The 114,923-nt window shown below is 71.8% G+C and carries 95 protein-coding genes and 4 tRNA genes (2 of these 99 cut by a window edge); 50 read left to right on the forward strand and 49 right to left on the reverse strand.

Annotation, left to right across the window (positions count from 1 at the left end; translation table 11 throughout):
• The 3 genes from QSK32_RS03995 to QSK32_RS04005 all read right to left on the reverse strand — a co-directional run.
• A protein-coding gene (locus tag QSK32_RS03995; protein WP_285471221.1) for a phenylacetate--CoA ligase family protein crosses the window boundary here: on the reverse strand, positions 1–76 show its start. 1,223 nt of this gene lie to the left of the window's left edge; 76 of the gene's 1,299 nt are visible here — the first part of the coding sequence; its start codon is at positions 74–76; its stop codon lies beyond the left edge, outside the window.
• A complete protein-coding gene (locus QSK32_RS04000) occupies positions 57–833 on the reverse strand; it encodes an amidohydrolase family protein (RefSeq protein ID WP_045743704.1) in 777 nt (258 codons plus the stop codon). Before QSK32_RS04000 ends, QSK32_RS03995 begins: the two co-directional genes overlap by 20 nt.
• Before the next feature lie 155 nt (positions 834–988).
• Positions 989–2,047 carry a sporulation protein gene (locus tag QSK32_RS04005; protein ID WP_285471340.1) on the reverse strand — a complete coding sequence of 353 codons (1,059 nt, stop codon included), beginning with the start codon at positions 2,045–2,047 and terminating at the stop codon, positions 989–991.
• A gap of 133 nt (positions 2,048–2,180) precedes the next feature.
• Here QSK32_RS04005 and QSK32_RS04010 point away from each other — a divergent pair, with 133 nt between their 5' ends.
• Both QSK32_RS04010 and QSK32_RS04015 read left to right on the forward strand, forming a co-directional pair.
• Positions 2,181–3,536 carry an MFS transporter gene (locus QSK32_RS04010; RefSeq protein WP_063775531.1) on the forward strand — a complete coding sequence of 452 codons (1,356 nt, stop codon included), beginning with the start codon at positions 2,181–2,183 and terminating at the stop codon, positions 3,534–3,536.
• The gene (locus tag QSK32_RS04015; protein ID WP_045743707.1) at positions 3,536–4,099 is read left to right on the forward strand and encodes a TetR/AcrR family transcriptional regulator; all 564 of its coding nucleotides are present in this window, start codon (positions 3,536–3,538) and stop codon (positions 4,097–4,099) included. Before QSK32_RS04010 ends, QSK32_RS04015 begins: the two co-directional genes overlap by 1 nt.
• On the opposite strand, the gene QSK32_RS04020 is transcribed toward QSK32_RS04015, so the two are convergent.
• The gene (locus QSK32_RS04020) at positions 4,022–6,784 is read right to left on the reverse strand and encodes a family 78 glycoside hydrolase catalytic domain (RefSeq protein ID WP_285471222.1); all 2,763 of its coding nucleotides are present in this window, start codon (positions 6,782–6,784) and stop codon (positions 4,022–4,024) included. The genes QSK32_RS04015 and QSK32_RS04020 overlap by 78 nt on opposite strands.
• A gap of 183 nt (positions 6,785–6,967) precedes the next feature.
• Here QSK32_RS04020 and QSK32_RS04025 point away from each other — a divergent pair, with 183 nt between their 5' ends.
• Both QSK32_RS04025 and QSK32_RS04030 read left to right on the forward strand, forming a co-directional pair.
• Positions 6,968–9,856 (forward strand): M36 family metallopeptidase, encoded by a 2,889-nt coding sequence (locus tag QSK32_RS04025; RefSeq protein ID WP_285471223.1) that lies wholly within the window; start codon positions 6,968–6,970, stop codon positions 9,854–9,856.
• Positions 9,857–9,867: 11 nt separating this feature from the next.
• A complete protein-coding gene (locus QSK32_RS04030) occupies positions 9,868–10,401 on the forward strand; it encodes a hypothetical protein (RefSeq protein ID WP_285471224.1) in 534 nt (177 codons plus the stop codon).
• On the opposite strand, the gene QSK32_RS04035 is transcribed toward QSK32_RS04030, so the two are convergent.
• Positions 10,355–11,530 (reverse strand): hypothetical protein, encoded by a 1,176-nt coding sequence (locus QSK32_RS04035; RefSeq protein WP_285471225.1) that lies wholly within the window; start codon positions 11,528–11,530, stop codon positions 10,355–10,357. The two genes, QSK32_RS04030 and QSK32_RS04035, sit on opposite strands and share 47 nt — an antisense overlap.
• Positions 11,531–11,622: 92 nt before the next feature.
• On the opposite strand from QSK32_RS04035, the gene QSK32_RS04040 reads away from it, so the two are divergent.
• Positions 11,623–12,555 (forward strand): ATP-binding protein, encoded by a 933-nt coding sequence (locus QSK32_RS04040; RefSeq protein WP_045743711.1) that lies wholly within the window; start codon positions 11,623–11,625, stop codon positions 12,553–12,555.
• A gap of 884 nt (positions 12,556–13,439) precedes the next feature.
• Here the strand turns inward: QSK32_RS04040 and pntB are convergent.
• Both pntB and QSK32_RS04050 read right to left on the reverse strand, forming a co-directional pair.
• Positions 13,440–14,879, reverse strand: coding sequence for a Re/Si-specific NAD(P)(+) transhydrogenase subunit beta (gene pntB, locus QSK32_RS04045; protein ID WP_285471226.1), 1,440 nt, complete (start codon positions 14,877–14,879; stop codon positions 13,440–13,442).
• Positions 14,879–16,387, reverse strand: coding sequence for a Re/Si-specific NAD(P)(+) transhydrogenase subunit alpha (locus QSK32_RS04050; RefSeq protein ID WP_285471227.1), 1,509 nt, complete (start codon positions 16,385–16,387; stop codon positions 14,879–14,881). The genes pntB and QSK32_RS04050 overlap by 1 nt, the downstream gene beginning before the upstream one ends.
• Before the next feature lie 125 nt (positions 16,388–16,512).
• Here QSK32_RS04050 and QSK32_RS04055 point away from each other — a divergent pair, with 125 nt between their 5' ends.
• A complete protein-coding gene (locus QSK32_RS04055; protein ID WP_285471228.1) occupies positions 16,513–16,956 on the forward strand; it encodes a GNAT family N-acetyltransferase in 444 nt (147 codons plus the stop codon).
• A gap of 96 nt (positions 16,957–17,052) precedes the next feature.
• Positions 17,053–18,021, forward strand: coding sequence for an MDR family NADP-dependent oxidoreductase (locus QSK32_RS04060; protein WP_045743715.1), 969 nt, complete (start codon positions 17,053–17,055; stop codon positions 18,019–18,021).
• Positions 18,022–18,118: 97 nt separating this feature from the next.
• On the opposite strand, the gene QSK32_RS04065 is transcribed toward QSK32_RS04060, so the two are convergent.
• On the reverse strand, positions 18,119–19,279 hold the full coding sequence (locus tag QSK32_RS04065; protein WP_045743716.1) for an epoxide hydrolase family protein: 1,161 nt from the start codon (positions 19,277–19,279) through the stop codon (positions 18,119–18,121).
• 12 nt (positions 19,280–19,291) lie between these two features.
• Positions 19,292–20,536: a cytochrome P450 family protein gene (locus QSK32_RS04070; RefSeq protein WP_045743717.1), complete on the reverse strand. Its 1,245-nt coding sequence runs from the start codon at positions 20,534–20,536 to the stop codon at positions 19,292–19,294.
• A gap of 100 nt (positions 20,537–20,636) precedes the next feature.
• Between QSK32_RS04070 and QSK32_RS04075 the strand changes: the two genes are divergently transcribed.
• Positions 20,637–21,860 (forward strand): RNA polymerase sigma factor, encoded by a 1,224-nt coding sequence (locus QSK32_RS04075; protein WP_285471229.1) that lies wholly within the window; start codon positions 20,637–20,639, stop codon positions 21,858–21,860.
• A gap of 28 nt (positions 21,861–21,888) precedes the next feature.
• Here the strand turns inward: QSK32_RS04075 and QSK32_RS04080 are convergent, their stop codons facing one another.
• Positions 21,889–22,227: a YciI family protein gene (locus QSK32_RS04080; protein WP_285471230.1), complete on the reverse strand. Its 339-nt coding sequence runs from the start codon at positions 22,225–22,227 to the stop codon at positions 21,889–21,891.
• 184 nt (positions 22,228–22,411) lie between these two features.
• Between QSK32_RS04080 and QSK32_RS04085 the strand changes: the two genes are divergently transcribed.
• From QSK32_RS04085 to QSK32_RS04110, 6 genes are all read left to right on the forward strand, one after another.
• Positions 22,412–23,746: an FAD-dependent oxidoreductase gene (locus tag QSK32_RS04085; protein WP_285471231.1), complete on the forward strand. Its 1,335-nt coding sequence runs from the start codon at positions 22,412–22,414 to the stop codon at positions 23,744–23,746.
• 27 nt (positions 23,747–23,773) lie between these two features.
• Positions 23,774–24,961 carry an acyl-CoA dehydrogenase family protein gene (locus QSK32_RS04090; protein ID WP_045743720.1) on the forward strand — a complete coding sequence of 396 codons (1,188 nt, stop codon included), beginning with the start codon at positions 23,774–23,776 and terminating at the stop codon, positions 24,959–24,961.
• A gap of 24 nt (positions 24,962–24,985) precedes the next feature.
• Complete coding sequence (locus QSK32_RS04095; protein ID WP_045743721.1) at positions 24,986–26,437, forward strand: MFS transporter; 1,452 nt, start codon at positions 24,986–24,988, stop codon at positions 26,435–26,437.
• A gap of 197 nt (positions 26,438–26,634) precedes the next feature.
• Positions 26,635–27,357 (forward strand): DUF899 domain-containing protein, encoded by a 723-nt coding sequence (locus QSK32_RS04100; RefSeq protein WP_211275413.1) that lies wholly within the window; start codon positions 26,635–26,637, stop codon positions 27,355–27,357.
• Positions 27,354–28,607 carry a glycosyltransferase gene (locus QSK32_RS04105; RefSeq protein ID WP_285471232.1) on the forward strand — a complete coding sequence of 418 codons (1,254 nt, stop codon included), beginning with the start codon at positions 27,354–27,356 and terminating at the stop codon, positions 28,605–28,607. The genes QSK32_RS04100 and QSK32_RS04105 overlap by 4 nt, the downstream gene beginning before the upstream one ends.
• On the forward strand, positions 28,597–29,835 hold the full coding sequence (locus QSK32_RS04110) for an MFS transporter (RefSeq protein WP_045743724.1): 1,239 nt from the start codon (positions 28,597–28,599) through the stop codon (positions 29,833–29,835). The genes QSK32_RS04105 and QSK32_RS04110 overlap by 11 nt, the downstream gene beginning before the upstream one ends.
• Here QSK32_RS04110 and QSK32_RS04115 read toward each other — a convergent pair.
• Positions 29,825–30,622 (reverse strand): TIGR03084 family metal-binding protein, encoded by a 798-nt coding sequence (locus QSK32_RS04115; RefSeq protein WP_285471233.1) that lies wholly within the window; start codon positions 30,620–30,622, stop codon positions 29,825–29,827. The two genes, QSK32_RS04110 and QSK32_RS04115, sit on opposite strands and share 11 nt — an antisense overlap.
• Positions 30,623–30,782: 160 nt before the next feature.
• On the opposite strand from QSK32_RS04115, the gene QSK32_RS04120 reads away from it, so the two are divergent.
• Positions 30,783–31,223, forward strand: coding sequence for an SCP2 sterol-binding domain-containing protein (locus QSK32_RS04120; protein WP_045743725.1), 441 nt, complete (start codon positions 30,783–30,785; stop codon positions 31,221–31,223).
• Positions 31,224–31,272: 49 nt separating this feature from the next.
• On the opposite strand, the gene QSK32_RS04125 is transcribed toward QSK32_RS04120, so the two are convergent.
• Positions 31,273–32,910 (reverse strand): GMC family oxidoreductase N-terminal domain-containing protein, encoded by a 1,638-nt coding sequence (locus QSK32_RS04125; protein ID WP_045743726.1) that lies wholly within the window; start codon positions 32,908–32,910, stop codon positions 31,273–31,275.
• Positions 32,907–33,476, reverse strand: a complete 570-nt coding sequence (locus tag QSK32_RS04130; RefSeq protein ID WP_245674033.1) for a DUF5987 family protein — start codon at positions 33,474–33,476, stop codon at positions 32,907–32,909. Before QSK32_RS04130 ends, QSK32_RS04125 begins: the two co-directional genes overlap by 4 nt.
• Positions 33,477–33,647: 171 nt before the next feature.
• On the opposite strand from QSK32_RS04130, the gene QSK32_RS04135 reads away from it, so the two are divergent.
• Complete coding sequence (locus QSK32_RS04135) at positions 33,648–34,040, forward strand: SgcJ/EcaC family oxidoreductase (protein WP_045743762.1); 393 nt, start codon at positions 33,648–33,650, stop codon at positions 34,038–34,040.
• A 107-nt stretch (positions 34,041–34,147) separates the two neighbouring features.
• On the forward strand, positions 34,148–34,990 hold the full coding sequence (locus tag QSK32_RS04140) for a TIGR03084 family metal-binding protein (RefSeq protein ID WP_285471234.1): 843 nt from the start codon (positions 34,148–34,150) through the stop codon (positions 34,988–34,990).
• A 210-nt stretch (positions 34,991–35,200) separates the two neighbouring features.
• Here QSK32_RS04140 and QSK32_RS04145 read toward each other — a convergent pair whose 3' ends face one another.
• Entirely contained in the window at positions 35,201–35,836 is a 636-nt protein-coding gene (locus QSK32_RS04145; RefSeq protein ID WP_045743728.1) for a MerR family transcriptional regulator, read from the reverse strand.
• A 353-nt stretch (positions 35,837–36,189) separates the two neighbouring features.
• Between QSK32_RS04145 and QSK32_RS04150 the strand changes: the two genes are divergently transcribed.
• From QSK32_RS04150 to QSK32_RS04215, 14 genes are all read left to right on the forward strand, one after another.
• Positions 36,190–37,266: a carboxymuconolactone decarboxylase family protein gene (locus QSK32_RS04150; RefSeq protein WP_285471235.1), complete on the forward strand. Its 1,077-nt coding sequence runs from the start codon at positions 36,190–36,192 to the stop codon at positions 37,264–37,266.
• Between the two features lie 294 nt (positions 37,267–37,560).
• Positions 37,561–38,352, forward strand: coding sequence for a helix-turn-helix domain-containing protein (locus QSK32_RS04155; RefSeq protein ID WP_045743763.1), 792 nt, complete (start codon positions 37,561–37,563; stop codon positions 38,350–38,352).
• A gap of 221 nt (positions 38,353–38,573) precedes the next feature.
• Positions 38,574–39,542: a carboxymuconolactone decarboxylase family protein gene (locus tag QSK32_RS04160; RefSeq protein WP_083449153.1), complete on the forward strand. Its 969-nt coding sequence runs from the start codon at positions 38,574–38,576 to the stop codon at positions 39,540–39,542.
• A gap of 1 nt (position 39,543) precedes the next feature.
• Positions 39,544–40,518 carry a DUF1702 family protein gene (locus QSK32_RS04165; protein WP_285471341.1) on the forward strand — a complete coding sequence of 325 codons (975 nt, stop codon included), beginning with the start codon at positions 39,544–39,546 and terminating at the stop codon, positions 40,516–40,518.
• 109 nt (positions 40,519–40,627) lie between these two features.
• The gene (locus QSK32_RS04170; protein ID WP_045743731.1) at positions 40,628–41,635 is read left to right on the forward strand and encodes a DUF1702 family protein; all 1,008 of its coding nucleotides are present in this window, start codon (positions 40,628–40,630) and stop codon (positions 41,633–41,635) included.
• Complete coding sequence (locus QSK32_RS04175) at positions 41,632–47,397, forward strand: type I polyketide synthase (RefSeq protein WP_285471236.1); 5,766 nt, start codon at positions 41,632–41,634, stop codon at positions 47,395–47,397. Before QSK32_RS04170 ends, QSK32_RS04175 begins: the two co-directional genes overlap by 4 nt.
• Before the next feature lies 1 nt (position 47,398).
• Positions 47,399–47,845: an acyl-CoA thioesterase gene (locus QSK32_RS04180; protein ID WP_045743733.1), complete on the forward strand. Its 447-nt coding sequence runs from the start codon at positions 47,399–47,401 to the stop codon at positions 47,843–47,845.
• Entirely contained in the window at positions 47,842–48,369 is a 528-nt protein-coding gene (locus tag QSK32_RS04185) for a flavin reductase family protein (protein ID WP_045743734.1), read from the forward strand. Before QSK32_RS04180 ends, QSK32_RS04185 begins: the two co-directional genes overlap by 4 nt.
• A complete protein-coding gene (locus tag QSK32_RS04190) occupies positions 48,366–49,703 on the forward strand; it encodes a cytochrome P450 (RefSeq protein WP_045743735.1) in 1,338 nt (445 codons plus the stop codon). Before QSK32_RS04185 ends, QSK32_RS04190 begins: the two co-directional genes overlap by 4 nt.
• 62 nt (positions 49,704–49,765) lie before the next feature.
• Positions 49,766–51,775 (forward strand): CRTAC1 family protein, encoded by a 2,010-nt coding sequence (locus QSK32_RS04195; protein WP_083449154.1) that lies wholly within the window; start codon positions 49,766–49,768, stop codon positions 51,773–51,775.
• Positions 51,772–52,815, forward strand: coding sequence for a hypothetical protein (locus tag QSK32_RS04200; protein ID WP_045743736.1), 1,044 nt, complete (start codon positions 51,772–51,774; stop codon positions 52,813–52,815). The genes QSK32_RS04195 and QSK32_RS04200 overlap by 4 nt, the downstream gene beginning before the upstream one ends.
• A gap of 64 nt (positions 52,816–52,879) precedes the next feature.
• Entirely contained in the window at positions 52,880–53,779 is a 900-nt protein-coding gene (locus tag QSK32_RS04205; protein WP_245674035.1) for a hypothetical protein, read from the forward strand.
• Between the two features lie 45 nt (positions 53,780–53,824).
• A complete protein-coding gene (locus tag QSK32_RS04210) occupies positions 53,825–54,358 on the forward strand; it encodes a hypothetical protein (RefSeq protein ID WP_285471237.1) in 534 nt (177 codons plus the stop codon).
• Between the two features lie 142 nt (positions 54,359–54,500).
• Positions 54,501–55,178 carry a copper resistance CopC family protein gene (locus QSK32_RS04215; protein WP_052720615.1) on the forward strand — a complete coding sequence of 226 codons (678 nt, stop codon included), beginning with the start codon at positions 54,501–54,503 and terminating at the stop codon, positions 55,176–55,178.
• An 84-nt stretch (positions 55,179–55,262) separates the two neighbouring features.
• On the opposite strand, the gene QSK32_RS04220 is transcribed toward QSK32_RS04215, so the two are convergent.
• Complete coding sequence (locus QSK32_RS04220; protein WP_045743739.1) at positions 55,263–55,802, reverse strand: hypothetical protein; 540 nt, start codon at positions 55,800–55,802, stop codon at positions 55,263–55,265.
• A gap of 209 nt (positions 55,803–56,011) precedes the next feature.
• On the opposite strand from QSK32_RS04220, the gene QSK32_RS04225 reads away from it, so the two are divergent.
• The gene (locus QSK32_RS04225; RefSeq protein ID WP_045743740.1) at positions 56,012–56,392 is read left to right on the forward strand and encodes an STAS domain-containing protein; all 381 of its coding nucleotides are present in this window, start codon (positions 56,012–56,014) and stop codon (positions 56,390–56,392) included.
• A gap of 144 nt (positions 56,393–56,536) precedes the next feature.
• Entirely contained in the window at positions 56,537–58,126 is a 1,590-nt protein-coding gene (locus tag QSK32_RS04230; RefSeq protein WP_285471238.1) for a methyl-accepting chemotaxis protein, read from the forward strand.
• A 256-nt stretch (positions 58,127–58,382) separates the two neighbouring features.
• Here the strand turns inward: QSK32_RS04230 and QSK32_RS04235 are convergent, their stop codons facing one another.
• Positions 58,383–59,786, reverse strand: coding sequence for a glycoside hydrolase family 43 protein (locus QSK32_RS04235; RefSeq protein WP_245674036.1), 1,404 nt, complete (start codon positions 59,784–59,786; stop codon positions 58,383–58,385).
• Positions 59,783–60,646, reverse strand: coding sequence for a glycoside hydrolase family protein (locus tag QSK32_RS04240; RefSeq protein WP_052720617.1), 864 nt, complete (start codon positions 60,644–60,646; stop codon positions 59,783–59,785). The genes QSK32_RS04235 and QSK32_RS04240 overlap by 4 nt, the downstream gene beginning before the upstream one ends.
• A gap of 384 nt (positions 60,647–61,030) precedes the next feature.
• Between QSK32_RS04240 and QSK32_RS04245 the strand changes: the two genes are divergently transcribed.
• From QSK32_RS04245 to QSK32_RS04260, 4 genes are all read left to right on the forward strand, one after another.
• A tRNA-Glu gene (locus QSK32_RS04245) sits at positions 61,031–61,104 on the forward strand.
• A 76-nt stretch (positions 61,105–61,180) separates the two neighbouring features.
• Positions 61,181–61,254: transfer RNA gene (locus QSK32_RS04250), tRNA-Asp, on the forward strand.
• Position 61,255: 1 nt separating this feature from the next.
• Positions 61,256–61,329, forward strand: a tRNA-Ile gene (locus QSK32_RS04255).
• 12 nt (positions 61,330–61,341) lie between these two features.
• A tRNA-Glu gene (locus QSK32_RS04260) sits at positions 61,342–61,415 on the forward strand.
• A 14-nt stretch (positions 61,416–61,429) separates the two neighbouring features.
• Here QSK32_RS04260 and QSK32_RS04265 read toward each other — a convergent pair.
• The 4 genes from QSK32_RS04265 to QSK32_RS04280 all read right to left on the reverse strand — a co-directional run bounded on the left by QSK32_RS04265 (position 61,430) and on the right by QSK32_RS04280 (position 64,869).
• Complete coding sequence (locus QSK32_RS04265) at positions 61,430–62,257, reverse strand: TIGR03619 family F420-dependent LLM class oxidoreductase (RefSeq protein WP_285471239.1); 828 nt, start codon at positions 62,255–62,257, stop codon at positions 61,430–61,432.
• A gap of 129 nt (positions 62,258–62,386) precedes the next feature.
• Positions 62,387–62,995, reverse strand: a complete 609-nt coding sequence (locus QSK32_RS04270; protein WP_045747151.1) for an MBL fold metallo-hydrolase — start codon at positions 62,993–62,995, stop codon at positions 62,387–62,389.
• Positions 62,992–64,101: an S-(hydroxymethyl)mycothiol dehydrogenase gene (locus tag QSK32_RS04275; protein WP_285471240.1), complete on the reverse strand. Its 1,110-nt coding sequence runs from the start codon at positions 64,099–64,101 to the stop codon at positions 62,992–62,994. Before QSK32_RS04275 ends, QSK32_RS04270 begins: the two co-directional genes overlap by 4 nt.
• Positions 64,102–64,305: 204 nt before the next feature.
• On the reverse strand, positions 64,306–64,869 hold the full coding sequence (locus QSK32_RS04280; protein WP_211275584.1) for a TetR/AcrR family transcriptional regulator: 564 nt from the start codon (positions 64,867–64,869) through the stop codon (positions 64,306–64,308).
• Positions 64,870–64,936: 67 nt separating this feature from the next.
• Here QSK32_RS04280 and QSK32_RS04285 point away from each other — a divergent pair, with 67 nt between their 5' ends.
• A complete protein-coding gene (locus QSK32_RS04285; RefSeq protein WP_045747154.1) occupies positions 64,937–65,662 on the forward strand; it encodes an NADPH-dependent F420 reductase in 726 nt (241 codons plus the stop codon).
• Positions 65,663–65,665: 3 nt separating this feature from the next.
• Here the strand turns inward: QSK32_RS04285 and QSK32_RS04290 are convergent, their stop codons facing one another.
• Positions 65,666–66,547 carry a LysR family transcriptional regulator gene (locus QSK32_RS04290; protein WP_045747155.1) on the reverse strand — a complete coding sequence of 294 codons (882 nt, stop codon included), beginning with the start codon at positions 66,545–66,547 and terminating at the stop codon, positions 65,666–65,668.
• A gap of 82 nt (positions 66,548–66,629) precedes the next feature.
• On the opposite strand from QSK32_RS04290, the gene QSK32_RS04295 reads away from it, so the two are divergent.
• Together QSK32_RS04295 and QSK32_RS04300 are read left to right on the forward strand one after the other, a co-directional pair.
• Positions 66,630–67,955 (forward strand): aspartate aminotransferase family protein, encoded by a 1,326-nt coding sequence (locus QSK32_RS04295; protein WP_045747172.1) that lies wholly within the window; start codon positions 66,630–66,632, stop codon positions 67,953–67,955.
• A 728-nt stretch (positions 67,956–68,683) separates the two neighbouring features.
• On the forward strand, positions 68,684–69,091 hold the full coding sequence (locus QSK32_RS04300) for a PHP domain-containing protein (protein WP_157411486.1): 408 nt from the start codon (positions 68,684–68,686) through the stop codon (positions 69,089–69,091).
• A 44-nt stretch (positions 69,092–69,135) separates the two neighbouring features.
• Here QSK32_RS04300 and QSK32_RS04305 read toward each other — a convergent pair whose 3' ends face one another.
• The 3 genes from QSK32_RS04305 to QSK32_RS04315 all read right to left on the reverse strand — a co-directional run bounded on the left by QSK32_RS04305 (position 69,136) and on the right by QSK32_RS04315 (position 73,412).
• Positions 69,136–71,400: a putative bifunctional diguanylate cyclase/phosphodiesterase gene (locus QSK32_RS04305; RefSeq protein WP_285471241.1), complete on the reverse strand. Its 2,265-nt coding sequence runs from the start codon at positions 71,398–71,400 to the stop codon at positions 69,136–69,138.
• 65 nt (positions 71,401–71,465) lie between these two features.
• Positions 71,466–72,893, reverse strand: a complete 1,428-nt coding sequence (locus QSK32_RS04310) for an RICIN domain-containing protein (protein ID WP_285471242.1) — start codon at positions 72,891–72,893, stop codon at positions 71,466–71,468.
• A 72-nt stretch (positions 72,894–72,965) separates the two neighbouring features.
• Entirely contained in the window at positions 72,966–73,412 is a 447-nt protein-coding gene (locus tag QSK32_RS04315) for a MarR family winged helix-turn-helix transcriptional regulator (RefSeq protein ID WP_285471243.1), read from the reverse strand.
• A gap of 423 nt (positions 73,413–73,835) precedes the next feature.
• Here QSK32_RS04315 and QSK32_RS04320 point away from each other — a divergent pair, with 423 nt between their 5' ends.
• The 3 genes from QSK32_RS04320 (at position 73,836) to QSK32_RS04330 (ending at position 76,347) form a co-directional block, all read left to right on the forward strand.
• Positions 73,836–74,441 carry a hypothetical protein gene (locus QSK32_RS04320; RefSeq protein WP_045747160.1) on the forward strand — a complete coding sequence of 202 codons (606 nt, stop codon included), beginning with the start codon at positions 73,836–73,838 and terminating at the stop codon, positions 74,439–74,441.
• Positions 74,441–75,739 (forward strand): signal peptidase I, encoded by a 1,299-nt coding sequence (locus tag QSK32_RS04325; protein ID WP_285471244.1) that lies wholly within the window; start codon positions 74,441–74,443, stop codon positions 75,737–75,739. The genes QSK32_RS04320 and QSK32_RS04325 overlap by 1 nt, the downstream gene beginning before the upstream one ends.
• 326 nt (positions 75,740–76,065) lie before the next feature.
• A complete protein-coding gene (locus tag QSK32_RS04330) occupies positions 76,066–76,347 on the forward strand; it encodes a hypothetical protein (protein ID WP_285471245.1) in 282 nt (93 codons plus the stop codon).
• A gap of 117 nt (positions 76,348–76,464) precedes the next feature.
• Here the strand turns inward: QSK32_RS04330 and QSK32_RS04335 are convergent, their stop codons facing one another.
• Positions 76,465–77,949: a S8/S53 family peptidase gene (locus tag QSK32_RS04335; RefSeq protein ID WP_285471246.1), complete on the reverse strand. Its 1,485-nt coding sequence runs from the start codon at positions 77,947–77,949 to the stop codon at positions 76,465–76,467.
• Positions 77,950–77,993: 44 nt separating this feature from the next.
• Here QSK32_RS04335 and QSK32_RS04340 point away from each other — a divergent pair, with 44 nt between their 5' ends.
• Positions 77,994–80,795, forward strand: a complete 2,802-nt coding sequence (locus QSK32_RS04340; RefSeq protein WP_045747162.1) for a CHAT domain-containing protein — start codon at positions 77,994–77,996, stop codon at positions 80,793–80,795.
• A gap of 23 nt (positions 80,796–80,818) precedes the next feature.
• Here QSK32_RS04340 and QSK32_RS04345 read toward each other — a convergent pair whose 3' ends face one another.
• On the reverse strand, positions 80,819–81,526 hold the full coding sequence (locus QSK32_RS04345) for a hypothetical protein (protein WP_285471247.1): 708 nt from the start codon (positions 81,524–81,526) through the stop codon (positions 80,819–80,821).
• Positions 81,523–82,119, reverse strand: a complete 597-nt coding sequence (locus QSK32_RS04350) for an RNA polymerase sigma factor (RefSeq protein ID WP_285471248.1) — start codon at positions 82,117–82,119, stop codon at positions 81,523–81,525. Before QSK32_RS04350 ends, QSK32_RS04345 begins: the two co-directional genes overlap by 4 nt.
• Positions 82,120–82,410: 291 nt before the next feature.
• Between QSK32_RS04350 and QSK32_RS04355 the strand changes: the two genes are divergently transcribed.
• Positions 82,411–83,253, forward strand: coding sequence for an AfsR/SARP family transcriptional regulator (locus QSK32_RS04355; RefSeq protein ID WP_052721123.1), 843 nt, complete (start codon positions 82,411–82,413; stop codon positions 83,251–83,253).
• Between the two features lie 13 nt (positions 83,254–83,266).
• On the opposite strand, the gene QSK32_RS04360 is transcribed toward QSK32_RS04355, so the two are convergent.
• The 11 genes from QSK32_RS04360 to QSK32_RS04410 all read right to left on the reverse strand — a co-directional run bounded on the left by QSK32_RS04360 (position 83,267) and on the right by QSK32_RS04410 (position 100,140).
• Positions 83,267–83,662: a hypothetical protein gene (locus QSK32_RS04360; RefSeq protein WP_045747163.1), complete on the reverse strand. Its 396-nt coding sequence runs from the start codon at positions 83,660–83,662 to the stop codon at positions 83,267–83,269.
• 71 nt (positions 83,663–83,733) lie between these two features.
• Entirely contained in the window at positions 83,734–86,070 is a 2,337-nt protein-coding gene (locus tag QSK32_RS04365) for a glycoside hydrolase family 3 N-terminal domain-containing protein (protein WP_285471249.1), read from the reverse strand.
• Positions 86,067–87,347: a glycoside hydrolase 5 family protein gene (locus QSK32_RS04370; RefSeq protein ID WP_285471250.1), complete on the reverse strand. Its 1,281-nt coding sequence runs from the start codon at positions 87,345–87,347 to the stop codon at positions 86,067–86,069. The genes QSK32_RS04365 and QSK32_RS04370 overlap by 4 nt, the downstream gene beginning before the upstream one ends.
• A 5-nt stretch (positions 87,348–87,352) precedes the next feature.
• Complete coding sequence (locus QSK32_RS04375) at positions 87,353–88,174, reverse strand: carbohydrate ABC transporter permease (protein WP_211275585.1); 822 nt, start codon at positions 88,172–88,174, stop codon at positions 87,353–87,355.
• Positions 88,171–89,109 carry a carbohydrate ABC transporter permease gene (locus QSK32_RS04380; RefSeq protein WP_045747167.1) on the reverse strand — a complete coding sequence of 313 codons (939 nt, stop codon included), beginning with the start codon at positions 89,107–89,109 and terminating at the stop codon, positions 88,171–88,173. The genes QSK32_RS04375 and QSK32_RS04380 overlap by 4 nt, the downstream gene beginning before the upstream one ends.
• Positions 89,109–90,392 carry an ABC transporter substrate-binding protein gene (locus QSK32_RS04385; RefSeq protein WP_045747168.1) on the reverse strand — a complete coding sequence of 428 codons (1,284 nt, stop codon included), beginning with the start codon at positions 90,390–90,392 and terminating at the stop codon, positions 89,109–89,111. The genes QSK32_RS04380 and QSK32_RS04385 overlap by 1 nt, the downstream gene beginning before the upstream one ends.
• Positions 90,393–93,284 (reverse strand): alpha-mannosidase, encoded by a 2,892-nt coding sequence (locus tag QSK32_RS04390; RefSeq protein ID WP_285471251.1) that lies wholly within the window; start codon positions 93,282–93,284, stop codon positions 90,393–90,395.
• Between the two features lie 84 nt (positions 93,285–93,368).
• On the reverse strand, positions 93,369–94,388 hold the full coding sequence (locus tag QSK32_RS04395; protein WP_285471252.1) for a LacI family DNA-binding transcriptional regulator: 1,020 nt from the start codon (positions 94,386–94,388) through the stop codon (positions 93,369–93,371).
• Positions 94,389–94,430: 42 nt separating this feature from the next.
• Positions 94,431–97,031 (reverse strand): endo-beta-N-acetylglucosaminidase, encoded by a 2,601-nt coding sequence (locus QSK32_RS04400; protein ID WP_285471253.1) that lies wholly within the window; start codon positions 97,029–97,031, stop codon positions 94,431–94,433.
• A gap of 1,281 nt (positions 97,032–98,312) precedes the next feature.
• A complete protein-coding gene (locus QSK32_RS04405) occupies positions 98,313–99,410 on the reverse strand; it encodes a GNAT family N-acetyltransferase (protein WP_285471254.1) in 1,098 nt (365 codons plus the stop codon).
• A 172-nt stretch (positions 99,411–99,582) separates the two neighbouring features.
• Complete coding sequence (locus QSK32_RS04410; RefSeq protein WP_045747788.1) at positions 99,583–100,140, reverse strand: TetR/AcrR family transcriptional regulator; 558 nt, start codon at positions 100,138–100,140, stop codon at positions 99,583–99,585.
• Between the two features lie 82 nt (positions 100,141–100,222).
• On the opposite strand from QSK32_RS04410, the gene QSK32_RS04415 reads away from it, so the two are divergent.
• Positions 100,223–101,425 carry an MFS transporter gene (locus tag QSK32_RS04415; RefSeq protein WP_285471255.1) on the forward strand — a complete coding sequence of 401 codons (1,203 nt, stop codon included), beginning with the start codon at positions 100,223–100,225 and terminating at the stop codon, positions 101,423–101,425.
• 119 nt (positions 101,426–101,544) lie between these two features.
• On the opposite strand, the gene QSK32_RS04420 is transcribed toward QSK32_RS04415, so the two are convergent.
• Positions 101,545–102,081 (reverse strand): TetR/AcrR family transcriptional regulator, encoded by a 537-nt coding sequence (locus QSK32_RS04420; protein WP_045747790.1) that lies wholly within the window; start codon positions 102,079–102,081, stop codon positions 101,545–101,547.
• Positions 102,082–102,152: 71 nt separating this feature from the next.
• Between QSK32_RS04420 and QSK32_RS04425 the strand changes: the two genes are divergently transcribed.
• Positions 102,153–103,199 (forward strand): aldo/keto reductase, encoded by a 1,047-nt coding sequence (locus QSK32_RS04425; protein ID WP_045747791.1) that lies wholly within the window; start codon positions 102,153–102,155, stop codon positions 103,197–103,199.
• Positions 103,200–103,219: 20 nt separating this feature from the next.
• On the opposite strand, the gene QSK32_RS04430 is transcribed toward QSK32_RS04425, so the two are convergent.
• The 4 genes from QSK32_RS04430 to QSK32_RS04445 all read right to left on the reverse strand — a co-directional run bounded on the left by QSK32_RS04430 (position 103,220) and on the right by QSK32_RS04445 (position 106,682).
• Positions 103,220–103,927, reverse strand: coding sequence for a GNAT family N-acetyltransferase (locus QSK32_RS04430; protein ID WP_285471256.1), 708 nt, complete (start codon positions 103,925–103,927; stop codon positions 103,220–103,222).
• Positions 103,924–104,883, reverse strand: coding sequence for an ABC transporter substrate-binding protein (locus tag QSK32_RS04435; RefSeq protein ID WP_285471257.1), 960 nt, complete (start codon positions 104,881–104,883; stop codon positions 103,924–103,926). The genes QSK32_RS04430 and QSK32_RS04435 overlap by 4 nt, the downstream gene beginning before the upstream one ends.
• Before the next feature lie 120 nt (positions 104,884–105,003).
• Entirely contained in the window at positions 105,004–105,771 is a 768-nt protein-coding gene (locus QSK32_RS04440) for an amino acid ABC transporter ATP-binding protein (RefSeq protein ID WP_083449688.1), read from the reverse strand.
• Positions 105,768–106,682 (reverse strand): amino acid ABC transporter permease, encoded by a 915-nt coding sequence (locus QSK32_RS04445; protein ID WP_045747794.1) that lies wholly within the window; start codon positions 106,680–106,682, stop codon positions 105,768–105,770. Before QSK32_RS04445 ends, QSK32_RS04440 begins: the two co-directional genes overlap by 4 nt.
• 154 nt (positions 106,683–106,836) lie before the next feature.
• On the opposite strand from QSK32_RS04445, the gene QSK32_RS04450 reads away from it, so the two are divergent.
• The 3 genes from QSK32_RS04450 to QSK32_RS04460 are packed head-to-tail and all read left to right on the forward strand — an operon-like array spanning position 106,837 to position 109,486.
• Positions 106,837–107,697 (forward strand): ABC transporter permease, encoded by an 861-nt coding sequence (locus QSK32_RS04450; protein WP_045747795.1) that lies wholly within the window; start codon positions 106,837–106,839, stop codon positions 107,695–107,697.
• Positions 107,698–107,712: 15 nt separating this feature from the next.
• On the forward strand, positions 107,713–108,741 hold the full coding sequence (locus QSK32_RS04455) for a taurine ABC transporter substrate-binding protein (RefSeq protein ID WP_285471258.1): 1,029 nt from the start codon (positions 107,713–107,715) through the stop codon (positions 108,739–108,741).
• A complete protein-coding gene (locus QSK32_RS04460) occupies positions 108,728–109,486 on the forward strand; it encodes an ABC transporter ATP-binding protein (protein ID WP_045747797.1) in 759 nt (252 codons plus the stop codon). The genes QSK32_RS04455 and QSK32_RS04460 overlap by 14 nt, the downstream gene beginning before the upstream one ends.
• Before the next feature lie 38 nt (positions 109,487–109,524).
• Here the strand turns inward: QSK32_RS04460 and QSK32_RS04465 are convergent, their stop codons facing one another.
• From QSK32_RS04465 to QSK32_RS04485, 5 genes are all read right to left on the reverse strand, one after another.
• A complete protein-coding gene (locus tag QSK32_RS04465; RefSeq protein ID WP_285471259.1) occupies positions 109,525–110,514 on the reverse strand; it encodes a hypothetical protein in 990 nt (329 codons plus the stop codon).
• On the reverse strand, positions 110,511–111,494 hold the full coding sequence (locus QSK32_RS04470) for a hypothetical protein (protein WP_285471260.1): 984 nt from the start codon (positions 111,492–111,494) through the stop codon (positions 110,511–110,513). Before QSK32_RS04470 ends, QSK32_RS04465 begins: the two co-directional genes overlap by 4 nt.
• A 93-nt stretch (positions 111,495–111,587) precedes the next feature.
• A complete protein-coding gene (locus tag QSK32_RS04475; RefSeq protein WP_285471261.1) occupies positions 111,588–112,367 on the reverse strand; it encodes an SAM-dependent methyltransferase in 780 nt (259 codons plus the stop codon).
• 97 nt (positions 112,368–112,464) lie between these two features.
• Positions 112,465–113,766, reverse strand: coding sequence for a restriction system modified-DNA reader domain-containing protein (locus QSK32_RS04480; protein ID WP_285471262.1), 1,302 nt, complete (start codon positions 113,764–113,766; stop codon positions 112,465–112,467).
• An 81-nt stretch (positions 113,767–113,847) separates the two neighbouring features.
• A protein-coding gene (locus QSK32_RS04485; RefSeq protein WP_285471263.1) for a sulfite oxidase crosses the window boundary here: on the reverse strand, positions 113,848–114,923 show its 3' portion. 136 nt of this gene lie beyond the right edge of the window; 1,076 of the gene's 1,212 nt are visible here — the last part of the coding sequence; its start codon lies beyond the right edge, outside the window; the stop codon is at positions 113,848–113,850.

Consider the following 114,923-nt stretch of genomic DNA (forward strand, 5'->3'; position numbering starts at 1 on the left):
CGGCCTGGAGTGCGGCAAGTTCCTCGAAGCTCGTCCAGTCGCCGAGTCGGGGCAGGTCAGAGATGGTCGATGGCATCCGGCACCTCCAGGCCGAGCACGCGGTGAGCGTTGTCCCAGGCGATGGCCGTCCACTCGTGCGGGGCCGGGCCGACCGCCCGGACCTTGGCCAGTTCCACCTCGGGGTGTTGCAGCGGGAACTCGGTGCCGAACAGCAGCCGGCCGGCACCGAGGCGGCGCAGCGCCGTGGCCAGGACGACGGAGTAGCCGCCGGACGTCTCGAACAGGATGTTGTCCCGCGGCGCGATCACCTCGATCGCGTCGACGTCGAGCTGCCCGGTGCCGCTGTGCCCGAGCACGAACGTGGTGTCCGGGAAACGGGCGGCCAGGGTGGCCAGGTCGCGGACGCCGCAGCCGTCCCGGATCAGGCAGACGGTGTAGACCGGGTGCCCGGCCGCGTCCGCCACCCGGACCAGGTCGTCGATCCGGTCGTCGGTGAGCGGGACACCGTGGACGGCGGGGGAGATCTCCAGGCCGCGGACGTCACCGGCGGCCTGCTCGTAGACGACGGCGGGCCGGTGCGGGTTGGCGAACCAGAACGGCGTGAACCGGCCGCCCGACCCGCGGCAGGCGGCGATCACCGCGGCGTTGTCGGCATCGGTGGTCAGGTGGCCGCCGACGACGAGTTGGCGGGACAGCCGTTCGACGGTGATCGTGCCACCGGCGCAGAGGGCGGCCCGGCTGATCCCGGCGGCGTCCAGAGCCGTGGTCAGCCGGTCGAGGGCGCCCGGTGCGGGCGCGAGCCGGGCGTGGAAGTCGAAGATCCGCTGTGCCATGGTTCCCCCGAAACAGGCATCGACAACGATCAGACGTTATCGGCCCGCCCCGGGGGAGAGGCAAGCCCCGCGGCGAGGAAACCGGGGGAGGCGGCGGTGCGGGACTGCTCAGCGCGTACCCCGGCAAGGGTGTCTCGCACCGCTGAGGGGGAGGCCTACTCCTCGGCCTCTTCCTCCTCGTCGTCCTCGAAGACCTCGTCGATGAGCTCGCCGGCGAGGTAGCCGGCGGCGAGACCGCCGGCCGCGCCCATCAGGACGCCGCCCATCCCGGAGCCGCCGCCGTGCCCGCCGTGGTGCTGGTCGTGGCCGTAACCACCGTGGCCGGGAGCGCCGTAGCCGGGCTGACCGTAGCCGGGCTGACCGTAAGCGGGCTGACCGTAACCAGGAGCGCCGTAGCCGGGCTGGCCGTAACCGGGCGCGCCGTGCCCCGGAGCGCCGTAGCCGGGAGCGGACTGGCGGTGCTCGATCGCCTGCCGGACCCAGCCGTCGACCTGCTGTCCCCAGTCGACGCTGTCGGCCGAACCGTGCTCGACCGTGTAGCGGCCGATGGCGTCGTGACCGCCGGTGAACAGGCCGCCGCGCTTGTCGAACTCGAGGATGACCTGGACGGCGTGCGGCGTCGTCACGAAGGTCAGCTCGGCCTCGCGGATGGCGTGCGAGTACTGCGGGGCCGCGAAGTATTCGATCTCCTGGTAGAACGGGAGCGTCTGCGGCGCGCCGGCGATGTGGCCGTATTCCAGGTCGGCGCCCTTGAAGGTGAAGCCGAGCCGGGTGAACGCGTCGAGGATGCGCTGCTGCACGGGCAGCGGGTTGATGTAGATCGCGTCGAGGTCGCCCTTGTCGACGGCCTTGGCGATCGACACCTCGGTGCGCACGCCCATCACCATGCCGCGCAGCGGCTGGCCGTTGACCGCGGTGATCGGCGTCTCCCACGGCAGCGGGAACTGGAACGGCAGCGACAGGTGCTGGCCCTCGGCCAGGCGCATCGGGCCGCTGACGGTGACCCGGTGGAATTCGCCGGCGGCGGTGGCCTCGTGGTCGCCGCCCTCGACCTCCATCCGGGTGACCAGGCTGAGGGTGATGTGCTCGATCTCCACGTCGTGGCTGCCGCCGGTCAGGTTGACCTGGCCGGCGACCGGGCCACCGGGGTGGGCCTGCGGGTTGGCCAGCACGGTGTCGACGCTGGGACCGCCGACGCCGAAGGCGCCGAGCATCCTCTTGAACACAGTTTCTCCTGTGGTGAGAAAGGGATAGGAGGCGCTTGGCCTCGCAAAACGGACACTATCACGTGGCGCTGTATGGTTGCTGAATGTCAAACTGTACCGACCGTACGGTACAGTTTGAGGCATGGTGATCTCCCGTACCCGGCGCTGGGCACTCCTGGCGACGGTCAGCGCCGGCCTGCTACTGATCACGCTGGACAACGCGATCCTCTACACGGCGCTGCCCACGCTGGCCCGGGAACTCGGCGCCACGCCCGCCGAAGGGTTGTGGATCATCAACGCGTACCCGGTGGTGATGGCCGGTCTGCTCCTCGGCAGCGGCACGCTCGGTGACCGGGTCGGCCACCGGATCATGTTCCTCGGCGGGCTCGCCGTGTTCGGGGCGGCCTCGCTGCTCGCCGCGTTCGCACCCGGCCCGGGCACCCTGATCGGCGCGCGGGCGCTGCTCGCGGTGGGCGCGTCGGCGATGATGCCGGCCACCCTGGCCCTGATCCGGGTGACCTTCCACGACGAGCGGGAACGCAACATGGCCATCGCGGTCTGGGGTTCCCTGGCCGTGGTCGGCGCGTCGCTCGGGCCGATCGCCGGCGGGCTGCTGCTGGAGTGGTTCTGGTGGGGCTCGGCCTTCCTGGTGAACGTGCCGGTGGTGGTGATCGCCCTGGTCGCCGGCCTGATCCTGGCGCCGCGCGGTGCCCCCGACACGGCCCGGCACTGGGACGCGCCGTCCTCGGCGCTGGCGACGCTGGGCCTGGTCGGCGCGGTCCTGGCGGTCAAGGAACTCGCGCACGTGCCGCCGTCCTGGCCGCTGGTCGCCGCCGGTACGGCCGCCGCGGTCACCGGGTTCACGCTGTTCGCCCGGCGGCAGCGCCGGCTCGCCGACCCGCTGCTCGACCTGGGCATCTTCCGCAATCCGGTGTTCAGTTCGGGCGTGGCGGCCGCGGCGTTCTCGATGTTCACCATCGCCGGCCTGCAACTGGCCACCACCCAGCGGTTCCAGGAGGTCGCCGGGTTCACCCCGCTGCAGGCCGGGATGCTGGTCGCGGTGGTCGCGCTCGGATCGTTGCCGACCTCGCTGCTCGGCGCGGCGGTCGTGCACCGGACCGGGGTACGCCCGTTGATCGCCGGTGGGCTCGCCTGCGCGGTGCCCGGCGTGGCGCTGACCATGACCGGTCTGGCGGCCGGGCTCCCGGTGCTGGTCGCGGGCATGGCGCTGACCGGCGCGGGCCTGGGTGCGGCGATGTCGGTGGCCTCGATGGCGATCATGGGTAACGTCCCGGCCGGCCGTGCCGGGATGGCGTCGTCGGTGCAGGAGGTGTCGTACGAGTTCGGTAGCCTCACCGCGGTCGCCCTGCTCGGCAGCCTGCTCGGCCTGGCCCGGGACGTGTCGGGCGACATGGACACCGCCTACCTGGTGGTGCTGGCGGTCGTAGCCGTCGCGCTGGCGGCCGGCGCCGGACTGACGAAGGGGGCGGCACGCTGATGCGGCAGAGCAACCGGTCGAAGATCCTGGAGGCGGCGATGCGGGTCGTCGAACGTGACGGCGTCACCGCGGTCACGTTCGAGGCGGTGGCCGCCGAGGCGGGACTGACCAAGGGCGGGCTGCTCTACCACTTCCCGGCCAAGGAGGCGCTGATCGAGGCGCTGCACCGGGACATGGCGGAGCGCTGGGAACGCGCCCTGGAGGCCGAGGGCGGCAACCCGGCGACGGCGTACGTGCGGCTGGCCGCCCGCACCGCGACCCGCGCCGAACTGGCCCTGATGGTGGACGCCGCGTCCCAGCCGCAGCGGCACCAACCGTGGGCCGAGGTGGCCGAGCGCTGGGCGCCGACGCCGGTGGAGCCGGACGACGCCGGCCTGGACCGGATCATCGCCCGCCTCGCCACCGACGGGTTGTGGCTCAACGAGTCGGTGGGCGCCACCCCGCTCGACCCCGCCCTGCGTCAGCGGGTCATCGACCGGATCTGCTCACTGGTGGACCGGGCCGAACCGGACCGTTCCCGACCCGGCCTCGAACACCGCGACGTCGCCGTCCACCCCGAGTGACCGGACGGCCCCGGTCACCCGGTAGCGGTGACCGTCCACCACGGGCAGTTCCAGCCGGGCGGTCACGTTGACCGGGATCGTCGCCTCACCCCGAACCCCGCCGCCGACGCGCTGCCAGCTCAGGCCGATCTCGCCGCGCTGGGTGGGCACCGACCCGGACGCCCGGTCGAGTCCCGACGCCGGCGGTTTCAGGACCGCCCCGGGCCGGATCCCGAGCAGTGTCTCGATCACGTCCACCGCGGACTGCGCACCCCACCCGTGCGACTGGCTGTAGTCGCCGGGTTCCGGATCCCACGCCTCCCAGGTGAACGTGCCGCCCTGATCCAGGATGCGCGCCCAGCCGAGATCGTCGTGGTCGGTGAGCAGCGCGAGCACGGCGTCCGGACGGCCGGCCTCGGCGAGTGCGCTGAGCAGCCAGTGCGCGGTCATCGGGCCTTGGCGCATGCCCATCCCGGCGATCCGCTCGGCCAGCGCGGGCAGGTCACCCTCCGGTGCGATTCCCAGAGCCATCGGGTACGCGGAAGCGTGCTGTCCCGCCGCCGCGGACGGGGTCCCGTCGGCCAGCAGGCCGTCCACGTAGGCGCCGTCGGCCCGGCGCAGACGCTGGTTGATCGCCGTGGTCAGGTCCCGCTGTGACGCGCGCAGGGCGTCCACCTCGCCGGCCGGCCGGCCGAGGACACCGGCGATGTCCGCGGTCCGCCGCAGCACGTCGACGCCGAGGGCGTTGACGGTGGTCCGCGCGGCGGTGGTCATGTCGTAGCCGAAGCGTCCCGGCGCCGGCCAGTCGACGATGCCGTGGAGGTAGGGGCCGCTGCCGCCGCTGAGGTTGGTGACGAGCCCCGCGGTGGGCCCGCCGGCGGGAATGTGGTTCACGATGTATCGCGACGTGTCGCGGATTGCCGGATAGGCCTCAGCGAGCAGCCCGCGATCGCCGGTGACCTGGTAATACCGCCACACCCAGTTCGGAAACAACTCCGAGAAATCGGGGATGTCCCGTTTGCCGTCGCCGTTCGGATAAACCGCGTTGTATCTTCCCGTATCGGTTGCCCAGTACCGGCGGTTCGACGCCAGGAATTCACGGATCGCCTTCCGGGTGGCGGCCCGCTCGCCGAAACCCTGCATCGTGGCGTAGGAGATGTTCGCCGCGTCCGCGAGGAACTGGCCCTTCTCCCGGGTCGGCGTGTCGACGAACTGCTCCTGCACCGAGTACAGCGCGGACCGCTGCATCAACTCCCATACTCCGTCGAGAGTGGCGTCATCACTGTCGAAGCGGGCGGCCGGACCCTCGGTGGCGGTGTGCACCAGCACCGCGCGTACGTCGGCCGGGGTGATGTCCTCGCCCGCGCCGGGGATCTCCAGATAGCGGAACGCCAGATGGGTGAAGGCCGCGAACGTCTGGGCGCCGCCGGCCTGCGTGTAGGGGTAGGTCATGGTCGTGCTCTGGGTGGCGCGCCCGGTGGTGGACACCCGTCCGTCCGCTGCCAGCTCGTAACTCGCCCGCAGGGTCAGCGTGCGGCCCGCCACCCCCTGATCGAAATCGACCACGGGCCGGGCCGGGATGACCACGCCGAAGTCCGCGACGGGGGTGCCGTCGGCGGCGGTCAGGATCCTCTTCGCCGGCACCATGACCTCACTGACCAGGGCGTCCAGGGCGCTCAGATGGGTGAACGGTGCTGTCGGATGGGTGCCGGCGACCGCCACCGGACTCCAGGCCGCGTCGTCGAAACCGGCCTGCTGCCAGCCTCGCACGGCCTGCGCGCGGAGCCCGTCGGCGTGTTCGATCCGGTCACCCTCGCCGTTGCGCAGGGCGCCCTGGCGGTACGGGCCCTCGGCGGTGCGCCACGAGGCGTCCGAGACGACGGCCTGCCGGGTGCCGTCGGCGTACTCCACCACGACCGTGACGAGCAGCCCCGGGGCGCCGGCGGCCCGGCCCTGGCCCGGGCCGTACCAGTGCAGCAGTGCACCGAGGGTGAGCGTCGCGGAGTGCCGGACCGCGGAGGTCACGTCCGCGGCCTGGTAGAAACCTTCGCCGGGATAGCCGAACGAACTGCCCCGGCCGGCCCGGGTCCCGTTGACCCACAACTCCCACGTGTGGCTGCCGGCCACGTAGGCGCGGGCCCGCACCACCGTCGCCGCGTCACCGGTCAGCGGTGTCTCGTCGCGCAGCAGCGACCAGTCGTCGGCCACGCCGGTGGTCCGCCGGATCCACGCGGCGCCCTCCCAGCCGTCGTCACCGATGCCGGTCTCGAAGCCGGCCGGCCGCGCCCACGGTGACACCCGGCCGGTGCGGTCCCAGGTCCGGACGGTCCACGTCCAGGCGGCGCCCTCCGGCAGGGCCGGCCCGTCGTGCGCCTGATCGGCGGACCGGACCCGGCCGGAATCCCACACGGTCGCCCCGCGCGCGTCACGGACCCGCAGCTGGAAGGCGGTCTGGATCTCGCCGGGGTCGCGGTCGCGGGGCTGCCAGCCGAACCGCGGCGCCCCCTCGACGGTCAGCGGGCGGCTGAGGTCGTCGACGGTCAGCCGGGCCGGGGCGCCGGGGGAGTGGCCGCCGGCGGAGGCCGGGACGGCGATCAGCCCGGCGGCGAGAAGTCCGGCCGCGACGGCGGCCCGCAATCGTGCGGAGATCGGGGCGGTGGTCGGCCGGGCAGCGGCCGGCAATCGTGCGGAATCGATGGTAATCATCCTCCTCGACGGAATCTGAAACCTTTCAATTCATCCGACGGCAACGTTACGGAAATCAATACAACGACGTCAAGGAATGATTTGATTCACCGATCTCGATTCTGGATGTTCGGCCCATGTGCCGGTGCGCACCCGTGCGATCGGATGGCGGAGACCGCTAACGCCGTCCACAGAGGAGGTCCCGTGCGCACACCTTCGGGTGCCACGGCAGCATCCACCGCCGCGATCGTCGCGGCCGTCATCGTCATCAGCGCCGGCGCCGAGAGTTCGGCGGCCCCGGCCCCGCTCACCGCACCGGGACCCGCCGCCACCGGCTCCCAGGGCGACCACGACCACGGCCGGATCGAGGACAACCGCCGGGGCGAACTCGCCCCCACCGCCCTCCAGCGCCGCAGCGCCACCGCATCCGGGGCGACGACCCGGTGGAACACCCTCGGCACGCCCGCCACACTGACCGCCCGCACCGAGCCGCTGGCCACCGGACTGCCCGCCGAACCGGTCGCCGCCGCCGAGGCGTACGTGGCCGGCCACCTCGACGTCCTCGGTCTGACCGCGGCCGCCGCCGACTCCCTCGAACTACTGACCAGCGCCCCGCTCGGCGAAGGCGCCGCGGTCGTCTTCCGGCAGCGCTTCGGCGACCTCGTCGCCGGCACCGACGGCCTGCTCTCGGTCGGCGTCCGCGACGGCCAGGTGTGGTACGTGAGCTCCTCGCTGGCCCGCGACGTCTCCGCGCCCGCACCGGCCACCCTCACCGCGGCCGACGCCCAGCGCCTGGCAGCCGCCCATCACGGTGTCGTGGACCCCACCGTGCTGGGCACCAAATTGGTCGCCGTGCCGACCGCCGCCGGCCCCCGCGCCGCGTGGCAGGTCACCTTCGGCGCCGGCCTGACCGGCGACGCCCCCGAAGCGTGGACCACACACGTCGACGCCCGCGACGGCGCGGTGCTGGTCAGCGAGAGCATCGTGGACGCCGAGACGGACAACCCGCAGTGGGACGTCTTCCCGCACTCGCCGCCCGTGGACTACTCGTCCCGCGACACCCGGGTGACCTGGGGCGGCACCACCTGGGACGTCGACCCGGCCACCGGCACACCCACGTTCACCACCCGCGGCAACAACGCGATCACGGTCCACAACTGGACGTCGAACGACCCGTACAGTGTGGGCACCGAGACCGCCACGCCCAGCCCGACCCGCGACTACCGGTATCCGTGGGCCAACCAGTGGCACGAGGAGAGCTGCAACCCCGCGGTCTTCGACTCGCCGGAGCGCAACGACATCGACGCGGCCCGGGCCAACCTGTTCGCCATGCACAACCGGATGCACGACTGGTCCTACGGCCTGGGCTTCACCGAGGCGACCTGGAACATGCAGCAGGAGAACGGCGCCGCCGCCGGGCTCGACGGCGACTACGAGCAGGGCAACGCGCAGGCCGGCGGGATCAGCGGCGGCCCGCCCGGATTCGAGGCGCGCAACAACGCCAACCAGATCACCCCGCCGGACGGCCAGCCCACCACCACCAACATGTACCTGTGGCAGCCGATCGCCGGTGCCTTCTACGCGCCCTGCGTGGACGGCGACTACGACATGTCGGTGATCGCCCACGAGTACACCCACGCGATCACCAACCGCATGATCGCCGGACCGGACGCCGGCCTCAGCTCGCCGCAGGGCATGAGCGAGAGCTGGTCCGACCTGCTCGCCGTGGAATACCTGTCCGAGTACGGCTACCTGCCGAAGGGCGCCAACGCGTTCACCGTCGGCCAGTACGTGACCGGCGACCCGAACGCGGGCATCCGCAACTTCAACATGACCCGCAGCCCGCTCAACTACAGCCACGTCGACTACGACTTCGTCGGGCTGCAGGTGCACGCCTCCGGGGAACTGTGGAGCGCCACCAACTACGACATCCGCAGCGCGTTCGTGAAACGGTACGGCGCCGGCAACGCCAAGCTGCAGAAGTCCTGCGCCGAAGGGAAGACGCCGGTCACCAAGTGCCCCGGCAACCGCCGCTGGATCCAGCTGGTGTTCGACTCGTTCCTGCTGATGGCCACCAGCGCCAACAGCCAGGTGGACGCCCGCGACGCGCTGCTCGCCGCCGACCGGGTCCGCTTCGGCGGAAAGAACCAGGACATCCTCTGGAACGCGTTCGCCAAACGCGGCCTCGGTGAGACGGCCGCCAGCAACGGCGCCGGCGACGCCAACCCGGCACCCGGGTTCACCTCGCCGCACGCCCGCGAGGCGACGGTCACGCTGCGCCCGGTCGACGAGACCGGCAAGCCGGTCACCGGCGCCAAACTGTTCGTCGGCGACTACCAGGCCCGCGCGGTCCCGGTGGCCGACACCGACCCGGCGACCACCCTGGCCGACCGGGTCAGCCTGGTGCCCGGCAAGTACACCTTCCTGGTGCAGGCCCCCGGGTACGGCCACGCCCGCGTCGCCGCCACCGCGGTCAAGGCCGGTAAGACCACGACCCTGACCGTTCGGCTGCCCCGCAACCTGGCCTCGGCCACCTCCGGCGCCACCGCCACCGGCGACGGCATCAACCTGGCCCGGCTGATCGACGACGACGAGGCCACCAACTGGGCGTCGCTCGGCAGTGCCGTGGCCGGCAAGCAGGTCACCGTCGACCTGGCCGGCGAGGCGCAGCGCGTCCGCCGGGTCCAGGTCAGCGCCCTGCTACGCCCGGCGATCACCACCGGGGACCCGGACGTGGGCACGCAGAACCGCTTCTCGGCGCTGCGCCAGTTCAAGGTCCTGGCCTGCACCGCGACGGCCACCGTGACCTGTGGCGACGCGGCGAGCTTCCGGACCGTCTACACCAGTGGGCGGGACGCGTTCCCGTCGGTCGCACCCCGGCCGCGCGCCCCCGAACTGCTGATCACATCGTTCGACATCCCGGACGTCACCGCGACCCACCTGCGCGTCGAGGTGGTCACCAACCAGTGCACCGGCGCACCCGACTACGCCGGTGAGCAGGACGCCGACCCGCGCGCCGGCACCGACTGCGCCACCGCCAGCCCGCAGGCGCAGAACGTGCGCATCGCGGAGTTCCAGGCGTTCACCCGGTAACCTCGGCGACCGTGACCGATCCCGAGGACCACGCGGCGGGCCTGCCGCACTGGATGGTCACGGTCGCCCGAGCTCCAGCCGGGTCGGCCCGCCTGCTCCACTGGGTGGGCCGGCCCGGCGTCACGCTGTTCGACGAGGAGCGGAGTCTCCAGGCCGGCCGGGCGACCGTGGACCGGTTCCCCCGGAACCGGGACACCTCCATCGACTGGACCGGGGTGGCCGGGGCGGACACCGGTCAGACTGTCGAGGGTTTCCTTCGGGCCGGCCGCGGCGACGTGCTCGTCATCTGGGGCACCCGGATCGGGCCGGTGGCCCGGGTGACCGCGACGCTGCTGCTCGACCACCTGGCGGCGCTCCTGATCGACGGGATGCCGGTGTTCTGGCTGGTCCGCGACGGTCTCCTGCTGGAGTGCAACGGCCTGGAGGACACCGTGACGGTCATCCCGTCGCCGTCGGCAGATCTCCTGTCGTCCGGTGGCTTCGAGGGTGCCGCGGTGGTCACTGCGGTGCCGCCTCCGGTAGGTCTCCCGTCGTCCAGCGAGTGAGACGGCGCCGGTCGGCACCGCGGGTCAGCCAGGTGCCGTCGCCCAGGGTGATCGGCGGTGGTGCCGCGGCCGCGCCCTCGGCCGGGTCCGGCGGCGGGCCGTCCGTCTCGGTGGTGGTGGCGTCCGCCGGGTAGCGGATCGAGCCGATCACCTCGACCCGGCGGACGTCGACCAGCCAGTGCTGTACGTTGGCGTCGCCGTGGCCCTTGTCGCTGGTGCTCATCACCAGGCGGCCGTCGGCGGCCACGGTCAGGTCGGTCATGTCCCAGGCGCTGCGCGGGCCGTTGCCGGGCATCCGGTCCGCGAAGAACGTGCCGACCACGGCGTGGTCGCTGATCCGCTGGACGGCGAACTCCTCGTTGCGGGCGTGGCCGACGCTCAGGAACCGGTCGTCGAACGCGCCGAGCATCACCCGTTCGTCGCCGGTGACCCGGTCGACGTGCAGCTTTCCGTCGCGGAGCGTGCCCCACAGGGCGGGCGACCCGTCCTGGCCCTCGCCCACGCCCAGTCCCATCGTGGCCGGGTCGCGGTGCCCGACGTGGTGGGAGCCCTCGGTGGCGGTCGCGAGTTCGGCCTGGGCGAGGACGGTGCCCTCCTCCGCGTCCAGGACCACCCACAGTTCGCCCGTCGACACCTCGCCCAGTCCGCCCGTCGACACCTCGCCCGTCGACACCTCGCCGGAGTCGGCTTTCGGGACGTGCGCCCACAGGGTCCGGCCGTCGCTGCCGAAGGCCACCGAGCCGCTGCTGGCCCACCGGTGCAGGTCGTCGTCGAGCGGCACGAGCGGTGTCTCGTGCATCTTCGAGCAGCCCCAGCAGGCGTGCCGGTATTCCCACCGGATCCGGCCGTCACGGTCCACCGCGCGGACCGCCGTCATCCCGCTGAACACGGCGACGTTCAGGTCCGGCCCGACCACCGCCGACCCGTTGCGGGAGCCGGGCCAGGGCTGGGCGAACCGGGCTACCGGCTCGTTGTCCCGGTCGACGTCGAACACCACCAACTCGCCGGCGTTGCGAACGCTGACCAGCACCCGCCCCGGTGGTGCCGGGCTGAGTGGGCCCGCGACGCCTGCTCTGGCGAAGTCATTCGGCAGCGTGAACTCGCCCACCCGGACCGCCTCGATCTCCACCTGCCCATCATCGCGCAAGTCGGGGAGTGAGAAGGGAGTAGTTCGGCGGGTTCCGCTTGCATGAGGTGTCCGGCACCGCTAATTTCTCGATAATGAAAATCGCTTTCACTGGCAAGGGTGGCAGTGGGAAGAGCACCCTGGCCGCCCTCTTCGTCGGACACCTGCGTGCCGCCGGACACCGCGTCCTGGCCGTCGACGCCGACGTCAACGTGCACCTGGCACCACTGCTCGGGGTGACCGCCGAGTCCGGCGCCGCCCTGTCCCACCCGGACAACGCCGCCGCCGTCCGCCGGCACCTGCTCGGCGACAACACACTGATCGGCGGCCCGGACCGGTTCGTGGCGACCACCCCACCCGGCCCGGGATCCCACCTGGTCACCCTGGACCCGGCCGACCCAGTCCTCACCGGGCACGCGGTGGCCCTCGACCCGGCGACACACGTCATGCACGTCGGCACCTACGAGGCAGAGAACATCGGCAACGGCTGCTACCACGGGCACCTGGCGATCCTGGAGAACCTGCTCTCCCACCTGAACCCCGCCGACGGCGACTGGGTGGTCTGCGACATGGTGGCCGGCACCGACGCATTCGCGAACTCGCTGCACGCCCAGTTCGACGCGATCGCCGTAGTGGTCGAACCGACCCCGGAATCGGTGACGGTCGCCCGGCGCTACCGTGAACTGGCCGTAGCGGCGGGCGTCGACGACCTGCTCCTGCTCGTCGGCAACAAGGTCACCGACGAGGCGGACCGCGACTACCTGCGCCGGGAACTCGGCACCGACCCGCTGACCGCACTGACACTGCAGACGGGCCTACGCCGGGCCCGCCAGTCCGGTCGCGCCCCGAGCCCCACCGACCTGGACGACGCCACCCCGCTGCGACTGATCGCGTCCCGGGTCCGTCCGGTCCCACACTCCCGGCGCGAGGCACGCCTGCGCGAGCTGCACCTGAAGCTGGCCACGAAGACCTGGGTGAAGGCCACCCACGGTGACGTGACCACGCAGCTGGCCCCAGCCACCGCCTGACCCACCGTCGATCCCGCCCTATCGCGGCCAATACTGTCTTGGCCCGGGTAATCCCTTCTTGTCCCGGTCGATCCCGTCTTGTCGCGGTTAACCCTGCCTTGACGCGGTCGATCCCGTCTTGTCGCGGGCAACTCCGCAGCCGATCCGTGCTCCGGGTGCACCGGCACCCGTCGACGGGAGGGCAAGTGCACCCGGCTCGTGTTGTGGGTGCGCCTGCTGCCCTTCGGGGTGGTGCTTGCACCCGGCTCGTGTTGTGGGTGCGCCTGCTGCCCTTCGGGGTGGTGCTTGCACCCGGCCCGAGTTTCGGGTGCTCCAACCGCCCTTCAGGGCGGAACCCGCACCCGTTCGCGTTCTGGGTGCGCCGACCGCCGTCAGCGGGAGGTCGGGCGCACCCGATCCGGGGCCCGGGTGCGCCGACGTCGTTTATGGGCGGGTGGTTGCACCCGGTCGGTGTTTGGGTGCGGTGGCCGTCGCTCGGGGTGGTGCCCGTCCCCGGTGGCGGATCGGGTGCACTGACGGCCTCTCGGGGAGGCGACGGCACCCGGTCGCGCCGCGGGCGGGGTGGTGACTGCGCCTGGTCGTGCTTTGGGTGCGCGGGCTGCCGTTGGTGGGAGGTTGGGTGCACCCGATCTAGGGTTCGGGTGCGGGGGCTGCCCTTTGTGGGAGGGTGAGTGCACCCGAGGCGCGACCGGGTGCGGGCACCGCCTCGAGGAGCGGCCGGTGCACCCGAACCCCAGATCGGGTGCACCTGGCGCGCCCTGCCCGAGGTGTGATCGGGTGCGTCCGGCGCCCTGCCCGAGCCGCGATCGGGTGCGGCGACCGCCCTGTGCGGCGACCGCCCTGTGCGGCGACCGCCCTGTGCGGCGACCGCCCTGTGCGGCGGGTCAGGACGCGGGGGCCGTTGCGGAGACCTCACGCAGGATGTCGTCCACCCGCTCCTTCGCGTCGCCGAACAGCATCGCGGTGTTCTCGCGGAAGAAGAGCGGATTCTGCACCCCCGCGTACCCCGCCGCCATCGACCGCTTGAAGACGATCACCTCGCCGGCCTCCCACACCGTCAGCACCGGCATCCCCGCGATCGGCGACGACGGATCGTCCAGCGCCGCCGGGTTCACCGTGTCGTTCGCGCCGATCACCAGCACCACCGACGTGCCGGCGAAGTCGTCGTTGATCTCGTCGAGTTCGAGCACGATGTCGTACGGCACGTGCGCCTCGGCCAGCAGCACGTTCATGTGACCGGGCAGACGGCCGGCCACCGGGTGGATGCCGAACCGTACGGTCACCCCGCGCTCGCGGAGCAGCGACGTCAGCGCCGCGACCCCGTGCTGCGCCTGGGCGACCGCCATCCCGTACCCCGGCGTGATGATGACCGACTCGGCGGTGAGCAGAAGGTCCGCGACGCCGGAGGCGGTGATCTCGCGGTGTTCGCCGTGGTCCTCGCTGCCGCCGGGCCCGGCCTCGATGCCGAAGCCACCGGCGATCACCGACAGGAAGGAGCGGTTCATCGCCTTGCACATGATGAACGACAGGTAGGCGCCGGACGACCCGACCAGCGCCCCGGTCACGATCAGCAGGTCGTTCTCGAGCAGGAATCCGGCGGCGGCCGCGGCCCACCCGGAGTAGCTGTTCAGCATCGACACCACGACCGGCATGTCGCCGCCGCCGATCGACGCGACCAGGTGCCAGCCCAGCGCCAGCGCCACCACCGTCGCCGCGACCAGTGGCCACAGGCTCGGCGCCACCACGAACCATGCGGTCAGCGCCACGAACACCACCAGCGCGCCGATGTTCAGCGCGTTCTTGCCGGGCAGCATCAGGGGACTCGATCTCACCCGCCCGGACAGCTTGAGGAACGCCACGATCGAACCGGTGAACGTGACCGCGCCGATGAACACGCCGATCACCACCTCGGCGCCGTGGATGCCCAGCATGTCCCGGCCCGCCAGCAACGCCGCCTCGGTGCCGTCCGGATCGCCTTCCACGTGCAGGTATCCGTTCCAGCCGACCAGTACGGCGGCCAGGCCGACGAAACTGTGCAGCAGGGCGATCAGTTCCGGCATGCCGGTCATCTCCACCCGGGCGGCCCGGTGCAGGCCGATCGCCGCGCCGATCAGGGTGGCGGCCACCAGCAGTCCCAGGCCGGTCGTGCCGATGTCCCGGGTGACGGCCAGCGCGATCGTGGCGGTCAGGGCCACCGCCATGCCGGCGATGCCCAGCGCGTTGCCCGACCGGGCGGTCTCGTGCCGGGACAGCCCGGCCAGGGCCAGGATGAACAGCAGGGCGGCGACGATGTAGGCACCCTGCGCCGCGGTCTCGACGGTCATCATCGGCTCCTGGAGAACATGGCGAGCATGCGGCGGGTCACGGCGAAACCGCCGAAGACGTTGATCGAGGCCAGCAGTGTGGCGGCGACCGCGAGAGCGGTGACCGGGCCACCGCCGTGGCCGATCTGGAGCAGGGCGCCGACCACGATGATCCCGGAGATCGCGTTGGTGACCGACATCAGTGGCGTGTGCAGCGCGTGATGCACCTTGCCGATCACGTAGTAGCCGATCACCACGGCCAGGGCGAAGACGGTGAGGTGCCCGCGCAGGGCGGTCGGCGCCAGCGCGGCGAGCAGGAACACGACGGCTGCGCCGGCTCCGATCAGTATCGGTCGGCGTGCCGGTTTCGGTTCCGGCTTGGCGGGGGGCGGGATCTGTTTCGCGGGTACGGGTGACGCCGACACCGGCACGGGAGGAGGCGGCCACGTCAGCTCGCCGTCGCGGACCACGGTCACCGACCGCTGGACCACGTCGTCGAAGTCCAGCACCAGCCGCCCGTCCCGTCCCGGGGTCAGCAGTCTCATCAGGTTGACCAGGTTGGTGCCGTACAGCTGGGAGGCCTGTGCGGGCAGCCGGCCCGGCAGGTCGGTGTACCCGATGATCGTCACGCCGTTCGCGGTGGTCACCACCTCGCCCGGGACGGTGCCCTCCACGTTGCCGCCGTTCGCCGCGGCCATGTCGACGATCACGCTGCCGGGCCGCATCGACGCCACCATCGGCGCGGTGATCAGCCGGGGTGCCGGCCGGCCGGGGATCAGCGCGGTGGTGATCACGATGTCCACCTCGCTCGCCTGTGCCGCGTACAGCCGGGCGGCCCGTTCGGTGTAGTCACCGGACATCTCCTTGGCGTACCCGGTCGACGACACCTCCACGTCGTCCGCCTCCACCGCCAGGTATTCGCCGCCCAGCGACCTGACCTGGTCGGCGACCTCCGGGCGGGGGTCGGTGGCCCGGACGATCGCGCCCAGCGACCCGGCCGCGCCGATCGCCGCCAGCCCGGCCACCCCGGCGCCCGCCACCAGCACCTTCGCCGGCGGCACCTTGCCCGCGGCGGTCACCTGCCCGGTGAAGAACCGGCCGAACGCGTGCGCCGCCTCGACCACCGCGCGGTAGCCGGCGATGTTCGCCATCGACGACAGCACGTCCAGCGACTGGGCCCGGGAGATCCGCGGCACCGCGTCCATCGACAGCGCGGTGATCGGCCGGGCGGCCAGTTCGTCGACGAATCCGGGGTCGAGCCGCGGGTTGAGCATGCCGATCAGGGTGGTGCCCGCGGCGAGCCGGTCGAGGTCCGGCGGGTTGATGGTCAGCAGCACGTCCGCGGCGTACGGGTCGCCGATGCTCGCCCCGGCACCCGCGTAGGCGTCGTCGGTGAACGCGGAGGCCTCACCGGCGCCGGTCTCCACGACCACCTGGTAGCCGAGTTTCACCAGCTCGCCGACGGTCGTGGGGGTGGCCGCGACACGCCGCTCCGCCGGATGCGGGTCGCGCGGTACTCCGATGACCATCAATGTGACTCCCCTCGCCGGTAAAGGTGACATTAAGTGTTCGGGTCCCGGAATCCCAGGGTCCACCGGCCCGCGCGGCGAGGAGGACCGGCCCGGGGCGCGATCCGGCGGTAGGCTGACCGGCCATGCGGATCACGGCGGAGGACGGCCTGTCCCGGGACGAAGCCCTGGAACTCTATGGTGCCGTCGGCTGGCACGGGTACGTCAACGACCCGGACGCGCTGCTCCGCGGCCTGGCCGGCGCACACGTCCTGCTGACGGCCCGCGACGATGACGGCCGGCTGGCCGGCCTGGCCCGCACGGTCTCCGACGACGCCACCGTCTGCTACGTCCAGGACCTGCTCATCCACCCGGACATGCAGCGCCGCGGCGTGGGCCGTCTCCTGATGGAGGAGCTGAAGAGGCGGTACGCCCACTGCCGCTTCTTCGTCCTCTCCACCGACGCGGCCGGCACCGAGGACGCGCAACGCTCGCACCCGTTCTACCGCGCCCAGGGCCTGATCGAGCATGCGGAACAGGGCATGACCGCGTTCGCCCTCCCGGTGCGCCGCGGTCCGGCCCCGGACTGACCGGCCGGCGCGGAGAGAGCATCCTGCGATAAGACTTCCCCTGCCCGGACCGGCCACGATGATCGATATCTGTCCGTTCGGCGAAGGGAAGACGGGATGCCCGTCAGCCGTCAGATGCGTCTGCTCTCCCACCCGCCGGGCACCCGGCCGGTACCCGGTGAGGTGGCCCTGGAGAAGGTGGAGGTACCGGATCCCGGGCCGGGGGAGGTGCTGGTCCGTAACCTCTACATGGCCGTCGACCCGGGGCTGCTCCTGCGGATGCGGCCGCTCGACGGCCTGGTCCCGGACTTCCCGGTCGGCGAGGTGATGTGGGGCCACGCCCTCGGTGAGGTGGAGTCGTCGCGGGATCCGGCTCTGCGCCCCGGTGACGTGGTGCTGCACCGGCTGGCCTGGCGCGAGTTCGCGGTCGCACCCGCGTCCACCTTCCGCAAGGTGGACGCGGACGCGTACCCGTCGGTGTCGCACCATCTCAGCTCGGCGGTGGTCGCCTACGTCGGCCTGCGGCAGACCCGGATCGACCCGGGTGACACCGTGGTGGTGAGCAGTGCCGCCGGTGCGGTCGGCAGCGTGGCCGGCCAGCTCGCCCGGATCGGGGGCGCGGGCCGGGTGATCGGCAGTGTCGGCTCGGCCGCCAAGGTCGCGTTCGCGGTCGAGACCCTGGGCTTCGACGAGGCGTTCGACTATCACGACGGCTGGCCGGACCTCGGCGGCGTCGACGTCTACTACGACAACGTGGGCGGTCGTCAACTGGAGGCGGCGATCGACGCGATGCGTCCGCACGGCCGGATCCTGCTCAACGGTGGGACCGAGCAGCAGCTCACCGGCGAGACCTACGGCATCCGGAACATGCAGATGGTGATCGCCAAGCGGCTCACCCTGCAGGGTTTCACCACCGACGACCACCCGGACCTGCTCCCGGCGTTCGACCGGGAGTTCCCGGCGCTGGTCGCCGGCGGTGCGGTGGTGCTGCACGAGACGATCATCGACGGCCTGGAGAACATCATCGCCGCGACGCGGGCGCAGCTCGACGGCGCCTACCTGGGCAAGGTGCTGCTGCGCTTCTGAGCGCCGGGCGGCCCGGCGAGCGCGGCGCCCCGGCTGATTGCCGGGGCGCCGCGTCCGTGCGTTCGTCAGAGGACCTCGAGGGTACGGGGGAGAGCGCTCACGGGGGCAGCAGGCGGTGGAACGCGCGCAGGTCGTCGACGTACAGGTCGGGTTCCTCGAGGGCGGCGAAGTGACCGCCCCGGTCGAACTCGGTCCATCGCACGATGTTCGGGAAGGCCCGGTCCGCCCACGACCGGATCGGATGCGCCGAGTCGTGCGGGTACACCGCCACGCCCAGCGGGACGGGGAGCGGTGGCTGTTCGGGCGGCGGGGTGGCTGCGGTCGGCAGGATGTCGGCCACCTCGAAGTACAGGTGCGCGGACGATCCGGCGGTCGCGGTCAGCCAGTACAGCATCACGTCGGTGAGCAGCAGGTCACGGTCCACCGCGTCTTCGGGCACCTTCGGCGCGTCGGCCCACTCCCGGAACTTCTCCACGATCCAGGCGAGCTGGCCGACCGGTGAGTCGGTGAGCGCGTACGCGATGGTCTGCGGCCGGGTGGCCTGCAGTTTCATGTAGCCGGCGCCGTCGTCCAGGAACGACGCGAGCCGCCGCAGACGCCCCTGATCGGTCGCGTCCAGGTCCCGCATCGCGGCCGGGTCCGACGGCGGCGCGGTGACCAGGAAGTTGACGTGGGCGCCGCGGACGCCGGCGGGGTCCACCCCGGCCAGGGTGAGGCTGATCCAGGCGCCGATGTCACCGCCCTGGGCGAGGTAGCGGCGGTAGCCGAGGCGGCCCATCAGCTCCGCCCAGGCCCGGGCGATCCGGGTGATGTCCCATCCGGTCTCGGTGACCGGTCCGGACAGCCCGAAGCCGGGCACCGACGGGATCACCAGGTGGAACGCGTCCGCCGGGTCGCCGCCGTGCGCCCGCGGGTCGGTCAGCGGCCCGATCACCGGCAGGAACTCGGCGATCGACCCCGGCCAGCCGTGCGTGACGATCAGCGGGGTGGCGTCCGGTTCGGGGGAGCGGACGTGCAGGAAGTGCACCCGCGCGCCGTCGATCTCGGTGACGAACTGCGGGTGCTCGTTGAGACGTGCCTCGGCGGCACGCCAGTCGTACCCGTCCTGCCAGTAGGCGGCCAGTTCCCGCAGGTAGCCCAGGGGCACGCCGCGCTCCCAGCCGGTGCCCGGGATCTCCGCCGGCCACCGGGTCGCCGCGAGCCGCCGGTGCAGGTCGTCGAGCTGGTCCTGGGGGATGTCGATACGGAACGGTTGCACGTCTCCTCCTCGTCAGGCGGTGGCCGGCACCTTGCCGTCGAGGTGGACGGGGCAGTCCTTGCGGCCGTTCATGACGAAGCTGCCCTGCGGTTCGAGTTTCTCCCGCGGGACGCTGAGCCGGACGTCCGGGTACCGTGCGAACAGCGCCGGCAGCATGATCAGGGTGGCCACCTTGGCCAGCCGGACACCCAGGCAGTAGTGCACCCCGTGGCCGAAGGTCAGGTGGGTCTTGTCCGGGCGTGCGGCGTCGAACACGTCCGCGGTGTCGCCGTGCAGGCGCGGGTCGCGGCCGATGCCGGCGTAGTCGATCAGTACCGGGTCCCCCTGGCGCACGGTGACGCCGCCGATCGTGAAGTCCTCGGTGGCGAACCGGAACGGCAGGTGCGCGACGGGGCACTCGACCCGCAGCGTCTCCTCCATGACGTCCTCCCAGGAGATCTCGCCGCTGTCCAGCCGGGTCCGCAGACCGGGGTCGGCGAGCACCGCGATGATCGCGTAGTTCAGGGAGTTGACCATGGTTTCCGAACCGGCGCCGAGCATCAGGTGCAGCGTGCCGATCAGCTCCGAGTCGCTCAGCTTCGAGCCGTCCTCCTCCTGGGCGGCGATCAGCGCGCTGGTGAGGTCGTCCGCCGGATGCTCGTGCTTGTAGGCGACCAGGTCGGCGATGGCCTTCTCCCACTGGTCGATGTTGGCCTCGGCCTGTTCCGGGGTGAGCCGGGTGTCCACGTTGACGTGCCCGCCGCGCAGCACGTCCTCCTGCGCCTCGGGCGGTACGCCGAACAGCTCGCACATCAGCCGGGCCGGCAGCGCCTGGCAGTACCGCTGTTTGAGATCGACGACCTCGCCGCTCGGCGTACGCCCGATGTCGTCGAGCAGGTCGTCGACGATCTGGCGGATCCGCGGGGCCATGCCCTCGACCCGGCTGGTGGTGAACGCCTTGAGCAGCAGCCGGCGCAACCGCGCGTGGTCCGCCCCGTCGTGGGTGGCCATGTTGTCCATCGCCGCCCAACTGATCATCGGCCAGTCGCGGGGGATCTCCCCGTTGATGTACGCCGGCCAGCTCCGCCGCGGATTCTTCGAGAACCGCTCGTCGAGCAGGATCTCCTTGGCGAGCTCGTAGTCGTGCACCGACCAGGCGGTGACGCCGCCGGGCAGTTCGACCAGGGCGATCGGACCCTGCTCCCGCAGGAGCGTGGTCTCCGCGTGGGTGTCGGTTCCCTGGGTGTCGAGGAGGTGGGGACACTGTGCCTGAGCCATGGAACGTCGCCTTTCGTGATTACCCGGTCCCGCTGGATCGACCTCACGCTAAGCCCGTGACCATGGACCATGATTCTTCGAGATTGCGATGATGGTGCCCATGACGACGGACCCCCCGTTCGACGATCTGTTACGCGGACTGGTGCCGGACGTGCTGGCGATGCTGATGCGCCGGTACGGCTCGTTCGACGCCTGCGAGGACGCCGTCCAGGAGGCGCTGCTGGCCGCCGCGGTGCAGTGGCGTTCCGGCGGGGTGCCGGACAACCCCCGCGCCTGGCTGTTCACCGTGGCGGCCCGGCGGCTCACCGACCAGGTCCGCAGCGACGTGGCCCGGCGCCGCCGGGAGGCCACCACGATGGCGATGCGACAGTCCGCACCGGACCCGGACGGCGCACCGGACCGCGACGACACCCTGACCCTGCTGCTGCTCTGCTGCCATCCGTCCCTGCCGGCCCTGTCCCAGGCGGCGCTGACCCTGCGTGCGGTCGGCGGCCTGACCACCACCGAGGTGGCCCGCGCCTTCCTCACCCCCGAGGCGACGATGAAACAGCGGATCAGCCGGGCCAAGCAGCGCCTCCGGGCGAGTGGTGAGCCGTTCCGCCCGCCCGCGCCCGAGGACCTGCCGGCCCGTCTGCGGGTGGTCCGGCACGTGCTCTACCTGATCTTCAACGAGGGGTACGCCACCGGCACCGGCCCGGACCTGGTCCGGACCGACCTGACCCGGGAGGCGATCCGCCTCACCCGTGATCTGCGCCGATTGCGCCCCGGCGACCCGGAGACCGACGGCCTGCTGGCCCTGATGCTGCTGACCGAGGCCCGCAGCCCGGCACGGACCCGCGACGACGGCGTTCCGGTGCCCCTCGACGAACAGGACCGGACCCGCTGGGACCGGGTGGCCGTCGCCGAGGGGACCGCGCTGATCACCGGGGCGCTGGCGGCCGGCACGGCCGGCCCCTACCAGGTGCAGGCGGCGATCGCGGCGGTGCACGCCGAGGCGGACCGGTCCGCGGACACCGACTGGCCGCAGATCCTCGGCCTCTACGACATCCTCCAGCGGATCTCACCGAGTCCGGTGGTGGCGCTGAACCGGGCGGTCGCGGTGGCGATGGTGCACGGTCCACGGGCGGCGCTGGGCCTGCTCGGCAGCCTGGAGGCGGACGACCGGCTGGCCGGTTCGCACCGTCTGGAGTCGGCCCGGGCGCACATGCTGGAGATGGCCGGCGACCACGGTGCCGCGGCGGACGCGTACACCAGCGCCGCGAACCGGGCGCCCGGCGAGGCCGAACGGCGTTACCTGCGGGAACGCGCGGGCCGTCTGCGATAGTGCGGGTCCCGGCGGGGGATCGTCCCGGTCACTCCCAGAGCGGGCGGATCTCGACAGTGCCGTACCGCGCGCCGGGATGCCCGGCGGCGATCTCGGTGGCCTCGGCGGCACCGGAGCAGTCGATGATGTCGAAGCCGCCCATCTGCTCCTTGGTCTCCGCGTACGGACCGTCGGAGACGAGCAGCTTGTCGTCACGGACCTGCACCGTGCTGCCCTCGCCGGAGGGGCGCAGCCGGCCGCCGGTCAGGCGGGCACCCCGGCTCTCCAGGCCGCCGACCCAGGCGCCGACCGCGGCCAGGTGCTCCGCGGCCTCCTCGGGACCCATCGTGAGGGACTCGTCGACGTGGACCATCAGCAGGAACTTCATCGTCAGCCTTCCGAGCCCGGCCTTCCGGCCACCGCAGGACCGCTAGCAACGTATCAGTCCCCGTGACCGTCCGCTGTGCACGGACGGGTGGATCCGTCCGGTGATCGAGAGCAATCTCGAAGATGCGGTGCACCGCCGCCCGTAGCCAGGCTCTTCCCTGACGGCACTAGTCCGGGGAGGCCACATGAGCGAGCGCATCGGTGATCGGGCGGTGGTGCTGGGCGGGAGCATCGCGGGCCTGTTCGCCGCCCGGGTCCTGGCCGACCACTACCACCGGGTGACGATCGTCGACCGGGACGTGCTGCTCGGCACCGACGGCCCGCGCCGCGCGGTTCCGCAGGGCCGGCACATCCACGGCCTGCTGGCCCGGGGCCAGCAGATCCTCGAGGAACTGTTCCCCGGCTTCACCAAGGAACTGGCCGCGGCGGGCGTGCCGGTCCGCGACTTCGGGACCAGCCTGGGCTGGCACTTCGCCGGCCGGCCGATCCGGAAGGTGGACACCGACCTGGTGTGCGTCTCGGCCGGGCGGTGGCGCCTGGAGTCGGAGATGCGCGACCGGGTGGCGCTCCTGCCCGAGGTGACCTTCCTGGAGGGCACCGACGTGGTCCGGTTGCGCGGGACGCCGTCCGGCGACCGCATCCGCGGTGTTCAGGTCCAGGCGCACGACGGCTCGCAAGAGGCCCGGTGGCTGGACGCCGACCTGGTGGTGGACGCCACCGGCCGGGGCACCCGGGTCCCGCGATGGCTGCGGGAGATGGGCTTCCCGCAGGTCGAGGAGGAGCAGGTCAAGGTGGACCTGACCTACACGAGCTGCGACTTCGCCACGCCGTTGCCCGCCGACCCGATCGGGGACGGGATAGCGGTCATCGCGGTCGCCACCCCGGGTAGTCCGCGGGGCGCCACGCTCGCCCGGCTGCCCGACCGGTACTCGCTGTCGCTCAACGGCCTGCTCGGCGACAAGGCGCCCACCGACTACTCCGGCTTCCTGGAGTACGCGCGGACCCTGCCGGTGCCGTCCGTCCACGCAGCGGTCCGGGACGCCGAACCGCTGGGTACCCCGGTCGCCTTCCACTTCCCGGCCAGTGTCCGCCGCCGCTACGAGCGGATGTCGCGGTTGCCGGAGGGCCTGCTCGCCCTCGGTGACGCGGCCTGCGTCTTCAACCCGATCTACGCGCAGGGCATGACGGTCGCCGGGATCGGTGCCATCGTGCTGCGCGACCACCTGCGCCGGGGCCCGGGTGCGCCGTCCCGCGCGTACTTCCGTGACCTGGCCGCCGCGATCGACGCGCCCTGGGACATGTCGGCCGGTGGTGACCTCGGCTTCCCCGGCGTCCGGGGCCGCCGGACGCTGAAGGTCCGGATGGGCAACACGATCATGCCCCGGCTGCAGGCCGCCGCGACCCGGGACGCCGAGGTGTCGCGCGCCTTCATGCGGGTCGCCGGACTGGTCGACCCGCCCGCCGCCCTGATGAACCTGCCGCTGATGTCGCGGGTGCTGCGGCCGTCCCGGCACCGCTGACCCCGTTCCGACCCGGAGGAGAGAACCATGACCTCGACCACCTCGACCGGCACCCGCCTGGACCCGGTACGGCGGGCCACCGCCACGGTTCCGCTGTTGCGCGAGCACGCCCTCTGGGGCGAGCAGAACCGCCGCCTGCACGACGAGGTCCTGGCCGCGCTCGGCGACGCCGGGATCTACCGGATGCGGGTGGCCACCCGATACGGCGGCCTGGAGGTGGACGCGACGACGCTGCTGCGGACGGTCGTCGAGGTCGGCCGGGGTGACGGGTCGGCCGCCTGGCTGACCTCGGTGTGGTCGATCTGCGCCTGGCTGGCCGGTCTCTTCCCCGACCACGTGCAGGACGAGGTCTTCGCCGACCCGGACACCCGGGTGTGTGGCGTGCTCAGCCCGACGGCGACGGCGGTGCCGGCGTCCGGCGGGATCGTGGTGGACGGCCGTTGGCAGTTCATCAGCGGTGCCCGGCACAGCGCCTGGCAACTGGTGCTCGCCATGGCACCCACACCGGACGGCGCCGCCCAGTGGCCGGTGATGGCCCTGATCCCGCTGTCCGAACTGGAGATCGTGGACGACTGGTTCACCGCCGGGCTCCGTGGCACCGGCAGTGTGGCCACCGTGGCCCGCGAGGTGTTCGTGCCCGCCGACCGGGTCCTGCCGATGCCGGCCATCCTGCAGGGGCAGTACGCCTCCGCCGCCAACGCCGCCTCGCCGGTGTTCCAGGCGCCGATGATCGCCACCGGCTGTGTGTCGTTCGCCGGCACCGCGGTCGGCCTGGCGTACGCGGCCCGGGAGAACTTCCTGGAGCGGATGCCCACCCGCAAGATCACCTACACCGACTACGCCGCCCAGCGGGACGCGCCGATCACCCACCTTCAACTCGCCGAGGCCACGCTGAAGGCCGAGGAGGCGGAGTTCCACGCCGCCCGCCTCGCCGCGAAGGTCGACGAGCGCGCGACGACCGGTGAGCCGTGGACGCTGCTCGACCGGGTCGGCGCCCGGGCCGCGCTGGGCCGGGTCTTCCAGCTCGCCAAGGAGTCGGTCGACGTGCTGACCACGGCCAGCGGCGGTTCCTCGATCTACGAGACGGTGCCGATCCAGCGCGCCGCCCGGGACATCCAGACGCTCAACCTGCACGCCCTGATGCACCCGAACACCAACTACGAGCTCTACGGCCGGGTCCTGTGCGGACTCGAGCCCAACACCATGTATCTCTGACTCCTGCCACGGGGAGGAACCACGATGGCCGACACCGTCACCCGCAGACCTCCGAGCCGGACGGCGGCACTAGTGCTGCTGTGCCTCGCGAGTTTCATGATGATTCTCGACTCCCAGATCGTCATCCTGGCGCTGCCGTCGATCCAGGACGGTCTCGGCCTGCCCCCGGCGCAGGTGCAGTGGGTGTTGACCGCCAACGCCATCGCCTTCGGCGGCCTGCTGCTGTTCGGCGGGCGGCTCGCCGACCTGCTCGGCCGGCGGCGGATGTTCATGATCGGGGTGGCCGGGTTCACCGTCACCTCGATCATCTCCGGCCTGGCCTGGGAGGGGCAGGTGCTGATCGCGGCCCGCGCGCTGCACGGCCTGTCGTCGGCCCTGATGGTGCCGAGCGCCCTGTCCATCCTGATGAACACCTTCCCGGAGGGCCGGGAACGCAACCGGGCGATCGCCGCCTGGTCGGCGGTCGGCGGGGTGGGCGCGGTGGTCGGCCTGTTCGTCGGCGGCGGCCTGACCACCGTACTGGGCTGGCAGTGGGTGTTCCTGGTGAACGTGCCGGTGGTGCTCGGCGTGCTGCTGGCCACCCCGTTCGTGCTGCGGGAGAGCCGGGACCAGCGGCGGGACCGGACCCTCGACGTGGCCGGGGCGGCGACGATCACCGGCGCGCTGGTCGCCCTGATCTACGCGGTGGTCAACGCCCCGGCCGTCGGCTGGGCGGACGTGCAGACCCTGGGACTGCTCGGCCTGGCGGTGCTGCTGGTCGCCCTCTTCGTCCTGGCCGAGTCCCGGTCGGCGGCGCCGCTGGTGCCGCTGCGGATGCTGGCCATGCGGACGGTCACCACCGGCAACCTGCTGATGGCCCTGGTCGCGATGATCGCCTGGGGCGAGGGCGTGATGATCTCGCTCTTCACCCAGCAGGTGCTCGGCTACTCGGCCTTCGAGTCCGGTCTGGCCAGCTCGGTCATGCCGATCGTGGCGGTGGCCGGGGCGTACGTGGGGCAGGCGCTGGTGAACCGGCGCGGCTTCAAGGTGGTCGCGGCGGCCGCGGCGATCGCCCTGGGCGCCGCCTGCCTGCTGCTCGCCCGGATGCCGGTGGACGCCACGTTCCTGGCACACATCATGGTGCCGTTGGCGGTCTTCGGCCTGGGCCTGGGGATGGGCAACACCACCGCGTCGATCGTGGCGCTCACCGGGGTCGCCGAGCCGGAGTCCGGCCTGGCCTCCGGGATGAACGCGGCGGCGTTCCAGATCGGTGGTGCGATCGGCACGGCGGTCGTCACCACCGTGGCGGTCTCCGTGACCGCGGGTTCGGAGGCGGTGCCGGACCTCGCCGAGGGCTTCCAGGCCGGGTTCCTCGTGCTGGCCGTGGTAGCGGTGATCACCCTGGTCTCCAGTGTGATCCTGCCGCGCCGGGCGGTGTCACCGGCGCCGGCCGGCGGTGACCTGGAGCCGGTCGAAGGAGTCCCGCAGACGACCTGACCCCCATCTCCCCCGATGGGTACCGGGCCACGACCGAGGGATGCGGTCGTGGCCCGGTGCTGTCACCCCGTACCCCGGAAGAGATTTCTCGCCGTGGAATGTCGCCCACGGATCTTCCGCACCGACGTGTCCATGAAAGGCCGTCGCGGACATGGGCGGCCGCAAGGATCGAGGAGTTGACGATGAGTGCACCGCACATCGAGTCGCCGCGGATCGTGAGCCGGGAGCAATGGCTGACCGCACGCCGCGAACTGCTGGCGCGGGAGGATGCCTCGGCCCGGGCTCTCGCCGAGCTGGAGGAGCAGCGGCGGTCCCTGCCGATGGTGGAGATCGATCAGGAGTACGTGTTCGAGGGCCGCACCGGCAAGGCCACGCTGCCCGAGCTGTTCGAGGGCCGCGGCCAACTGATCGTGTACCACTTCATGTTCGACCCGTCCTGGGACGCCGGCTGCAAGTTCTGCTCGTACCTGATCGACAACCTGGGCGACCTGTCACACCTGCACGCCCGGGACACCACGATCGCGGTCGTCTCCCGCGCGCCCTACCCGCGGATCGAGGCGTTCCAGGAGCGGATGGGCTGGACCGTGCCGTGGTACTCGTCGTACGGCAGCCGGTTCAACTACGACTTCCACACCACCCAGGACGAGACCATCGCTGCGGTGGAGTACCTGTACCGGACCAAGGACGAGCTGATCGACGCCGGCCTGGACTGGATGACGCAGGGCGAGCAGGCCGGGCTCAGCGTCTTCCTCCGGCGCGACGACGCGGTCTATCACACCTACTCGACCTACGGTGACGGCACGGCACTGCTGCACGGCATCGACAACTACCTCGCCTTCACCCCGCAGGGCCGTCCCCGGCTGGAGGAGAAGGGCGGCTGGCTGCGCCACCACGACAAGTACCGCGAGGGACAGCGATGAGCGCGCCGGAGGTCGCCGTCGTCATCCCGACCTACGACCGGGCCGAACTCCTCCGGGACGCCCTCGATCACCTGACCCGGCAGAGCCTGCCGGTGGACCGGTTCGAGGTGATCGTCTCCGACGACGGCTCGTCCGACCACACCCGGCAGGTGGTGGAGGAGTTCACCGGCCGTCTCGACCTGCGGTACACCTACCAGGAGGACGACGGGAACCGGGTCGCCGCCGCCCGCAACGCCGGCGCCCGCCTGGCCACCGCGCCGATCCTGGTCTTCCTGGACACCGGACCGCTGTTCGGCCCGGACTTCCTGGCCGCCCACGTCGCCGCCCACGGCGATCTCAGCGAGCCGCGCGCGGTCGTCGGGTACGCCTACGGCTACAACCCCGAACTGGACATGTCCTGGCTGCTGCCCGAGGTACGCCGGCTCGGGCCGGTCGCGACGGTGGAGAAGTACGCGACCGACCCCCGGTTCCGCGACATCCGGCACGGCCTGCTCAAGGAGATCGACTTCGACTTCTCCCGGCGGCTCGCCCCGTGGCAGCTCTTCTTCACGCTGAACTGCTCGGTCCGCACCGAGGACTTCCACGCGGTCGGCGGTTTCGCCGAGAGTTTCGTCGAGTGGGGCGCCGAGGACCTGGAGCTCGCGTTCAAACTGTTCCGCCACGGGGTCGGGTTCCACTTCTCGGCCGAGGCGTGGGTGGTCGACGTCCCGCACCCGCGGGACCTCTTCGACCTGCGGGAGCAGCTCGCCCGGCAACTGGCCCGGTTCCTCGACCTGCACCGTGAGCCGGTGATCGAGATCGGGTACGCCCTGACCCTGCGCCACCTGCTCTGGAGCTGGGAGGCCGACTACGCCGACCTGCTCGAGTGGCAGGCCGAGGCGGAGGACCTCGGGGTGGCCGCCGAGCTGACCGAGGCGGTACGGGACCTGCCGCCCGGCACCCGCCTGGTGGTGTTCGGCGCGGGCGGCGACATCCCGGACGGGCTCCCCGAGACGACCACCCTGGTCGAGTTCGATCCGGAACACGTGGCGAAGGCCCGGGAGTCCGGCCGGCACCCGGTGCTGTACGCGCTCGGCCTGAGCACCGAACTGGCCGGTCACTCGGCCGACGTCGTGCTGATCACCTCGCGGCTGTCCGGGCTGTGGGCCCGCTGGTCCGCCGAGCTGCGGGCCGAGGCGAACCGGATCGGCCGGGACGTGCGCACGGCGCCCGGACTCGAGACGAACGTGGAGAAGGCCCATGACCGATAGCGAGGTGGCGGCGGTCCCCACCGTGGACGCCGACCGGCGGACCGTCGACCGGGCCCGGTGGGCGATCACCCTGGTGTTCTTCGTGAACGGTCTGCTGATCTCCACGTACCTGGTGCGGATCCCGTCACTGAAAGCCTCCCTCGGACTCGGCGAGACGACTCTCGGCGTGGTGCTGACCTGCTACGGCGTGGCGGCGCTCGGGTCGATGCAGAGCGTCGGCCCGCTGGTGGCCCGGTTCGGCAGCCGCAACGTCGTCCGGGTCACCCTCGCCGCGCTGCCGTTCGCGCTGGCCGGCATCGGTGTGGCCGGCGACGCCCGGCAACTGGCGGTCGCGGTGGCGGTGGCCGGCGGCGTGCACGGCACCCTCGACGTGGCGATGAACGCGCACGCGGTCGCCGTGGAGAAACGCCGCGGACGACCGATCCTCAACGGATGTCACGCCGCGTGGAGCATCAGCGCGATCCTGTCGTCGCTGCTCGGGGCGGCGGTCATCCGGGCCGGTATCCCCGTGTTCGACCACATGCTGTGGGTGGCGGTGGTGCTGTTCGCCGCCGGTCTGCCGCTGACACTGTGGCTGCTGCCGGCCTCGGCCGACCGGGCCGCACCGGCGTCCGGCGACGGCGGCGGCCCGGCCCGGCCCGGCTGGCGGACCGGCTGGACCCGGACCGTGGCGGTGTTCGGGGCCATCGGTCTGGTGCTGATGCTCTGCGAGGCGGCGGTGATCAGTTGGAGTGGGGTCTTCCTGCACGAGGACCGCGGGGCGAGCCTGGCCGTGGCCGCGTTCGGGTACGGCGCGTTCACCCTGTTCCAGACCCTCGGCCGGCTCACCGGTGACCGGCTCACCGAACGGTTCGGCCGGACCGCGGTGTTCCGGGCGTACGCGTCGATCGCCGCGCTGGGCTTCGGGATCGTGCTGGTCGGGGACTCCCCGGCACCCGCTCTCGCCGGGTTCGCGGTCCTCGGCTACGGGACCTCGGTGCTGGTACCGCTGATCTTCAGCGCGGCGGGGCAGGCCGGCGGGGAGGGCGCGGGGGCGGCCACCTTCGTCTCCCGGATCACCACCTTCACGTACGCCGGGATCCTGATGGGCCCGGCGGCGGTCGGCTGGCTCGGTCAGGCGTTCGGGCTGAGCTGGACGTTCGCCGGGCTGATCCCGTTCATGCTGGCGGCGGTGCTCCTGGCCGGGGTGATGCGGTCGGTCGACCGGCCCGCCGCGGTCACCGGCTGACCCGCGGGCCGGCGAACTGTCCGGGGCGGCGGCCGGCGCCGGTGCCGCCCCGGTACGCCTGCGCGACGGTCAGCCACTCGCCGGCGATCTCCCCGGTCACGGTCAGCGCCACGTCGTCACGGTGCCGGCGGCGGGTCACCAGCAGGCAGAAGTCCTGCACCGGGCCGGTGACGCGCTGGTCGGCACCGGCCGGCCCGTACGTCCACACCGCACCGGACGGCGCGGTCAGCTCGAACCGGAACGGGACGTCCGGGGGAGTCCGGTCGCGGACCGTCCACCCGTACCCGTGATTGGTCATCGCGAACGCCACCACGTGCCGCAGCCGGTCGGTCGGCTCGCGGACCACGCCCAGCGTGTCGGCCAGGTCCTGACCGTGGGCGAACAACTCCATCTGCGCCGCCGACGCGAGCAGGGACACCGGCAGGGGCCGGGCCAGCCACGGCACCGGCCGGTCCGGTGCGGATGCCGCCAGCGCCTGCTGCGACGCCGCCCGTTCGGTGCGCCACTGGGACAGCAGCACCTCCGGCGACCGGTCCACGATCTCGGCGACCAGCCCCTCCACCACGGCGTCGAAGTCCGGGCCGTACCGGGAGACGGTGTCCCGGAACGCCCCGGGATCGGTCACCGCCAGCCGGCCGAGACGGAACACCGAGGTCAGATGGGCGTACTGGTGCCGGACCTGCCAGCCGGGCGCCGGCGTCGGCCGTTCCCAGCCGGCCAGCGCCGGGGCGGTGAACAACCGGTCGAACCGGTCTGACTCGGCGATCAGATCCGCGACGACGGACATGGGAACCTCCCGGTGGCGGGGTGCGGGGACGTCTTCGAGCATCGGTGTGCCGGTGACGGGTGTCTTCTCCGTGGCTGCCGCCAGGTGGGCACGTGCGGAGTTGGCGCGGGACCGGGCGATGCCGAGGATCGGGTCAGGCTCTGACGAAAGGGGGCGGGACATGACGATCGAGGCCGATCCCGTCGACGACCCGCAGACGTTCGCCCGGCAGGTCCGGGCGGCCTCCGAGAGGGATCTCGGACAACTGATGGGAGGTGAGTCGCGGGGAGCGATCCTGGACGGGATCTTCCGCCGGATGCCGGAGGTGTTCCGGCCGGACCGGGCCGGCGACCTGCGGGCCGTCGTGCACTGGCACGTGACCGACGGCGCGGGCGGCGCCGACGTCTACGAGGTGGTGATCGAGGACGGCCGGTGCACCACCGCGCCGGGCACCTCCCGGGAGCCCCGGCTGACCCTGCGCCTGGACGCGGTGAACTTCGTCCGGATGGTCACCGGGGCCGCCGCCGCGTGGACACTGTTCCTGCGGGGACGGCTGAAGGCCCGCGGGGACCTCGGGTTGACCCGTACCTTCCCCACGCTCTTCGACACGCCCCGGGCCTGACCCGCCCCCGGTACGCGAGGCCCGCCGCAACAGCGGGCCTCGCGCCCGGTCAGACGGCGAGCCGGTCGGGCCGGCGGCTGCTGACCGCGTGCCCGGGAGCCTCGGTCACGTAGCGCACCGGCACCCCGCGTTCCGCCAGAGTCGCGACGATGCCGGGCACCGCGCGCTCGGCCAGCGCGGCGATGGTGAAGGCCGGATTGACGGTGAGACCGGCCGGGACCGCCGAACCGTCGGTGACGAAGACACCCGGGTGACCGCGCAGTTCGTGCCGGTCGTCGAGAGCGGAGATCTCCGGGTCGTCGCCGATCCGGCAGGACGCCAGCGGGTGCACGGTGTACGCCCCGATCACGTCGTTGCTCCACGGCATCACCCGCGACAGACCGTCGCGTTCCAGGATGTCCCGGACGTCGGCGTCGGCCCGTTCCCACCCGGCACGCGTGTTCGCGGTCGGGCGGTAACTCAGCGGACCACGGCTGAGCATCTGCTGCGAGATCCGTTCGGCGTTCCCGGTCGGCGGGGGCGGCCCGAAGACGCCCTCGTTGTCGTCCTCGCTCATGATGAACACCGTCAGCCAGGACTGCCAGCGGCGCAGGATCTCCTTCTTCTCCAGGCCGAACCAGGAGGGGCCGGTGGCGTCCGGTGCCTGGGCCAGGATCGTGCCGAACCCGGGCGGGAAATACAGCTGCTCCAGCGAGTGCCGGTGGAACTCCGGCAGCGTGCCGTCCAGCCGGTCCCAGCTCGCACAGACCGGTCCCTTGCCGATCTGGTACGCCTCGTACGCCCGCCCGTCCCCGCGGTCGAGTCCGAGCACCTCGCGGACCCGCTGCTCGTTCACGATCGCGGTGTTGAGGCGCTCGCCGTTGCCGGAGAAGTACCGTCCCACCGCGGCCGGCATCGCGCCCAGTTCCTCCTCGGACCGTTGCAGGATGACCGGGGTGGCCGCCGCGCCCGCCGCCACGATCACCACCGGCGCCTCGAGGACGCCGCCGCCGGTGACCACCCGGTAGTCCACCTCGTCCACCGTGTCGTAGTGCACCCGGTAGCCGCCGTCCGCGGTCCGGGAGAGCCGCTGCACCTCGTGCAACGGCCGGATGTCGGCGCCGTGCCGTACCGCCGCCGGGATGTAGTTGAGCAGCAGCGAACGCTTCGCGTCGAACCGGCAACCGGACATCATCCAGTTGCAGTTGACGCAGGTGGACCGGTCCACGGCGGCCGGGACCGGGTTGGCGGTGCGCCCGGCGTGCGCGCAGGCCGCCGCGAACAGGCCGCCCGAGAAGGTCACGTCGGACCAGTCGTTACGGCTGATCGGCAGGGCGTCGGCGACGATGTCGTACCAGGGGTCGAGCGTGTCGCGGGTGACGGCGCCCGGCCACAGCGGCCGGCCGATGCCACCCCGGCGCTCGAAGGTGAACCGGGGCGCCCGGGGCATCGCGGCGAAGTAGACGACGCTGCCGCCGCCCACGCAGTTCCCGCCGAGCACGTTCATCCCGTCGCCCATGGTGAACTCGAAGGCGCGGGTGCCGGCGCTGCCGAACCGGAAGTCGTGATCGAAGTCCTCGGCGGACAGCCAGGGGCCGCGTTCCAGCACGACCACCCGGGCGCCGCCGGCGGCCAGCCGGTACGCGGGGATCGCACCACCGAAGCCGCTGCCGATCACGATGACGTCGGTCCGCTCGATGTCCGTCATGCCGGGTCTCCCAGGGGCGTGGTCATCGGGTGGACGGGCGCCAGGACACGCCCGTAGGAGTAGGACGGGAAGCGCCACAGCCCGTCCGGGTCCGGTCCGGCGAACCCCATCTGGGTCAGGCCGGGGTGCCCGGCGGCGAGGGCCTCGGTGGTGTGGTCGGCGGCGCCGGTGTCCCAGGCCATCACGCTGAACATGGCCAGGGCCACCCACATCTCCTGTTCCTCGCAGTCCGGCGCGGTCAGGGTGGCGACCAGGGCGGTCCGGTCCGGGAACGGGAGCGCCACGAACGGTGGCACCGCGGGGTCGAGGGTACGGCCGGTGCGCCGGGCGTACCCGGTCGCGTGGTCGTCGAGCCCGGCGGCCAGCGAGTCGAGCATGCCGGCCAGGCCGCCCTCCGGGGAGAGCATGAGGTCCAGCGCGCCGGAGGTGACCGCCCCGCCACCGGTGGCCGCCCCGGCGACGGCACGGTCGCCGGGTCCGCGGCGTTCACCGGGGATGATGGTGTCCGCGTACGCCTCCAGGGTCATCACCTGGGAGGCGTCGAGGTCTGCTGCGATGTCGAGCACGCATCGCACCTTTCGTCCGATATGGATTCTGGAACCCATCGTCGGACGCGAGCGGGCGGTGGTGCATCTTCCCGGTTGCGCCGTCCGCACGACCTCGCACGCTGGAAGACGCCCGGCTCCCGGGTTCCTCGCGAGGATGAAGACCGTTGTTCGAGGAGAGGTGGAGTGATCATGACCGTCACCGACCAGGACCGGGCCGACATCGCCGCGGTGCCCGCCCGGATGGTCCAGGCCTGGGCCGCCCACGACGCCGACGCGTTCGGCGAGCTGTTCGCCGAGGACGGGACGCTGATCCTGCCCGGCGTCCTCCAGCAGGGCCGTGCGGCGATCCGGGAGTTCATGGCCGCCGCGTATCAGGGACCCTACAAGGGCACCACGGTCACCGGGAGCCCGATCGCGATCATGCCGCTGGCACCCGGCGCCGTCGCGGTGATCACCGAGGGCGGGGTGATCCCGGCGGGGGAGACCACGCTGCCCGCGTCCGCCGCGATCCGCGCCTCGTGGATCCTGGTCCAGCGGGACGGCCGCTGGGTGCTGGCCGTGTACCAGAACTGTCCGCGCTGACGCAGCGCAATCGCGGAGAAGACAGGCCGGCCGCGGGTCCCGCATGCTCGAATCCGCTGAGCGCGGGTACGCCCGCGCACCCGACCGCAGCGGAAGAGGGCCGACAGGTGAACGGGACGTCCGACGTGATCTCCGATCTGGCCGCCGACGGTGACGAGGTCGACCGGCTGGTGCGCGACCTCGGGCCGGACGGGTGGGCGGCGCCGACGCCCGCTCCCGGCTGGACCGTCGCGCACCAGATCGCCCACCTGGCGGCGACGTTCCGGATGGCCGGTCTCGCCGCCGCCGACCCGGCCGCGTTCGAGGCCCTCGCCGGACGGCTGTCGCCGGACTTCGACGCCAACGTCGACGCCGCGCTCCGGCAGTTCCTGCCCGGCACCGGCCACGACGCCGGTACCGGCTACGACGGCGGTACCGGCCACGACGAACTGCTGCGCCGCTGGCGTGCCGAACGGGAGAACGCCGTCAAGGCGCTCGGCGCGCTGCCCCCGGACCAGCCGGTGCCGTGGCTGGTCCGGCCCATCCCGGCGGCGACACTCGCCGCGGCCGGGATGATGGAGCTCTTCGGCCACGGCCAGGACGTCGCCGATGCGCTCGGTGTGCGGCGCACGCACACCGACCGGTTGCGGCACCTGGTCACCTTCGCCGTGCGCACCTGGGATTTCGGCTATCAGGCCCGGCGGTTGCCGACACCGGCGCAACCCTTCCGGTTCGAGATCACCGGGCCGTCCGGAACCCCCTGGGTGTACGGGCCGGAGGCCGCCACCGATCGCGTCCGTGGTTCGGCCGTGGACTTCTGTCTGCTGGTCACCCGGCGGCGGCACCCCGACGACCTGGACGTCCGGGCGGACGGTACCGAGGCCACCCGGTGGCTGACGATCGCCCAGGCCTACCGTGGCCCGGCCGGGGAGGGCCGCCGGGCGGGCCAGTTCGCGGCCGGGCCGCGATAGGCGCCAGACGAGTTCCCGGTCAACGACCGTGTCGTGACTCGGGGCGCGTATCGCACCCGTATTCACCACGGTCCACGACCGGTGTGGTGATTCGGGGCGCGTATCGCACCCGTATTCACCACGGTCCACCACGGGTGTGGTGACTTCGGGTGCTCAGCGCGGCTGAATTCACCACGCGGGCGGGTTTCGCGCCCTGACCACGAAACGTGTTCAGAGGGCCCGGCCCTCACCGAACCGCCGGCTGACGTGATGTTCCTGCGCCAGCCGGCGGATCGCCGCGTACGCCTCACCGAGCAGCAGACTGTGGGCGACCGCCGCCGCCCGGTCCGACGGGTCCGGCGGCAGCTCGTCGACCTCGCGGCGGACCAGGCGGTCGGCCGCTTTGACGTATTCGTCGAGGGAGTCCGGTGTCCAGTCGCCGGCGAGGCGGCGCATCGCGGACAGCACGGTGGCCAGGTGGGCGCGGGTGGCCGCGTCCGGGCGCACCTGCCAGCCCTCGGCGCGGACCAGCCGGTCGACGTCGGCGAGGGCCTCGGCCAGCGCCGGGCTCTCGCCGGCCACGGGTTCCGCGGCCGGCGCCAGGACCTGGTTGAGGATGTCGTAGATGCCGGTGAGGGGCAGCCGGTCGTCCTCGACGGTGGCCAGCAGGCGGCGTACCGAGGTGAGGTCGAGCTGGCCGATCGTGGTGAACACCCGGATGAGCTGCAGCCGGTGCAGGTGGGCGTCGCCGTACACGGCCTGGTTGTGCCCGGTGCGCTCGCCCGGCGGCAGCAGGTGTTCCCGCAGGTAGAACTTGATGGTGGCGACCGGTACTCCGGACCGCCGGCTCAGGTCGGAGATGCGCACCGGTGCCCCTGTAATCGATGGTCTTCGCCATCGCGGCTCCGGATCCGCCGATCGAATCGCTTCGACGGCGGTGCGGGCCGCTGCGGTGAGAACGAGGGACGGGACAACGAACCGCTCAGCGCCGAGCGACGTGCCGACGGTGGGCCGGCGGAATCTCGTTCGAGGACATCGACCCCACGACAGACCTCCCTGTGACACGGCGGCATCCGGCGCACAGCGCCGGATAGCCGATCCACAACGGAGAGTAAGAGCACGTGTACTGGATTTGCAACTGCGCCCGGCCTCTCCGCAGGCGCGGCGCTGTCGCATTCGTGAAGATGCGACATCGCGGGCGGCCTGCCGACGATGGTGCCGTGACGTCTTTGTTCGCGCGCGGCGCGCGCCGGTTGTCGCTCGGCCACATTCAGCACCTGGCCGCCGTCCCGCCACCCGGATCCGGGGCGGTGGCCGCGGTCTACCGGCAGATGGAGAACGAGTTCGGCATGCTGGCGCCGCCGGTGGCGCTGCACGCCGCGGCGCCCGAGGTCCTCGAGGCGGTCTGGCTGATCCTGCGGGAGACGCTGCTCGCCGGCGATCCCGGTGAGCGGGCCGGGAAGGAGGCGATGGCGGCCGCGGTGTCGTTCGCCAACTCCTGCCCGTACTGCGTCGAGGTGCACGGTGCGGCTCTGATCGGGTCCCGGCCCGGCGGCGACGCCGAGCTGATCGCGGCCGGGCGGATCGGCGAGGTGCGCGATGCGGGCCTGCGGTCGACGGCCGGGTGGGGGCGCGACGGCGTGGCACCGGCGGGCCTGGATCCCCGGCGGTCCGCGGTGCTCACCGGGGTCGGCCTGATCTTCCACTACCTGAACCGGATGGTGAACGTCTTCCTGCTCGACTCGCCGCTCGCCCCGATCCCGCCGCGGGGCCGGGTGGCCGGGCGCCGGGTGGCGATCCGGGTGATGGGCCGGTTCGCCCGGGCCGTGGTGCCGGCCGGCGCGGCCGCCGTGCACCTGCCGCCGCGCGCCCTGCCACCCGATCTGGCCTGGTCGTCGCCGGTCGCCACGGTGGCCGACGCGGTGGCGCGCGGGTGCGGCGCGATCGCCGGGGCGGGGGAGCGGGTGGTCCCGGCGGGGGTCCGCGCCCTTCTCGCCGAGCGGCTGGCCGACCCGGCCGAGTCCGGGCCGGGTCTGGACATCCACGGCTGGCTGGCCGGTGCGACCCGGGGGCTGCCCGCGGACGAGATCCCGGCCGCCCGGCTGGCGCTGCTCGTCGCCTACGCGTCGTACCGGGTGACGGGGGAGCACGTGGCGGCGTACCGGGTGGCCGTGGGCGGGGACGGCGGCGATGACGGGGTGGTCCGGTTCGCGGGGTGGGCCGCGATGGCCGCGGCCCGGTCCGCGGCGGCCGCGATGGCCGTTCCGGGGGACGAGAACGGTGTCCGGAATCGGTGACGATGTCTCCGCCGGCCCGGGCCGGATATGGATATCGACACTATCCATATCCGGTAGTTCCGCTATCCGTTCCTACTCCCTGATTGCTCTCCGTGGCCGTCCGGTTATTCAGGGTTGATGGGAGGCCTGTGGTCGGATAACCTGGCCGATAGCCGGTGGGGGATCGGCGGTTCTAAATGCTGTTCTGCATTTGCCGGATTGATTCCGGCTTTTTATCCGTCCGGGCGGGGCCGGTCGAATCCGAACTCGTTCGATGCTGGGGTGGCGCGGCAGCCGCCACCGTCGGAGGGTGTCATGTACGACGTTTCCGAGCAGGCGGTCCTGCGCGCCATCGGAGCCATGCGGGAGCGGATGGGCGAGCAGTTGACGGTGGACGATCTGGCCCGTGCGGCGATGTTCAGCAAATTCCATTTCACACGGATATTCCAGCGGGTCACCGGTGTGTCTCCCGCACGTTTCCTGTCCGCACTGCGCCTGCAGCGGGCCAAGGACCTCCTGGTCTCGACATCGATGAATGTCGCGGACATCAGCGTCCATGTCGGCTACAACAGCGTCGGGACCTTCAGTTCCCGGTTCAGCCGTAGCGTCGGCATGTCACCGACGACCTTCCGCCGGCACAGCGGGTACGCCTCGGTGATCCACCCGGACGCGCACCGGCGGTCCCCCCGCCCGTCCACCGCCCGTCTGACCGCGCACGTGCGCCTCGCCGAGCCGGACGACCAGGCCACCTTCTTCGTCGGGATGTTCGCCGACCGGATTCCCGAGGGGCGGCCGGTCCGCTGCGCGGTGCTGTCCCGTCCCGGCCGCCTGACCTTCGACAACGCGCCGCTCGGCACCTGGTGGTTGCTGGCGCAGTCGGTCTCCGGGGACCCGGCGCTGCCGGACGGCGGTGCGGTCTCGGTGGCCACCTGGGGACCGTTCACCGTCTATCCGGACGCGGTCGTCGCGGCCGACATCGTGCTGCGGCCCAGCCGGGTGCTGGACCCGCCGGTGCTGCTGGCACTGCTCGACGCCCGCAAGGACGCGCTGAGCCGGATGCACGAGGCCGCGCCGTCCTGGCCGGCCGGTCCCCGCGCGGTCGCCTGAGAACACTTCCTTATCCGTTCGTGCGCTTCTCCGGCATGCCATTCCACCCTCCCGACCGCGTATCAATAATGGTGTTGTCGACCGTGAACCGGGAGGGCGCTGTGGTCGCCGGAAGAATTGCATCATCGGTGGTTGGAAAACACGTGAGGCATGTCGTGCCGGTGCCGGCGGAAGCGGCCCGGGGGCTCGTTTCCGAAGTCTATGGCCAGGTGGCCGGAGAAATGCGGATCGTGGTTCCACCGGCGCTGCTCCACTCGCCGTCGCCGGATGTCCTGGCGGCCTACTGGGCGATCTGCCGGGAGCCGCTGACCCCGGCCGGGGTGGCCGGCCGGACGGTCAAGGAGGCGGTGGCCGCGGCGGTCGCGGTGGCCACCATCTGCCCGTACTGCGCGGACATGCACACCGTGGGGCTCTACGAGCTCTCCGGGGAGCGGGACGCGGAGGCCATCGCGCAGGACCGGCCCGCGGAGATCGGCGACGACCGGTTGCGCGGCATCGTCGAGTGGGCCCGGTCGGCGCACCTGGCCGACGGCCCGCCGCTGCCGGCCGGGGTGTCCGCCGCGGAGCGCGCCGAGCTGGTCGGCGTGGTGGTGGGCTTCCACTATCTGAGCCGCATGGTCAACGTCTTCCTCTCCAGCTTCCTGTTGCCGCCCGGGCTCGGGCCCCGGTCCCGGCGCCGCCTCAAGCAGGGCCTGAGCCGGGTGCTGCGGCCCACGGTCCGCGGCGAGCACCCGGCGGGCCTGGCCAACGGTCTGCTGGCCCCGGCGGCGCGGCGGCCGGACGCCGGCTGGGCTGCCGGTAATCCGGTGATCGCGGACGCGACGGCCCGGGCCTACCGGACGTTCGAGTCGGCCGGGGCGCGGTCGCTGGATCCGGAGGTCCGGCGCCTGGTGCTGGCCCGGCTCGACCGGTGGGACGGCGAGGACACCGGGCTGAGCACGCGCTGGTGCGAGGACCTGATCGACGGCCTCGCCCCGCCGTTGCGCCCGGCGGCCCGGCTGGCCCTGCTCACCGCTCTCGCGTCCTACCAGGTCGGCGCCGAGGTGGTCGAGGAGTTCCGCGAGCGCCATCCGGCGGACGGCACGCTGATCGACGTGACCGCGTGGGCGAGTTTCGCCGCGGCCCGCCGGATCGGCATCCGGCACGACCGGGCCGCCGCGGTCCCCGCGTCACCGATCCGGGGTGAGTGAGGTGCCGCCGCTGCTGGGCACGCTGCGCCGGCTGGCGCTGGCGCCGGCACTGCACGAGGTGAGCTTCGCCCACCGCGGCTTCCCGGTCACGCCGACCCCGGCGACCCGGCGGCTGGAGGCCGTACCGGAGGCGGTGGTCTGCGGGTTCGAGTGGGGCATCGAGACGCGTGGGCAGGCCGAGCTGGTACGCCGTCTGGAGCTGGTGGAGCCGGAGATGCGCGGGTTCGCGTACGAGGGCGCCACGATGGCGTACACCGTGCGGGACGCGATGGCCGGCGGTCGCGGCGGACGGGCCCGGGAACTGCTCTCCGGGCCGGCCGTGCCGCACACCTTCCTGACCTACATCGGTATCGGGTTCGCGATGGCCCGGCTGCCGCGGGTGCTGTGGCGTGGTGTCCTCCCCGACCTGACCGGCACCCCGTACCACCCGACGATGAGCTGGCTCGCCGTCGACGGCTACGGCTTCGACCTGGCCTACTTCCACACCGGGCGGTACGTGGACGAGCAGCGGGTGCCCGCGTCCTACCCGTGGCAGGGCCGTCCGGACTACTTCCCGCGCGCTGTCGACCAGGGTGTCGGCCGGGCGCTGTGGTTCATCCACGGCGGCAACGCGCCGGCGGTCGGCGCCGCGGTGGGCCGGTTCGCCGTGGACCGGCGGCCGGACCTGTGGAGCGGGGTGGGCCTGGCGGCCACCTTCGCCGGTGGCACCGATGCCGCCGGTCTGGCGGCGCTGTGCCGGCTCGCCGCCGAGCAGGGCGACCATCTGCCGCATCTGGCGCAGGGGGCGGTGTTCGCGGCCAAGGCGCGGGCCTTCTCCGGGTTCACGCCGCCGCACACCGGGGTGGCGACCGGTGCGCTGGCCGGCCTGTCCGCCGAGGCGGCGGCCCGTCTCGCCGACGAGGTGGCCGGCACCGGCGAACAGCCCGAGTACGAGAAATGGCGCGGGCTGATCCGGGACCGTTTCCCGGGAGCCTGATCCGGTTCGGGCGACACCGCAATCCGGGAGAAGGCCGCCGCAAAAAGGAAGAAGAAAACAGTAGGCCGCCCGCGGAAAAATGAATCGATCAACATCGATGGGAGTTGCCATGGGCATCGTCGCAGGACTCCGTCGCCGGATACTCACCCCCGATATCGCGCAGACCACGATGGCCGTGCGCGGATTCCACGTGAAGAGCCCGGAGGGGCGCGAACGGCTGGAGACCGTCGGCCGGTCCTTCCTGCACGGGTACGCACTGGCCGCCGAGGCCCGTCGCCCGGACGACGCGGCCGCCGGGCTGGACGGTGTCGCCCACGCGTTCCGCGGCTTCGCGTACGAGGGCGCCGCCATGGCGTTCGCCGTCCGTGACGGTCTGCCCTTCGGCGGCCGGTACGTCGAACGCTTCCTGGCCGGCCCCGGAGCGCCACACGTCTACATGACCTATGTCGGCGTCGGGTGGGCGATGGCCCGCCTGCCCCGGATGCGCTGGTCGACCCTGCACGCCCCGGACCCGGTGCTGCGCTGGCTGGTCCTCGACGGTTACGGCTTCCACCAGGCCTACTTCAAGACCGCCCGGTACGTCGGCGCGCGTTACCGCCCCGACGACTTCCCCTGGCCGGCCGAGGGCCCGCGCTGGTACGCCGGCCGCGTCATCGACCAGGGCATCGGCCGGGCCATGTGGTTCGTGGCCGGCACCGACGCCCGGCGGCTGCACACCATGATCGAGCGGTTCCCCGAGGACCGCCGGGCCGACCTGTACAGCGGTGCCGGGCTGGCCGCCACGTACGCCGGCGGGGCCACCGAAGCCGAACTGCGCGGCCTGCTCGGGGCGGCCGGCCGCTACGCCGGTGACCTGGCCCAGGGCTCCTCCTTCGCGGCCGGCGCCCGGGTGCGTGCCGGCCTGGTGACCGAGCACACCGCGATGGCCACCGAGGTCTTCTGCGGCTGCACGCCCCAGCGGGCGTCGGCCGTCAACGACGAGGCCCTGACCGGCCTGGACCTCCGGTCGGCGGAGTCGCCGGCCTACGAGCAGTGGCGCCGCCGCATCAAGAACGCCTACCAGCCGCCGGACGGTGCCACGTTGCCGTCGGCCGGCGGGACACGGGAGACAGCATGAGCAGAATCGCCGTCGTCGGCATGGCCTGCCGTTATCCGGACGCCACTTCGGTGCGTGAGCTGTGGGAGAACGCTCTCGCCGCCCGCCGGGGCTTCCGCCGGCTGCCGGACGTCCGGATGCGCCTGGACGACTACTGGGACCCGGACCCCACGGTTCCGGACACCTTCTACGCCAAGCACGCCGGGGTCATCGAGGGGTACGAGTTCGACCGGATCGCCTACAAGGTGGCCGGCTCCACGTTCCGGTCCACCGACATGACCCACTGGCTGGCCCTGGACATCGCCGCGCACGCGCTGGCCGACGCCGGGTTCCCGCTCGGTGAGGGACTGCCGCGGGAGCGGACCGGGGTGGTGGTCGGCAACAGCCTCACCGGCGAGTTCTCCCGGGCCAACCAGCTGCGGCTGCGCTGGCCGTACGTGCGCCGGATGGTCGCCGCCGCGCTCAAGGAGCAGGACTGGGACGACGACCAGCTCGCCGGTTTCCTGGAGGACTTCGAGGCCACCTTCAAGAGCCCGTTCCCGGCCGTCGACGAGGACACCCTCGCCGGTGCGCTGTCGAACACCATCGCCGGCCGGATCTGCAACTACTTCGACTTCAAGGGTGGCGGCTACACCGTCGACGGCGCCTGTTCCTCCTCGCTGCTGTCGGTGGCCACCGCGTGCAAGGCGCTGATCGACGGGGACGTCGACGTCGCGGTGGCCGGCGGGGTGGACCTCTCCATCGACCCGTTCGAGATCATCGGCTTCGCCAAGACCGGCGCCCTGGCCACCGGTGAGATGCGCGTGTACGACCGGCTCTCCAACGGGTTCTGGCCGGGTGAGGGCTGCGGCATGGTGGTGCTGATGCGCGAGGACGAGGCGCTCGCCGCCGGTCACCGCGTGTACGCCTCGGTCGCCGGCTGGGGCATCTCCTCCGACGGCAAGGGCGGGATGACCCGTCCCGAGGTGAGCGGCTACCAGCTCGCCCTGCGCCGGGCGTACGAGCGGTCCGGGTTCGGCCCGGAGACGGTCTCGCTCTTCGAGGGCCACGGCACCGGCACCCGGGTCGGCGACGCCACCGAACTGGGCGCGCTGTCCGCCGCACGCCGGGCCGCCGGACCGTCCGCGCCGCCGGCCGCGATCGGCTCGATCAAGGGCATGATCGGGCACACCAAGGCCGCGGCCGGCGTCGCCGGGCTGATCAAGGCGGCGCTGGCCGTCCACCACGGGGTGTTGCCGCCCAGCGTGGGCACGGTCGACCCGCACGACGTCCTCACCGGCGCCGATCCGGCGCTGCGGGTGCTGCGCAAGGCCGAGCCGTGGCCGCAGGGGGCACCGTTGCGGGCCGGCGTCACCGCGATGGGCTTCGGCGGCATCAACACCCACGTGGTGCTGGAGAACCCGCGGCCCCGGCGGCGTACCGGCCTGGACTCCCGGGCCCGGGTGCTCGCCTCCTCCGGGCAGGACGCCGAACTGCTGCTGTTCGACGGTTCGTCCACCGAGGAACTGCTGCGCCGTACCGATCAGGTCGCCGCGCTGATTCCGCAGTTGGCCTACGGGCAGCTCGGTGACCTGGCCGCGACCCTGCACGGCGAGCTGCGCGGTCTGCCGTTGCGGGCCGCGGTCGTGGTGCACTCCCCGGAGGACGCCGGCGAGCAGCTCCGGCTGCTGCGCGAGCGGATCGTCGCGGGCGTCACCCGGCTGATCCCGGCGGACGGCCGGGTGCTGATCGGCCGGGCCGGGGACACCGCCCGGATCGGCCTCCTGCTGCCCGGCCAGGGTTCCGGCACCGGGGTCAGCGGTGGCGCGCTGCGGCGGCGGTTCGCGGTGGCCGACGCCGTCTACACCGCGGCGGCGCTGCCCACCGGCACGGACACGGTGGCCACCGAGGTCGCGCAGCCGCGGATCGTGACCGGGTCGGCCGCCGCGCTGCGGGTGCTCGACAGTCTCGGCATCGAGGCCGAGGTCGCGGTCGGCCACAGCCTCGGCGAGATCGCCGCCCTGCACTGGGCCGGCGCTCTCGACCAGCCCACCCTGCTGCGGGTGGCGGCGCTGCGCGGCCGCACGATGGCCCGGCACAGTTCGTCCGGCACGATGGCCGGGATCGCCGCCTCCGCGGACGTGGTCGCCGGGTTGATCACCGGTCTGCCGGTGGTGGTCGCCGCGTACAACAGCGACGAGCAGACCGTGGTGGCCGGTGCGGTGGCGGACGTCAAGACGGTGTGCCGGCGGGCCCGGGACGCCGGGATCACCGCCACCGTGCTGACCGTGTCGCACGCGTTCCACTCGCCGTTGGTCGCGCCGGCCGCCGCCGCGTTCCGCGACGAACTCGCCGCGATCGACGTGCGTGCGGTAGGCCGTACCGTCATCTCCACGGTGACCGGCGACGAGCTGACGCCCGGCACGGACCTGGTGGCCCTGCTGCATCGGCAGATCACCGATCCGGTGCTGTTCCGCCAGGCGGTGGCCCGGGCCGCCGCCCGCGTCGACCTGTTCGTCGAAGCCGGTCCGGGCCGGGTGCTCAGCACGCTCGCCGCGCAGGTCACCGACGTGCCCGCGCTGGCCGTCGACACCGACGCGGAGTCGCTGTCCGGGCTGCTGCGGGTGGCCGGCGCGGCGTTCGTCATCGGCGCCGCCGACCTGGACCCGTCACTGTTCCACGACCGGCTGGTGCGCCCGCTGCCGCTGGACGCCGAGTTCACCTTCTTCGCCAGCCCGTGCGAGGAGGCGCCGACCGGGATCCCGGCCCGGCGCCGGCCCGCGCCCGCGACGGCGGCCGTTCCGGCGTCGCCTGCGGCATCCGCCACGGCCGGCACCGGCGAGTCGACCCTCGATCTCCTGCGCCGGCTGGCGGCCGAGCGGGCCGAGCTGCCCCTTGATCTGGTACGCGCGGAGAGCCTGCTCCTGGACGATCTGCACCTCAGTTCGATCACGATCGGACAGGTGGTCAACGCCGCCGCCTCGGCCCTGCGGCTCCCGCCGTCCCAGGTACCGACCAACTTCGCCACCGCCACCGTCGACGAACTGGCCGGGGTGCTCGACCAGGTCCGGTCGACCAGCGACGACGGCGAACCGTCCACGGTTCCGGTGATCGCCGGCGCGGCGTCCTGGGCCCGCCCGTTCCGGGTCGACCTCGACGTCGTCCCGCTCGGCGCACCGGCGGCCCGGGAGAGCTCCGGGGAGTGGACCGTGTACGCGAACGCCGGTCACCCGTACGCCGAGCATCTGCGCCGTGCACTGCTGGCGGCGCAGATCGGCGGGGGAGTGCTGGTCTGCCTGCCGCCGGACTGCACCGAGGACGACCTGGGCCTGGCCCTGGCCGGTGCGCGGGAGGCCATCGCCGCCGGACCGGACACCCGGTACGTGCTCGTCCAGCACGGGCGCGGCGCCGCCGGCCTGGCCAAGACCCTGCACCTGGAGGCCCCGCGGGTCCGGGTCACCGTCGTGCACATGCCGTCCGGGTCGATCGCCGTCGAGCCGGTGGTGGCCGAGGTGGCCGCGACGCGTACGTTCGCCGAGGCGCACTACGACATCGACGGGGTGCGGCACGTGCCGACGCTGCGCCCGATGCCGGTCCGCCCGGCCCGTACGGTGGCCCCGCTGTCCCCGGGCGACGTCCTGCTGGTCACCGGCGGCGGCAAGGGCATCACCGCCGAGTGCGCCCTGGCCGTGGCCTCGGACACCGGTGCCGCCCTGGCACTGCTCGGGCGTTCCGACCCGGCGGCCGACGCCGAACTGGCCGCCAACCTGGAGCGCATCGCCGCGGCCGGGGTCACGGTCCGCTACCAGCGGGCCGACGTCACCGACCCGGATCAGGTCGCCGCGGCGGTCGCCCGGCTGGTCGCCGACCTGGGCCCGGTCACCGCGGTGCTGCACGGGGCGGGACGCAACGAGCCGGCCGCCCTCACCGCGCTGGACGCCGCGGCGTTCCGCGACACCTTCGCCCCGAAGGTCGACGGGCTACGGGCGGTGCTCGACGCGGTCGACCCGGCCGGCCTGCGCCTGCTGGTGGCCCTCGGCAGCATCATCGGCCGGGCCGGCCTGCGCGGCGAGGCGCACTACGCCACCGCCAACGAGTGGCTGGCCGACCTGACCGGTGAGGTGTCCCGCCGGCATCCGGACTGCCGGACGGTCTGCCTGGAGTGGTCGGTCTGGTCCGGGGTCGGCATGGGCGAGCGCCTCGCCGTGGTCGAGTCGCTGACGCGCGACGGTGTCACCCCGATCACCCCCGATCAGGGCGTCGCGATCCTGCGCCGGGTGCTCGCCGACCCGGACGCGCCGGAGGTGGTGGTGATCAGTGGGCGGACCGAGGGGATCGGCACGGTCCGCCGCCCGCAGCCGCCACTGCCGATGTCGCGGTTCGTGGAACACCCGCTGGTCCGCTACCACGGTGTGGAGCTGGTCTGCGAGGTCGAGCTGAACGTCGGCACCGACCTCTACCTGGCCGATCACGACCTGGACGGCAACCTGCTGTTCCCGGCGGTCTTCGGGATGGAGGCGATGGTGCAGGTCGCCGCCGCCGCCACCGGTCTGGACCGGCTGCCGGTGATCGAACGGGCCGAGTTCCTGCGCCCGATCATCATCGCCCCGCACGGCCGGGCCCGGATCCGGGTGGCCGCGGTGGTCACCGGCGACGACACGGTCGAGGTGGCGATCCGCAGTGCCGACACCGGGTACGCCGCCGACCACTTCACCGCCCGGCTCACCTTCGGCGCCACCGCGGTGCCGGACGGGCCGCCCGAGCAGGCCGGCGACGATCTGCCGGTGGTCGACCTGGACCCGGCGACCGACCTGTACGACGCGATCCTGTTCCAGGGCCGGCGGTTCCAGCGGCTCGGCCGGTACCACGTGGCCGCCGCCCGGCACGTCGACGCCGAGCTGCACACCGGCACGCCGGCGCCGTGGTTCGCGTCGTTCGTGCCGGACCAGTTGATGCTCGGCGACCCGGGCATCCGGGACGCGCTGATGCACGGCAACCAGGTCTGCGTACCGGATGCCACGCTGCTGCCGGTCGGGGTGGACCGGATCCACCCGGGCGGCGAGAAACTGGCCGCGGCCCAGGGCCTGCGGTACTGCGCCACCGAACGGTCCCGTGATGGCGACCTGTACGTGTACGACGTCGCGTTGCGCTCGGAGTCCGGCGAGGTGCTGGAACGCTGGGAGGGCCTGCGGTTGCGGGCGGTCCGCAAGCAGGACCCGGCCGGCCCGTGGACTCCGGCGCTGCTCGGGCCCTACCTGGAGCGGACGGCCGAGGAGCTGCTCGGCGTACCGGTGGCGACGACCGTGCAGCCGGACGGCGGACGGTCCCGCCGGGGGGCCACCCGGCTCGCCGCGTCCCGGACCTTCCGGGCACCGGTGGAGCTGCGTTACCGCGCCGACGGCCGCCCCGAGTACGGCGACGGCACGGTGTCCGCCGCGCACGCCGCGGGCCTGACCCTGTTCACCGCCGCGGCCGGGCCGCTCGGCTGTGATCTGGAGACCGTCGTGGAACGGGACGCGGGAACCTGGACCGGGCTGCTGGCCGGGCACGACGGGGTGGCCGCGCTGATCGCCCGGACCACGGGGGAGAGCACCGACCAGGCCGCGACCCGGGTCTGGTCGGCCCTGGAGTGCCTGCGCAAGGCCGGGCGGCCCCTCGACGGCCCGCTGACCGTGCTGCCCGCCGGCCGGGACCGGTGGATCACTCTGCGAGCCGGTGACCTGACCGTCGCGACGTTCGCCACCGGGGTCCGTGGCGTTCCGCGGCCGGTCGTGGTCGCCGTGCTCGCCGGATCGGGGAGGTGAGATGGACAAGTACTACGAGTACCCGCACACCGTCGGTTTCGAGGAGACCAACATCGTCGGGAACGTCTACTACGTCAACTATCTGCGCTGGCAGGGCCGGTGCCGGGAGATGTTCCTCAAGACCCACGCACCGGACGTCCTGACCGATCTGCGTGACGGCCTGAAGCTGTTCACCCTGCGGGTGGACTGCGAGTTCTTCGCCGAGATCACCGCGTTCGACGAACTGTCGATCCGGATGCGGCTGGTCGAACTCGGCCAGACCCAGTTGGAGTTCGGCTTCGACTACGTGCGCCTCGACCCGGCCGGCGGCGAGACCCTGGTGGCCCGGGGCAGCCAGCGGGTGGCGTGCATGCGCGGGCCGAACACCCGGACGGTGCCCACCCGGGTACCGGAGGAACTGGCGGCGGCGCTGGAGCCGTACGCGGCGGCCGGGAGTGTGACCCGGTGACCGCCACCGGGGAGCCGGCGCTGGACCGGTCGGTGTTGCGCCGGGTTTTCGGCACCTTCGCCACCGGCGTCACCGTGGTGACCGTCGGTGGTGGTGAGCCGCACGGCATGACCGCGAACTCGTTCACCGCCGTCTCGCTCGACCCGCCGCTGCTGCTGGTCTGCGTGGAGCACGACGCGGTGATGCACGAGGCGCTGGTGGCGGCGGGCCGGTTCGCGGTGTCGGTCCTGGCGGCCGGGCACGGTCCGGTCGCCCGGTACTTCGCCGACCGGCGCCGGCCGCTCGGCGGGGAACAGTTCGTCTCGGTGGACGTCCACCCCGGCGAGCACACCGGCGCGCCGTTGATCGACGGCGCCCTGGCCCACTTCGAGTGCGCGCTGTGGAACGCCTACGACGGCGGTGACCACACCATCTTCATCGGACGGCTGCTGGACGCCCGGTGCGGCGAGGACGACGCGGCGTTGCTCTTCCACCGCGGGCGGCTGTCCCCGGCGGACCGGGACCCGAGCGGGGTGGCGGCATGAGCAGCCCTGTGCCGCCCGGCCCGCCGCGGAGCGCGGCGATGCGGATGCTCCTGGTGATGGGCCGGGACCGGCTGGGCATGATGACCTCGGCGGCCGGCCGCTACGGCGACGTGGCCCGGCTGCCGGTCGGTCCCAAACGGCTGTGGTTCTTCAACCACCCGGCGACCGCGAAGCACGTGCTCGCCGACAACGCCGGCAACTACCACAAGGGGATCGGCCTGGTGCACGCCCGCCGGGCGCTCGGCGACGGTCTGCTCACCAGCGAGGGCGAGTTGTGGCGTAAGCAGCGCCGGGTGATCCAGCCGGCGTTCCAGAGCCGCCGGATCGCCGCGCAGGCCGGCATCGTCGCGGAGGAGGCGGAGAAACTGGTCGCCCGGCTGCGCCGGCACGCCGGCGGGGAACCGGTGGACGTCCTGCAGGAGATGACCGGGCTGACTCTCGGGGTGCTGGGCCGGACCCTGCTGGACACCGACCTGAGCCGGTTCGCGACGATCGGCGACGACTTCGCCGCGGTGCAGGACCAGGCGATGTTCGAACTGGCCACGCTGGGCGCGGTCCCCGGCTGGGTGCCGCTGCCCCGGCAGCGGCGGTTCCGCCGGGCCAGAAGAAACCTCGAGGGTACGGTCGACCGTCTGGTCGCCGACCGTCCGGATCCGGTCGGCGACGACGTCCTGTCCCGGCTGATCGTGTCGACGGGCGCCGAGCGGGACCCCCGGATCGCCCGGGAGCGCCTGCGCGACGAGCTGGTCACCCTGCTGCTGGCCGGGCACGAGACCACCGCCAGCACGCTGAGCTGGACGTTGCATCTGGTGGACCGGCATCCCGATGTGCGCGAACGCCTGCACGAGGAGGCGGTCCGGGTGCTCGGTGACCGGCCGCCGGTCTTCGAGGACCTGCACCGGTTGCGATACACCGCGATGGTGCTGGACGAGGCGATGCGGCTGTTCCCGCCGGTGTGGATCCTGCCCCGCAAGTCGGTCGGTCCGGACGTGATCGGCGGGTTCCGGGTGCCGGCCGGGGCGGATGTGCTGATCTGCCCGTACACCCTGCACCGGCATCCGGGGTTCTGGCCGGACCCGGAGCGTTTCGACCCGGAGCGTTTCGATCCGGACGCCTCGCCGGACCGGCCCCGGTACGCGTACATCCCGTTCGGTGCCGGGCCCCGGTTCTGTGTGGGCAACCACCTGGGGCTGATGGAGGCGGCGTTCGTGCTGGCCATGATCGTCCGGGACCTGCGCCTGACCTCGGTGCCGGGCCGTCCGGTGGTGCCGGAGCCGATGTTGTCGCTACGGGTGCGGGGTGGTCTGCCGATGACGGTCGAGGAGGTGGGCTAGCCCGGGCGCCGCGGTCTCTCCGGGGGTCACCCGGTTCTTATATATCGATATTCATCGATCTTATGGGCTCGAAGACGAAGGGAAAGTCATTGCCACCCCACAACGTCAGCCGCGCACGCCGCCTGCTGCCCGCCGCGTTCGTCCTGGTCCTGGTGCTGGGCGCGTACCTGGTGGCCCGGTTGCCGTCGGCCTCGGCCGCCACCCGGTCCACCATGGCCGCGGGCTTCCGCTTCACCGAGCTGCCCATCGCCCTGCCGGCGGGCCTGCCGGAGAACACGGTCCGGCAGGTCAACCCCAAGTACGAGCACATCAAGTCGTGGATCTCCTCGGTCGGCGCAGCGATCGCCGTCAACGACCTCGACGGTGACGGCGCCGCCGACGACCTGTGCCTGGTCGACACCCGCAGCGACAGCGTCGTCGTCACCCCGGCGCCGCAGACCGGCGACTACCCGCCGTTCGTGCTCACCCCCGACCCGCTGCCCACCGGGCCGGCCATCGCCCCGATGGGGTGCACCCCCGGCGACTTCAACGGCGACGGCCGGACGGACCTGCTCGTCTACTACTGGGGGCGTACCCCGGTGCTGTTCCTGCACCGGGCCGGCGCCACCGGGCTGACCCCGGCGACGTTCCACCCCACCGAGCTGATCCCGCAGGCCGACCCGCCCGACAACCTGTACCGCGGGCCGCTCTGGAACACCAACGCGGTCGCGGTGGCCGACTTCGACGGCGACGGCAACCCGGACATCGGAATCTTCAACTACTTCCCGGAGACCAAGGTCCTCGACCCCACCGGCAACGCCAACGTGGAGATGAACCACTCGATGTCCCGGGCCCGCAACTCCGGTGGTGCCCACGTCCTGCGCTGGACCGCCGCCACCTCCGGCGACCAGCCCTCGGTCACCTATCAGGAACAACCCGCCATCCGCTCCGAACTGGCCACCGGCTGGACCCTCGGCTCCGCCTCCGCCGACCTCGACGGCGACCTGCTGCCCGAGCTGTACCTCGCCAACGACTTCGGCAACGACCGGTTCTTCCACAACGTGTCCACGCCCGGCCGGATCCGCTTCACCCTCGCCGAGGGGCGCCGGGACCCGCTCACCCCGAAGTCGATGGTGATGGGCCACGACTCGTTCAAGGGGATGTCCGCCGACTTCGCCGACCTCGACCACGACGGCCGGTTCGACCTGTTCGTCAGCAACATCACCGAGAGCTGGGGCCTGGAGGAGAGCAACCTGGTCTGGCACAACACCGCGAGCAGCCCGGCCGAGGCTGGACGGCTGATGCGCGACGGGGTGGCGCCCTTCGAGAACCGGGCCGCCGAGCAGAACCTGGCCTGGATCGGCTGGGGCTGGGACGCCAAGATGGCCGACTTCGACAACAGCGGGCAGCTCGCCGTCGTGCAGACGTCCGGCTTCGTCAAAGGTGAGATCAACCGGTTCAACTGGCTCCAGGAACTCGCCATGAGCAACGACCTGATGCTCCAGGAACCGCAGATGTGGCCCAAGGCCGAACCCGGTGACGACCTGGCCGGCGGCAACCACGTGGCCTTCTGGGTCAAGGAACCGGACAACGGCCGGTACGTCGACCTCAGCCCGCAACTCGGCATGGACGCCCGGATCCCCAGCCGTGGTGTGGCCGTCGCCGACGCCGACGCCGACGGCTCCCAGGACTTCGCCGTGGCCCGGCAGTGGGGCGCACCCGTCTACTACCGCAACACCCGCCCGGCCGGTGACGACTACCTGCATCTGCGTCTGTACCGCCCGGTCACGGTGCCCGGCGGTGCCGCCACGACGGCCGCGGTCCCGGGCAGCCCCGCGTACGGCGCCCAGGTGCGGATCGTCACCGCCGACGGCCGGATCCAGGTGGCCCAGCTCGACGGAGGCGGCGGGCACTCCGGCAAACGCAGCTTCGACATCCACTTCGGACTCGGCGCGGCCGGGGCGCGACCGGTGTCGACCGAGATCAGTTGGCGGGCCGCCGACGGCTCCCCGCACACCCAGAAGCTCGACCTCACCGCCGGATCGCACGACTTCGTGCTCACCGGCCAGGCCCAGGAGGTGACAGCCCGGTGACCGACGTCCGCAACCCCCGGCTCGCCGACGCACCGTCCGTGACGGCGGAACGCGCGGAGCGTACCCCCGAGATCGCCGCGGCAGCGGCGCAACGCCCCGGAACGCCGCCGCGCGTCGACAAGCGCGACCCCCGCTACCTCGCGCTGCGCAACTTCGCGATCTCCATGTCGATCTTCAACATCCTGGGGTACACCGTCCTCGGCTTCGAACAGCCCTGGCTGTGGCCGTTCCTGGCCCTCGCCGTCGGATACACCGCGGAGATCGTCATCGAGGTGGTCTCGGCCCGGGCACTGCGGCGTCCACCGGCCTTCTCCGGGAACGGCGCCTGGGGCGTGTACACCTTCCTGCTGCCCACCCACATCACCGCCCTCGCGGCGAACATGCTCCTCTACGCCAACGACACCTTCTGGCCGATCGCCTTCGCCGTGCTGGTCGCCATCGGTCAGAAGGCGGTCTTCCAGGCACCGATCAACGGCCGGATGCGGCACTTCCTCAACCCGTCCAACTTCGGCATCACGGTGGCCCTGCTCTGCTTCGGCTGGGTCAACATCGCCCCGCCCTACCAGTTCACCGAGAGCGTGCCGGACGTCATCAGCATCATGGTGCCGGTCGTGATCATCACCGCCGGCACCGTGCTCAACGCGATGCTGACCAAGAAGGTGCCGCTGATCGTCGGCTGGGCGGGCGGCTTCGTCATCCAGGCCCTCCTGCGGCACTTCATCTGGGACGTGGCCCTCTGGGCGGCCCTGGTGCCGATGACCGGGGTGGCCTTCATCCTCTTCACCAACTACATGATCACCGACCCGGGCACCACGCCCTCCGCCCCGCGCTGGCAGTTCATGTTCGGCTCGTCGGTGGCCATGGTCTACGGCGTACTGATGGTCTTCAACGTGGTGTACACGCTGTTCTTCGCCGTCACCCTCGTCTGCATGGCCCGCGGCCTGTACTGGTGGGGCCGCTGGCTGCTCGACCGGCGCCGGCAGCACGGCCTGGAACCGGTCGCGCCGCCCGCTGCGGTGGAACTGCCCGTCGCCCGCTGAGAACCGGGGGAGGCGCGCCGACCGCCGCCTCCCCCCGTCCGCCACACGATCGTTGGGAGCGTCAGTGGTCCTCGTCTCCGCACCCCAGAGAGCCCGCACCGGCCGGGCCGTCATCGCCGCCGCGGTGGGTGGCGTCCTGCTCGCCGTACTGTGGTCCTTCGAATTCGTCGACTCGGTCATCGGCGACAACGTCGCGAACACCATCCTGGACCGGGACGCGAAACACACGGCCATCACCGGCGTCACCGCCGGACTGGTCTTCGCCTTCGTCTCCGGGCTGGCCGGCACCTTCACCGCCTGCAACATCGCCATGGCGGCCGCCGTCGGCCCGATGAGCCAGGCCGGCGACACCGCCTCGCTGCGCGGCCTGCTCCGGCCGGTCGGCCTGCTCACCGCCGGCATGGTCACCGTCTCCGCCCTGTACGGAATCGCCGGTGTCCTGCTCGGCGACCGCCTGCCGCAACTGTCCACGGCCACCACCGCCGGCGGTGTACCGGTGCGCATCATCCAGGCCTCGGTGGTGTTCGGCCTGATCGGCCTGGCGCTGATCTATCTCGGACTCGCCGCGCTCGGCGTGGTCCGCGACGTGTTCCGCGACCGGCCGTCCGGCCGGGTCGTCGCCCTCGGCGCGCTGATCGGCGGCTTCCTGATCGGACGGCCCTACCCGCTGTTCAACAAACTGTTCCACTGGGCGGTGGACACCCACAACCCGCTCGCCGGCGCCGCAGCCTTCGTCCTCCAGTCCCTCGGCAACATCCTGATCGTCACGCTGATCTTCGTGCTGCTGGTGGTGGGCACCCGCGGGCGGTTCCCGCGCCGGCTGGCGGCGGATCCGCGCCGGGCGGCGCTGATCACCGGGGTTCTCCTGCTCGGACTCGGTGTCTTCACCGTCGTCTACTGGGACCTGCGGGTGCCCGCCCACTTCGGCTTCGGCTGGTTTCCCACGCTGCCGTACAACCGCTGACGCCCGGGTTGTTCAGCCCCCGACATCTATGAACGGAGATCCGTCATGAACCACCGATGGCACCGGGGCGCGCTCGGCGCCTTCATGGTCGTCGTGCTCGCCCACTGGGCCGAACACCTGGTGCAGGCGTACCAGATCTGGGTCCTCGGCTGGGCCCGCCCCGAGGCCCGCGGCGTGCTCGGCCAGTTCTTCCCCTGGCTGGTCACCTCCGAGTGGATGCACTACGGGTACGCCCTCGTCATGATCATCGGGTTGTTCCTGCTGCGCCCGGGGTTCGCCGGACGGGCGCGTACCTGGTGGACGGTGGCCCTGGTGATCCAGTTCTGGCACCACATCGAGCATCTCCTGCTGCTCGTCCAGGCGCAGACCCACCACTTCCTGTTCGGCGCGGCGGCACCGACGAGCGTGCTGCAGATCGTCTATCCGAGGGTGGAGCTGCACCTGTTCTACAACTCCGTCGTCTTCCTGCCCATGGTCGTCGCCATGTACCTCCATCTGCGCCCCAACCGGTACGAACGCGAACTGATGGACTGCACCTGCGCCGGAGCCGCGCCGCAGTCGGCCACCGTGGCGGCCTGACCATGGCCGGCTCCGTCCGCCCGGTGAGATCCCGGCCCACGCCGGTGGCTGTTCGTCCGGTGGGACCCCGGTCCGCCCCGGTGGCTGTTCGTCCGCTGGGCTCCGGGTCCGCCCCGGTGGCCATTCGCTCGGCCGGCCGCCGGTGAACCGTCGCACCCGCCTGCTGATCGCCGCCGTACTGGTGTCCGCGCCACTCGCCGTGCTGCTCGCGACGACCGGCCGTCCCGAACCGATCCGGCTGCTCGGCAGCTCACCGGCCGACACGCAGGTGGTGCCCGGGAGGGTCACCGCCATCACCCTGGAACTCTCCGCCGACGCCGACCCGGCCGCGTCACACATCACGGTGACCGACCGGGCCGGCCGGGAGATGCCGTCCGGGCCCCTCACCGCCGGCGCCGGGCACATCCTGACCATGCCGGTCACCGTCAGTGGGTCCACCACGTACCAGGCCGCCTACCACGTGGTCGGCGCCACCGGTGCCCCCGCGAGCGGCGTGATCCGCTTCGCGGTCGACGGCCGGGCCGCCGGCGCATCGGGCTCCGCCGGGGCGGCTCCCGGGAGTACCGATGCGGGAGCCGCGACGGCCGGACACGAGCACAGCCACGGGGTGGACCCGGTGAGCGCGATCCTGCTGCTGGCCAACCTGGTCGCCGTACTGGTCGCCGGCTTTCTGCTGGCCCGCCGCCCCGCCGTCCCGGCACACCGGACATCGGGTGATGATCCCGGTCCGGAGTCGCGGCCACTCGCCGGCGTTCCCGAGGGCCGGCGGTCGGCATGGACATACCGGGAACCGGAGGGCGAACCCCCGGACGGCCGGTGACAAGCCCGATCACCGCCTCACCGCGGGCGGCCCGGGACCACGCTCACCCCGCGAACGTTCCGGGGGTGGGCGGGTGGAGGGCCGTCAGAAGGTGCGTCCCCGTGCGGCCCGGTCGGCCCGGATCTCGGCGGACTGGAGGGCCAGCTGGGCGGCGAAGTCGACGGCGCCGACACGAAGGGCCAGGGCCCGGGTGGGGCGCGGGTGGCCCTTCGCCGTCAGGGAAGCCAGCCAACGCTTCTCCAGGCGGCGCCGGCCCAGGTAGGCGGCCAGGGACAAGGCTGCCATGCCGGCGGCGAGGGCGGCCTTGCGGTTGTCGAACTCCGGTGCCTCGTCGAGGCCCTCGACCTCGGGGCTGATCTCGGCCTCGGCCGGGGTGACCGACGGGTCGGCCAAGGCGGGGACCGGGTCGGCCAGGCCGGCGAAGGCCTGTTTGACCTCGTCGGCGACGGGGGAGACGGCGTACACGGCCGCGCCGATGGTGAGGACCGTGGTGAACCGGGCGAGCCGGCGCCGCCCGGGTGTCAGTTCGCCGGCGGCGATCCAGAGGCCGCTCAACACCCCCTGCAGTCCGGCCATCACGGCGGCGTTCCGGTACGAGCGGGAATCGTTGTCGTGGGATGCCATACCGCCGACCGTACCGCCGCTGATCAACGCGGGAGCAGACGCCGGTGCGACGTCGCCGGTGGCAAGGGCAGAGGGACCGGCTCGGCCGCAGCCCCGCGGGACCCACGACACACCGCACAACACTTGTCAACGGACTGTCACATCTCCGTGGGGGCACCGCCACGTCCTCCGGCCACCGTCGTTACTACCAGGGCGGAAAGGACATTGAGATGGTGATGGCGGAGAAGGTCGCGGTGGGCGTCAGCCAGGTACGGATCGACGTGCACGGCGGCATCGCCTTCGTGACGGTCCGCGGCGACGTGGACCGTGGCATGGCCCCCGGCCTGCGGGACGTGCTGGCCTGGGCGGTCGACCACCACGACGGGGTGGTCGCCGACCTGTCCGGCGCCGGTCACGTGGACCGGGCCGGACTGAGCGTGCTGCTGCAGAGCCAGGACCGGGCGCACGTCCGCGCCTGCGCCCTGGCCCTCGCCGAACCGTCCCCCGCGCTGCGATCCGCACTCGCCGGCCTGCAGGCCGACGCGATGTTCCCGATGTTCGACCACTGCGCCGACGCGGTCGCCTGGCTGCGGACCGCCGGACACCGCTGACCACGGGTGTGTCCCGGATCATCTGAGCCGGGCCGGCCGAAACGTCAGGCCGTTACCGTTCCCGCCGATTCGTCCCGTCACATGGGCTGTCCTGCCGGGTGACCGGCAGGACAGCCCCGGACACGGATCCACGGGGGCGGACACATGACAGGCTGGCTACGGGACCTGCGGCTACGGACCAAGGTCGGCGCCGCCGTGACGGTGATGGGCGTCACGGCGGTCGTGGTCGGCGGCGTCGGGGTGGCCGGCCTGAGCAACGTCGACTCCCGGGCCGGCACGATCACCGAGGACAACCTGGCCAACACGGTGCAACTCGCCGTGCTCCGGCAGGCCATGGCGCAGACCGCGATCGACCTGCTCACCCACAACGCCGCACCGGACGACGCGGCGATGACGGACGCGGTGAGCGCACTGGCCGCCGACGACAAGGCGTTCACCGCGGCGCTCGCCGACTACGTGGCCGGCACCCACGCGGCCTCGGACGCCCAGGTCACCGCCCTGACGAAGGCCGGGACCGGCTACCAGCAGATCCGGGACGAGCAACTGGTGCCGCTGAGCACGGCCAACGACTCGGACAGCTTCGCCGAGGTCAACAAGACCGAGGCACAGCCCCTGTACGACCAGGCCGCCGCCCAGATCGTCGCGATGTCGAAAGCCGAGGCGGCCTCCGCGAGCGCCGCCGCCGAAGAGGTGCACAGCACGTTCACCGCGGCCCGCACCCTGGTCCTGATCGTGCTCGTCCTCGGCCTGCTGGCGGCCGTCCTGGCCGCCGCCGCCGTGGTCCGGTCGATCACCGGTCCACTGCGCCGGGTCTCCGGGGTGCTGCGCGCGGTCGCCGACGGTGACCTGACCGGCCGGGTCGACGTGACCAGCCGCGACGAACTGGGCGTGATGGCCGGCGACGTGAACCGGGCGGTCGACGGCATGCGCAGCGCGGTGACCGTGCTCAGCCGCTCCGCCGGGACGATCTCCGGCGCCATCGGGGTGCTCACCTCCAGCAGCGCCGTGGTCGAACAGTCGGCACGGCAGGTGGCGCAGGGCTCGGCGCAGGTCACCGAGAACACGCAGAACGTGGCCGACAGCATGACCGGTGCGGCAGCGGGCAGCGAGGAGATGAGCGCGACGATCGACGAGATCGCCCGCAGCGCGGCCGAGGTGGCGGCGATCGCCGGGGAGGCCAGCACGACCGCCCACCGGACCCGCGAGCAGGTCGAACACCTGGCCGGATCGTCGGCCGAGATCTCCGGCGTGGTCAACCTGATCACGGCGATCGCCAGCCAGACGAACCTCCTCGCCCTGAACGCGACGATCGAGGCGGCCCGCGCGGGCGAGTCGGGCAAGGGGTTCGCGGTGGTGGCCGGCGAGGTGAAGACGCTGGCCGAGCAGACGGCCCGGGCGACGGCGTCGATCACCGAGCGGGTGGCGGCGATCCAGGCCGGCACCGAACAGGCCAACGGGGCGATCACCGAGATCAGCGACGTGATCGACCGGATCCGCGAATACCAGACGACGATGGCCGCGGCGATCGAGGAGCAGAGCGCCACGACGGCGGAGATGCGCAACAGTGTGGCGTACGCGGCGGGCGGCGCGGGCACCATCGCGGCTACGGTCACCGAGTTCAGTGGGGCGGCGACTGCCACGGTGGACGCGGTGGGCGAGACGCAGCGGTCGATCGCGGACCTGACCGCCACCAGCGGGGAGCTGAGCCGGGTGATCGCCGGCTTCCGTGTCTGACCCGGCTCCGGCTCGTTTCGTGCCTGACCTGGTTCCCGTTTCCCGGCTCCGGCTCGGTCGCCGCGATCGATCCGTGCTTCGTGTCGGCCTGTCCTTCGTGTGACGCACCTTCCGTATTGACGCACCTTCCGTATTGACCCGCCTTTCGTGTCGACCCAGAACAGCACAGTCGCCGGGACCCGTCGGTTCCGGCGACTGTGCTGTTGCGCGTACACGATGAAAGAGGTTGGGGCAGCGGCCTTCTGGCGCGCGGGGTTTAGAAACCGACGCGGAAGGTGGCGTCCTGTTTGTCGGTGGCGGCCGACGCGCTGGTGATCGGATCGATGCGCAGCACGTAGGCGGAGTGCCGCAGGTAGCGGTCCGGATAGTTGTACGACTGGAAGGACGTCCACGTGCTGTCCGCCCAGCCGGCCACCCGCCGGAACGTGGCATCGGCATTGAATGTGCTGGTCCCGTCGTTGGCGCTCAACACGATCGCGTAGTTGGAGTGCCGCAGGTAGCGGTCCGGGTAGTTGACCGACCGGAACGACACCGCCGACGAGTCCGCCAGGCCCGGCACCAGGGTCCACTGCTGGTCCTGGAACGGGTCGAACGGGTAGGTGTCGATGCGCCCGACGTTGTTGGCGTGCCGGATGTAGCGGTCCGGATAGTTGTACGACTTGATCCGGCTCCAGGACGGCGTGCCCCATCGGGTCGTCAGTGCCGTCGACTCGGCCGTCGTGATCGGTGTGATGCCCAGGTGCTTGGAGTTCAGCGGCTGGGTGTACGCACGATCGTTCAGCAACGTCCACGATCCGCCGGCCAGGCTGGTGGTCTGCCAGCAGAAGAACCGGCCGTTCGGGCTCCAGGTGTCGCCCCACATGTACCAGACGTTCGCGGTGTTCGACTTGACGATCTGCGGGGCCTCGACACCACGACCCGGGGTGATGGCGCCGGTGTAGATGCTGAAACCGCCCGGGTTGAGCGTGCTCGACCGCGTGCCCAGCAGCGTGCTGTTCGTGTTGTTCTTGTAGTACATGTAGTTGACTCCGTCAACATTGACGAAGCTGCCGTCAATGGCGTCGTAGCCCGGGTCGAACAGGACCTGCGGTGCCGTCGCCGTGACGAAGTCGGACGTCCAGTTGACCATCAACACGTTGTGACCGGTGCTGTTGACCGCCGAGTACACCACCGCGTACTGATTGCGCGATGCGTCCCAGACCGCCTCGGGCGCCCACGCGTGGGTGGCCAGCGAGTGCACCTTCAACAGCCGGTACCCGGTGAAGCTGCGCAGGTCGGGGGAGTCCCAGACGTGCAGGTACTGGCTCTGGTAACTCCAGTCGGTGCCGTTCAGGTCGGTCGCCAGCACGACGAACGTGCCGTCCTGCTTGCGCAGGATGAACGGGTCCCGCAGGCCGCCGGAACCCTGCGTCGGCGTCGCGACCGCGTTGTTCTGGTTGAGCGGCGTCCAGTTCAGGCCGTCGGTGCTGACCGCCAGGTGCAGGCCGTAACTGGCCCCGGCCATCGTCGGCGACTCCTTGAAGTACGCCATCGCGTAGCCGCCGTAGGTCGCCGCCTGGGCCGGCCCGGGAAGCCGGAGCGCCCCGGCGCCGGGGATCGCCAGCGCGCCGCCGACCGCACCCGCGCCGGCCAGGAGGGCGCGCCGCTTCAGCCCGCTCACTTGGCGATCGCCGTCCCGTGCCGGCACCCCGAGCAGGTGATCTTGCTGAGGCTCGTCCAGGTGTTCAGGTCCGAGGTGGTGGCGGTGTAGATGCCGTCACCCGCGCTGTAGTGGTCCACGTAGATCCGCCAGCGCCCGTCGTCCAGCTTGACCAGCGACGGACCCTCGTAACCCGAGGCCCACAGGGTGCCCTTGTTGACCCAGCCCTCGGTCAGGTTCGCCGTGGTCGTCCAGTGCTCGATGTACTTGGTCGACTCGTTCTTGGTGAACGCGTGCCACGTACTGCCTGACTTGACGACATACGTATCAATATGATTCGTGCCCAGGCCCCACATCTGCGCCGGGCCGCTCCAGCTGGTCAGCGCGCTGTTCTGCGCCGTGTAGACGTACGGCCGGAAGACGTAGGACGCGGCGCTCGTCGCGATGCTGGTGATCAGCTTGACGGTGCCGTCGCCGGTGTAGAACTCCGGCGCCCAGGCGTAGTTCGCGTTGGTGATCCCGGCCGGGATGCTCGCGATGTTCGTCCACGTCGTCAGGTTGGTGCTGCTGGCGATGTTGAAGTAGGTGGAGTTCGTGGTCCACGACTGCACCGTGTAGGCCGCGTAGTAGACGCCGTTCCACTTCAGGATGCTCGGGTCGCGCAGCACTCCGGTGGGCCCGTGGAAGTTCGTGTCCACCAGAGTGCTGTAGGTGGTCCCGCCGTCGGTCGACTGATAGATCCACAGCTCTTCGTCGGCGACCGCGTCGCCCTTGAAGGTCGCGTAGACCAGCGTGGTCGCCGCCAGGGCGGGCGGGGGACAGACCAGAGCGCCGAGGACGGCCGCCAGCACGGCAGCCATCCGGACACGCCACGATCTCATGTCGCCTCCAAGACGTTGTTAGCGCTAACAATCCGGGGCGGGGGATGGGCGCTCCGGATGGGGGATGCGCTTGTGCTCGGGGTGTTGCTTCGAGGTTGCTGAATGATTGCGCTCAGATATCCACCCTGTCAAGGTGGTCGATCTCCGCGTCCCTCCCGCCCTCTTTTGCCGGGTACGCCCGGAGCGCCCCACCGCCGTCGGCCGTTAAATGCGTGGCGCAGGAATGCGAGTCGTTTCTAGAGTGGGTACCACTGAAGGCGAGAACGAGTCAGGAGAAACCGATGTTCGAGATCGACGGCGATAGTGAATCCGGCCGGGGGCCGCAGAGCTGATCGATGATGCTCCCGGCCGCCGCCCCGATTCGGGATCGGCGGCATTTTTGTACGCCCGTGAGGCTGAGGAGGGTAGACCGCCGGATTCTCGATCCGGAGGACCGGGTTCAACCCCCGGACGGGCGACGCCACAAGTAAGACGCCACAACTGAGCCACAAGTAATACGCCACGAGTAAGGCGCCACAGACGGAATCCCAGCATGTCCTGTCAGCTCAGTTGGTCAGAGCACGCGCCTGTCGAGCGCGGGGTCGCCGGTTCGAGTCCGGTACAGGGCGCGTCGCCGTAGCTCAGCAGGTCAGAGCGCCGCCCTGATAAGGCGGAGGCCGGTGGTTCGACCCCACCCGGCGACACGGCACCACCCTGGCGCGGTGGACGAAAGGTAGAGTCGCCCGGCTTTCACCCGGGACATGTGCGGGTTCGAATCCCGTCCGCGCTGCCGGAATGCGAAAACTAGAAAAGCCGTGCGGCGAAGGCCGACAACTGGTCGAGTTGTTCGGCGAGCGTGGGCGCCGTCACCCCGACGACGAGCCTGGTGACGCCCTGCGACGCGTACCCGGAAATGCCCTGCTCGGTGATCTCGATGGATCCCCAGCGGGTGTATTCCATCGGACGCCCGCCCCCGGATGCCGTGCGCCATTGTGCGGCCCGTTCGTCCGGGGTCGGCATGCCGCCCGGGAAATAGCCGTCGCCGCGGAGCGCGGCCCGCCGTGCCGCGGCCCGGCTCGAGCCGCCGATGTGGATCGGCAGTGTCGGCGCGCCGACCGGTTTCGGATAGCTGACCAGGCCGGTGAAGGAGTAGAACTCGCCGTCGAAGTCGACGCCGGAAGCGTCGCCGGCCCAGAGCAGGCGCATCACGTCGATCGCCTCGTCGGCGCGCCGGCCGCGGCTGCGGTAGTCCACGCCGACCCCCGCGGCCTCGCCGGGCAGACTGCCAACCCCGACGGTGAGCAGCCGCATCCGGCCGCCGGAGAGCGCGTCGACGGTGGCCAGGCGTTTCGCCAGCACCACCGGATGGTGGTACGGCAACAGCAGCACCCCGGTGCCGAGCAGGATCCGGCTGGTCGCGGCGGCCACGAAGCTCAGCGTCTCGAGCGGGTCGGCGATCGGCATCGTGGGCGGGAACTCCACGCCGCCGAACGTCGCGCCGCGGTAGAGGACCACGTGCTCCGGGACGTAGATCGCCTCGAAGCCGCACTCCTCGGCGTGCTGCGCGAAGCGGATCAGGTGCGACGGGTCCACACCGAACTGGGCGGTCGCGTAGTTGACGGCGAACTTCATGCCGCGACGCTAAACCCTGCCCCGAAGGGCAGGGCAAGCGTCGTCCTGCAGCGCAGCCGTCTTACGGCGCGGCCTTGTCCGCTGCGATGGCGGTCTTACGGCGCGGCCTTGTCCGCTGCGATGGCGGTCTTACAGCGCGGCCTTCTCCGCCGCGACCGTCGTCGAGTCACCGTGGCCGGTGTGCACGACGGTGGCGTCCGGCAGCGAGAACAGCCGCGCCTTGATCGACTCCACGATGACGCCGGCGTCCGAGAACGATCGGCCGGTGGCGCCCGGCCCGCCCTGGAACAGGGTGTCGCCGGTGAAGACGCAGCCCAGGTCGGGCGCGTAGAGGCAGACCGCGCCGGGAGCGTGTCCCGGCGTGTGCAGCACGGTCAGCGTCGTGCCGGCGACCTCGATCGTCTCGCCGTCGGCCAGGTCGCGGTCCCACGTCACGTCGGTGCCGTGGGTGAGCTCCCAGAGCGGGCGCTCGTCCGGGTGCAGCAGGATCGGCGCACCGGTCCGCTCGCGCAGCGCCGGCGCCACCCGCACGTGGTCGTCGTGCGCGTGGGTGCAGATGATCGCCAGCACCGTGCGGGAGCCGACGATCGCCAGGATCGCGTCCACGTCGTGCGGGGCGTCGATCACCACGCACTCGGTGTCGTCGCCGATCACCCAGACGTTGTTGTCGACGTCGAACGTCTGGCCGTCGAGGCTGAACGTGCCCGCCACGACGCCGTGGTCGATGCGGCTGCTCACAGGACGACCACCGAACGCAGCACCGGCTGGTCCTGCGGTCCGTGCATCTTGGCGAACGCGGCCTCGACGTCCTCGATGCCGATCTCCTCGGTGACGAACGCGTCCAGGTCGAGACGGCCCTGCCGGTAGAGGTCGACCAGCATCGGGAAGTCACGGCTGGGCAGGCAGTCGCCGTACCAGCTGGACTTCAGCGCGCCGCCGCGGCCGAACACGTCGATCAGCGGCAGGTCCGGCACCTTCATGTCCGGCGTCGGGACGCCGACCAGGACCAGGACGCCGGCCAGGTCGCGGGCGTAGAACGCCTGCCTCCACGTCTCGGGCCGGCCGACCGCCTCGATCACCACGTCGGCGCCCTCGGCGCCGGGGTAGGTCTCGGCGGAGATCCGCTTGATCTCGGCGACCGGGTCGGTCTTCGACGAGTCGACCAGGTGGGTGGCGCCGAGCTTGCGGGCGATCTCCAGCTTGGCCGGGTCGATGTCGACCGCGATGATCGGGCTCGCGCCGGCCAGCGCGGAACCGGCGACCGCCGCGACGCCGACACCACCGCAGCCGATCACCGCGACGCTCTTGCCGCGGGTCACCGCACCGGTGTTGATCGCCGCGCCGATGCCGGCCATCACGCCGCAGCCCAGCAGGCCGACCGCGGCGGGACGCGCCGACTCGTCGACCTTGGTGCACTGACCGGCCGCGACCAAGGTCTTCTCGGCGAACGCGCCGATGCCCAGGGCCGGCGACAGCTCGGTGCCGTCCTCCAGGGTCATCTTCTGCTTCGCGTTGTGGGTGTTGAAGCAGTACTTCAGGTCACCGCGCTTGCAGGCCCGGCACTCGCCGCAGACGGCCCGCCAGTTGAGCACCACGAAGTCACCGGGCGCCACCTCGGTGACCCCGGCGCCGACCGCCTCGACGATGCCGGACGCCTCGTGACCGAGAAGGAACGGGAACTCGTCGTTGATCCCGCCCTGCTGGTAGTGCAGGTCGGTATGGCACACGCCGCACGCCTGGATCTTGACCACGGCCTCGCCGGGGCCGGGGTCCGGCACGTTGATCGTCACCAGCTCGACCGGCGCGCCCTTGGCGCGGGCGATGACGGCTTTCACCTGCTGCATGGTGTGGGTGTTCCCTTCGCAGTGACCAGTTCGACCCCAGCTTATGGCCCTGAAGTGGGCACGCTCGGCGATCCGGTCGCTCTTCTTTGCCGGGTACGCGTCACCGCACGCTGATCCGGGTCCACTGCGCGACCTCCTGCCTGGTCAGGGCCGTGCCGCGGGCATACGCACACCCGGAGGATCGATCTTCCAAAAAGATCAAGATCACATCAGAGCGTGGAAACCCTCGTTCAGGAGCTCGTCGAGGTCACGCTCGCCGTTCGACCGGGTCCAGTGACCCAGGGCGATGTTCAGGCAGGCCAGCGCGGCGCCCGCGCGGACCTCGTGCGCCATGGTCACCGACTGCCCGGAGCGGGCGGCGAGCGCCGTCGCGAGCGCGGGCCGCCAGGTGTTCTGCTTGTGCAGCTGGTGGGCGCAGAGGGCCGGGGTCTCCTCGACCAGGCGGGCGGTGGCCAGCGCGTTCTCCGGGTCGGTCCGGTGCGGGGCGATCATCGTGTCCAGGGCCCGGCGCAGCGCGGTCCAGTCGTCCTCGCTCGCCGGCCGCTCCCGCAGCAGCGCCGCGATCTGCTCGAACTGCAGGTCGAACGCGCCGAGGACGGCCTCCTCCTTGGTGCCGAAGTGGCGCAGGAAGGTGCTGCGCGAGACGCCGGCCGCGGCGGCCAGGTCGTTGACGGTCACGTTGTCGAAGCCGGCCGACCGGAACATGCCGAAGGCCACCTCGGCCAGACGGGCGCGTACCGCGGCCCGCGCGATGTCCCTGCTGCTCACGCCGGTCATCCTAGCTTGATGATACCGTGTTTCATGTTTGACACTCAGTCTCACTTTGGGAGATCCCGTGATCCTCGGTCTCATCGGCAGCGGCAACATCGGCGGCGGCCTGGCCCGGCTCGCCGTCGCCGCCGGACTCGACGTCGTCCTGAGCAACTCGCGCGGCCCGGAGAGCCTCGCCGGCCTGGTCGCGTCCCTCGGCCCGCGGGCCCGCGCCGCCACCCCGGCCGAGGCGGCCGCCGCCGGCGACATCGTGATCGCGACGATCCCGCTGAACGCGTACCGGTCACTGCCCGCGGAGGCCCTCACCGGCAAGATCGTCGTCGACACCATGAACCACTACCCCGAACGCGACGGCGAACTCGACGGGCTGACCACCACGTCGTCCGCCCTGGTCCAGCAGCACCTGAAGCGGTCGGCACTGGTCAAGGCGTTCAACAACATCGACTTCCGGCGCCTCGAACTGCTGGCCCGCCCGTCCGGCGCGGCCGACCGCAGCGGACTGCCGGTCTACGGCGACGACGCGGACGCCAAGCAGGCGGTGACCGTGCTGCTCGACCGGCTCGGCTACGACGCCGTCGACCTGGGCACACTCGCCGACTCGTGGCGCAGCGAGCCGGGCACCGCGGGATACGTGCGGCCGTACCTTCCGGCCCGCCCGGAGAACGCCTCCCAGGAGGAACTCGGCGCCTGGTTCTTCACCAACCCCGGGGTGCCGGTGCCGGCCGCGAAGGTCCGGGAACTGGCCGCGGCGCAGACCACCCCGGCCACCGACGCCCGGATGAGCCTCTGACCGTCAGCCCCGCAACGCGTCCAGCAGGGCGGTCACCTCGGGACGCGGGGTGACCGACCGCCGGGCCGCCGCCACGATCCGGCGGCTGACCGGCGGATCCAGCGGACGGGTCCGGACCCGGTAGGCCGGATCGACGGCCAGCCCCGGAAGCAGGGTGATCGACCGGCCCTCGGCCACGTTCCGCAACGCGATCATGTAGTTGTTGAACCGGCGGACCACCCTCGGCTCGAAGCCGGCCTCCCGGCACAGGCGTGTGGCCAGCTCCGACATGTACGAGCCGGCCACGTCGAACGTCCACCGCTGATCGGCACACGCCGCCAGGGGGACGCTTTCGCGCGTACACAACGAATGATCCTCGGAAAGCACGACCACGATCTCGTCGGTGGTGATCGGCACCAGGTCGATCGCCGGGTCCAGCGGCGCACCGGCGAAATCGGTGGTGGTGAGGATGACGTCCACGTCCCCGCGGCGCAGCGCCGGCATGCTCTCGTGCGGCTCCATCTCCAGCAGCACCACGCCGATCCCCGGATGCCGCCCGGCCAGCCGGTGCACCGCCGGTTCGGCCAGGGCGTGCACCGCGCTCTGGAACACCGCCAGGGTCACCGTCCCGGCCGGCTCGTCGGCCAGTCCCCGCAGCTCCGACTCGGCCGCGTCCATCAGGGCCAGGATCTCCCGGGCCCGGCGGGCCAGCAGCACCCCGGCCGCGGTCAGGCGCACCCGCCGGCCGGTGCGCTCCAGCAGCGCGGTCCGGGTCTCCCGCTCCAGCGTGGCGAGCTGCTGCGACACCGCCGACGGGCTGAGACTGCCGCGCTGGGCGACCGCGCGGACCGTGCCGTACGTGGCGAGGTCGGCCAGCAACCGCAACCGCCACGGGTTGAGCGTCATGCGCGGACTGTACAGATCCGCTTAACAGCGGCGTCGGAAAAGTGAGATGGACGTGACGCTCGGTGGTTCCTACCGTCAGGGCATGGGTGCTGAATCCCCCGGATCTTCCGGGTCCTCCTTCTGGTCCGACGCCGACCGCCACCTGATCCGCTACTCCGGTGCCGGCCGGTTCGTTCCGGAGATCATCGAACGCGCCGAAGGCAGCTTCGTGATCACCGCTGACGGCCGGCGGATCCTCGACTTCACCTCCGGCCAGATGAGCGCCATCCTCGGCCACTCGCACCCGGCCGTCACCGCCACCGTGCAACGCCGGATCGCGACCCTCGACCACCTGTTCAGCGGCATGCTCAGCCGCCCGGTCGTCGACCTGGCCCGCCGCCTCGCCGAGAGCCTGCCCGACCCGCTGAGCAAGGTCCTGCTGCTCACCACCGGTGCCGAATCCAACGAAGCCGCGATCAGGATGGCGAAACTGGTCACCGGCGGCCACGAGATCATCTCGTTCGCCCGGTCCTGGCACGGCATGACCCAGGCGGCGGCGAGCGCCACCTACAGCACCGGCCGCAAGGGGTACGGTCCGGCCGCCCCCGGCAACTTCGCCATCCCGACACCGAACACGTACCGGCCCGACTTCACCACGGCCGACGGCGAGCTGGACTGGCGGCGGCAACTCGACTACGCCTTCGACATGTACGACGCCCAGTCCGTGGGTGCGCTCGCCGCCTGCATCGCCGAGCCGATCCTCAGCTCCGGCGGCGTGCTCGACCTGCCGCCCGGCTACCTGGGCGCGCTGCGCGACAAGGTGCACGCCCGCGGCGGCCTGCTCATCCTGGACGAGGCACAGACCGGCCTGTGCCGCACCGGCGACTGGTACGCGTTCCAGCGCGATGCGGTCACCCCCGACATCCTGACCCTGTCCAAGACGCTGGGCGCGGGACTCCCGCTGGCCGCGGTGATCACCAGCCCGGAGATCGAACAGGCCGCCCACGACCGCGGCTTCCTGTTCTTCACCACGCACGTCTCCGACCCGCTCGTCGCGGCAGTCGGCAACACCGTCCTGGACGTCCTCGAGTCCGGCCGGCTCGACACGCAGGCCGCCGCGCTCGGCGCCCACCTCCACAAAGGCTTGACCGCCCTGGCCGACCGCCACGAGACGATCGGCGACGTCCGGGGCCGGGGCCTGCTGGTAGGCCTGGAACTCGTCTCGGATCGCACCACGAAGCAGCCGGCCGACGCGCGGGGCGCGGCGGTCACCCGACGCTGCCTGGAACTGGGCCTGCACATGAACGTGGTCCAGCTTCCCGGCATGGGCGGGGTGTTCCGGATCGCGCCCGCCCTGACGTCCACCGTCGCCGAGCTGGACCTCGGCCTGGAGATCCTCGACCAGGCCTTGACCGACACAGCCACCTGACAGCCCACTCAATCGCCTGGTCGCCTGGTCGCCTGGTCGCCTGGTCGCCTGGTCGTCTGGTCGTCTGGTCGTCTGGTCGGGCGTCTGGTCGTCTGGTGGCCTGGTCGTCTGGTCGATAGCGAGGTCATTTCGAGCCGAGCGGCGTGTCGACCACACCGGCCGTTGCTCACGGTCGCCTGACAGCGCGGGTCGACCACTGCCGACGGCGGGGAGTGGTGAGCGGGCCGTCAGCAACGGCTCGGAGCCGTCGGCCGTGGTCGACGGCCGTTTCCGGATGACGGTCGGACCGTGGTCGACGGCTGGACCACCCCGAGCCGTCGTCGGTGGTTCTTCAGGGGGTGTTGTTGAGCCGTGTGCGACGGCTCGGGGTGGTCCAGCCGTGATTGGTGGTTGTTTTCGGCTCGTGGATGGACCGCCGACGACGGCTCGGTGGGCGGGGCAGTCGTTGGCGGCTGTTGAGTAGGCACGATGCCGGCCGGTAGCGGCGGTAGCGTCCGCTCGGCCGTCGTCCGCGGTTGCTCGAGAGGCGGAAACCGGTGAAGGAGCGGTCGGTTCGGCCGTCGTCAGCCGTCGGTGGTCGTCGGTGGTCAGCCGTCGGCGGTCGGCCGTCGTCGGTGGTTGTCAGTGGTCAGCCGTCGTCGGTGGTCGGCGGGCTGCGGCGGTTCCGTGGTGGGTGCCGGGGCGGTTCCGGGTTCTGCGGGCGATGGGGATTGCGGCAGGATGCTCGGATGGAGCGCTGGTTTCGTGGGGACTTCCATGTGCACTCGCGGCGGTCGCACGGCGGCGAACTCACCCCCGATCAGGTCGTGCAGGCCGCCCGCGAGCAGGGGCTGGACTTCGTCGCCGTCACCGAGCACGACACCACCGACACACACGCCGACTGGCTGGCTCTGGGCGACGACGACCTGCTGATCATCCCCGGACAGGAGGTCGTCACGGCGGGCGGGCACTGGCTGGCACTGGGGATCAGATCACGCCGGGGCGGGCACCGGTCACCTCACCCGCGCAGGTGCACGCCGACGGCGGGATCTGCGTGGTGGCGCACCCGTTCGCCCCGTACCCGTCGGGCAGGTTCGAGCATGACGTCACCACGTCCCACCGCGAGCGTGGTGACTTCGGGTGCCCCGTGCGCCTGAAGTCGCCACGCGGACGGGCTTCGCACCCTGACCACGAAACGTGTCTAGGGCAGGTGACTCAGCAGCTCGGCATGGCCGGAGGCGAGCAGGGTGTCGATCTCGGCGGCCGGCAGGGGACGCGCGAAATGGTAGCCCTGGGCGTGCCGGTAACCGAGGTGGGCGAGGCGTTCGGCCTGTTCGGCGGTCTCCACGCCCTCGGCGACCAGGTCCAGGCCGACGGCCTTGGCGAGGGCGATCACCGCGGCCGGCATGGTGTCGCGGCGGCTGGTGTCGGTGCCCTGCGTGAACGAACGGTCGAGTTTCAACTGGTCGACCGGTAGCTCGTGGAGCAGTGTCAACGTCGACTGCCCGGTGCCGAAGTCGTCGAGCGAGATCCGCACGCCGTGGCGGCGCAGCGCGTCCAGGCCGGCCACCGCCTCGCCCAGGCTCACCGCGGTGCTCTCGGTGATCTCCAGGGTGAGCTGGTACGGCGGAATGCCGGTCTCGGCGAGGACGGCCAGCACCCGGTCCACGAAGCCCGCGTCGCGCAGCTGGCGGGAGCTGACGTTCACGTTGAGCACGCCGGGCGAGGACGGTCCGTGCGCGGCGTGCCAGACGGCGAACTGTTCGCAGGCCTCGCGCAGCACCCAGTCGCCCAGCGGCACGATCAGGCCGGTGCGTTCGGCGACCGGGACGAACTGGTGCGGCGGCACCACGCCCATCGTCGGGTGCGCCCAGCGGACCAGTGCCTCGACGCCGCGCAGCCGGCCGGTGTCCAGGGCGACGATCGGCTGGTAGACCAGGAACATCTGCCGGTCGGTGATGGCGTGCCGCAGTTGGGCGCCGAGGGCCGCGGTGTCGGCGACCGTGCCGGCCATTCCGGGGGTGTACCGCTCGACGCCGCTGCCGCCGTCGTGCTTCGCGGCGTACATCGCGATGTCGGCCCGGCGCAGCAGGTCGGCCGGGTCCTCGCCGGCCCGGCCGTCGGCGATGCCGATGCTGGCCCGGACCAGCAGTTCGTGACCGTCGGCGACGACCGGCTCGGCGAGCGCGCCGATCATGCGGTGGGCGATCTGTTCGGCGGTCCGGGGTTCCAGGTCGTCGAGGATCACCACGAATTCGTCGCCGCCGAGGCGGGCCACGGTGTCCTCGGCCCGGACCGCCGTGGTGAGCCGCCCGGCCACCGCGATCAGCAGGGCGTCGCCGACGCCGTGGCCGAGGGTGTCGTTGACGGTCTTGAAGTCGTCCAGGTCGATCAGGGCGACGCTGACCCGCCGTCCCGGGTTCTCCTCGGCGTCCATGGTGCCGGCCAGCCGGTCGGTGAACAGCGCCCGGTTGGGCAGGCCGGTCAGGATGTCGTGGGTGGCGCCGTGGTCGAGGCGGGCGACCAGGCGGTCGTTCTCCCGGAACACGGTCTGTTGGCGGAGCACGACAAGGCCGGAGAGCAGTACCGCCGTCACCGCGATCGGCATCGCGTCGGGGTCGTGGTCGCGCAGGCAACTCAGCAGGAGCGCGTCGACGCCGCCGATCGCCAGGTACGGCAACCACACCGGGAGCCGCCGGGACAGTTGACGCCGCGGAACCGTGTCATCGGCGTTGAGTTGACTGTATCCGGCAATCAAGGTGCACGTCATGACGAACGGAACCGACAACTGTGCGGTGCTCAGCCACGGCTTGTCCAGCAGGAACCGCTGGCAGGCGGCGATGGCCGGGCCGCCGATCAGGCCGGTGGTGAGCAGCGGCAGCACCCGCGGGGCGAGGTGCGCCCGGCCGGCCAGGGCGACCTTGCCGACGGCGAACAGCGTCACCATGTTCATCGTGAACGTGATCATCCCGGTGATGATCGCCGCGGTGTCGAAGCTGGACGCCTGCACGACCGGCAGCGTCACGTAGTGCCAGGAGAAGGCGCCCGCCGCCAGTAGCACGACCGCGCCGTCCAGCCCGGCCCGCACCACCTCGCCCCGGCTGACCAGCCGCAGCGGCAGCCGGGACATCGCCCACAGGTTCATCACCACCGAACCGCCGTACGCGATCTGCGGGATCGTCGACAGGTAGGTGGGCGGGTGCCCGCCGGCCAGCGTGTCGTACGCGTTGACCGACGTCCCGGCCAGCACACATCCGCAGCTGATCGACAGGTGGCGCCAGAACCGCCGGGACTCCGCGGGCAGGCCGCCTCGCCGGGAGAGCCGGATCAGGGTGACCGTGGTGAGCAGCGAGGCGAGCGGCACCGGCAGCCAGAGGGCCGGCTCCAGTCCGTCCATCGGGCCGCGCAGGCCGATCCCGAACGCCACGGCGACGATCAGCAGGCACAGCAGACTCAGGGCGACCATGACCACCTCCCTCGGATGCCCCTACCGGACCGTCGGCGGCTCGGCGGGGCACCTGAGGGGGCGGGTCAGACCGCCGTCCGCGACCAGTGCTGGTTGGTCCCGCCGTTGCAGGTGTACTGGCTGATGTCCACGCCGTCCCCGGTGCCCGCGGCGACCACGTCCAGGCATTTGCCGCTGTGCCGGGCCACCAGCTGGTAGTAGGAGCCGGTCGCCACCCACTGCCACTGCTGGTTGGTGCCGCCGTTGCAGGCGTACTGGACGACGTTCGCGCCGTCGGCGGTGGAGGCGGACGCGACGTCCAGGCATTTGCCGCTGTTCTGGTTGACGACGCGCAGATAGCCGGTGCCGAGGTCCTCGAACGCCCAGCGCTGGTTGAGGCCCGCGTTCCAGGCGTACTGCTTGACCTCCGCGCTGTCCGACAGCGAGGCGCTGACCACGTCGAGGACACGCCCGCTGTTGCGGTTGGTCACCTGGTAGTGGGCGGTGGGGGTGTTGCCGCCGCCGTCCAGGCCCCACGAGTAGCGCAGCTGGTCACGGCCGGAGGTGCTGGTGGTGGTCAGGCCCAGGCTGGTGCCGCTGCCGGTGATGGTCTGCAGACGGTAGGGGTCGTTCGGGCGTACCCCCGGCCAGTAGACCGTGCCGAGGCCCAGGGACCGTGCCTCGGCGGCGGTGCCCCGCAGGAACGTCACGAAGGCGTCACTCGTCGACGGGGCGTTGTAGTTGCGCCCGTCGGTCATCGTCGCGCCGAACTCGGTGATCAGCACCCGGCCCGCGTAGCTGCCGACGCTGGTGCGCAGCGCCTCCCGCCAGGAGTCCTCGGTGGTGCGGGACGCGTCGAAGAACTGGTAGATGTGCCGGGAGATGAGCGTCCCGTCGAACCGGCTGTCGCTGCCGATCGTGGTGAGCCGCTGGTTGTACCCGGCACCACTGATGATCACCCGGGCGCGGGGGACGCCGGAGTAGGTGCTCAGCCACTGGGCGGCCAGGTTCTTCCAGTCGGTGTCGGAGTAGGCGTACGGCTCGTTGAACGGCTCGAAGTACACATTGCCGGTGCCGCTGTACTTCGTGACGATCGTCTGCCACATCGACCAGTACTGGGTCAGGTCGTCGACCGAGCCGTCCCGGTCCGAGGCGGCCTCCCAGTAGCTCAGGATGACCCGCATTCCCTTGCTGACGGCCGTGTCGATCGCGCCGGTGTAGGAGTTCCAGTAGCTGCCGGACACCGTCGTGTAGTTCACCGGCATCCGGACCGTGTTGGCGCCCAGGTTGTTCTGGAAGCCGGTGAGGATGCCGTTCGCCTTGGCCTGCGTGGTCGCGTAGGTGTCGGTGGTGGCCAGGCCGCCGAGCACCAGGGTGCCGTCGACGAAGTTGTCCCGTTCGTCGGCCCAGTTGACGCCGCGGAAGTCGGTGGTGGCGGCCTGTGCGGGCGCGCCCGGGACGGCCAGCAGGGCCGCGGCCAGCAGGGCGCCGGCCGCGAGGCGTGCAGCTCTCATCGCACGACCTTTCTCGTTGACATCGCCAGTCTTCGATGTTTCAGCGATGTTAACGTGACCATGGCCGTCGTGTCAGCCGTTCACATTGCCGATCATCCGGTGCAGCACCCGCAGCGTGGTCACGTAGTCGGCGTCGTCGATCCCGTGATGGATCGCGGACCGGATCTCCGGTGTCCGTTCCGTCATGGCGATCCGCGCCTCCTCCCCGGCCTCGGTGATCCACAGGCGACCGTCCCCGCCGTCCAGCCGCAGCCAGCCCCGGTCCACCAGCACCTCGGCCTCGGCGGCCAGATCGTCCTCCGGCCGCAGATATCCGGTCATCGCCCGGCGCAGCTCCGGCACCGTCATCCCGGCGCCGCCCGCCGACAGGTCGTGCCGGGACAGGTGGCGCAGCAGCCAGAACTGCGGCTGGGTGAACCCGCACGCCGCCATCCGGGACCGGGTGAACGCGATCAGAGCCTCGTAGGCCACCCCGGTCCAGTAGGCGGCCGGCTGGGCGGGATCGTCGGGGAGCGTCATGCCGCGACCGTAGAACCTGCATCGCGCTTCAGGTCAACCCCACAAGATCAAAGATCAAGATCTGGATGTCCCACCCGGGTGGTGGGTGCGGACCGTCGCTCCCGCGGAGGCCGGGCCCGGCGATCTGGCCGCTGGCGCGTCCAGCCCGATCGCCGCACCCTTCATTCTGCGTGCCCGCTCACCCTCACCCCGTGTACACCGCACGAACCCGGCACGGGGGCCGACAAGGTACACCGCCATGAGCGCCCGTCCACAGGGTGGCGATCCCCGATGGCTGGGCGGTTACCGGGTGACCGGCGTTCTCGGCTCCGGCGGCATGGGCGTCGTCTACCGGCCCCGGCCACGACCCGCCGTACCTCTACACCGGCTCCTGAGACGGGCCGCTTCCCTCAGGTCCGGCCCCGCCGGTGCGATAGAGGCGGCATGTCTTCGCACCGGCGGCATGCCGCACCCCTCTTCAAGACCGGCACCGCAGCGGTGCTGGCGGCGGTCGTCGCCGGCACCGGCCTCGGCATGACCATGATGCTGCGCACCTCGCAGGCCATGTTCTCGGGCGGCACCGACAACCAGTCCGACTCGTGGCAGACCGGCACCGTCGCGCTCTCCGACGACGACGCCGGGGTGGCCCTGTTCAGTTCGGGCGCCGACGGGTTGCTGACCGGTGGCCAGGTGCTCACCCGGTGCATCGTGGTCAAGTACGACGGCACGCTCACCTCCAACACCTCCGTCAAACTGTGGAGCACGGCGACCGGGGCGCTCGCGCCGTACCTCAACCTGACCGTCGACCAGGGCTCCGGGAGCACCGACCGGGACTGCACCAACTTCACCGCCTCGACCGCGGGCATCTACACCGGAACGGTGTCCGGGCTGGCCGCCGCCTCGACCAACTTCGCCACCGGCGCCGGATCGTGGTCGCCGTCCACGAACGGCGCGACCATGACGTACCGGTTCACCGTCACCGTGCAGTCGGTGGCCGCCGCCCAGGGCAAATCGGCGAGCGGCACGTTCACCTGGGAGGCACAGGGCTGATGATCCGGCGTCGAGCCGGGGCGCACCGCTGGGCGTCCCGGCACCGGGCGCCCCACCGTCCGCACCGGGCACCCACACGGCAGGCCGTCCACGCGGCGGCGTTCGCGTTCACCGTCTCGATGGTGCTCACCCTCTTCACCGGGGCGTTCCTGCCGATGCTCTGGGGCTGGAAGCCGGTCGTCGTCACGTCCGGCTCGATGTCCCCACTGATCACCCGCGGCGACGTGGTCGTCGTCGACCCGGCCGCCACGGGGAAGGCGGGCGACGTCGTCATGTACGACCGTCCCGGCACCGGCGCGGTCACCCACCGGATCGTCGGGTACACCCCCGACGGGCGGTACCTCACCAAGGGCGACGCCAACCCGCAACGCGACCCGCAGCCGGTCACCGCCCAGGCCGTCGAGGGCCGGGTCCGGCTGCTCGTGCCATACCTCGGCCTGCCCGGCCTGCGGCTGCGCACCGTCCCGGCCGGTGTCGTGCTCGCGCTCGGCGTCGCCGCCCTGGCCCTGCTCGCCCTGCGCCGCCGGCCCCGGCTGGTGGCGACCGCCGCGACCGCCCTGGTGGTGGCGGTGCCCGCCGGGCAGCAGGCCCAGGCCGCGTTCCTGGGGAGCACCGGCAGCGACGTCTCCCTGGCGACCAACTCGCAGTTCTACCGGGACGCCGTCCTCGCGGCCGACCCGGTGAGCTACTGGCGGCTCGGCGAGACCGGCGGCACCCGCGCCGACCAGCGCGGACTGTCCCCGCTGACCTGCTCCGGCGTGACCGGCGGGACGACCGGTGCGTTGCCGAAGGACCCGAACACGGCGATGACCCTGCCGGCCAAGACCGCCTACTGCCGGGCGACGTCCGCCGCCGCACACAACCTGACCGGCCCGTTCACGGTCGTCGCCTGGGAACGGGCCACCTCCTGGCCGCAGACCGCGAACGGCCGGATCGTGGCGAAGTACGGCGGCGGCACCGGCACCCTCAACTACATGCTGGCCTGGGACACGGCCGGCACGGCGATGCGCGCGATCGTCGACACCAGCACCGGCCGTTACCAGACCGTCAAGGCGATGACGGCCGACAGCGACTGGCATCAGGTGGCGATGACCTGGGACGGCACCAACCTGCGGCTGTTCGTCGACGGCACCCCGGCGGACGGCAAGGCGGCCCCGGGAACCCCGGTGACCACCTCCACCGTGCTCACCGTCGGCTACACCGCCTCGGACTCGGCGGTGGGCGACGTCGACGAGGTCGCGATCTTCGCCCGTGCCTTCTCCACCGCCGAGATCGCCGCCCTGTACGCCCAGGCCTGACCCGGTAGCGACACGTCCCGACCTTTCCAGGCGTCCGGCGGAGTCTCCCCTGTGTCCGGTGTGGCCGGACACCTTCCGCAGTCAGGGTCTGCCCGCGTGTTGATTTCGGGCGTCCAGCGCGCCCGTATTCACCACACCCCTCACGGGTGTGTTGACTTGTGGCGTGCAGCGCGCCCGTAATCACCACACCCCCACCGGTGTGGTGACTTGTGGCGTGCAGCGCGCCCGTAATCACCACACCCCCACCGGTGTGGTGACTTCGGGCGTGCAGCGCGCCCGTATTCAACACGCCCGCGCGGGTGTGGTGATTTGGGGCGTCCAGCGCGGTGGGATACACCGACTGGTGGCTGGGACGGCAGCACGCCGAGAACGAGACACACCGGATCGCCGCGCAGACGGCCTACGACGACCACTGGCGCCGGCTGATCGGTAACGACCAGGAGCTCGTGCTCGGTGTGCTGTCCGCCGCGTTCGAGGCGGTGCCGGGCCGGGCGCCGGTCGGCGCGGTCGCTGTCGACGCCTGCCGCAGGAGGTGCAGGAGGCGTTCGTCACCGCGCACGCAGGCTGAACCGCAGGCGGCGGCCGGGGCCGGCCTCGTGCGGGGATGAGACAAGCGCAGAACTGAGCGCCGGCTCGGCGGCCGACGGGACGCCGCCGGGCACGGGACACATGGCGATCAACGGAACAACGCCGGGCACTCGGCGGCCGACAGGACGGGCCTGACCCTATCCGCGGGGGATCAGCACCGCGCCGACCCCGGGGATCGCCCGCTGCTGGCCGATCCGGATCAGCGCGCCGGCGGCGGTCCGCCCGTTCTCGCCGGTCTGCGACATCCGGGCCGCGACCAGGCCGGCCACGATCGGCGTGGCGAACGACGTGCCGCTCCAACTGGCCAGACCGGTGAAGACCACGGACATCGGTCCCTCGCCGGGCTGCCGCTCCTGGTAGACGTAGGGACCGGACGGGTACGCGTTGATCACGTCGGTGCCCGGCGCGTACACGTCCACCCAGCCGCCGTGGTTGCTGAACACGGCCCGCTGGTCGAGGGTGGCGTCGAGCGCCCCGGCGGCGACCGCGAACGGGGCGGCGGCCGGCCAGAACGGGCCGTGACTCGCGTCGTTGCCGGCCGCGGCCACCAGCACCACGCCCTTGTGGTGCCGCAACCTGCTCTCGTTGAAGGCAGCCAGGCCCAGCAGCCCGTTGTCGTCGAAGGTGTACGTCCCGGAGGACAGGCAGATGACATCCGGGTGGTCCTCGGCCAGCACGGTGCGCAGGGTGTCGACCACCTCGGTCTCGAGGGCGGCGCCCCGGTGGAAGAACAGGGTACGGACGACGACCGTGGCCGCCGGGGCGACCGTCCGCACCAGGCCGGCGATGAACGTGCCGTGTCCCCGGTAACGCAGGTCGTCCCGGGCCCCGGTGGGGTCGTTCCGCAGGGCCGCCGCGGCCCGGTCCGCGGCGGCCGGGTCCTCGATCCCGGTGACACCGGTCATCCAGGGCGTGGCGTCGCGGGTCGCCTCGTCCAGGGCGGTGTCCACGACCACCACCCGGACGCCGGCCCCGGCCTCCGGATCGGATTCCGGGGCGGGCCAGAGGGGCGTGCCGGGAGCGACGGGAACGGGCTCCGAGTACGGGCAGTGCCCGGCGTCCCCGGACCCGTGCGTGAGGTGCAGCAGGTGGTTGACCGAGGCGGCGCCGTCGCCCAGCGGCGTGGCCGCGAGCCGGACCCGCCGGCCCTCGCGGTCGGTGCCGTGCAGGATCAGGTGGAGGACGTCGATCGTGGAGCGGGGGACGTCGCCCTGTCCCAGCGGCAGCGCCAGCAACCGGTGGCCCGGCACCACCGCCGGCGGCTCGTCACGCGGCCGTCCGTCGCCCGGTCGCGGGTCCGGTCGCGTGTCGTCCTGCTGCCTGTCGTCCGGTTGCGGGTCCGGTCGCGTGTCGTCCGGCTGTCCGCCGTCCGGGCGCGTGCCCGGCTGTCTGTCGTCCGGGCGTCCGTCGTCCGGCCTGCTGCCCGGTGGGCGGAGGTCGACGGGACGGCCGGCAAGCCCGGCGATGATGGCGGTGGCACGGGCGACGGCGTCGTCGCGTACCAGGATGTGTCCCCTCTGGAAGAAGAAGCCGGAACCGGCCTCGAGATCGAACGGTCCCTGGCGGATGTAGTCCCGCTGCGCCCTCCGCCGGAGAGCCCAGCTGTCGTCGACCGGTTGCATTCCGTCCTCCTGTCCTCGGGTCACCGTTACGTAGACTGCGGTCCATGCGGCCTGATACGCCGGACCCCGAGCGACTGTTGCCCCTGGCACTGGCCCGGCCGCGGCAGGCGTACGCCGAGGCGACCCGGCTGCTCGACGGCGGCCCCGGCCCGTACACCGCGTCGATCGCCCACCAGGTGCGCGCCATCGTGGTCCGCGACCACGGCGACCACGTGCGGGCAGTCCGCGAACTGCGGCGCGCGGTCCGGCTGGCCGGCCGCTCCGGTGACCCGGAACGGCTCGCCGACGTGCGGGCCACCCTCGGGTTGACGCTCGGGCTCGCAGGGCGTACCCGCGAAGGTCTTGATCTGTTGAACGTGGCCCTCGACGGACGCCGGGGCGCCTCCGCCGGCCGGATCCTCGCCCGGCGCGCGGGTCTGCTGCGCAGCTGCGGCCGCCTCACCGAGGCCCTGGCCGATCTGCGCCGCGCGATCGTGCTGCTGGGGCGGGCCGGCGACGCAGTGTGGGAGGCCCGGTGCCGCAGTCACCGGTTCCTGATCTACGCGGCGGTGGGGCAGGCGGCCCGCGCCGACCGGGACCTGGTGATCGCCGAGCGGCTGTTCGTCGCCGCCGGCCAGGACCTGGAACACGCGATGACCGTGCACAACCGGGCCGAACTGGCCTTCCAGGTGGGCGACCTGCCGCGGGCGCTGGGATTGCTGGACGAGGCGCAGAGCCGGTACGACGCGCTGCGGGCGAACCGGCCGACCCTGCCGACGGACCGTTGCCACGTGCTGCTGGCGGCAGGCCTGGCCGGGGAGGCGCTGACCGTCACTGATCAGGCGTTGGCGCGGCACGTGGCGCGCGGTGGCGAGGCCACCCGGACGGCCGAGCTGATGCTCGCGGTGGCCGCGGCGGCGCAGGCGGCCGGGCGTCCGGAGGTGGCCGCGCACCGAGCGGCGCAGGCTCGCGCGCTGTTCCGCCGTCAGCACCGGCGGGCCTGGCAGAACCGGGCGGCGTTCGTCGAGCTGCAGGCGCTGGCCGACACGACAGCCGGCTTCGGGCTCGGTACGACAGACGGATCCGGGGCGGGGACGGCGGCTGTGACCGTGGCCGGAACTGTGGCCGGGGCGGACGCCGGGACCGCTTCCGGGGCAGCGGGCACGGCCGGGCTGCGGCGGCGGGCCATCGCGCTCGCCGACGAACTCACCGCGAGCCGGGCGCCGGAGGCCGGTGCGGCGGATCTGTTGGCAGCGCGGTTGTGCACGCCGGGCGGTGCCGCCGCCGACCGGCATCTGGCGCGGGCGGCCCGGGCCCGGCACCGGGGGCCCGGCCTGACCCGGGCGGCGGGATGGCTGGCGCAGGCCCTGCGCGCCGAGGCCCGCGGATCGGCCCGCGGCCTGCTGACCGCGTGCCGGCTCGGACTCGAGGCGGTGGCCGAGCATCAGCGCGGCCTGGCGGCGCCGGACCTGCGGGCGCATGCTTCGGGGTACGGCCGGCGGCTCGCCGCGATGGCCCAACGGCACGCGGTGCTGCGTGGTGATGCGCGGATGCTCCTGACCTGGAGTGAACGCTGGCGGGCCGGCGCGCTGGCGCTGCCCCCGGTCCGGCCGCCGTCCGATCCGGACCTGGCCGCCGACCTGGCCGCGCTGCGCGGCGTGATCCGCTCCCTGGAGCAGGCCCGGCTGGCCGAGGACCCGGTGGACCAGCTCGACCAGCGCCGCCGCAAGCTGGAGGCGTCGGTCCGCTCCCGGGCCCGCCGGGTACCGGGCGGCACGACCGGCGGCGGACCGGGCCGGATGCGGATCGGTGACCTGCTCGACGGGCTGGCCGGGCACCGGCTGATCGGGCTGGCCGTGGTCGACGGCCGCATCCACGCCACCACGGTCGCCGGTCGCCGGGTGCGGGCCTTCCCTGCCGGGACGCTCGACGCCGCCATGCGGGAGGCGGAGCTGGCCCGGTTCCTGCTGCGCCGCCTCGCCCACGGCCTACCGTCGCCGCGCTGGCGCGAGGAACTGGCCACGGCCGGCGCCCGCTTGCAGGAGCTGCTGCTCGGCGCGGCCGCCGGCCTGCTCGACGACGGCCCCACGGTGATCGTGCCGCCGGCCCGCTTCCACACCGTGCCGTGGTCCCTGCTGCCGGCCCTGACGGGCGTACCGGTGGTGGTGTCGCCCTCCGCGCTGATGTGGCTGCGCGCCGGAGCCGCCGAGGAGCCCGGCACCGGCGCGGCCGTGTCCAATGCCGGTGCGGCCTCGTCCGTTGCCGGCGCGTCCTTGTCCAATGCCGGTGCGATCGCTGGGCGGGCTGGGGAGCGGCGGGTGGTGGTGGCCGGTGGACCGGGACTGCCGGGTGGGGCGGGTGAGGTCGCCGCGGTGGCGCGGGAACACCCGGGGGCGGTGGTGCTCGACGGTCCGGCGGCGACCGTGGACGCGGTACTCGCCGCACTGGACGGGGCGTGGCTCGCGCACATCGCCGCGCACGGCCGGTTCCGGGCGGACAACCCGCTGTTCACGTCGGTCACTCTCGCCGACGGTCCGCTGACCGCCTACGACCTGGGCCGGTTGCGGCGGGCGCCCCGGCAGCTGGTGCTGTCCAGTTGCGACTCGGCGGTGGCGGCCCCGGTCGGTGGCGACGAACTGCTGGGCATGGTCAGCGCGCTCGCGCCGCTCGGCACCACCGGGCTGCTGGCCAGTGTGGTACCGGTCAACGACGGGGCGGCCTGCCCGATGATGGTGATCGTTCATCGGCGGCTGGCGGTGGGGGAGTCGTTCGGTGAGGCGCTGTGTGCGGCCCGGGCCGCCGCGCGGGCGACCGGTGACCCGGTGGCCATCGCGACGGCGGCGTCGTTCATAGCCGTCGGACGCTGAGAGTGCCGATATCGCGGCCATGGTCACAGGGTCATCCACTCGGTCAGGACGACCGCCCCGTCCGCCGTCCGGCACCGCAACCGGGCCGGACCCGGTGCCACCCCGGTCACCACGAAACGGCCCAGGTCGTCCGCCTCCACCGGCGCCGGAGGCAGCCCCGGATCCGGCCCCGCCCGGTCGAGCATCAGCCCGTCCACCGGCGCCCCCGTGAGCTGACCGATCAGGGTCAGCGCCGCCCCCTCCCGGTGGACTTCCAGGTCGAGGTGGACGTCGCCGTCCGCGTACCGCAGCATCCGCCCGTCGCCCTCGGCACCCCGGACGACCGCCAGGGTGTCGCCGCGGACCGCGGCGGCCGTGTCGGCGATCAGCCGGGCCAGCCGGGCGTCCATCCGCCGGGTCTCGAAGGCGGCGTCCGCGGCGGCCAGCACCGCCTCCGGGGTCGGGTCGGCCGTGTCGAGTACCCGGCGCAACCCGGCGAGCAGGGCGTCGTCGTTCCGGTGTGACGCGGTGGGCGGGCTGTCGTCGTCGCGGTGTGGCGTAGCGGGTGGGCTGTCGTCGTCGCGGTGTGGCGTGGCGGGCGGGCTGTCGTCCTTCCGGTGTGGCGTGGCGGGCGGGCTGTCGTCGTTCCGGTGTGGCGTGGTGGGCGGGCTGTCGTCGTTCCGGTGTGGCGTGGTGGGCGGGCTGTCGTCGTTCCGGTGTGGCGTGGTGGGCGGGGCGTCGTCGGGGTTCACAGCGGGTACGGCCCCGCCGCCAGCACCTCCCGCAGGCGGGCCAGGCAGCGTTGCCGGGTCGGGCCGATGCTGCCGATCGGCATGTCCAGCGTCACCGACACCAGCGCGTAGCTCGGTGGCGGGTCCGCCAGCAGCAACCGCAGCAGGGTCTCGCAGCGGGGCCCGAGGGAGCGGAACGCCCGCCACAGCGCGGCGTCCCGTTCGGTGCGCAGCAGGTGCCGGTCCAGCGGTTCGGACGGTCCGGGCAGTTCGTCGAACCGGTCCTGGTCGATCACGCGCTGCCGCCGGGCCAGGGTGTCCAGGCACTGGCGGCGCATCGTGGTGGTCAGCCAGCCGCCGACCCGGTCGGGTTCGCGCAGGTCGTCGAGGCGTTCGACGAGGCGCAGCCATGTGGTCTGCACGGCGTCAGCCGCGTCGTCGGGCCGTAGCCGCATGCCGCGGGCGACGGCCCACAGCCGTCCGCTGTAGCGCCGGACCAGTGCCTGCCAGGCGTCGCGTTCGCCGGCACGGATCCGTTTGACCAGGTCCTCGTCGCTCGTATCCTGCCAGCCGGCCATCGCGACCACTCCCGGGCTCGGGGACCGAACCCCCATTGTCGGCACGCCCCGGTGACGCTGTCCATGCACCTGTCGGTGACTTGTCGTGTGTCCTCATACCGGTCAGGACGGTTCGCCCGGTCGGCTGATACCGGTATCAGCTGGCCTCGGTGGGCCCTCTCTGCCAATGACGAACGCCACCGGCGAACGCTACTGACGAACACCGCCGACGAACACCGCCGACGAACACCGCCGGTGAACGCTACTGACGAACGCCGTCGGCGAAGAGCGGTGACGAGGGCTGACGAACGCCACCGGTGAAGGCCGATGAGGAGGGGAGATGCCGGGATGACACGGATCTGCGCCTGTCTGCTGGGCGAGTTCCGCCTCACCGTCGACGGCCGGGAGGTGCGCGGACTTCCCGGCCGCCGCGGCCGGGACGTGCTGGCCTACCTGCTCACCCACCGGGAGGCGGCCTGCCCGGCGGACGTCCTGATGGAGGCGATCTGGCCGGGTGCGTGCCCGGCCGCCGCCCACAACCGGCTCCATGTGGCGCTCAGCGGCGCCCGCCGGGCCCTGCGGGAGGTGTCGGCGGCGACGATCGTGGAGCGCGGTCCGGGCGGTTACCGGATCGGCCGGCGGGTGGAGGTCTGGACCGATGTGGAGCGTTTCGAGGCCGCCTGCCGGGCGTCCCGCATGGTGCGGACCGAGGGGGTACGCCCCGGCGAGGAGGCCGTCATGTTGGCCCGCGGTGACTTCCTCGCGGGTGAGCCGTGTGCCCCGTGGGCGCTGGCCCGGCGGGCGGCGGTCCGAACGCAGCTGCTCGAGGTGCAGAGCCGCCTGGTCGCCTGCTATCTGGCCCGCGGTGACTTCGGGCCGGCCGCGACGCTCGCCCACCGGGTGCTCGCCGACGACCCGTGCAACGAGGACGTGCACCGGGCGCTGATGCTCTGCTACGCGCGGACCGGGATGCGGCACCTGGCGTTGCTGCACTACCGGCAGGTGGTCGAGGTGCTGTGGGACGCGCTGCGGGTCCGCCCGTCCGCGGAGACCGAGCGCCTCCACGACGAGTTGCGCCGCCCGTCCCCGGAGACCGAGCGCCTTCACGATGAGCTGCGCCGCCCGTCCCCGGAGACCGAACGCCTCCAGGACCGGCCGCGCCGGCCGGGAACGGTGCCCCAGCCGGCGTAGCCGTGGTCGCAGGTCACACGATCTGCACGGTGGTGCTCTCGATGTTGGAGATGTCGAAGTTCACGCCCGCCTCGACCTTGTACGAGGCCCGCGCCACCAGCACGTCCCCGGCGGCCACGCCACCGGGCGCCGGGAAGGTCACCTTCAGCGTCTCGGTCCGGAAGGTCTGCTCCTGGGCCTTCAACGGCTCGTCGATCTTGCCGCTGCCGACGACGGCCCCGGTGAACAGGTTGACGACCACGACCCGCAGGAGGTGGTGGCTGACCGACTCGTTCAGGTCCTTGCCGATCTCGATGTCGGCGTGCACCTCGTACCCGGCGGCGTCGTCGAGGGTGGTGACGGCGGTGTTCTTGGCCGTCTCGGTGAAGAAGAGCCGTACGATGCGGGCGTCCCCGTCGTTGGTACCCATTGCTGTGCTCCTTGCGTCGCCTGACTTGACGCCGGTAGCTGACCAGCCCGCACTTACCGCGCACTTATCGATCAGGCGTCCCTGATCGCGCCGTCCGCCCGGTCACCAGCGCCGATCCCCCTTACGAGTACCAGGCGGGCGGACCGGAGATCGGCGACGGACGTCCCGGTCTGGATCTCCACCACGCCCGGTTCGAGGTACGGCCGCCCCACCTCGTCCACCGCATGCAACTGCTCGGCGCCGACCGGCAGCTCGACCGTCACCGACTCGCCGGCCGGCACCGGGACCCGCCGGAAGCCGCGCAGTTCCCGGCTCCGCGGCCAGGTCGCGGCGGTGACCCGGCGCAGGTGGAGCTGGACCACCGCGGTCGCGTCCCGCGGGCCGTCGTTGCTGACCGTGACCCGGCAGGTGATCTCCCCGGGCGCCCCGACGTCGATCACCGTGCCGCTCAGGACGGGTGCGGACACCGCGAGACCGGCCGGCCCGCCCGCTCCGAACGGCAGCAGCGGCCCGGGTGGCGCGTCCAGGTAACCGGACCAGTCGTGGTCCCGGTGGTTGTAGTGGACCGGCAGGCTCGCCGCGTCGCGGGGCATCGACACCGGCAGCCGCCCGGTCGCCTCCCGCCGGCCGAGCAGCACGTCGGCGACCACCGTGCCCAGCGCCGGACCGGGGTAGAACACCGTCAGGCAGGCACCCGCCGCGGCCAGTTCGGCGCCGATCACGTGCGGACGGCCCTGCACCAGCACCACCACCAGGGGTGTGCCGGTCGCGGCCACCCGGCGCAGCAGTTCCCGCTGGCCGTCGCCGAGGCGCAGCCCGGCCAGGTCGACGCCCTCCCCGGCGGTCATCTGCGACGCCGGCCCGCCGGCCCGGGCCGCGCCGTTGACGTCGAAGGACACGCCGTCCTCGCGGGCGCTGGACCCGCCGAGGCAGAGCACGACGACGCCGGCGTCGCGGGCCAGGTCCACCGCGGCCGGGATCGCCCCGTCGGCGCCGGTGGCGATGTCCGCGCCGGGGGCGGTGGTGACGGTCAGGCCGGCGTCGCGCAGGGCCGCCGCGACGGTGACACCGCTGCCGGGGCGCTGCGGCGCGGTGTAGTCGCCGAGCGCGTGCGCCACGGTGTCGGCGTGCGGGCCGAGCACGGCCACCGTCGTGTCCCCGCGCAGCGGCAGCAGGCCGGCGTCGTCGTGCAGCAGCGTCACCGACCGGGCGGCGATCTCCACCGACAGCCGGGCCGCCTCGCCGGCCGGGGGAGCGGCGACGTGCACCGGCGGGTCGAACAGGCCGAGGCGGAACTTCAGCGCCAGCACCCGGCCGACGGCCGCGTCCAGGTCCGCGGTCGTCGCCAGGCCGGCCGTGACCGCGGCGCCGACGTGCGGGAACACCTCGTCCCACAGGCTCAGGTCGGTGCCGGAGCGCAGGGCGAGCGCGGCCGCCGCGACCGGGTCTCCGGTCATCCGCAGCAGGCGGTCCAGCGCCGTGCCGTCCGCCATGATCAGCCCGCGGAAGCCCAGGGACTCGCGGATCACCGTCGTCAGCAGCCACCGGTTGGCGGCGGCGGGCAGCCCGTCGACCTCGCTGTACGCGGCCATCATCCCGGCCGCACCGGCCGCGGCGGCGGCCCGGACCGGGGGCAGGTGGATCTCGGCGAGTTCCCGCCGGCCCAGTTCGGTGGCGGCCCAGTTGCGCCCGCCCACGGTCGCGCCCTGCCCGGCCGCGTGTTTGAGCACGACCGCGAGACGGTCCGGCGCGATCGGCGCGCCGGCGCCGCAACCCTGCATCCCGCGTACCGTCGCGGTGGTGAAAGCGGCCGCGAGGTGCGGGTCCTCGCCGAAGGTCTCCTCGGCCCGGCCCCACCGCGGATCCCGCAGCACGTCCAGCGTGGACACCAGCGCGACGTGCGCACCCCGCGCGCGGACCTCGGCCGCCACCTCCCGGCACGCTTGTTCGTAGAGGTCCGGGTCCCAGGTCGAGGCGACCGCCAGGGCGACCGGCAGCACCGTGCCGTCCAGCGCCTGATGCCCGTGCGGCACCTCCTCGACGAACAGGGCCGGGATGCCCAGCCGTGACGTGGCGACGATCGTCCGCTGGATCTCCGCGCACAGCTCGGCGCTGTCAGAAGCGGTCACGCCGGTGTCCCAGGTCTGTCCCGACCAGGCGTCCGCGCGCTGCAGGCCGTAAACCGCGCCGATCCCGCCGAACCGCCGCGCCTCCGCGACCAGTTCCTCGGTGGCCGCGAAGCGGGAGGCAGTGGAGCCGGGCGCGGTGGAGCCGGATGCGGTGCGCCGCCAGGCCCGCCAACCGTAGAGACGCTGGTTGACCTGGCCCACCTTCTCCTCGAGGGTCATCCGGCCGAGCAGGTCGGCGACCCGTGCGGCGACCGGCAGGCCCGCGTCGCGGTAGGTCATGCTTGGAACATCTCGCTGTCGCTGACCGCGCTGTAGACGCCCGGTGTGTTGTGTGCGGCGGGCGGGAACACGGAGGCGTACCCGTGATCGGTCTCGGACAACACCAGAGCGGGCCGGACGCCGCGCGCGGCCGCCTCCATCCAGGCCGTGAAAACGGCCCCACCGGGTGCGAGGGTGGTCCGGCTCACCGGGACGCCCGCGCTGTCCGCGGGGATGCGCACGGCCACGGTACGAGGTGACGCCGGCCGTTCCCGCCACGCGGCGCGGACCTGGCCCGCCACCTCGGCGAACGCCTTGCCCAGTGGCTTGACCGTCCCCTCGGCGTCGAACAGGCCGAGCGAGTGCTCCAGGTCCGGGAAGTCGCCGAGGCCGCGCCGCACGTCGTGCGAGCACCACCAGGTGACTCCCCACAGCGCGTCCGACTCGGCCGCCGCCAGCACCGTCCGGCGGCAGAACTCCGGGGCCTGCGCCTCGGTGAGGCAGTTGAGGGGTGCGCCGACCTCCTGCAGCCACACCGGCCGGTGCGGGTCGGTGGCGAACGCCCGGGACAGCTCGATCAGGTATTCGGCGTGCCGGATGCTCTGCTCCGACATCGCGCCATAGTGCTGCGCGGTCCCGTTGAAGATCCACGAGTGGACGGCGGTCACGTCGCCGAACCGGCTCGCGTGGGTGGGCAGGAACGGGTGCCCGTCCTGGTACCAGACGGCGTCGTACTCGGCGTGCACCCGCAGGCCCCGGCCGTCCGCGGGGGCCGCGGCCAGCAGGGTCTCCAGCCAGGCGGTCACCTCGGCGGGGGTGGCCGGCATCGGGCTCGGGTGCGGCCGGGAGGAGAACTGGTTGACCTCGTTGCCGAGTGTCACGCCCAGATAGCCGGGCAGGTCGGCGACCGCGCCGTGCACCGCCGCGACCAGGTCGGCCTGGGCGGCGACGGCGTCCGGGTCGGTGAACATGTTGGTCCGGTGCCAGCTGGACAGCCACGACGGCAGGAAGTCGAAGCTGGACAGGTGGCCCTGCAGCACGTCGACGCTCGCGTCCAGCCCGGCCTCCCCGGCGATCTCCATGACCCGGCGCACGTCGGCGAGGGCCTGGTCCCGGATCAGGGTCCGGTTCGGCTGCAGCACCGGCCAGAGCGGCAGCACCCGCACGTGGTCCAGGCCGAGCGCGGCAATGCCGTCCAGGTCGCGGCGGACCGCGTCCCAGCGCGGCGACAGCCACTCGTAGAACCAGTCGCCGGACGGGACGTAGTTGACGCCGAAGCGGGGCGTGGCGTTGTGCACGGGGATCATCCTTTGATGCCGCCGGCCTGCAGGCCGCGGAAGAAGTAGCGTTGGAGCAGGGCGAAGACGGCCAGGATCGGGACCAGCGCGATGATGGTGCCGGCCGCGATCAGCCGTGGGTCGGAGACGAACGTGCCGCGCAGCCGGTTCAGGCCCAGGGTGAGGGTGTAGTTCTCCTCGCCGGAGAGCACGATCAGCGGCCACAGGAAGTCGTTCCAGGCGCCGACGAACGAGAAGACCGCCACCACCGTCATCACGCCGCGGACCTGCGGGGCGCAGATGTGCCGGAACCGCTGCCAGACGCCGGCGCCGTCGATCCGGGCCGCCTCCTCCAGTTCGTTCGGGATGGACTGGAAGGCGTTGCGCATCAGCAGCACGTTCAGCGCGCCGACCGCGGTCGGCAGCGCCACCCCGAGAAGGGTGTCGGCGAGCCCGGTCGAGCGGACCAGCAGGAACTGGGCGATGATGATCGCCTCGATCGGCACCAGCAGGGCCACCACGAACAGGCCGGTGACCAGGCCGCGGAACCGGAACCGGAGCCGGGCCAGGGCGTACCCGGCGAGGGTGGCGCCGGCGACGTTGCCGCCGACCACGATCAGCGCCACGAGACCTGAGTTCCACACGTAGCTGAGGACCGGCACCCGGTCCAGCACGCCGGTGTAGTTGTCGAGTGTCGGATCGGACGGGATGATCTGCGGCGGCTGGGCGTACAGGTCGTCGCCGGGGCCCTTGACCGACAGTGACAGCTGCCAGAGAAGCGGTCCGGCCAGCAGCAGGAAGAACCCGGTCAGCACCAGGTAGCGTCCGGCCCTCTGGGCGCGCGTCACTTGTCGCCTCCCCGGTTCTGGAACCACAGCTGGGCGGCCAGCAGACCGCCGAGCAGCACGAACATCACCATGCTGATCGCTCCGGCGTACCCGGTCTGCGCCTGCAGGCCGGTGCCCTCCTGCTGGATGAGCATGGTGACGGTGATGTTCTGGCCGCCGGTGCCACCGGTCCCGCCGGTGAGCACGTACACCTCGCCGAAGACCCGGAACGCCGACACCGAGGAGAACAGGCCGATCAGCGCCGACGTGGCCCGCACCCCGGGCACGGTCACGTGCCGGAACTGCCGGAACGGTCCGGCGCCGTCCATCGCGGCCGCCTCGTACAGCGACCGGTCGATGTTGGCCATCGCCGCCAGGTAGATGACCATGTAGTAGCCGAGGCCGGTCCAGACCGTCACGACCATCGCGCTGATCAGTGTCAGCCAGCGGTCGCTGAGGAAACCGATCGGCTCGTTGATCACGCCGAGCCAGCCGAGCAGCTGGTTGATCAGGCCACGGGTGTCCAGCAGGTTGGTCCAGATCAGGCCGACGATCACCGACGACATGACCACCGGCAGGTAGTACGCGGTCCGGAAGAACCCGAGGATCCGGGTGGTGCCGTTGACCAGGGCGGCCAGGGCCAGTGGCGCCGCGATCATCACCGGGACGACGCAGACCACGTACAGCATCGAGTTGACCATCGCGGTGCGGAACCGCTCGTCGCCGGCGAGCCTGACGAAGTTGTCGACGCCGATGAACTGTCCGGGTTTGAGCAGCGTCGCGTCGGTGACCGACAGGGCGAGCGTGTTGACGAACGGGAACAGGACGAAGACCGCGACGATCAGGAGGGCGGGCGCCAGGAACAGCCACGGCGCCCACCACCGGTCGTGTGTCCGGTCGGCCCCGCCGCGGGCCTGGCCGGCCCGCGACGGGGTGATGGTGGTGGTGGTCGTCATTACTTGGGCAGGTTGTCCTGCGCGTACTTGACCGACTCGTCCAGCGCGGCCTGCACGTCCTTCTTGCCGAGGACCGCGAGGGCGATCTGCTCGCGCATGAAGTCGACGCTCTTGCTGGAGAACGCGGCCGGCCAGTACACGATCGCCTCGGAGACGGCCTTGGCCGACTCGACGCGCAGCTTCGCCTCGGGGGTGCCGTCGTCGGTGGTGAAGTACGCGTCCTCGAGGGCACCCGCCGCGGACGGGAAGATCGCCGCCTTGCTGCTGAACCCGAGCTGGTTCTCCCTGTTCGTGGCGAACTTGGCGAACGCGACGGCCGTGGCGGTGTTCTTCGACTTCGCGTTGACGGCGAGGGACTCGATGTACATGTTCGGCTTGTCGTTGGTGATCTGCGGGGAGATCGCCACCGTCTCGGCGATCTTCGGTGCCGTCGACTTGAGGTCCTTCAACGTGTACGAGCTGCCCGGCAGCCAGCCGACCTGACCGGCCTTGAACGCGTCCACCTCACCGGTCTGCAGCTCGTTCAGCGTCGCCTCGGTGAGCCCGCCCGCCTCGAACAGCTGCTTGTACCTGGTCACCAGCTCGACACCCTTGGCGTCGTTGAAGGTGAACGTCGTGCCCTCGGCGTTCATCAGCGGAACCCCGTACGCGCCGAAGGTCTCGATGGCCGGAAGCCGGCCCACCATGGTCTCGCCGCTCTTGCACTTACTCGCCATGGTCTGGCCGGCGGTGAACAGCGCGTCGAAGGTGGTCGGCAGGGCGGCCTTGTCGACGCCGCACTTGTCCAGCAGCGCGGTGTTGAAGAACGACGGGCCGGTGTTCAGGTACCACGGGTACGCGTAGGTGCCGCCCAGCGACGGGAAGTGGTTCGCGTCCCACGCCTTCGGCAGGTAGTCCTTCGCCGCGTCCGGGTCGGTCTTCGACAGGTCCAGCAGCATCCCGGCACCGGCCAGGGTGAACGCCGCCTCCGGTCCGATGTCGACCACGTCCGGCAGCGATCCGGCGGCCGCGTCCGCGGACAGCTTGTCCTGGTACCCCTCCGGCGGCTGGTCGATCCACGTGACCGTGGTCCCCGGGTTGGCGGTCTGGAACGCCGTCACCAGGCCGGTGAAGTACTCCTCGTAGCCGCCCTTGAGGTTCCAGGTCTGGAAGGTGATCTCACCCTTGATCTCGCCGCTGACGGTGGCCGTGGTGTCGTCGGAGCCGGAACCCCCGACCCCGCACGCGCCGAGGGCGAGCGCTGCGACGACGGGAAGGACGAATCTTGCCGGTTGACGGAACATTCAGCGCTCCTTGATGGGGGAAAAGCGGAGAGTCGTGATCTGGTACGGGCCGAGGATCAGGCCGTCGCCGTTCGCGGGGGACTCGGGGCGCTCCAGCAGATCGGTCTCGGTCACCGTGGCGGGGAAGGAGGCGTGCGGGCGTGCGGTGGCCCGGCCGCCGCGGCTCTCGTGGATCCGGACGATCACGTCGCCGCTGCGGTCGTCGGCCAGCTTGATCCAGTCGATGACGGCGGCGCCGGACTCCAGTCCGAGCTCGATCAGCGGCTCGGTGTCCGCGAGGCCGTCCAGCCGTGGGGCGTTGAGGTCGTCGGCGGCGGCCCGGGTGGCGGTCTCGTCGCCGGCCACCACGGCGAACCGGAAGGTGTGCCGTCCCCGGTCGGTGTCCGGGTCCGGGAACCGCGGGGCGCGCAGCAGCGTGGGCCGGATGTCGGTGCCGCCGGGGATGCGGCGCACGTCGCAGCCGTAGGTGGAGTCGTTGACGACGCCGACACCGAGGCCGGGTTCGCCGACGTGCACGAAGCGGTGCGAGCAGACCTCGTACTGGGCCTCGTCGGCGAGGGTGTTCTCGTGGGTGGGGCGGTCGAGGGCGCCGTACTGGGTCTCGTAGCGGGCCCGCAGCGTGCGCACGCCGACCGGGATCGACAGCTTGAGCAGGTGTTCGGTCTCCTGCCAGTCGACATCGACGGTGATGTCGAGCTGCGCACTGCCCGGAGTCAGCGAGTAGGTAACAACGAACCGCGACTCTTCAGTTTTTGTCGTGGATTTAATGGATATATCTGAAATTTCGACGGACGCTACGGGTAGCGCACGTTCGTTTCGGAACACGTGACGATCCAGGTCCCAGGCGTCCCAGCGCACCGGCTCGTCCCGGAAGAGGCGCAGCACCCCCAGGTCACCCACGTTGAGCTGACGACCGTCCCGCAGGTCCACCAGCGACACCACGTGCCCGTTGTCGCCGATCTCGGCCCGCAGGATCCCGTTGTCGAGGACGTTGCCCACCGGCGCGACCGGAGTGACATCGCGGACGACCTGCCAGCCGCTCACCCGCCCCGGTGCGCCGCCGCCGGGGACGAGCCCGGTCAGGTCGTCGAGGAGGGCGTCATAGGTGGCCCGCGCCTCCCGGTGCACCCAGGAGATCGACGACCCGGGCAGGATGTCGTGGAACTGGTGCAGCAGTACGGTCTGCCACGCCTTCTCCAACTCGTCGTAGGGGTATGCCACCCCATCGCGCACCGCCGCCACGGCCGCCAGGTACTCCACGGTCCGCAGCAGCGCCTCGGCCCGCCGGTTGCCCTGCTTCATCGCGATCTGCGAGGTCAGCGTGCCCCGGTGCAGTTCCAGGTACAGCTCACCGGCCCACACCGGCGCGTGGTCGCCCATCTCCGCCTCGGCGGCCGCGAAGAACTCCTCCGGCGAGCCGAGTTCGACGCGCGCCGTACCCTCGAGGTCGCGGAACCGGTGGGCGCGGGCGGCCATCTCCCGGTTGGGGCCGCCGCCACCGTCGCCGTACCCGTAGAGCAGCAGCGACCGTCCGGAGATCGCCTTGTCCCGGAAGTTGCGGACCGCGTGCTTGAGCTCGGCCGGGGTCACCTCGGCCGCGTAGGTGTCGGCCGGCGGGAAGTGCGTGAAGATCCGGCTGCCGTCGATGCCCTCCCACGCGAACGTGTGGTGCGGGAACGTGGTGGTGTCGTTCCAGGAGATCTTCTGGGTGAGGAACCAGCGGTACCCGGCCCGGCGGGCGATCTGCGGCCACGCCCCGGAATACCCGAAACTGTCCGGCAGCCAGACGACCTCGCTCTCGTGGCCGAACGTCTCCCGGAAGTAGCGCTTGCCCATGCTGATCTGCCGGACCAGGGACTCGCCGCCGGGCATCATCGCGTCGGACTCCACCCACATGCCGCCGACCGGGACGATCCGGCCCTCGGCCACCTTCTGCTTCACCCGTTCGAACAACTCCGGGTGGTCCTCCTGCACCCACGCGAACTGCTGCGCGGACGACATCGCGTACACCAGATCGGGATCGGTCTCCATCAGGGTGAGCACGTTGGTGAGCGTGCGGGCCACCTTGCGGCGGGTCTCGCGCAGCGGCCACAGCCAGGCCGAGTCGATGTGCGCGTGACCGATCGCGGTCATGGTGTGCGCGGAGGCGTGCGCCGGCTGGGCCAGCGCCCCGGCCAGCGCGGCCCGCGCCTGCCCGGTGGTCGGCGCGTCCAGGGCGGACTCGACGGCGGTCAGCACCCGCCAGTAGCGGGGCTCGTCGGTGTCCAGGTGCGGCAGCAGGTCGCCGGTCGCCTCGAGATCCCGCAGCAGGTCGAAGACGTCCGGATCGAACGCGCACAGCTGCGCCGAGACCAGCCGGTAGGGCTCCGGCTCACCGGGTCCGGGCTTCTCCCCCCACGTCGTCTCGACGAAGGGCGGCAGGCCGAGCAGCAGTGGGTTCGCCGCCGCTTCCACGTACACGACGAAGGTCCTGTCCTCAGCGACCAGACCCGGTGCGGCTCCGGGCCCGGTGAGCCGCACCCAGCCGTTGCGGGGATGCAGAGCCTTGACGGGTACGCCGTCCGGCCGGTACGCGAGGCCCTCGGCGTGGCCGCCGACCGAATGGTCGAACCAGCCCAGGTCGAGAACCAGCTCGACCGGCAGGCCGGTGTCCGGGACGCGCCCCTCGATCCGTAGCCAGGTGGTGCCCCAGGCGGGCGCCCAGGTGTCGCCGATCGCGAACGGGGTGTAGTCGGCCTCCAGCGCGCGGGCCACCGGCACCGGTTCGCCGTCGCCGTCGACCCGCCAGGCGGTGACGGTCACGTCGGCGACCGGGGTGTGCAGGCGGGGGCGGATGCGATCCCGGACCACCCGTTGCAGGCGTGCGAGGACGTGGGACGGATTCAGGTGCATGGGGCGCGACCTCCGATCTGGAGAGAACGCTAAAGCGCTTTAGTTCATGAGTCAACGGTGTGACGGAATCGATGCACATCGGCATCAGCGCTGCTGGGTGCTCTCCCGGACGGCGAGGTTCGGCTGCTGCGCGTCGGCGTCCGGCACCGGCTCGTCGTGGATCAGCCGCAGCAGCTTCGCCGCCACCGCCTCACCGAAAACCGCCGGATCACGCTGCACCGCGGTCAGCGACGGCTGCAACGCCGTGCAGATCGCCGAGTCCTCGCAGCTGACCACCGAGATGTCCGCCGGCACCGACAGGCCCGCGCCGCGCAGCGCCCGCACCCCGGCCACCGCGAGCACCTCGTTGTCGAAGACCACCGCGTCCGGCCGCACCGGCGCCTCGATCAGCCACCGGGTCGCGGCCAGGCCCTGCTCGTCGCCGTAATCGGTGCCGATCACCCCGGGCTCGGCCAGACTGCCCGCCGCGGCCTTGCGGAACGCCGCGATCCGCCGGTGCACGTGCAACAGGTCGGCCGGCCCGCTGACATAGGCCAGACGCCGGTGACCGGTCGCCCGCAGATGGTCGACGATCAACCGCATCGCCGCCGCGTCGTCGACCGTCACACACGGGAGCAGCTTCTTCGGATCCGGGCCACCGGCCAGCACGGCCGGAAGACCCAGTTCCTTGAGGTACGCCGGACGCGGGTCCCCCCGGCGCAGATCACTGATGATCACGCCCTCGACGCGGCGCTCCTCGCTCCACCGGCGCAACACGGCCAGCTCCTCGTCGACCGCGGAGGTCATCTGGAAGAGCAGGCCGTACCCGCGGGTGCTGAGCACGGACTGGGCGCCGGTCAGCAGCCGCAGGTAGAAGCTCTCCATGCCGAACTCCCGCACGTCGCGGGTCAGCACGAAACCGACGGTCATCGACGTGATGCCCGACAGCGTGCGCGCCGCGTGGTGCGGCGCCCACTGCAGCTCCTTGGCCAGGTCGAGCACCCGGCGGCGGGTCTCCTCGGAGACGCCGGGCCGGCCGTTGAGGGCGAACGAGGCGGCCGACTCCGAGATCCCCAGACGGGCGGCGAGATCCTTCAGGGTCGGGCGGTGGCGGCGCGGCGGCATGGATCCTCGTTCTTCTCCGGTGTGGCGTTACGGTACACGCGCCTACCTGATCACCGTGGTGGCCTTGTTCCCCGAGTAATCCTCGATCGTCACGGTCAACCGCGAGGTCGTGGACACCGGCGTGACGGTCAGCGCCACCGTCGTGGTCCGGCCCCGGATGATGTACGGCTTGGCGCCCGACGAGTACGTGGTGGCGAACGTCTTGGCCACCCCGTCCTCCTCGACGTACAGCTTGTACCAGTCCTTCGTCGCGGGCGTGTGGAACGTGTACCTGTTCCCGCTGATCGCGACCAGGTCCGCGGGGTAGGGCTCGACGGTGGTGTCCGCGTACTCGCCCCGGAAGTCCACCGGTGTGCCCTTCGCGGCCTCGACCGTCACCTGGTAGTGCCCGCCGTCGGTGGGCCGGCCGGTCAGCACGGCCTCGGTGGCGGTGTCCGGGACCGCGACGCCGTCGACGGTGGTGCCCTTGCCGGCGTTCCGCCACTTCACGGTGAGGGTGCCGTCGGCTGCGGCGGTGGCGGTGACAGCACCCGGACCGCGGGTGAAGTCGTAGTCCAGTCTCTGCGGCTTGCTGACACTGCCGTCGTGGCCGATCGCCCGCAACTCCAGGGTGCCCTTCGCCTCGGCTTTCCCGGCCGTGAAGTGCTTGACGTACAGCACGTCGTCGTAGACACCGCCCAGGTAGCGGCCGTCGTCGTAGACGGCGTACTCCGCGACCTCGTCGTAGGGCGCCAGGTCCCAGCCGAGTTCGAGTTCGTCGCTGGCGGTCAGGGCTCCGCGGATGTGCAGACCGGTCGGCTTGCCGGGGGTGTGCTTGCGACCATCGTTGACGGTGAGGCGGCCGATGTTGACTTGATAGTCATCGACCGTGGCACCGTCAACATCGAGGCCGACCGTGGCGATGGTGCGACCCCGGTGGGCGCCGAGGTCGAGCGTCGCCGTCGTCCAGCCCGCGGTCTGCACGCCGCTGTCCGGGACGGGGATGGTGACCACCGTCGACGGGTCGTCCGTGAACGTCAGGGCGGCACTCACCGTCGAGGTGTCGGTGGGGGAGACCTTGCGGTAGGTCAGGTCGATCGTCGACTTCGTGTCGACTCGCAGCTCGGTACGGTAGAGCTTGAGGTGGTTCCTCCCCGTCAGATCCCCCTGGATCACCAGGGAACTGCCACCCTGGTAGCCGCCGATCTGCTGGTAGTCGAAGCGGTCGGCCTTGACGTAGTCCGGTCCGTAGTCGTAGTCGACGCCGAGCGTGCCGGTGTTGTTCCACTGCCAGGTGACCGGCTTGTCCTGCACGTTGATGTTCGACCACTCGGCCCGGTCCGAGATCACGCCCTTCTCCCGCCACTCCAGTCCGTGGCCGGTGTTGAAGGTCGTGTCGAAGACGGTGCCGCCGATGGTCGAGCGCTCGGTGATGTAACTGTCGATGCCCTTCCAACCGGCCGCGTCGTCGGTGGCGCTGCCGGTCGTGCTGCCGGTCCACCAGCGGCGCTCCCGGTCGTACGCCCTCCACTGCTCGGCGTCGTCCTCCTTGTTCGCCATGTCCGCGTGCACGAAGTCCGCGCCCAGCGTGGCGATCGCGTTCATCGGCACACCGTTCGCGTCCAGGTTGTCCCGCAGGTCGTACGGCTGCTCGAACTGGTACATGCCGGCCTCGACCCCGGCGAACGACACCTTCCGCGGATCCAGGCCGATCGACTTCGCGTGCGCCGCCGACGACGTCAGGCGCGACCTGTTCCACCAGTAGTTGAGGAACATCGAGTCGCTGACGTCACCGAGCTGCGGATCCCTGACGAACGGGCTGTTCAAGCTGTTGAACGCGTTCTGGTACGTCCGTGCGCCGGTGGTGTCGTGCACCGAGTCGTAGAACTGCACGTACAGTCCCGCGTCCTTGATGACCTTCAGGAACTGCTTGTAGCGGGGGATGTCCGCGACCGCGACCGACGGTTCCTCCTGGTTGATGAAGTAGCCGTCGAAGCCGTACCACCGGGCCAGCTCGATCAGCTTGCGCGCCACCGGGTAGTCCCCGCTCGCGTCCTGCTTCAGCAACTCGGTGTACGTCTGGGTGCCCCGGTCGTTCTCCGAGAAGAAGATCGTCCCGAGCGACTTGACGCCGTTACGGTGCGCCGCATTGGTGTATCCGGCGTTCGGCAGATTCAACATGCCGAACTCGAACCACTTCTCCCGCCAGTCGGCGGTCGGGTCGTACATCTCCTCCGGCACACCCTCGACCGGCATCCCGTGCCACGATGCGTAGTAGTCGGTGTACTGCCAGAAGTTGAACAGGTACGCACTGAACTCGTTGTTGTACTGGTAGCTCTCGAAGAACGCGTTCCCGTAGTCTCCGGCGAGCGTCAGGTTCTCCACCGCCGGATCCAGGGCGGGGTGTTGCTGGGTCGCGCTCTGCGGCGAGACACGCTTCTCCAGGGGTACGCGGGAGCGCAGCAACTCGCCGAACAGATCCGACTCCGGTGTCCATCGCAGCAGGTCCGCGGTGGAGTATCCGTGCTGGTAAGGCTGGTTGGCACCCTTCGCCGCGTCCCCCGTCCAGGGCAGGGTGTCGCTGGCGCGGGCGGGCAGGGGCGCTGCGGTGAGCAGCAGGGCGGTGGCGGCCGCAGCCACCGCCGTCGTTCGTCTACGGGACACGATGACCTCCGGCGACGGAAACTAATGCGCTTTAGCGTAGGGACGAGCCTCGATCCCGACAACCCTTGCTCAACCAGCCATAATGCGCTTTAGTGGTAGTCGCTCCGTCGCCGGCCGGGCCGTCGCGATCGGCCCGGCCGGCCATGGCTCCTCCCTGCCGGCCGTGGCTCCTTTCTGCTGGTCATGGTCCCTCCCCCGCTGGTCATGTTTTTTGGCTGGTCAGGCCCTCCCCGCCGTCACTTCTTCGCCCCGAAGTCGCCTTCTGGCGTCCCGTCGGCGCCGCCCCGTTGCCGGTTGTGCCGCTGTAGTCCGGGGCGCCGCCGCCCTGTTGCCGGTGTTCTGCTGTAGTCCGGGGCGCCGCCGCGTAGTGGTCCACTCCGACTCGTCATTTGTTCCGGCTGTCCACTTCCACCCGGAGTCAAGTCCTCGGGCCGTAGCCCACGGCTGTCCGCAAGGTGGGAGGGCGCCGTGGACAATGGCCGGTCGACGTCAGGTGGTGTCAGCCGTGGCCCACGGTTGTGTCCTTCGCCGAGCAGCGCCGTGGACGACGGCCAGCTGTGGCCGGCCGTCGTTGGCGGCCGTTCCCGCCTTCAGGGTTGAGCCGTGGGTGACGGCTGGGTGTTCTCGGCCGTCGTTCATGGTTGGGTTTGGTTGCGGGTTGGGCCGTGGGTGACGGCTGGGTGTTCTCGGCCGTCGTCCATGGTTGGGTTTGGCCGCGGATTGAGCCGCGGGTGACGGCTGGTGGTGATCGGCCGTGCTTGACGGCTGTTTCTGGGTGCTGATTGAACCGTGGGCGACGGCTGGTGGGGTTCGGCCGTCGTCCACGGTTGGTCCATCCTTCGAGATGAGCCGTGGACGACGGCTGGCGGCTGGCGGCGGGCTGCTGGCGGCGGGCGGAACAGGGCTGCCTGGCCCGGATCGCGGCGGAGGCCGCCGACACCAAGCAGAGGCAAGGGGTCGGCGGCCGAGAGCTGCCTTCCGAGATCAGCTCTCCCCGGCCCGCCCTCCGAGATCAGCCTTCCCGGTCAGCCCTCCGAGATCAGCGTCCGAGCCCGCCGGTGCAGATCGCCGTCCGGGGCCGCCGGTCCAGATTGCCGTCCGAGATCGCCGTCCGAGCCTGCCGGTGCAGATCGCCGTCCGAGGTTGCCAGTCCAGGGTCAGCGGTCAGCGGTCCGAGTCAGCGACTGCGGCCAGCGATCATGATCTTGGCGCGGGGGCGGGGTCCGGAATGGCGGGCGCGGTAGGCGGCTGGTCGAGGGCAGGGGCGGGTGGGGCTGCGAGTTACCAGGTCATGTCTATCTGGCGTTCGAAGACTCGGAAGCCGGCCCGGGCGAAGGCCGCCGCCATCGGGGTGTTGCCGACGTCGGTGGCGGCTCGGACCCGGGGCATGTTCTCGGCGGCCAGCAGGGCGGTGCCGGTTGCCAGGAGGTCGGCGACATAACCCTTGCCGCGGTGTGCGGGGACCACCCCGATGTAGGCGATGAGCGGGTTGTAGCCGTTGTGCGCCGGGATCACGAAGCCGACCGGTTCGCCGGACGGCAGGACGCCGATCCGCCACCAGTCGTGGGGGGTGGCGTAGCGTTCCAGCTCCGAGTGGTACTGGCCGGTCGCCGACTCGTGGGCGGACATCCGGCGCAACTCGTCGCGGCTGTGGGTGTCGAGGGTGCCGTCCAGGACCTGGGTCATCAGGCCGATCAGTTCGTCGGCGTCGCGGGGCGGCCGGAACGTCAACCGGTCCGAGGCGACCGGGACCGGAGATTGGGGAAGCCACTCCAGGCGCAGGCGTTCGACGAAGACTTTCGCGCCCGCCTGTTCGAGGATCTCCATCGGGCGGCGGTGGCGCTCATGGTTGCGCCAGTCGGGTGGGAGATAGCGGGTGTGCTGCGGCGGCGTGGTCTCCGCGGGTACGACCTCAGCCGTCGCGACCCGCAGCAACTCGAGTGCATCGGCAGCCTGATCAAACCGGCCGGCGTCGGCACCCGAGCCGGATCGCGTGGGGTCGGAGGCCGGACCGGATCGGGTTGCGGCGGCGGCGGAGCCGTGGTGCGCGGTGTCGGGGTGCGGGGAGCCGGAGTGCGCGGTGCCGGAGTGCGCGGTGCCGGAGTGCGCGGTGCCGGAGTGCGCGGTGCCGCCCGGAGCAGCGGGTGCGGAATCGGCGACGTCGAAGATGTCCAGGAGCGCCGGCGCCGGGTCGTGGGCGCGGGACCACCAGCCCGCCCGAGCGACCACCCGGCCGTCGCGCAGAGCAACCCACAGCCAGTGCGGATGGCGCCGGCCCGCGGTCAGGTCGTCGGCCACCTCGGTGTTGAGGAGGTAGGGGAGGGAGTTGAACAGATCGAGTTCGTCAGGCCCGGTGATCGGGCGAAGGACGAGAGTCACAGCGTTCTCCTACGAGAGGACGTACGGGAAACATGGGTTGTCCTCCTCCTCTCTTCTGTGCCGACTTCCGGTCTTCGGGCCGACTTCCGGTCTTCGGGCCGACTTCGGCTGTGAACACGGCCGAACAGAGCCGCACGATTTCTACCGGCCCACCGGCCGCGCCGCAAGCGGTTTACCGGACCCGCTCGGCGACCGCCGTGATCGTCGCCAGAACCAGGTCACGGTCCAGCGGCTCGCGTTCGAACGCCCGGTGGATCGGCCAGCCCTCGATCAGTGCGTCGATCGCCCGGCACGCCCGGTCCGGGAAGTGCAGCGACAGGCTGGTGCGGCTGCGGACCATCCACTGGCGGCAGGCGTCGGCGACCGGTTCGCTGTGGTTGGCGTACGAGTACATCTCGTGGATCAGCGTCAGTTCGCGGGTCGTCGCGTACTCGTCGCCGCAGATCAGGTCGGTCACCGCGACGCAGGCCGCCTGCTGGTCCGGTGCGCCGGACAGCGCCGCCGCGTAGTGCTCGGACATCGTCGCGGCGAGGGCGAGGAAGGCCTGTTCGAGGATGTCGTCGAGGCTGCCGAAATGGTAGGTGAGGGAGCCCAGCGGCACCCCTGCCGTTTCGGCGATGCGCCGGTGTGTGGTCCGGTGTACGCCGTGTTCGGCGATCACGGCCTGGGCGGCGTCGAGGATGCGCTGTTTGCGTAACGGGTCGTTGGCCACCCGTCTCGGCCCGCCCATGTGATCCTCCTCGCCGGTTGCGGCCCATTGTAGGGGCCACCTCCAAGTGTGTACGTTTGTACGCACCAAGAGAGGAAGCTTCATGGACCGAGCCACCGCACGCCGGCGCGCCGCGCTGTTCGCGCTCTTCTTCGTCCCCGGCGTCGCCATCGCGTCCTGGGTGACCCGGACCCCGGCGATCCGGGACCTGCTCGGCGCGTCGACCGCCGAGATGGGGCTGGTGCTGTTCGGCCTCTCCGCGGGCTCGATGGTCGGCATCCTCAGCTCCGGTGCGTTCGTCACCCGGTTCGGCACCCGCCCGGTCGTGGTCGCGGGTTCGCTCGCCACCCTGATCAGCGTCCCGCTCATCGGACTGGGCGCCGCGGTCTCGCAGAGCCCGCTGGTCGCGGCCGGCCTGTTCTTCTTCGGGCTGGGCATGGGCGGCGGCGAGGTGGCGATGAACATCGAGGGCGCCGACGTCGAGCGGATCGTCGAACGCCCGGTGCTGCCCACCCTGCACGGCTTCTTCAGCCTCGGCACGGTCGTCGGCGCGGTGGCCGGCATGCTGCTGACCGCGGCCGCGTTCCCGGTCACCTGGCACCTGCTGCTGGTCGGTGCCATCGGCCTGCCGGTGGTGATCGTGGCCCTGAGGCAGCTGCCCGCCGGGGTCGGCCGCGAGACCCGGGACCGCGGTGTCGCCGAGAAGGGCCGGGGTGCACCGGTCTGGCGCGACACCCGGCTGCTGGCGATCGGTGTGGTCGTGCTCGGCATGGCCCTGGCCGAGGGCTCGGCCAACGACTGGCTGCCGCTGATCATGGTGGACGGGCACGGGTTCGACCCGGCCTGGGGTTCGGCCGTCTACGCGGTGTTCGCGGCGGCGATGACGATCGGGCGTTTCGGCGGGAACTGGTTCCTGGACCGGTTCGGCCGGGCCGCCGTCCTCGGGGCGAGCGCGGTGATCGGCGGCGTCGGCCTGGCCCTGGTGATCGCGGTGGACAGCCAGGTGGTCGCGGCGGTCGCGGTACTGCTCTGGGGTCTCGGCGCGGCGCTCGGCTTCCCGGTCGCGCTGTCCGCGGCCGGGGACTCCGGTGACGATCCGACGGCCCGGGTGTCGCTGGTCGCGACCGTCGGTTACCTGGCCTTCCTGGTCGGCCCGCCGTCGCTGGGTTTCCTCGGCGAGCACTACGGGCTGCGTGGCGCGATGGTGGTGGTGCTGGTGTTCCTGGGGATCGCGGCGGCCCTCTCGCCGGCCCTGCGTGGCATCCGCGACTCCACCAAGCAGCCGGCCGAGGCGGCCAGGCTCTGAGTGGTGCCCGGCATGCCGGGCGGTCGTTCCCGCGTGGACGACCGCCCAGGGTGTCATGATAATAAAGAGGGATCGCTCTCTCTTCCGCGGCAATGGCCGGCCGTCTCCCGGCGGGTTCGTCAGCCCTCGACGATCGCCATCAGGGCTGCGGTGAAGGGCGCGGGGTCGAGATCACCGCGTACCGCCAGCTGCTGGACGTAGCTTGCGGAGAGGGCGACGAACGCCTCGGCGATCTGGCCGGCCCGGGGGCGCTGGGCGTCCGGTACCAACTCGGCGATCGCTGCCCGTGACGCTGCGAGCTGTCGCTGCACCACGGCCGCCAGTGCGGGTGATACCGCGGCTTCCGCGTAGATCTGCGCCACCAGCTGGGCGTGCTGGTTCTCCAGTGCCCGGGCGCGAACGTGATCGAGGAACCCGGACACGGCCTCGGCGGTGAGCGCCTTGGGCAGCGCCTCGGTGCCCTGTTCGCAGACGGCGACGACGATCTGGTCCTTGCTGGTGAAGTACCGGTAGATGGCCCCGTTGGAGAGCCCGGACTCGAGGATGATGTCGGCCATCGACGTGCGGGCGAAGCCGTGGCTGGCGAACCGGGCTCGCGCGGCGTCCACGATCTGCTGCCGTCGAGCATCGCGATGGGCCTGAGTGACCTTCGGCATAAAGAGCGAGTACTCCTTTTATTTTGGATACGCTCCCCAGCGTACCGCCCGATGAGGATGTAGGAGCCGACATGCATTACCGAACGTTCGGCCGACTGACCGGTCTGCGCGTTTCCGAGTACGCCCTGGGCACCGCGAACTTCGGCGTCTCGGACGTCAGCACCGGCGCCGCGGGAGCGCGGGAGATCTTCGAGGCGTTCGCCGCGGCGGGCGGCACCACGATCGACACGTCTGACATCTACCAGGGTGGTCAGGCCGAATCGATACTCGGGGAGCTGCTCGACGGCCGCCGCGACGAGTTCGTCGTGATCACCAAGTACGGGGCGACGCGGGACCGCGCGGCACGCCCGACCGTCTCCGGCAACAGTCGAAAGATCATGATGCGCTCGATCGAGGCGAGCCTCCGACGGCTGAGGACCGACCACGTCGACCTCTTCATGGCGCACCTGCCGGACGGGACGACTCCGGTCGACGAGATCCTCGCGGGCCTGGACGACCTCGTGCGCTCCGGCAAGATCCGCTATGGCGGCCTGTCGAACTTCCCCGCATGGCGGGTGTCGGCGGCGGCGGTTCGCGCCGGGCTGCAGGGGTCGGCTCCGCCGGTCGGGATCGAGACCGAGTACAGCCTGGCAGAGCGCTCGGCCGAGCGGGAACTCCTTCCGATGGCCGAGGCGTACGGAGTCGGCGCGCTGCTGTACTCGCCGCTGGCCGGCGGACTCCTCACCGGTAAGTACCGGCGGGGCGGAACAGGCCGGCTGAGTGCGCGGGGCGACGCGGGCGAGACGACGGGCCGGCGTACCCGGATCGTCGACGAACTGCTCGCGATCACGACGGAGATCGGCACCAGCCCGGCTCGTGTCGCCCTCGCCTGGTTGCGGGGCCGCGCCGCCTCGTCGGCCACCGCGTTGATCCCGATCGTCGGGCCTCGCACGACGGCGCAGCTGGACGAGTACCTGGGGTCGCTCGATCTCGCACTCGACGCGGATCAGCTCCGCCGGCTCGACGAGGTGAGCGCCCCCGGCCTCGGCACGCCGCACACGGATGTCGTGAACGCCATCGCGGGGGGCTACGACGGCGATCGCGGGCTGCTCGAGCCCGCGGCCGTCCCGGTGATCTGAGATGGCCGGGTGCCGCCCGGTCAGGAGACCCGGCGGTATCCGGTGAAGTCGATCGTCCGTCGCAGGGTGAAGCCGATCGCCTCGTACAGGCGGATCGCCGTGGTGTTGGATGCGCCGGTGTGCAGGAACGGGGTCTCGCCGCGTTCCCGGATGCCGGCGGCCACCGCCCGGATCAAGCGGGTGGCCAGCCCTTTGCCGCGATGGCCCGGATCGGTGCAGACCGCGCTGATCTCGGTCCAGCCCGGCGGGTGCATCCGCTCGCCGGCCATCGCGATCAGGGCACCCGACTCGTCCCGCAGGCCCAGGTAGGTGCCCAGTTCCACGGTCCGGTTCTCGAACGGCCCGGGCTTGGTCCGCGCCACCAGATCGAGCATCTCCGGCACGTCGGCGGCGCCGAGCCGGACCGCCGACGGGTCCGGTCCGGCGGCCAGTGCCACGTCCACGAGCTGCACCCCGGGGATGCTGAACTCCACCTCCCAGCCGGGCCGGGCCACCGCCCCGGCCGCGGGGATGAACGTCGAGCCGCCGACCGGGATCAGCCCCTTGAGGGACTCCCACGACTCGGGGGAGGAGGCGTCGGACAGTGCGTGGATCGGCGACACGTCCGGCTGGTAGCGGGCGGCGCCGCCGTGCACCTCGGCGAACCGGGCGTGCGCCCCGGCCAGCGAGTGCCAGCCGGGGTTGTCCAGCAGCGCGTCACCGGAGAGGACAGCCGCAGGGCGGGTCATTTCGCCTCGAGAGGCAGCCCCGGCGGGTTCACCTCGGCCTTGTCGACTGCTTCGTTCGTCAGGTTCCATCGCTGAAGGATCTTGGCATAGTCACCGGATTCGATCAGCTTGTCGAGAGCGGCGGCGTAGGCCTCGATCAGTCCGTTGTCCTTCTTCGTGGTCAGCGCGATCTTGCCCTGGAGGTCGGCGCCGGCGCCGGAGTAGGTGCCGACGATCTCGCTGGTGCCGGTGGTCGCCACCTGGTAGGCGGCGGCCGGGCTCGGGCCCAGGTACAGGTCGATCTGTCCGGAGCCGAGCGCCAGGAACGTCGCCTGGTTGGTCTGGTAGTACTTGATCTCGACCTCGGGCAGGCCGGCCCTCTTCACCTCCTCGGCCCATTCGACCAGGATCTTCTCCTGGTTGGTGCCGGAGCCGACCGCGACCTTCTTGCCGGCGATGTCGGCCGGCTCGGTGATCGTCACCCCGGCGCCCTTCTTGGCCAGCCAGGCCAGGTTGTCCAGGCGGTAGGTGACGAAGTCGTACTTGAGTTTGCGCTCCTCGGTGACCGTGATGTTGGAGGCGCCCAGGTCGAACCTGCCACTGTCCAGGCCGATGAACAGGTTCTCCCAGGAGGTGTTCTCCAGGACCGGTTCCAGGCCGAGGATCCCGGCGATCGCCACCGCGACGTCCGGTTCGTTGCCGATCAGCGTCTTGTTGTCGGTGGCGGCGAAGGCCAGCGGCGGGAATCCGGCTCCGGCCGCGCCCACCCCGATCACCAGCTTCCCGGCCGTGGCCTTCTCCGGTGGCAGCAGGGCAGCGACGGTGTCGTCCTTCGCCGGGATGATCCGGTTCTGGTCCGGGCTGTCGTTGATGGAGACGGCGGCGACCGCGGAGGGATCGCCGGCCGCGGCCGCGCCGCGATTCTCCTCCTCGGGCGCGGCGCAGGCGGTCAGGCTCAAGGCCACTACCAAGGGCAATACCCATTTTGTACGCATGACGGCTCCCGTTTCGCGTCGATAGGATGCTCCCCTCCCCGTGGAGGGTGCGGGGTTCAGATCAGGCCTCCCCGCGGAGGGTGCGGGGTTCGGATCAGGGGTTCAGACCAGGACCTTGGAGAGGAACGCCCGGGTCCGCTCGTGGCGGGGCCGGTCGAGCACCTCGGCCGGCGGGCCCTGTTCGACGACGCGTCCCTCGTCCAGGAAGACGACCGTGTCGGCGGCCTCCCGCGCGAACCCGATCTCGTGCGTGACCACGATCATCGTGGTGCCGTCACGGGCCAGGTCGCGCAGCACGTCGAGCACCTCGCCGACCAGCTCCGGATCCAGGGCGGACGTCGGCTCGTCGAAGAGGATCAGTTTCGGGTCCAGCGCCAGGGCACGGGCGATCGCCACCCGTTGCTGCTGCCCGCCGGAGAGCTGTCGCGGGTACGCGTCACCACGGTCCCCGAGCCCGACGCGCTCCAACAGTTCGTGCGCTCGTGCGTACACCCGTGATGGTGGTCGTCCCAGGGCCGAGATGGGTGCTTCCGCGACGTTCTGCAGCGCCGTGAGGTGCGGGAAGAGGTTGAAGTTCTGGAACACGAACCCGATCCCGGCGCGCTGGCGCAGGATCTGCCGTTCGCTCAGTTCGTGCAGCCGGTCCCCGGTCCGGCGGTATCCGATCAGCTCACCGTCGACGCGGACCAGGCCGCGGTCCACCTTCTCCAGGTGGTTGACGCAGCGCAGCAGGGTCGACTTGCCGGAGCCGGACGGCCCGAGGATCACGGTGACCGTGCCGGCCCGCGCGGTCAGGTCGATGCCGCGCAGCACCGCGGTGCTGCCGAACGACTTGTGTACACCGGAGATCTCCACCATCGGGGTCGTCATCGCAGGGCCCTCCGCAGTCGCTGGAACGGTGTCGGCGGCAGGGCGCGGACCGCGCCGCGGGCGAAGTGGCGTTCGGTGTAGTACTGCAGGACCGACAGGGCGGCGGTGAGGATGACGTACCAGACGGTGGCGACCATCAGCAGCGGCACCACGCGACCGGTCCGTCCGTAGACCACCTGCACCTGGTAGAACAGTTCACCGATCGCCAGCACGTACACGATGGATGTGCTCTTCAGGAGGTTGACCAGCAGGTTCGCGGCGTTGGGCAGGATCGCCCGCATCGCCTGGGGCAGCACGATCCGCCAGAACTGGCGGGTGCGGGGGATGCCGAGCGCGGCCGCGGCCTCGTGCTGTCCGTGGTCGACCGAGAGCAGGCCGGCCCGGATGATCTCGCCGGCGTAGGCCGCCTCGTGCAGGGCCAGGCCGATCAGCGCGGCGCCGAACGAGCTGATCAGTCCGGTCGTCGGGAAGGAGATCCCGGGTCCGAACGGGATGCCGAACTGCAGGCTCTCGTAGAGGTAGCCGAGGTTGGCCCAGAACAGCAGTTGCACCAGCAGGGGCACGCTGCGGAACACCCAGATGTAGGTCCAGGAGACCGCGGCGAGCACCGGGTTGCGCGACAGTCGCATCGCGGCGAGCGGGATGCCGCCGAGGAAGCCGAGTACCGCGCCGGCGGCGGTCAGTCCGATGGTGAGCAGCAGGGCCTCGACGATCGACTTCTCCAGGAAGTACCCGGCGAACGCCGGCCAGTCCCAGCCCGGGTTGGTGACCAGTCCGTGAACGAACTGGGCGAGGACGATCAGGACGAGGCCGGTGGCGACCCACCGCCACGGGTGGCGGGCGGGGACCACGACGAGGGCATCGTCGCCGGTGGCGGCGTTCCCCGGCCGGTGTGTTGACAGCAGGCTCACGGACCGAACGCTAGGCAGCGGACCTCAATTACCTCAAGACCTACCGGCTATATATGTTTAAACACATCGTTGACTCTGTTGAGGCATTGCCTCTAACCCCATAGATGAGGTAGGAATAGCGGGTATTCATGCCTGCCGCTGCCAGGAGATTCCGATGGTCACCTCCGTAGCCCCCGCGCCACCCGCCGCCGGGACACCCGGCGTGCAGGCCGGCGCCCCGCTCGCGCCCGGCGGCGGCCTGCGCCGCCGCCTGGCCCTGCGCCTGATCGCGCTGGTCGCCCTCTACCTGCTCTGGGAGGTCACCGCGCGGATCATGCGCAACCCGGCCTTCATCCCGTCACCCGCCGCGGTCTGGCACCAGCTGATCACCACCTCGACCACCCATGACGGGGTACGCGGATACAGCGGTCACCTGCTGATCGAGCACCTCGGCGTGAGCCTGCGCCGGATCGCCGTCGGCTCGGTGATCGGCGTGGCCGGCGGCCTGCTGCTCGGCGTGCTGATGGGCACGATCGGCTGGCTGCGGGTGGTCACCGAACCGGTCGTCACGTTCGTGCGGGCGCTGCCCCCGCTGGCCTACTTCAGCCTGTTCATCATCTGGTTCGGCATCGACGAGACCCCGAAACTGTGGCTGCTCTCGATCGCCGCGCTGCCGCCGGTCGCGGTGGCCACCGCCGCCGCGGTGCACGGCGCACCGACCGGGCTGGTCGAGGCCGCCCGGGCCCTGGGCGCCGGACGCTGGGCGACGGTCCGCGACGTGGTCCTGCCCAGCGCCCTGCCGGAGATCTTCACCGGGATCCGGCTGGCGGTCGGGGTGGCCTACTCGTCGGTGGTGGCCGCCGAGACCATCAACGGCGTCCCCGGGATCGGCGGCATGATCCGCGACGCCCAGCGCTACTCCCAGACCGACGTGGTGGTCCTCGGCCTGTTCGCCATCGGACTGTCCGGCCTGCTCATCGACGCCCTGCTGCGGTCCGCCGAGAACCGGCTGATCCCGTGGCGCGGCCGCGCCTAGATAGGAACACACCCCGTGAAGAAGTTGCTTGCCCTGGCCTCCGCCTCCGTTCTGCTGTTCACCGCCGCCTGCGGCAACGGCGCCGCCAGCGGTGGCGCCGACCCGGAGAGCAAGAGCATCCGGATCGCCTTCCAGGCCTTCCCCAGCGGCGACCTGATCGTCAAGAATCAGGGCCTGCTGGAGAAGGCACTGCCCGACTACGAGATCACCTGGACCAAGTTCGACTCCGGCGCGAGCATCAACACCGCGTTCGTCGCCAAGAGCCTGGACATCGCCGCGATCGGGTCCAGCCCGGTGGGCCGCGGACTGTCCGCGCCGCTGAACATCCCGTACCAGGTGGCGTTCGTCCTCGACGTCGCCGGGGACAACGAGGCGCTGGTGGCCCGCAACGGCACGGGCGTCACCGACGTGGCCGGGCTGCGCGGCAGGAAGGTGGCCACGCCGTTCGCGTCCACCGCCCACTACAGCCTGCTGTCGGCCCTCGCCGCGGCCGGGATCGCCGAGACCGAGGTGACCATCGTCGACCTCGAGCCGCAGGACATCCTCGCCGCCTGGACCCGGGGCGACATCGACGCCGCGTACAGCTGGCTGCCCTCGCTCGACGAGCTGAAGAAGACCGGCAAGGTGCTGATCACCAGCCGGGAACTGGCCGCCGGCGGCAAACCCACCCTGGACCTGGGCGTGGTGTCCACCGCGTTCGCCGACGCCCACCCGGAAGCGGTCGACGCCTGGCGCAAGGCCGAGGCGCAGGCCCTGGACATCATCGCGTCCGACCCGGCCGCCGCCGCGAAGGCGGTCGGCGCCGAGCTGAACCTGACCGCCGACGAGGCGGCCGGGCAGCTCTCCCAGGGGGTCTTCCTCAAACCGGCCGACATCTCCTCGCCGGAGTGGCTGGGCACCGAGGGCGACGTCGGCAAGCTGGCCGACAACCTGGTGAGCGCCGCCGAGTTCCTCAAGTCCCAGCAGAAGATCGACGCCGTGCCGGCGCTGGCCGACGTGCAGAAGGCCGTCTACGTGAAAGGGCTGCCCGATGTCCTCGGCTGACGCCATCACCGTCGGCGGGCTCCGCCATGACTACGGGGACGTGGAAGCGGTCGGCCCGATCGACCTGTCGGTCCGGTCCGGTGAGTTCCTGGTCCTGGTCGGCGCGTCCGGGTGCGGCAAGAGCACCCTGCTGCGCCTGATCGCGGGCTTCGAACGGCCCACCTCGGGAACGGTCACGGTGGCCGGGCAGGCCCCGGAACCCGGCCGGGGAGCGGGACTGGTGTTCCAGCAGCCGCGGCTGTTCCCGTGGAAGACCGTCGGCGGCAACGTGGCACTGGCCCTCAAGTACGCGGGCCTCACCCCGACCGCCGCCCGCATCGACGAACTGCTCGCCCAGGTCGGCCTGCGCGACGTGGCGCACCGCCGCACCTGGCAGATCTCCGGCGGCCAGCAGCAGCGGGTGGCGATCGCCCGGGCCCTGGCCGTGGAGAACCCGCTGCTGCTGCTGGACGAGCCGTTCGCCGCCCTGGACGCGCTCACCCGGGAACGCCTGCAGGAGGACCTGCGGCGGGTGAGCGCGGAGACCGGCCGCACCTGCGTGTTCGTGACGCACAGCGTGGACGAGGCGGTCTACCTGGGCAGCCGGGTCGTGGTGCTCACCCCGCGCCCGGGCCGGATCGCCCTGGACCTGCCGATCGGCCTGCCCCGCGCCGGGGTGCCCGCCGACGAACTGCGCGGCCTGCCGGAGTTCGCCGCCCTGCGGACCGAGGTGGGCCACGCGATCCGCGCCGAACAGCCGGTCTGAACCCCGGGGCCGGGCGCGTCCACGCCCGGCCCCGGCGGTCAGACCTTGCGCACCGTGACCTTCCGGCCGGAGGCCTTGACGGTGTACGCGACGGTCTTCTTCGTCCACGGGTTGGTGGCCCACACCTTCGCCCCGCCGGTCACGTTCTTGACCTTGACGACCTTGACGCCGCTCTTGTAGTTCGACTCCCAGGCCTGTTCGCGGACCCGGTTGCGGACCGTGGCCACCTTGACCTTCCCACCCTTGGCCGCCTTGCGGGCCGCCGAGGCACCTTGCACCGCGGCGTTCTTCACGTCCGCGGGCATGTCGAGGTAGACCAGGGCCTTGCGATAGGTCGCATAGTCGACCGACACGGCGGCCGCGGGTGCGGTGAGTTTCTGCTCGCCGTACCCGAAGGACAGGTTCAAGGTCTGGTCCTCGAACGTGAGGGTCGTCGCGGTGAGCACGCCCGCGGCGTTCACCCGCCAGGTGACGTCGAACCCGGTCGACCGGCCGGCGGCGGCATATTCCGCGGAACCGTCGTCGTGGGTGACCTTCGTGCCGGCGTTCCTGCTGAATACCGGCTCGTTCACACCCCACGGCGCCAGGGGGTCCTGCCTGCTGGTTCCGGCCGCGTCGGCCTTCGTGTCGCCCTGCAGCACCCAGCGCACCTTCGGGCGGCCGATCATCGCCATCGCGGAGCGGTCCACCGGCTCGGTCAGCGACGAGTACGAGCCGCGCCCGCTGACCACGACCCAGTCCGTCCCGGTCGTGCCGGCGTCGCCGCGGTGGGTGGCGTACACCTTGCGGGCCGGGTCGTAGGCCGTCGTCTCGACGTCGGTGCCCTCGTCGCCGGTGGACACGCTCCGGCTGTTCCAGCCTTGCGCGGCGGCCTTCGCAGACGCGGCGCCGACGGTCTTCAGGGCGGCGGCCATCTCGGTGGCGGTCAGATCGGTGGTGGTGTCGGCGGCGTACGCGGCGCCGGGCGCGACCAGCAGCGTGACCGCGACGGAGAGTCCGGCCAGCAGGGCGGTGGGACGGATGATCATGCCTTCTTCACGGTGACCTTCCGGCCGGAGGCCTTGACGGTGTACGCGACGGTCTTCTTCGTCCACGGGTTGGTGGCCCACACCTTCGCCCCGCCGGTCACGTTCTTGACCCTGATCATGGTGACACCGCTGGCCCGGTTCTCCGCGGCAGCCTCCTGACGGACCAGTTCGCGCAGCCTCGCGACCGCGACGGTCCCGCCCTTCGCGGCGTTCCGGGTGGCGGTCGCCCCGTCGGTGGCCACCTGCTTGACCGTGGCGTTCATCGCCAGGTAGGTGGTGGCGGTGCCGATCGCCGCCGCGCTCACGGTCTGCGCCGCGGACGGGACCGTCAGCTCCTGCCGCCCGTATCCGAACAGGTAGGACACGCTCATCCCGGACATGGCGGCGCTCATCCCGCTCAGCCGGTTCTCCGTGGTGACCGCCAGCGTGATCTGCACGCCGTCCGGGTCGGTGACCCGGTAGTCCGCCGAGCCGTCGTCGTGGGCGGTCTTCGTCGCGGCCAGCTTGGCGTACTCGACCGTCATCGTCGACGGGTTCATCGAGTAGTCCGCGGCGACCTGCTGGAGCGTGGACCGCCTGTCCGCGGTGAACACGTACGTCGTCGCCGGCTTGCCGATCATCTTCAGGGCGGCGCTGACGTCGGAGTCGTCCGTCCGCTGGTAGAAGCCGCTGCCCTGGGCGAAGACGGTGTCGAACATGACGAGGTCGGTGTCGACGTGGAAGGCGAGCCGCCGGTCGACCGGGTCGACGGCGATCGACGCGCCCCCGGAGATCGCCCCGTGGTAGTCGGATGTGGACTTCCAGCCGGCCGCGGACGCCGCGGTGGTGGCGGCCTGCACCGTCGACATCGCGGCGGTCATCTGGGCGGCGGTCAGCGTCGTGGTGGCGTCGGCGGCGTGGGCGGCGCCCGGTGCGGCGACGAGTGTGACCGCCACGGAGAGTCCGGCCAGCAGCGCGGTGGGCCGGGTCAGAACGGACATGCAGACCTCAAGCGGGGATCGTCGGGGTGGGCCGTCGCAAGGATCGGCCCGCCCCGGCCCGGCATGAGGTTCCGCGAAGCCCGGAAACGCGGCTCAGGGTTTGCGGGCCACGGCCCCGAACTCGTCGACCGCGCGCACGTCGTCGCCGGCCGCGTCCGGCGCGGGCCGCCACTGCGAGCACGGCACCAGGCCGGGTTCCAGCAGGTCCAGCCCGTCCAGGAAGCCGGCCAGCTCCTCGGGGTGGCGCAGGTGGTAGCCGAGTGGCGCGTTCGCGTTCCACACCCCGATGGCCTCGGTGAACGCCGGGCCGTCGATCACGTCGGTGCCGTCCGCGGTGACCAGGAAACTCCCGGACGGCAACCCGGCGAGCAGCTCCCGGACCAGCCCGGCGGCCTGTTCCCGGCCGGGCACGTGCCCGAGGATGTTCATCAGGATCAGCCCCACCGGCCGCCCCAGGTCGAGGGTCTGCCCGGCTCCGGCCAGGATCGCCGCCGGCTCGTGCAGGGTGGCCTCCAGGAACGCGACGCCGTCGTCGCCCCCGTCGAGCAGGCCCCGCGCGTGCGCCACCACCAGCGGATCGTTGTCGACGTAGACCACCCGCGCGTCCGGTGCCGCCGCCCGCGCGACCTGGTGGGTGTGGTCCGCCGACGGGATGCCGGTGCCCACGTCGAGGAACTGGCGGATCCCCTCCTCTGCGGCCAGCACGGTCACCGCCCGTCCGAGGAACGCCCGCGAGTGCCGCGCCACCAGCGTGATGTCCGGGTAGAGCGCCGCGAACTCGTCACCGACCCGCCGGTCCACCTCGTAGTTGTCCGTGCCACCGAGCCAGTGGTTCCACACCCGCGCCGAGTGCGGTACGCCGTTGTCCGTCATCGACCACCTCCCACTCGTCACACCTTCGCCTCGTGGCGCCTTCGCCTCGTCACACCTTCGCCGAGCATAGACCGGCTCCGATCAGGACGGTCCGTTGTCACCGGGTGTACCGGCGCAGCATGGTCAGGAAGTGCCGCAGTTTCGCCACCTCGTTGGCCGGCACCAGGTCCGCGTCGAAGTGCATCACCCGGTTGCGGATCTCCCGGAGTTCCCGGACGCGTTCGGCGACCACCTGCTGGTCGAGACCCCAGCCCAGCGCGGCCCAGCAGCCGGGGTCGCGGAGCACCTGCTCGTAGTGGAACATCGACAGCTTGTCGAACGACCGGATCCGCGCGTCCGGGCAGGCACGCTGGACGGTCTCCAGGTCGAACGTGGTCCGCAGGATCTGCCGCAGCCCCTGGTCGACCTCGCCGATCAGGATGAACGGTGTCGTCGTCCGATCGTAGGTCTCGACGACGTCGGCGGCCGTGATGATGCCGGCGATGCGGCGTTCGAAGTCGCGGACCAGGATGAACTCGTCGGTGCGCAGCGCCTCGAGGGCGTCGCGGAGCAGCACGTCGTAGTCGAAGATCCGGGCCGGGGCGTCCACCACGTCGCTCAGGGACGGCGTCGTGTCGCGGCCGGGGCGCAGCCGGCGCCCGATGCTCTTCCAGCTGACCACCCCGTGCAGGGTGGACGGGTCGGCCAGCACCGGCAGCTGGGAGAAGTCGTTGATCTCCATCTCGGTGAGCGCCTTCTCCAGGCTCGCCGCCGGGGAGACCGAGGTCAGCGGCGGTTTCGTGCCGATCAGGTAGCCCAGGGTCAGGCCGATGTCACGGGCGTTCTGTGCCGGTTCCGGAGTGTCGTCACGGTCCAGGACCAGCCGGAGCCGGTGGTGCGGGCTGACCGCCCGGAAGTCGGGTTCGGTGGCCAGGCCCGCGTTGGTGAGGTCGGTGTCGATACGGTGGATGGCGTCGCGTTCGAGACCGGTCGCGCCCCACTTGCCGAGCAGGTCCCGCAGCGACAGCGAGACCGGGGTGCCGGCCGCGGCCTTCTCCCGCGCGATCCCCAGCAGGGCGAGGTGGTCGGCGGCCCCGGGCGGGGCGGTCCGCCGGAGCAGCGTCGCCCGCAGACCGTCCAGGGACTCGCCGTCCGGTTCGACCCGCCAGGCCGCCCAGCCGTGGCCGGTGTCCACGTCGCTCAGCGCGCGGCAGGCGCCTGACGGCGAGTCGAATTCGCGGCCGTCCGGCAGGCGCAGGCGCCCGTGCCCGGTGACCTCGGATTCGTGCGGGTCCTCGCCGCGGCGCTGCCGGTAGTACAGCGTCTGGCCTGGGTGCAGCAGACCGGCCTGCAGCAGGTCGCTGAGGCGGACCCGGCGGCCGTCGAAGTCCGGGCTCCGAGGTGGACCGGTGGCGGGCATGCGGCGACTCCTGACGTGGACGCGGTGCGGGTGAACCTAGCCACCGCGGACCGGCCACACCAAACGGATTAGCCGGGTCGGTCAGGCGGCGGTGACCGGGATGCGGACGACGGCGTCGAACAGGTAGCCGAGGGTGTTGTAGGTGGCCGTGTCGGGCTGGGAGTTGCCGTGCACGTCGGTGGCGCGGGCCAGCAGTTCGTGGGTGCCCGCCGCGGGTTTCCAGTCGAGTTCCCAGCGTTGCCAGACGCCGCCGGGGGTGTCGCCGTAGTGCCGGGCCCGCCGCCAGGTGGCGCCGCCGTCGGTGCTGACGTCGACGCGGCGGATCGGGCCGTGCGCCGACCAGGAGCGGCCGGTCAGGCGGGTGGTCGTGCCGGCCGGGACGGTGGCGCCGGGGTCCAGTTCGAAGGCGGACTTGACGACCTGCTCGTCGATCGGCACGCCCTCGGCCGGGAACTCGGGACCGAAGAGCCGGTAGAACTGGGTGTTCCAGGGGCTGAACAGCGGTTCGGCGGACACCTCGAGGGTGCCCACCCATTTGATCGAGGCGATGCCGATCCAGCCGGGGACCAGGACCCGGACCGGGAAGCCGTGGTCGGGCGGGAGCGGTACGCCGTTCATCTCGTACGCCAGGAGCACGTCGTCGAAGGCCTTGGCGACCGGGAACGGGCGGCGTACCGGCCCCAGGTCGACGCCGCCGCTGACGAAGTTCGCGTCCAGCCCGGACGGCTGGACGTCGACGGCGGCCCGGCTGATGCCGGCGTGCCGCAGCACCGTGGACAGCCGGACGCCCCGCCACCGGGCGACGCCGACCGCGCCGAGCTGCCAGGCGGTGCCGGAGACTGTCTGGCCCTGCTGGGTGGTGTAGTAGCCGCGCCCGTTGCCGGCGCATTCGACCGCGACGGCCCGCGTCTCGGACGGGAAGCGCCGCAGGTCGTCGAGGCTGTAGTGGACCGGGCCGCCGCGCAGCCCGGTGCCGGTGACCTTCAGCGACCAGGTGTCCGCGTCGATGGCGGGGGTGCTGGTGTGGTTGCGGACGAAGAACCGGTCGACCGGCACGTAGTAGCCCTGGTCCTTCAGCGCCGACCAGCGGGTCTCCGCGTTCGTCCCCAGGCTGCGGAACAGTTCCGGTGGCAGCGGCTTGACGATCGGGCCGTCCG

The organism is Actinoplanes sp. NBRC 101535, assembly GCF_030269225.1.
GTDB classification, from domain to species: domain Bacteria; phylum Actinomycetota; class Actinomycetes; order Mycobacteriales; family Micromonosporaceae; genus Actinoplanes; species Actinoplanes rectilineatus.

What these genes read in the sequence shown, in the direction of transcription:
- QSK32_RS04000 (WP_045743704.1), bottom strand. Translation starts at nt 833, where the DNA reads ATGGCACAGCGGATCTTCGACTTCCACGCCCGGCTCGCGCCCGCACCG.
- QSK32_RS04005 (WP_285471340.1), bottom strand. Translation starts at nt 2,047, where the DNA reads ATGCTCGGCGCCTTCGGCGTCGGCGGTCCCAGCGTCGACACCGTGCTG.
- QSK32_RS04010 (WP_063775531.1), top strand. Translation starts at nt 2,181, where the DNA reads ATGGTGATCTCCCGTACCCGGCGCTGGGCACTCCTGGCGACGGTCAGC.
- QSK32_RS04015 (WP_045743707.1), top strand. Translation starts at nt 3,536, where the DNA reads ATGCGGCAGAGCAACCGGTCGAAGATCCTGGAGGCGGCGATGCGGGTC.
- QSK32_RS04020 (WP_285471222.1), bottom strand. Translation starts at nt 6,784, where the DNA reads ATGATTACCATCGATTCCGCACGATTGCCGGCCGCTGCCCGGCCGACC.
- QSK32_RS04040 (WP_045743711.1), top strand. Translation starts at nt 11,623, where the DNA reads ATGAAAATCGCTTTCACTGGCAAGGGTGGCAGTGGGAAGAGCACCCTG.
- pntB (WP_285471226.1), bottom strand. Translation starts at nt 14,879, where the DNA reads ATGACCGTCGAGACCGCGGCGCAGGGTGCCTACATCGTCGCCGCCCTG.
- QSK32_RS04050 (WP_285471227.1), bottom strand. Translation starts at nt 16,387, where the DNA reads ATGGTCATCGGAGTACCGCGCGACCCGCATCCGGCGGAGCGGCGTGTC.
- QSK32_RS04055 (WP_285471228.1), top strand. Translation starts at nt 16,513, where the DNA reads ATGCGGATCACGGCGGAGGACGGCCTGTCCCGGGACGAAGCCCTGGAA.
- QSK32_RS04060 (WP_045743715.1), top strand. Translation starts at nt 17,053, where the DNA reads ATGCCCGTCAGCCGTCAGATGCGTCTGCTCTCCCACCCGCCGGGCACC.
- QSK32_RS04070 (WP_045743717.1), bottom strand. Translation starts at nt 20,536, where the DNA reads ATGGCTCAGGCACAGTGTCCCCACCTCCTCGACACCCAGGGAACCGAC.
- QSK32_RS04075 (WP_285471229.1), top strand. Translation starts at nt 20,637, where the DNA reads ATGACGACGGACCCCCCGTTCGACGATCTGTTACGCGGACTGGTGCCG.
- QSK32_RS04080 (WP_285471230.1), bottom strand. Translation starts at nt 22,227, where the DNA reads ATGAAGTTCCTGCTGATGGTCCACGTCGACGAGTCCCTCACGATGGGT.
- QSK32_RS04085 (WP_285471231.1), top strand. Translation starts at nt 22,412, where the DNA reads ATGAGCGAGCGCATCGGTGATCGGGCGGTGGTGCTGGGCGGGAGCATC.
- QSK32_RS04090 (WP_045743720.1), top strand. Translation starts at nt 23,774, where the DNA reads ATGACCTCGACCACCTCGACCGGCACCCGCCTGGACCCGGTACGGCGG.
- QSK32_RS04095 (WP_045743721.1), top strand. Translation starts at nt 24,986, where the DNA reads ATGGCCGACACCGTCACCCGCAGACCTCCGAGCCGGACGGCGGCACTA.
- QSK32_RS04105 (WP_285471232.1), top strand. Translation starts at nt 27,354, where the DNA reads ATGAGCGCGCCGGAGGTCGCCGTCGTCATCCCGACCTACGACCGGGCC.
- QSK32_RS04110 (WP_045743724.1), top strand. Translation starts at nt 28,597, where the DNA reads ATGACCGATAGCGAGGTGGCGGCGGTCCCCACCGTGGACGCCGACCGG.
- QSK32_RS04115 (WP_285471233.1), bottom strand. Translation starts at nt 30,622, where the DNA reads ATGTCCGTCGTCGCGGATCTGATCGCCGAGTCAGACCGGTTCGACCGG.
- QSK32_RS04120 (WP_045743725.1), top strand. Translation starts at nt 30,783, where the DNA reads ATGACGATCGAGGCCGATCCCGTCGACGACCCGCAGACGTTCGCCCGG.
- QSK32_RS04125 (WP_045743726.1), bottom strand. Translation starts at nt 32,910, where the DNA reads ATGACGGACATCGAGCGGACCGACGTCATCGTGATCGGCAGCGGCTTC.
- QSK32_RS04135 (WP_045743762.1), top strand. Translation starts at nt 33,648, where the DNA reads ATGACCGTCACCGACCAGGACCGGGCCGACATCGCCGCGGTGCCCGCC.
- QSK32_RS04155 (WP_045743763.1), top strand. Translation starts at nt 37,561, where the DNA reads ATGTACGACGTTTCCGAGCAGGCGGTCCTGCGCGCCATCGGAGCCATG.
- QSK32_RS04160 (WP_083449153.1), top strand. Translation starts at nt 38,574, where the DNA reads ATGCGGATCGTGGTTCCACCGGCGCTGCTCCACTCGCCGTCGCCGGAT.
- QSK32_RS04170 (WP_045743731.1), top strand. Translation starts at nt 40,628, where the DNA reads ATGGGCATCGTCGCAGGACTCCGTCGCCGGATACTCACCCCCGATATC.
- QSK32_RS04175 (WP_285471236.1), top strand. Translation starts at nt 41,632, where the DNA reads ATGAGCAGAATCGCCGTCGTCGGCATGGCCTGCCGTTATCCGGACGCC.
- QSK32_RS04180 (WP_045743733.1), top strand. Translation starts at nt 47,399, where the DNA reads ATGGACAAGTACTACGAGTACCCGCACACCGTCGGTTTCGAGGAGACC.
- QSK32_RS04190 (WP_045743735.1), top strand. Translation starts at nt 48,366, where the DNA reads ATGAGCAGCCCTGTGCCGCCCGGCCCGCCGCGGAGCGCGGCGATGCGG.
- QSK32_RS04195 (WP_083449154.1), top strand. Translation starts at nt 49,766, where the DNA reads ATGGGCTCGAAGACGAAGGGAAAGTCATTGCCACCCCACAACGTCAGC.
- QSK32_RS04210 (WP_285471237.1), top strand. Translation starts at nt 53,825, where the DNA reads ATGAACCACCGATGGCACCGGGGCGCGCTCGGCGCCTTCATGGTCGTC.
- QSK32_RS04220 (WP_045743739.1), bottom strand. Translation starts at nt 55,802, where the DNA reads ATGGCATCCCACGACAACGATTCCCGCTCGTACCGGAACGCCGCCGTG.
- QSK32_RS04225 (WP_045743740.1), top strand. Translation starts at nt 56,012, where the DNA reads ATGGTGATGGCGGAGAAGGTCGCGGTGGGCGTCAGCCAGGTACGGATC.
- QSK32_RS04230 (WP_285471238.1), top strand. Translation starts at nt 56,537, where the DNA reads ATGACAGGCTGGCTACGGGACCTGCGGCTACGGACCAAGGTCGGCGCC.
- QSK32_RS04240 (WP_052720617.1), bottom strand. Translation starts at nt 60,646, where the DNA reads ATGAGATCGTGGCGTGTCCGGATGGCTGCCGTGCTGGCGGCCGTCCTC.
- QSK32_RS04265 (WP_285471239.1), bottom strand. Translation starts at nt 62,257, where the DNA reads ATGAAGTTCGCCGTCAACTACGCGACCGCCCAGTTCGGTGTGGACCCG.
- QSK32_RS04275 (WP_285471240.1), bottom strand. Translation starts at nt 64,101, where the DNA reads ATGCAGCAGGTGAAAGCCGTCATCGCCCGCGCCAAGGGCGCGCCGGTC.
- QSK32_RS04290 (WP_045747155.1), bottom strand. Translation starts at nt 66,547, where the DNA reads ATGACGCTCAACCCGTGGCGGTTGCGGTTGCTGGCCGACCTCGCCACG.
- QSK32_RS04295 (WP_045747172.1), top strand. Translation starts at nt 66,630, where the DNA reads ATGGGTGCTGAATCCCCCGGATCTTCCGGGTCCTCCTTCTGGTCCGAC.
- QSK32_RS04300 (WP_157411486.1), top strand. Translation starts at nt 68,684, where the DNA reads ATGGAGCGCTGGTTTCGTGGGGACTTCCATGTGCACTCGCGGCGGTCG.
- QSK32_RS04305 (WP_285471241.1), bottom strand. Translation starts at nt 71,400, where the DNA reads ATGGTCGCCCTGAGTCTGCTGTGCCTGCTGATCGTCGCCGTGGCGTTC.
- QSK32_RS04310 (WP_285471242.1), bottom strand. Translation starts at nt 72,893, where the DNA reads ATGAGAGCTGCACGCCTCGCGGCCGGCGCCCTGCTGGCCGCGGCCCTG.
- QSK32_RS04315 (WP_285471243.1), bottom strand. Translation starts at nt 73,412, where the DNA reads ATGACGCTCCCCGACGATCCCGCCCAGCCGGCCGCCTACTGGACCGGG.
- QSK32_RS04320 (WP_045747160.1), top strand. Translation starts at nt 73,836, where the DNA reads ATGTCTTCGCACCGGCGGCATGCCGCACCCCTCTTCAAGACCGGCACC.
- QSK32_RS04325 (WP_285471244.1), top strand. Translation starts at nt 74,441, where the DNA reads ATGATCCGGCGTCGAGCCGGGGCGCACCGCTGGGCGTCCCGGCACCGG.
- QSK32_RS04335 (WP_285471246.1), bottom strand. Translation starts at nt 77,949, where the DNA reads ATGCAACCGGTCGACGACAGCTGGGCTCTCCGGCGGAGGGCGCAGCGG.
- QSK32_RS04340 (WP_045747162.1), top strand. Translation starts at nt 77,994, where the DNA reads ATGCGGCCTGATACGCCGGACCCCGAGCGACTGTTGCCCCTGGCACTG.
- QSK32_RS04350 (WP_285471248.1), bottom strand. Translation starts at nt 82,119, where the DNA reads ATGGGGGTTCGGTCCCCGAGCCCGGGAGTGGTCGCGATGGCCGGCTGG.
- QSK32_RS04355 (WP_052721123.1), top strand. Translation starts at nt 82,411, where the DNA reads ATGACACGGATCTGCGCCTGTCTGCTGGGCGAGTTCCGCCTCACCGTC.
- QSK32_RS04360 (WP_045747163.1), bottom strand. Translation starts at nt 83,662, where the DNA reads ATGGGTACCAACGACGGGGACGCCCGCATCGTACGGCTCTTCTTCACC.
- QSK32_RS04365 (WP_285471249.1), bottom strand. Translation starts at nt 86,070, where the DNA reads ATGACCTACCGCGACGCGGGCCTGCCGGTCGCCGCACGGGTCGCCGAC.
- QSK32_RS04380 (WP_045747167.1), bottom strand. Translation starts at nt 89,109, where the DNA reads ATGACGACCACCACCACCATCACCCCGTCGCGGGCCGGCCAGGCCCGC.
- QSK32_RS04385 (WP_045747168.1), bottom strand. Translation starts at nt 90,392, where the DNA reads ATGTTCCGTCAACCGGCAAGATTCGTCCTTCCCGTCGTCGCAGCGCTC.
- QSK32_RS04390 (WP_285471251.1), bottom strand. Translation starts at nt 93,284, where the DNA reads ATGCACCTGAATCCGTCCCACGTCCTCGCACGCCTGCAACGGGTGGTC.
- QSK32_RS04395 (WP_285471252.1), bottom strand. Translation starts at nt 94,388, where the DNA reads ATGCCGCCGCGCCGCCACCGCCCGACCCTGAAGGATCTCGCCGCCCGT.
- QSK32_RS04410 (WP_045747788.1), bottom strand. Translation starts at nt 100,140, where the DNA reads ATGGGCGGGCCGAGACGGGTGGCCAACGACCCGTTACGCAAACAGCGC.
- QSK32_RS04415 (WP_285471255.1), top strand. Translation starts at nt 100,223, where the DNA reads ATGGACCGAGCCACCGCACGCCGGCGCGCCGCGCTGTTCGCGCTCTTC.
- QSK32_RS04420 (WP_045747790.1), bottom strand. Translation starts at nt 102,081, where the DNA reads ATGCCGAAGGTCACTCAGGCCCATCGCGATGCTCGACGGCAGCAGATC.
- QSK32_RS04425 (WP_045747791.1), top strand. Translation starts at nt 102,153, where the DNA reads ATGCATTACCGAACGTTCGGCCGACTGACCGGTCTGCGCGTTTCCGAG.
- QSK32_RS04430 (WP_285471256.1), bottom strand. Translation starts at nt 103,927, where the DNA reads ATGACCCGCCCTGCGGCTGTCCTCTCCGGTGACGCGCTGCTGGACAAC.
- QSK32_RS04440 (WP_083449688.1), bottom strand. Translation starts at nt 105,771, where the DNA reads ATGACGACCCCGATGGTGGAGATCTCCGGTGTACACAAGTCGTTCGGC.
- QSK32_RS04450 (WP_045747795.1), top strand. Translation starts at nt 106,837, where the DNA reads ATGGTCACCTCCGTAGCCCCCGCGCCACCCGCCGCCGGGACACCCGGC.
- QSK32_RS04460 (WP_045747797.1), top strand. Translation starts at nt 108,728, where the DNA reads ATGTCCTCGGCTGACGCCATCACCGTCGGCGGGCTCCGCCATGACTAC.
- QSK32_RS04465 (WP_285471259.1), bottom strand. Translation starts at nt 110,514, where the DNA reads ATGATCATCCGTCCCACCGCCCTGCTGGCCGGACTCTCCGTCGCGGTC.
- QSK32_RS04470 (WP_285471260.1), bottom strand. Translation starts at nt 111,494, where the DNA reads ATGTCCGTTCTGACCCGGCCCACCGCGCTGCTGGCCGGACTCTCCGTG.
- QSK32_RS04475 (WP_285471261.1), bottom strand. Translation starts at nt 112,367, where the DNA reads ATGACGGACAACGGCGTACCGCACTCGGCGCGGGTGTGGAACCACTGG.
- QSK32_RS04480 (WP_285471262.1), bottom strand. Translation starts at nt 113,766, where the DNA reads ATGCCCGCCACCGGTCCACCTCGGAGCCCGGACTTCGACGGCCGCCGG.